Raw genomic sequence first — 105,981 nt, 5'->3', positions numbered from 1 at the left:
GCGCAGGCGCTCATCTCCATCTTCGCTCCGCTCCTCGCTCGTTCCTCGCTTCGATGCTCACTCATTGCTGATGGCTCTTCGCGCAGGCGCTCATCTCCATCTTCGCTCCGCTCCTCGCTCGTTCCTCGCTTCGATGCTCACTCATTGCTGATGGCTCTTCGCGCAGGCGCTCATCGCTTTTCGCTCCGCGCCTCGCTCGTTCCTCGCTTCGATGCTCACTCATGCCGCGACGCCGATCAAGGTCAGCGCCTGCTCGACAGATGCTCCGTCATGCAGCACGGCCATCAGGGCATTGGTGATGCCGGCCGGGTCGCTGTGCTGGATGATGTTGCGGCCGTAGACGATTCCGCTCGCTCCCTGGGCCAGTACGTCGGTGGTGCGCTGGAGCAGGACGTCATCGGCCACCCGGCCGCCGCCGCGGACCAGCACCGGGATGCCGGAGGCCACCTCCACCACCCGGTGGTACTCGCCGATCTCGTCGCTCGGGTCGGCCTTGATCAGGTCGGCGCCCAGTTCCACCGCCTGGCGGACGAGTGAGGTGATCCGCTCGATGTCGCCGTCGACCAGGTAGGCGCCGCCGGAGTTGTTGGCGCGCATGACGAGTGGTTCCACCATCAGGGGGATGGCCAGCTTCGTGCACTCGGACCGGAGCTTGAGCACGTTGCGGATGCACTGCTCCTTGAGCTCCGGCTGTCCCGGGATGTCGAAGATGTTGACCACCAGGCAGGTCGCGTCCAACTGGGCGGCGGTCTCGGCCGCGTTCTCGATCGGGATGCTGAACACGCGCTCGGGCAGCTCCGCGCCATAGACGTTGGCGACGTCGGAACGCAGCACCAGGCTGGGCTTGAACCGACCCGGGCGGCTCTGCAGCAGCCGGGCCTGTCCGATGGTGAGCTGGATGGCGTCCGGTGCGGCGTCCACCAGGGTGTCGATGGCCGCCGTCATGTCGGCGATACCGTCCAGGAACGAGGGCTCCCCGAAGAATCCGTGGTCGACCGCGACATCGAGCAGGCGGCCCGATCTCGGGTTGAACAGCCGGTTGATCTTGTACTGGATCACTGTTGCTCTCTTCTGTTTCGGTGAGTGTCAGTCGTTGTACCGGTGGAGCACACGTCAGGCGGAGCGGTGGTTCTCCGACCGCTCCGACCCGCGCCGGATCGTGATGGCCGGCAGGATGATCTGCTGGGGTGCGCTCTGCAGACCACCGACCCTGGCCAGCAGCAGTTCAGCGGCGAGCCGACCCATGTCGGCCACGCTGTGCGTGACGACCGTGACGGCCGGCTCCACCAGGGTCGCAGCCTCGAAATCATCGAAACCCACGATGGCCAAACGAATTCCGAGCTCTCGGAAGGCGCGTAGGGCCCCCATGCTGGCCCGGTTGTTGGCTGCGAAGACGGCGTCGACCTCGATGCCACTCTGCAGCAGAGCCACCATCGCGGCAGATGCCTCGTCGGTGGTCCGGACGCCATCGATGGTCAGCGCCGGGTCGGGCCGGAGCCCGGCCGCGGTCAGTGCGGACAGATACCCGCGATGACGGCTGGCGATGGTGGGCAGCACCAACGCCTCTCCGACGAACGCGATGTTCCGCGAGCCGCCCTCGAGCAGTAGTGCCGTCGCGTCCCGGCCGCCCTGTTCGTCGTCGGCGACGATCGAATCGGCGATGATCTGCGGGTCATACCGGTCGAGCACCACCAACGCCGGGATTTCCCGCGCCAGGCCGGGCCAGCGTGCACCCGGATCGCTGGGTGGCACGACGATGAGCCCGTCGACCCTGCGCTCGATCAGCTGTTCCACCAGGCGGCAGAACTGATCGGGATCCTCCTCCGAACTGGCCGCGAGCAGCAGCATCCCGGCGGCGCGGAGGCCGAGTTCCACACTGCGGGTGAGTGCGGCGTAGAACGGGTTGGCGACGTCCTCGATGATCAGGCCGACGAGCTGGGAATGCTGTCCCGGACGAATGCTGGCGGCCGCCAGATTGCGCCGGAAGTTCAGTGCGGTAATGGCTTCGGCGATGCGAGTGGCAATGCCCTGATCGATGTTGGTCTCGCCGTTGACGAATCGACTGACCGTCTTGAGGCTGACCCCGGCTGCTCTGGCGACGTCCGTCATGGTGGCCCGCCGGCCATTGGCTGCGATCCGCACGGCCACCTCGTCTCCTGAAAACAACGTTGTCTCAGTCAGTTTGCTGCTCCGGCTGCGCGCTGTCAACCGCAACTTCCACCACCGCGCCTTCGCGGTCGTCGGCAACTTCCGGCCGACGACGATGGAGAGCCTGCACGGGGGTAGAGCCCACCAGTCGTACAGGAGGTGTCGAACCACCGGCACCGACAGGATCAATCACGCACGCAGGGCAGAATCGAGCAGGTGCACCCCCAGGAGCAACACGAACGATCGGTTCTCGTCGTAGCCGGGCCGGCGGGCAGTGGCAAGAGCACCCTCGGCCGATCCCTGGCCGCGGCTACCGGGGGACTGCTGCTGGACCAGGACATCGCCACCAACCCGTTGATGGCGCAGTTGGCGCGGTTGGTCGGTGCCGGCGACGACCTCGATCATCCCCGGCTCCGGGGTCCGGTCCGGCAGGCCCGGTACCAGTGCCTCATCGACATCGCCGTCGACAACGGCAGACTCGGCCGCACCGTGGTGATGGTGGCGCCCTTCACCGCCGAGAGCGCCGACCCGCGGCAGTGGGCCGAGCTGGTCCGGCAGCTCTCCCCGGCGCCGGTGCATCTGGTCTGGGTCACAGTGCCGCCCGAGGTAGCGGTGGCCCGTCGGCGCCGGCGCAATCTGGCGCGGGACCGCGCGGCCGCCCTCGACGCGGTTCCGGTAGCGACACCCGACCCGGTCGTTCCCCACGTCGCGGCGTCCGGATCGGCTGACCCCGAGTTCGAGGGCTTCAGGGTGCTGGAGTTGCTGCGTTCCCAGCCGCCGGCCGCCCCGGAGCCCTCGCCGGCACGGGATTGATCTCCTCCGCGTCCGGCGCGCAGGGCGGGTGCGCGACCCGGGCTAGGGTGTCGTTCGTGACGCAGCGATGGGCCTACCTGGGGCCCGAGGGCACCTTCACGGAGCAGGCCGTCCAGTCGATCCTGGCCCGCAATCCCGACGTCCCGGTCGATCTGGCGCCCTCGGCGGGGGTATCAGCGGCGCTCGATCAGCTCCGCTCGGGTGAGGTCGACGCGGCGTGCGTCCCCCTGGAGAATTCGGTCGAGGGCGCCGTCCCGCTCACCCAGGACGAGTTGACCCACGGCGAGCCGCTCGTCATCACCGCCGAGGCCTTCGTGCCGGTGACCTTCGACCTGCTGGTCCGTCCGGGTACGGACGCCGGTGCAGTCCGGACCGTCGGCTCGCATCCGCACGGTCACGCGCAGGTGCGGGACTGGCTGGCCGAGCATCTTCCGTCCGCCGAGATCGTGATGACCCCGTCGACGGCGGCCGCTGCAGCCGCGGTCGCTGCCGGCGAGATCGACGCCGCCGTCGCGGCCCCCGTCGCGGGCTCCCGTCACGGACTGACCGTGTTCGCCCACGACATCGGGATCGTCCGCGATGCCACCACCCGCTTCGTCCTGCTGCGCCGCCCCGGCCCGCCGCCGGCGCCGACGGGCAACGACCGGACCTCGTTGATCGTCTCGGTCGACAACCAACCCGGGGCGCTGCTGAGCGTGCTGTCGGAGATCGCCAACCGGGGCATCAACATGACCCGCCTCGAGTCGAGGCCCACCAGGAGCAAGCTCGGCGAGTACGTGTTCCTCATCGACACCGACGGGCACATCGCCGAGCCCGCCATGGCCGACCTGGTGGCCGCGTTGATCCGGCGCTCGGTGATGATGCGCTGGCTCGGTTCCTACCCGCGGATGGTCGGGACCAACGTGCCGGCACCGGATTTCGCTACCGACGATGCCTACGATGCTGCGGCCCTTGCGGTGTCGGATCTCCGCACCGGACTCTTGCGGGACGGCGGCTGATGCGGCTCTTCCTGATTCGGCACGGCCAGACGCCGTCGAACGTCCTCGGGTTGCTGGACACCGCACCGCCCGGTCCCGGCCTGACGGAGCTCGGTGTCGGCCAGGCCGCGGCCGTTCCCGAGGTGCTGGCGGGAGAACCGATCGAGACGGTTTTCGCCTCGACGGCTCGTCGGGCCCAGCTCACCGCAGCTCCGCTGGCGGCCGCTCTCGGACTCGAGATCGTGGTGCGGCCCGGACTGCGAGAGGTAGCAGCCGGCGGCTGGGAGATGCTGGAGGACGACACCTCCGTGCACGCGTACCTGCGGGTGATCGGCGGCTGGATGGCCGGCGAACTGGACGAGCGCACACCTGGCCCGACCGGTGAGAGCGGGCGAGAGGTGTTGCAGCGCTTCGACGACGTCGTCGACGAGATCGTGGCGTCCGGCGTCTCGGGCGCCGCGGTGGTGGCCCACGGCGCCGTGAACCGGCTGTGGGCCTCCCTCCGCGCAGACAACCTCGACGACGAGTTCGGCGCCGTGCACTCTCTGCGGAACACCGGGATCGTGGTGCTCGAAGGCGATCCCGGGCGCGGATGGATCGCCGAATCCTGGACCGGCGCGGAGATCGGTGAGCCCACCACGACGGCGGCGTCCGACCCGGAAGGCGGAGCGTCGACCGAGGACCCCTTCGACGATCCGATCCCGGTCCCCGAACACCCCTGACCTGGATCGGCCGCGGCCGACCCGTCCGGCACGTCCACCACGTCCGATCCGGACGGCTATCCTCGACCGATGAGTGGGCCGGGCATCCAACCCAGGGACCTGCGGGTCTCCGACGACGAGCGATCGCACGTCCTGACGCTGCTCGAGAAGGCCACCGGGCGTGGGCTCATCAATCTTGCCGAGTACGGCCGACGGTCGGAGTTGGTGGTGGCTGCACGAACCAGAGCCGATCTCAACGCCGTGCTGATCGACCTGCCCGGCCTGCAGGTGGCCGGTCGCAGCGTGGACGCCGCAGCCGAGGCCACCGCTCGCAGGGGTCCGAATCCTGGCTACTCCGGAGCACCGGCCGCTGCCGCCGGCGACGGCGTGATGGAGCTGACCGGGTGGGGATCCCGCTCGTTCAAGGGACACTGGCTCGCTCCCGCGCACATCGTCATCGGCGGTTTCGGTGCCGGCACCACCCTGGACTTCAGCCGGGCGACCCTGACCAGTACCCAGGTCACCGTCGAGTTCCGGTCGAACTTCGGCGGTTCGACCCAATTGATCCTGCCGCGCGGCGGGTCGGTCCGCTTCGACGGACTGTCCATGCGAGGAGGGAGCGTGAACAACAAGATCCCGCCGGGTGGGGCAGGCGTGCTCGATCTGCTGCTGACCGGCACGAAGAAGGGTGGAGCGGTCACCATCCGTCAGGCCAGGCAGGGAATGTTCGGACGGTAGCGACGTGCTCGGTGGGGCGCGCCCGAGAAGGCTGGGGTCACGCGTGGGACGCCGCCGGTCTAGGTTGGTGGTCCGGCCGCTGCCCCATCCCTACGGCCCGAAGGGGCGATCTCGTTGCACAGCAAGACCTCGATGATCCAGGACCGGCTTCGCCGGGTGCTGAAAGAACGGGTCGGGCCGGCGGTGCACTCCGCCGTCGCCGAACTCCAGGTCGAGGCCTGGCACGTCGGCGGGGGACAGGGTGAGCCGGTAGCGCCGGCGCAGGCGCTGTCGGAGAGGGCGGTGGCCCGTGACTACGGGCCGTTCCGGGTCGGCGATCCGTGGGGACCGGCCTGGGGAACCACCTGGTTCCACCTGACGGGCACTGTGCCGCCGTCAGCCGCCGGCGAGAAGGTCGAGCTGCTCGTCGATCTCGGGTGGGCTGATCACTCGCCGGGCTTCCAGGCCGAGGGCCTGGTCTACCGGCCGGACGGCAGCGTCGTGAAGGGGCTCAATCCGCGTAACGGGTGGATCCCGGTCACCGACAGCGCAGCCGGTGGTGAACCGATCGACCTGTACGTCGAGGCCGCGGCCAACCCGATGATCCAGAGTCCGGCCGGTTACGTACCGACTCCGCTCGGCACCATCGAGACTGCCGGCACTGCCCCCCTCTACCGGTTGGTGCGCGCTGAGATCACCGTCCTGCAGGTGGAGGTGTACGAGCTGGTCGCCGATCTCGATGTACTCGACCAACTGATGCGGTCGCTTCCGGAGTCCGATGCCCGGCGGTTCGAGATCCTCTACGCCCTCGAGCGCGGCATGGATCGGATCCGCCTTGACGACATCGCCGGATCGGCGGCTGCGGCCCGCGCCGAGCTGGTTGGCGTGCTGTCCTCACCGGCCGTGCCTGCTGCGCACCGGATCAGTGCGATCGGGCACGCCCACATCGATTCGGCCTGGCTCTGGCCGGTCCGGGAGACCGTCCGCAAGGTGGCCAGAACCGCATCCAACGTGGTGCAGCTGCTGGACACCCATCCCGAGCTCGTCTACGCGATGTCCTCGGCGCAGCAGTACAAGTGGATCGAGGAGCAGCGGCCCGAGGTGTTCGCCCGGGTGGCCGAGCACGTCCGGGCGGGCCGGTTCGTCCCGGTCGGCGGCATGTGGGTCGAGTCGGACACGAACATGGTGGGCGGCGAGGCCATGGCACGGCAGTTCCTGCACGGTCAGCGCTATTTCCTCGACCGGTTCGGGATGACCTGTCGTGAGGTCTGGCTGCCCGACTCCTTCGGCTACACCGCTTCGCTGCCGCAGATCGCCTCGCTGGCCGGGTGCGAATGGCTGCTCACCCAGAAGATCTCGTGGAACAAGGTGAATGTCTTTCCGCACCATACGTTCTGGTGGGAGGGTATCGACGGCACCCGGATGTTCACCCACTTCCCGCCGGTCGACACCTACAACGCGGAGCTGTCCGGCGCGGAGCTGGCGCACGCGGCGGAGAACTTCCGCGAGAAGGGCGCGGCCGGGCGCTCTCTGGCGCCGTTCGGGTGGGGTGACGGGGGTGGTGGACCGACCAGGGAGATGTTGGCGCGCGCCGTCCGCACGGCCGACCTCGAGGGCTCGCCGCAGGTCGAGATCGAGTCTCCCGCAGTGTTCTTCACCGCGGCGCAGGCGGAGTACCCGGATGCCCCGGTGTGGGCGGGCGAGTTGTACCTGGAGATCCATCGCGGCACCTACACGTCGCAGGCGAAGACCAAGCAGGGCAACCGGCGCAGCGAACATCTGCTGCGGGAGGCGGAGCTGTGGTCGGCAACAGCCGCGGCCAGGGGTTTGCTCGACTACCCCTACGAAGCGCTCGACCGGCTGTGGGAACTGGTGCTGCTGCAGCAGTTCCACGACATCCTGCCGGGTAGCTCGATTGCCTGGGTGCACCGTGAGGCGGTGGCCAATTACGCCGCGATCGCCGGCGAACTCGAAGAGTTGATCACCGATGCGATCGACGCCCTCGCCGACGACCCCGACCAAACCGACGACTCCGACCAAGCCGACGCCGGGCCGGTCGAGTTCAACGCCACTCCCTTCGTGATCAACGGCTTCCCGTCGCTGGGCGCTGGGCCAACGGCGCCGGTGACGGCGCCGGTGAACGTCGAGCAACTCGACGACACCGTGATCCTCGACAACGGTGTGCTGCGTGTCGTCGTCGACGAGTCCGGCGTGCTGACGTCGATCCGGGACCTGCGGGTCGGCCGCGAGATCGTCCCGTCCGGCGCGGTCGCCAACCTCCTGCAATTGCACCCGGACTTCCCGAACGAGTGGGATGCCTGGGACATCGACGAGCACTATCGCAACACGGTCACCGATCTCGTCGACGTGCAGGACTCGGCGGTGATCACCGAGAGCACGGGCGCGGTGTCCGTCCGTATTGCCCGGAGCTTCGGGAAATCGACGATCGTCCAGGAGATCCGGCTGGCGCCAGGTTCCGCACAGGTCGATTTCGGGGTGGACGTCGAGTGGCACGAGCGGGAGACCTTGCTGAAGGTCGCCTTCCCCGTCGACGTGCACACCGACCATGCCGCTTTCGAGATCGGGTTCGGCCACCTCAGCCGGCCGACTCACCAGAACACCAGTTGGGACGCGGCGAGATTCGAGGTGTGCGCCCACCGGTGGGTGCACGTCGCCGAGCCCGGCTACGGCGTGGCGATCGTCAACAACTCTACGTACGGGCACGACGTCACCCGACATTCCTCGGTCGGCGGTGGCACCTTCTCGACGGTGCGGCTGTCCCTGCTGCGGGCTCCGCGGTTCCCCGATCCCGAGACCGACCAGGGCCACCACGCCCTGCGGTACTCGTTGGTCGCGGGCGCCGATGTGCAGGATGCGGTGCGGGCCGGTTACGCGATCAACCTGCCGCCGCGACGGGTGCACGGTGGTGGCGCCGTTGAGCCGCTCGTCGACCTGACGGGCCCCGGCGTTGCCGTGGTGGAAGCGGTGAAACTGGCCGACGACCGCTCCGGTGACGTGATCGTGAGGCTCTACGAACCATTGGGTGCGCGGTGCTCGGTGGGCCTTGCGGCGTCGTTCCCGATCGCCGGGGTCGTGCTCACCGATTTGTTGGAGCGCCCGGTCGACGGGGCCGGGACGCTGGTCGCAGCGTCCGGTCCGGACGGGAAGGGCACGACGACGATCAGCCTGCGTCCGTTCCAGATCGTCACGGTGAGGTTGGTCGTGGGACAAGGATGATCGGCTGATGCTCCTCGGCGCGCCCGTCGACCGACTAGATTCTTTGGTAGTCGAAGGTGGGGCGCGGTAGCAGTGCAGCCGGGCCGCAGCCCCGGCTGCGTCCGTCCGTCGGCCTGCTCAGATCGGGAGCCTCATTGTCCACGCCAGCCATCCTGGCCAAGGGCCAGAACGCGCCCCTTTCCGCCCGCTCGATCCTGGTCACGGTGGATCTCGGCGCGCCGGTCGATCTGTCCGCCCTGCTGGTGACCGCCTCGGGCAAGGTTCGCACCGATGCGGACTTCATCTTCTTCAACCAGCCCGACGGTCCGGGGGTGCGCTGCCGCCGGCCAGAGCCGGGCCGGCCCTGGCGGATCGAGATGGATCTGCCGCAGGTGCCGGCGCAGATCGATCAGGTGCGGGTGGTGGTCGCCCTGGAGAACACCAGCGGCCGCTTCGGTTCGTTCGCCGCGCCGGTCGCGAAGGTTTTCGACGGCGCGGGCGCACTGCTGGTCCAGTACGAGGCGACGGGGTTGTCAAGCGAGAGCATCGTCATCGCCCTCGAGGTCTACCGCCGCGGAGCCGACTGGAAGGTTCGCGCCGTCGGGCAGGGCTACGCCGGCGGGCTGGCCGAACTCATCACCGACCACGGGGTCTCCGTGGACGATGCGGGACAGTCGGCGCCCCCGGTGCAGGCTCCGCCGCACCCCGCCCAGCAGTACCAGCCGCCTGCGCCGCCGCAGCAGTACGCGCGGCCTGCGCCGCCGCCGCCGCCGCCGCAGTACGCGCCGCCACCGCCGCCGCAGCAGTACGCGCCGCCACCGCCGGCCCAGCAATACCAGCCACCCGCGCCGTCCGGGTATCCCCCTCCGGCGCCCGCCTACCCACCGTTGGCTGGTCCGGCCTACCCACCGTTGGCTGGTCCGGCCTACCCACCGTTGGCTGGTCCGGCCTACCCACCGCCGGCCCAGGCCGCTACGCCACCGCCCTCCGGCGAGGTGTCCCTCGTCAAGGGCCGATCGGTGAGCCTGACCAAGGGCCAGCGGGTTTCGCTGCGCAAGGAGGACGGTGTCGCCCTCACGATGGTCCGGATGGGTCTCGGCTGGGACCCGATCAAGAAGCGAAGTGTCTTCGGCAGCCGGGAGATCGAGATCGATCTGGACGCCTCGGCGTTGATGTTCGCCGACCAGCAACCCGTTGACGTCGTCTTCTTCAACAACCTGCAGTCCAAGGACGGTTCGGTACAACACTTGGGGGACAACAGGACCGGCGCCGGCGACGGGGATGACGAGTCGATCGTCGTCGACCTGACGAGGGTGCCGGCCCACGTCACCGCGATCGTGTTCATCGTGACCTCCTACGAGGGTCAGACCTTCGAGCAGGTGGCCAATGCCTTCTGCCGCTTGGTGGATCACACCAACAACGGAGAGCTGGCTCGCTACACCCTCGGTGGCGGAGGGGCTTTCACCGGAATGGTGATGGCCAAGGTCTTCCGCGAGTCGGGCAACTGGAAGCTGCAGGCGATCGGCGAGGGCATGCAGGCCAGGACGCCGATCGATGCCGTCCCCCAGCTGGGTCGGTTCGTGTAGTGCGTCAGCTGTCCAAGGGCGAGAATTCGTCGCTCCCGACGCGGCGGGTGTCCATCCGCGTCACTGCGGCGGTTCCGGTGGACGTCTGCGCACTGCTATTGGGAGCAGACGGAAAAGTCGCCACCGAAGGCGATTTCGTGTTCTACAACCAGCCGAGCGCCACCGGCGTTGTGCTCGCCGAGCACGGTGTCGATCTCGACGTGGAGGCGTTTCCCGCCTCGGTCGAGCGGGCCATCTGTGCCGTCAGCGTGGACGACGTGGCCCACCCCTTGACGGTCGGCGTGACGCTTACCGCCGCGCTGATCGGACCCGATGGTGTGCCGTTGTTCGAGTTCAGCCCGTCCGGGCTCGCGGGGGAGCGGGCGGTCATCGTCTTCGAGATCTACCGACGCCAGCAGGAGTGGAAGGTCCGCGCGGTCGGGCAGGGTTACGCCGATGGATTGGCCGCTCTCGTTGCGGCGCATGGGGTCGAGGTCGAGCCGGACAGACCTCGAGAACCGGTGATTGCCACGGCGACGATGCCGCCGGCGCAGCCGGTTTCCCGTGGGCCCGGCGCAGCTCCGCCGCCGCCCGGCACCTCGGCTCCAGAACGGCAGATGCGTGTGCTCACAGCGATCTTCGAGGACGCTGCCCGTTCGGCGGCGGCCTACCGCTCCGCAGTCACCTTCGCCGAGCAGCGGCGCGAACGCGAGCTGGACAGCGTGTTCGACGATCCCCGACTCCGCGAGACCGCCAGTCCCGCAAGACAGCTGGCCGACGAGAGATACGCCGAACTCGTCATGCGCGCAACGGCGGACCATCGCCGCGACGTCGATCACCTGGCGAACGAACTCCGCGAGCTGACCGGGTCCTTGCCGGCGGCGCTGGCACCGTGGGACGCCCCGGTATGGAATCGGCGCGAGTTCGGCGCAGCCGCCGGGGTCCGCGCGGGGCAGTTGCACCTGCCCGAGGCGCCCGATCTGAAGATCCCGCTGGTGCTCGGTCTGCCCCTGCGGCGTCCGCTGTGGCTGCACGGCTCGCATGATGACGCGTCCGCCGGAATGCTGTGGGGCCACTCCTCGCCGACCGCCGGAGACGGCTCCGCCGACGGCGGGCCGATCGGGATGGCGAGGGCGCTGATCATGCGACTGTTCGCCGCGGACAGCAGCATTCGCCTGCATCTGTGCGATGTCGACGGCAGTCTGGCCGCTGCTCTCGGGCACCTCGCCGGTCCGGCCGCCGGTCTGCTCGGCGCGCCCGTTGCGCGAACCCGGGAGCAACGTTCGGAGACACTCCGGGTTCTTGCCGAGCGTATTGACCTGCTCGAGATGGCCCGCAGTGCAGGTGCTCTGGACGAGCTCCCGCTCGCCGACACCACGGTGCTGCTGGTGATGACGGACGTCCCGGTCGGCTTCGACGAGGCCGATCATCAACGACTGCGGTACCTGGTCGAGCGTGCCCCAGCCTCCCGGATGCTGGTCCTGCTGCTCGGCGACCCGCACCAGGCGGGGGCGTCCATCGAGGTGGCAAGGGCCTCGCTCCGCCTCGGACCCGAAGTGGGGGAGGACATTTCGGACGGCTGGGTCGGCATGGCGTGGACGTTCACGCCCGACTTCGGACCGACCGACCCGGCCTCGATCGTGTTTCGAACCTGATACGAAGGTGTCTGGCGGGGTGCGGCGAAGCGAAAACTCCTACCTTCAGGCAAGTTCGGCGGCCCAGGGCGGGTTGGCGCCGGCGCGGGAGCAGTTGATGGCCGACACCCGCGAGGCGAAGACCAGAGCCGAGGTCAACCCAGCCAGGTCCAGCTGACCGAGGCGCCCGCCGAGCTGACCGGCCACGGCGAGATGGTGCATCATCCCGCCGTGGAAGGAGTCGCCGGCCCCGACCGTGTCGACCAGCGTGGTCGGTGCGATCGGCACCCGGACGGATTCCCCCCGCAGCGACGCGAAAGCACCGTCGGCACCGAGGCTGACCACCACCAACGGCACTCCGAGCCCGTGCAGGTAGGTAGCGGCGTCCTCCGGGGTGCGGTGCGGCCAGAGCTGCTCCAGGTCGTCCTCGGACAGCCGCACGATGTCGGAGAGTCCGGCCCAGCGGTCGATGACAGCGCGGTAGGTCTCCACCGGGATCAGCAGCGTCCGGAGGTTGGGGTCGATCGAGATGGTGACCCGAGATCTGGCTCTGGCCAGCAGATTCTCGATGACCAACCCAGACGGCTGAAGGGCCAGGGCCAGGGTGCCGGTGTGGATCGCCACCGGGCGCTCGTCATCCGGGAACGGTCCGTCGATCAGCGGTGCCAGGCTTTCGTCGGTCCAGGCCCAGTCGGCCGTCCCGGAGGTGTAGAACTCGTACGACGCCGCACCGGAATCGTCCAGCCGGGCGATCGCCAGGGTGGCCGGCTCGGCCGCTGCCTGCGACGCGCTGAGGTCGACCCCGGAGGCCTCCAACTTGGCGCGGCACAGGGCGCCGAGTGCTCCGGTGGACAGTCGTCCGGCGAAGCGCGCAGTGCTACCCAGGCGGGCGACCGCGACGGCGAAATTCGCCGGTCCGCCACCGGGATGCACGGTGAGATGTGCCGCCCCGTCGGCGATCCCATCGGGGGGCAGGACGGCGTCGGCGACGACCTCTCCGACTACGGCGATGGTGGGCATCAGACTCCTGAACAGGCGGGATCAGCACGGATGTCGGGACGCTGCCGCCCGGCTCGACCAGCGTAGTGGGTGCCATCCGAGTGGACCGGGCAAGGCCGGGACACGACGGAACCGATCCGGGAGTGGCCCCGTCGGACTCCGGTCCGCAGACCACAGCCGCACAGACGCGGCACAGAATTGAAGGAGTTCACCATGAGCCACACCCTCGGGCAGGTCTCGCAGGCGATGCTCGGCCGTCCCTCGACCCACATCAACCACACCACCTACCACTCGACGTACCACTCGACCGGCTCCGTCGCCGGCGGCGGCTCCTACTGGTGGATCATCGTCGTTGCGGTGGCCGTGCTGGTGATCGCCCTGGTGGCCCGAAAGATGATGAGCGTTAGCTGATCGCCGAATTCGCTACCCGTGACGGATCTGGGCGAAGCGAATCTGCTTGACTGGCACAGATGTTGGCAATGCGCCCCCTCCACCTCACGCAGTCGACGGAGCTCGCTGACTCCCTGATCGGCGAGAGTTGGCCGTTCCACGCCGGTCCGTCACTCGGTGCGCCCGACGTGGCCGAACGGGTCGCCGCGAACTTCTACACCGGACCGTACGTCGAGACCTGGTGGATCGACCACAGCGAAAGATCTGTCCGTGAACCAGGTGTGGGGCTCATCCGGTTGTACGACCTGGATGACGACACGGCGATGTTCGATCTCCGCTTCCGGGAGCGTCATCGAGGTCGGGGCTTCGGCGCCGAGGCAGTCCGCTGGCTCGACCGGCACCTCTTCACGACCAGGTCCTGCGCCCGGATCGAGGCCACCACCAGGCAGGACAACGTCGCGATGCGTCGCACGCTCGTTCGCTGCGGGTACGTGAAGGAATCGCACTACCGAGCCGGGTGGCCCGGCCCGGCCGGCGGTCCGTCGCACGATGCGGTGGGCTACGCCCGGCTCCGTTCCGATTGGGAGGGTGGCACCGTCACGCCCGTCGACTGGAACGACGAGCCTGCGACCTGACGTCTCCCGCCCCGGTTCGTGGGAGAGCTACAGATCCCTCACCAGGTAGACCACATCGCCGCTGTCTTCATGGGTCTCGACGTGGTCCTCGCGGAATCCGTTCTTTTCCAGAACCCGCAGTGACCGATGGTTCCAGGCCGCGACCGTCGACCACAACCGCTTTCGCCCGGTCTCGACCGCCGCCTCGATGATCGCTGCGGCCGCCTCGGTCGCGTACCCGTTGCCGTGCACGCGGGAAAAGAGCTCGTAGGCGATTTCCGGTTCCTCGAGGCTCGCACGCCCGACCAGTAGTCCCGCGTAACCGATGAGATCGGACTCGTCCCGGCGGTGGATGGCGAGAAATCCGATCCCGGTCCTGTTGCGCTCCTTCGCAAGTCGCTCGATGTTCTCCCGGGCGCCGTCAACGGTGGTGCCGTAGCCGCGAGCGCCGGGTCCCCGCTCCGCGATCAGGTCCGCGTAAGCCGCAGCGTCCTCCGACTCGAACGGGCGCAACAGGAGTCGCTCGCTCTCGAGCGAGAGAGCCATCGGTTCGTACTGCGCCGGAACGTCATCGGTCATCCCGGCAGCCTAATCAGGTGAACCGCCACGCGGATGTTGGTGCAGCTCAGGGCAGGACCAGGGTTGTCCCCGATGCCTGCGGAGGTCGTCCGGGCAGAGGATCAGTGGATGGATCGCTTGGATCGCTTGGATCGCTTGGATCGCTTGGATCGCGTGGATCGCGTGGATCGCGTGGATCGCGACGCCGCCGGCACCGGCTCGCTGCCCCGCGGTGCGAAGGCGTCGGGCGGGGCACGCCTGCTCCGCGCTCGCCGATGGGCGTTGGCCGCAGCTCTGGTGGGAACCCCGTACCTGGCGATCAGCGTGATCTGGGGTCTGGGCGGAACCTGGCTCCTGGAGACGGTCGGAGGATCCCTGGCCGTCGGGGGCCGTGCGGGTTCCCCGATCGTGGTCGCGGCTGTGTGGGCCGCCGTGTTCCTCAAGGCCATCGCGGTCCTCCTGCCGTTCGCCGCGATCCGGCGAGATCTGTCGGAGGGTCTCCGTCGCTGCATCCGACTTTTGTGCGTCGCGGAGGCCATCATCCTGACCTCGTACGGAACGATCCTGACGATCGTGGGACTGATGGTGCAGTCCGGCCTGATCGAGGCGTCGTCCGACGCCGACCATCGTGCCCTGGCCTGGCATGCGTTCCTCTGGGATCCGTGGTTCGCGGCCTGGGGTGTCCTGGTGGTGATGTTCTTGCGGGCCTCCCGGTCGGGTCTGACGTCGATGGCAGAAGGCGACCGCCCCGGCCGTCTGGTCGGGTAGGCACGACGGCTGACCTTTCACGACGGGAAATCGCTCGCGTAGTGAGCCTGAAGAGCATAGACAGATGTTCGAGCAATTGGTATGATGTGCAGATGTGGGGTACAGGGGTCGTCTTCGGGGAGCGGGTGCTCCTGCTCTCGCGCGTCGAGCCGCTGCCCTCGGTTCCTGCGCGGGCCCTCCTGCCCGGTGCGGGCCGATCACTCCGGGAGCGGGCTCGCGCTGCGGTCTTGAGGCCCGATCCACCGGCTCCGCCCACCCGCGGCCGCAGGCCTCGTCGGTCCTCAGGGCGGACCTTACTGACCGGCTCCGACAACCGGGAGATCGTGCTCCCCGGTCGCCCTGATCGTGCCGCCCGCGTCCGTAGTGAGGCGCTCGGGCTGGACCCCGCGGCGGTGGATCTGCCAGCCGCCAGGCATTTGGATCTGTTCGGCTCCAGTACGACCCAGCATCGGTACGAGGTTCTGGGCGACTGGGGATACTGGCAGGCCCGGGTGGCGCAGTTGGCCGCCGGCTCGCCCGGCTCCGAGCTGGCGGCTCTGCTGGAGGAGCGCCCGTCGCTTGCCGACGAGCCAACGGGACACGGGGTGCCTACCGGGCTCGGCTCCCTCCGCGCCCAACTGCGACTCGATTCCATGGCTGCCCGGCACCGATTGATCAGCAGTCTGCAGGGTGACCAGTACGCGGACGCCGCTGCGCTCGCGGTGGAGTACCCGGCGGCAGACGAGTTCCTGAGCGCGGAGGTCGCGTTGGCGCTCGGGGTACCTGAATCGGTGGCCGGAGGTGTCGTCTCGACGGGATTCACGTTGGCCACCAAGCTCCCGCGGACGCTCGAGGCCCTGCAGGACGGGCAGATCACCGCCGAGGTGGCGCAGGTGATGGTCGGTGCGACCGCGCCGGTCTCCGACCCGCACGTCGCCGCTGCGATCGAGGAGATCGTGCTTCCCAAGGTGGCCGGAAGGTCCCGCGAGTGGGTCCGGCGTGAGGTCGTCCGTCAAGTCATCCGGCTGGATCCAGTGGCAGCCGACGCTCGCCACGAGGCCGCTCGCAAGCAGCGCGCCGTGACGAAATGGGCCGACATCGACGGCATGGGTTGGATGAAAATTCATGCGCCGATCGAGGCCATCGCCGCGGCCTGGGAGGCGTTGACCGGGCTGGCCGACAACGCGAAGACCCCGGGCGACGAACGCAACCTGGATCAACGCCGTGCCGACGTGTTCGCGGACCTGTTCCACTCGGTCCTTGATCGTGGCGGTTGGGACGGCAGCCTCCTGCCGGCACAGCACGGGCGCAAGCCGCACGTGGGAGTGCTCGTTCCGTACGACATGATCCAAGCCGCGATGGGTGGTGGCGCCACCTCCGCCTCCTCAGGTGACACTGACTCAAGTAACACTGACTCAAGTGGCAATGCCTGCAACGGCAATGCCTCCAACGGCAATGCCTGCAACGGCAATGCCTCCATCGGCACTCCCGCTGCCGTTCCCGTCGGCGACCGGCCCGGATCGGCGCCGGGTACCGCGTCACCGGCCTGGGAGGTGTCGCGAGGGGTGTGCGAGCTGGTGGGCTACGGCCCGATCGCTCCCGGACAGGGTTTGCGAATCGCGGCGGAGGGCGACTGGCGCCGGATCGTCTGCGACCCGTTGTCCGGCACCGTCATGGACTACGGGCGTACCAGATACATCCCGCCGGGAAGTCTGCGGCAGTTCATCAACACCCGCGATCAGACCTGTTCATTCTTCGGCTGCTCGCAACCCGCCTGGCGCTCCCAGATCGACCATGCCGTGCCCTACTCCCGGGGCGGACCGACGGCCGAGCCCAACCTGTGTGCACTCTGCCTGCACCACCATCGCGCCAAGGACGGCGGCGGCTTCTCCCTGACCTTGAATGCTGATCGGTCCAAGACCTGGACCACTCCGCTCGGCCGGACGGTGACCACCCCGCCCACCTCGCTGCTCGAACCGACCGGGCCGCCGGGTCCGGACGCGCCGCCGGGTGACGAGCCGGAGGACCGACCGTGCCCACCGCCACCGTTCTGAGCTCGGCAACCTCCTCGCACCCTCCGGGGCCACCGTCCTGAGCTCGGTCCCCGACCGTGCGGCGCAGGTTGACTCGCGCTCAGCCCCAGCCGAGCTCGTCGAGCCGGTCGTCATCGATGCCGAAGTGATGCGCCACCTCGTGGATGACGGTGGTGGCCACCTGTTCCCGGGCCCCCTCGGCATCCTGCGCGTGCGCCAGGATCGGCTCGCGGTAGATGGTGATCGTGTCCGGCAGCGACCAGGAGTAGTTCGAGGTTCGCGAGGTCAGTGCGACGCCGTGGTAGAGCCCGTACAGCGACTGCGTGGGATGCCTGGCCTCGACCAGTACCACCACGTTGTCCATCGCGCGAGCGAACTTGCGGGGGATCAGGTCGAGGGCCTCGGAGACCAGCTCCTCGAACTCGTGATCCGACATCATCACAGCCATCACTCCATGATGCCGGTCGCACATGGGTGTTGCATGGAGATGGGTGTCGCGCGAAGAACCCTCCCCCTTGTTCAACCCGTTCGATTCGGGCAGGTCCCCGGCGTTAGGCTCACGGACGTGATCGACCTGCGCATCCTCCGCGAGAATCCCGACCTGGCCAGAGCCTCCCAGATTGCCCGTGGCGCCGATCCGTCGGTGGTCGATCGGCTCCTGTCGGCGGACGCCGAGCGTCGGTCGGCCGTCGCGGCCGCGGACAGCATGCGGGCCGAGCAGAAGGCGTTCGGGCGGACTGTCGGGCAGGCGTCGAAGGAGGATCGTCCTGCCCTGCTCGAGCGCGGAAAGGAAATGGCCGACCGGGTCAAGGTCGCCGAGGCCACCGCCACCGCCGCGAACGATGTGCTGATCGCAGCGCACAAGGCCATCCCCAACGTCATCCAGGACGGTGCACCGTCCGGCGGTGAGCAGGACTTCGTCGTCCTCGAACACGTCGGCACTCCGCCGACCCTCGATTTCGAGCCGAAAGACCACCTCGAGCTGGGCGAAGCCCTGGGCGCCATCGATATGGGCCGCGGCGCAAAGGTTTCCGGTGCGCGGTTCTACTTCCTGCGCGGCGTCGGCGCCCAGTTGCAGTGGGCCATGCTGAATCTCGCCATGTCCAAGGCGATCGCCAACGGGTTCATCCCGATGATCCCGCCGGTGCTCGTCAAGCCGGAGTCCATGGACGGCACCGGCTTTCTCGGCGAACACAACGACGAGGTGTACCGGCTCGGTGCCGACGACCTCTACCTGGTCGGCACCTCCGAGGTGCCGTTGGCGGCCTACCACGCCGACGAGATCCTGGACCTGGCCAAGGGTCCGGCGCGATACGCGGGCTGGTCCACCTGCTTCCGCCGGGAGGCCGGCTCCTACGGCAAGGACACCCGCGGGATCATTCGCGTCCACCAGTTCGAGAAGATCGAGATGTTCTCCTACTGCAAGCCGGCGGACGCCGCCGCGGAGCACCAGCACCTGCTCGGCTTCGAGCGCGAGATGCTCGACGCCATCGAGGTGCCCTACCGGATCATCGATGTCGCCGCCGGCGACCTCGGAACGTCAGCTGCGCGCAAGTTCGACTGCGAGGCCTGGGTGCCGACCCAGCAGGCCTACCGCGAGCTGACGTCCACCTCGAACTGCACCACGTTCCAGGCGCGCCGGCTCGGTGTGCGCTATCGCGACGAGGACGGCAAGCCGCAGGTCGCCGCGACCCTCAACGGCACGCTCGCCACCACCCGCTGGCTCGTCGCGATCCTCGAGAACCACCAGCAGGCCGATGGTTCGGTCCGCGTTCCGGAAGCCCTGCGCCCCGGCCTCGGCGGTCTGGAAGTGCTCGAACCGACGGCCTGAGCCGGCCGGCGCGCGCTTGGCCGGCTCGTGGAACGGGCGCGTGACCCGCGCCTTCAACGGGCGCGAGAATGCCGGCAGCCGCAGGATGAGCCCATGGACTACGCCGAATCACAGGCCGCCTTCTTCTCGACCCGTTCGTCGGCGGACCCGGCCCCTGGATCGGCCTCGTGGAATACCCCGGCGCGTCACCTTCGCGATGCGATCGAGCGGATCGCGCTGGTCGACCTCTGGTCGAGGCAGGGGGCGGAGGCCAGGGCAGCGATCGGCCTGGACTTTCTCGGCGGGTACGTCTGGGGTCGGGGGTCCGCCCTGGGGTCAGCACCCAATCCGGCCGTCGTAGCCTCGGCTTTCGCCGTATTCGAGCCGGGACTGGTTGGGGCGCTACTGGGCCCGGCAGTCGCCACTGCCACCTGGGATCAGATCCAGCATGCCAAGTTGGCGGGCGCTCTTGGTGCGCTCGGGGCAACCATCGGCGAGCCCGAGGCCGTGCCCGACATCGTGCAGATCATCCGCCGGGGTCTGACGGCCGCCGACCCGACCGGCCGACCGCTCTACGCGGGTCTCTCGTCGTTGCCCTGGCCGGCGCAGCCCCTCGGGCAACTCTGGCACGGCGTCAATCTGCTCCGTGAGTTCCGCGGCGATACCCACGTGGCGGTCTGCGTGGCCGCCGGACTCGACGGCGTCAGGATGAATGTGCTGACCGAGAGATGGATCGGGTGGCCGCCTCGGACATACTCGGCGACCCGCGGGTGGTCGCCGGAAGCGCTGGCCGACGCCTATGGCCGGCTGGCCCGGGACGGCTGGCTCGACGGCGACGACCTCACCGAGTCCGGTCGGGCCCGTCGTGAGGAATTGGAACAGCACACCGACGACGGAATGGGCCCGATCCTCGACGCGATCGGGTCCGATCTCGACACCGTCCTGACGACCTGTCGGGGCTGGAGCCACTCGCTCGTCGCCGCAGGCGTCGTGCCGCCCGACCCGTACAAGGCGGCGGCTGGTTAGAGGCGCGCGGCCGAACTAGACCAGCGCTGTGACGACCGCGCCCTCGACGGGCGGCTGGGCCGACCACGGGAAGGTGATCCACAGCTCGGTCTCCCGCCAGGAGAAGTCGGGAACCAGGATGGTGCGCGGTTTCGTGTACAGCACCGCCGATTTCGCGTCGGCGCCGTGTTGCTTCATCAGGTCCATGACGAGCGCGAGGGTCCTTCCGGAATCGGCCACGTCGTCGACCACGAGCAGGCGCTTGCCGTTGATCGCGGCGGTGTCCAGCATCGGTTCCAGCACGACCGGATCGGGCAGGGTCTCCTCGATGTCGGAGTAGAACTCGACGTTCAACGTGCCCGCCGCCTTGGTGCCCAGCGCGTAGGCCAGCGCGCCGGCCGGCAACAGGCCACCCCGGGCGATGGCGATGACGATTTCGGCGTGGAACCCGCTGTCCGCGACCTGCTGCGCGAGCTGCCGCGAGGCCACCCCGAAGCGCTCCCAGGTCAGCACTTCGCGGGCGGGGGCGGTGATCGGGGAGGCCATGGGCAGAACCTACTATGCCGCGGGAGGTTGGCCGCGGCACGATGAGTCCGGTCGACCGGACTCGACAGCAGTTCGGGGGCGATGAAAACCGGCTGGCCGCACGTCGTCACCAGCACGTCGTAACAAGCACGTCACCCGGCTGACGCGGCCAGACAACGTTTGATTGGGAACGTCCACATCAACGGCCGAGTTCGCACTCTCGAGGCAAGGGGCTCGCACTGACTACAGAGTTGGCAGGTGTCGGACGGGTCACCACCCACCGCGTCCTCGATCTGGCCATCCGGGGCCGGCGGGTGATGATCGAAGGCGTCGAACGCCCCGCCGCTCTCTCCATCCGGCACGGAACGATCGTGGCCATCGACGATTTCGGCGTCGTACCGCTCGCCCCGCGGGTGATCACCGTGCCGGACGACGTGGTGCTGATCCCCGGTCTCGTCGACACCCACGTGCACATCAACGAACCCGGCCGCACCGAGTGGGAGGGCTTCGTCACCGCGACGGCCGCCGCTGCCGCCGCGGGGGTCACCACGATCATCGACATGCCGCTCAATTCGTTGCCCCCGACGCTCACGGCAAAGGCGTTGGCCATCAAGAAGAAGGCCGCCCGCGGGCGCTGCCAGATCGACGTCGGCTTCTGGGGCGGCTCCGTCCCGACCAACCTCGCGGACCTGCCGGAGCTGTTCGCCGCCGGGGTGTTCGGGGTGAAGTGTTTCCTGCAGGACTCCGGCGTTCCCGAGTTCCCGCCGCTGTCCACCCCGGAACTGCGTGCGGCGATGGAGGTCATCGCGGGTCTCGGCGGGTTGATGCTCGTGCACGCCGAGGATCCGACAGTTCTGCACACCTCGCCGACTCCGCAGGGCCCCAGCTACGCAGCTTTCGTCGATTCCCGGCCGGACACCGCTGAGGCTGCTGCCATCACCACGGTGATCGAGGCGTCCGCTGCGACCGGCTGCCGCGCGCACATCGTCCACCTGTCCTCGGCGGCCGGGGCGCAACTCGTCCGCGAGGCCAAGGCCGCGGGTGTGCCGATCACCGCCGAGACCTGCCCGCACTACCTGACTCTCGCCGCCGAGACCATCCCGGACGGGTCGCCCCAGTTCAAGTGCTGCCCGCCGATCCGGGGTAGTCGCGATCAGGACGCACTCTGGGCCGCCCTGGCCGACGGCACCATCGACATCATCGTGACCGACCACTCTCCCTCGACCCCCGAGCTCAAGCTGCTCGAGGTCGGTGACCTCGGGCTGGCCTGGGGCGGCATCGCCTCGTTGCAGTTCGGTTTCGCCGCGGTGCTGACGGAGGCCACGAAGCGTGGCATTCCGCTGGCCGAGGTGCTGCGATGGATGTCCAGTGGACCCGCCGATCTGGCCGGTCTGACGAAGAAGGGCCGGATCGCCGTCGGCGCCGACGCGGACCTGGTGCTGCTGGCCGACGACGAGACGTTCACCGTCACCGTCGACTCGATCAAGCACAAGCACCCGGTCACCCCCTACCTCGGTCACGAGCTGCGCGGCGTGGTGCGGACCCGCTGGCTGCGCGGCACCGAACTCGAGGACGATATGGTCGCCGGGCAGCTGTTGAGCAAGGAACTGGTCTGAGACGGCCGGCCGGCTCCCCCGACGACGTCCGGAGAACTGATCCATGAAGCGCACCGACCTCGATCTGGCCTCGCGTGCCCTCGGCGGATCCGTGCGGTGCGTCAGCGATGAGTTCTTCGCGCCCTGCGAGGCGTTGATCCAGCCCTGGACCCCGCTGCACGACAAGCTGGAATTCGGTCCGCACGGAAAGATCTACGACGGCTGGGAGACTCGCCGGCGTCGCACCCCGGGCTACGACTGGGCGATCGTTGCGCTCGGCGTTCCGGGCGTGCTGCACGAGATCATCGCGGACACCGCCTTCTTCACCGGCAACTACCCACCGGAGGTCTCGGTGGAGGCCACCTGGCTCGACGGCAGTCCGTCCAACGAAGAGCTGATGGCGGCGGACTGGGTCACCGTCGTGCCGCAGTCGGCGGCGCGCGGCAACATGGCGAACACCTACCGGGTGCACAACCACTGGGCCTTCAGCCACGTCCGGCTCAACATCTTCCCGGACGGCGGTGTCGCCCGGCTGCGGGTCCGCGGCACCGCGGTGCCCGACCCGAGGGTATTGGGCAGCCGCATCGACCTGGCCAGTCTGCACAACGGCGGCGAGATCGCCGAGTGCTCCGACATGTTCTATTCCGACGCGCGTCAGGTGCTCTACCCCGGTGTGGCCCGCTCCATGTCCGAGGGGTGGGAGACGGCTCGCCGCCGGACGGCCGGGAACGACTACCTGGTGGTCACTCTCGCCGGCCCGGCTCGGCTGTCCTACGTCGACATCGACTCCGGTTACTTCCTCGGCAACGCCCCCGGCCGCGTCCGGCTCTCCGGCCGCTCCGACGAGGAGGCGCCCTGGCACGAGATCCTCCCCGAGACGAGGATTTCCTCCGACAGCCACAACCGCTTCCGCCTGACGTCGTCGGAGACCGTTTCCGCGGTGCGGGTGGATGTCTTTCCAGACGGCGGCTTCTCGCGCCTGCACCTGATGGGCGAACTGGCCGAGGAAGCCCTGGCCGAGGCGATCGCCCACTGGCTGCGGCTGCTGCCCTCCACCGCCTACGCCAAGGTCCTCGCTGGCGTCGGCATCGCCCAGGCCCCGGTGCGGACGCTGACGACGGAGCAGTTGCTCGGTCTCGCCTGGTAGAGCGGTCGCCTTGGTGCAGGGCCGGCTGTTCACGGGCCGCCCGGCCAGGTCAGCTGCGCCTGTTGGGCACCTTCTTCAGATATATCCATTCCGTCATCGGAGTGCAACACACCGTCGCTACCGTTTCGTCAGTCGGCGATGTCGGGTTCCCGGTGTGCCTCATTTCCTGGGGTCCTCTGCAATCCCGTCGCGCTTTCCGTCGCATCGTCGCGACCCATTCTGCCGTCATGTCAGGCCGGCTTTCGTGCGCACCATTGTCGCGAGGTACGGGCTTTGGCAACCTCCCCCTCGAAAGGAGTTCCGATGACCGAAACATCGACTCGTGCAACAGCATCAGACGACGGCGTAGCCGGAGTCTCGCTGGCGCCGGCGACCATCCCGAGCCAAGGAGGGCCTACCGGTGGTCATGCCGAGTCCAGCGAGCTCGGCGGACTCATCAAGCCGGGTTACGACCTCCGGCTGACCAACGAGGACCTCGCTCCGCTCAAGAAACAGACCTGGGGCTCCTACGCCTTTTTCGCCTTCTGGATGTCCGATGTGCACAGCGTCGGTGGCTATGTGACGGCCGGCAGCCTCTTCGCCCTCGGCCTCGCCGCCTGGCAGGTGCTGATCGCCCTGCTGGTGGGCATCGTCATCGTCTACTTCCTCTGCAACCTGGTGGCCAAGCCCAGCCACGCCACCGGAACGCCGTATCCCGTCGCGTCACGCATCCCGTTCGGGGTGCTCGGTGCGAACGTCCCGGCCATCATCCGGGGCCTCATTGCCGTTGCCTGGTACGGGATCCAGACGTACCTGGCGTCGAATGCCCTGGTGCTCCTCGCCCTCAAGATCTGGCCGGGTCTGGCGCCATGGGCGCTCAGGTCCGAGCACGGGTTCGCCGGGTTGTCGACCCTGGGCTGGGCCGGTTTCATGATCATGTGGGTGGCCCAGGCCGTCGTCTTCTGGCGAGGAATGGAGGCCATCCGCAAGTTCATCGACTTCTGCGGCCCCGCTGTCTACGTGCTGATGTTCGCCCTGGCCGTCTATCTCGTCGCCAAGGCCGGCTGGAGCAACATCGACTTCAACCTGGCCGACGGCGGCCTGACGCTCACCGGCTGGGCTGCCGTCCCGGTGATCCTGTCGTCCATCGCGCTGGTCGTCTCGTACTTCTCCGGTCCGATGCTCAACTACGGTGACTTCGCCCGCTACGGCAAGAGTTTCGGTGCGATCAAGCGCGGCAACCTGCTGGGCCTCCCGCTGAACTTCATCGTGTTCTCGATCCTGGTCGTGGTCACCGCGGCCGCCACCCGCAACGTCTTCGGCGAACTGATCACCGACCCGGTCGAAACCGTCGCCAAGCTGGACTCGGTGACCGCGGTGCTGATCGGCGCCCTCACCTTCATGATCGCCACCGTCGGCATCAACATCGTCGCCAACTTCATCTCCCCGGCCTTCGACTTCTCGAACGTCAACCCGCAGCGGATCTCCTGGCGGATGGGCGGGATGATCGCGGCCGTCGGTTCGGTGCTCATCACCCCGTGGAACCTCTACAACGACCCGACCACCATCCACTACACGCTGGACATCCTGGGCTGCTTCATCGGCCCGCTGTACGGCGTCCTGATCGCCGACTACTACCTGATCAAGAAGCGCAGGGTCGTCATCGACGACCTCTACACGCTGAGCCCGAAGGGTCGATACCACTACTACAAGGGCTACAACCCGGTGGCCATCGTCGCCACGCTGGTCGGTGCCACCGTCGGCGTGATCATCGTCTTCGGCGCCTCGTCCGGCGTCGCCGCCTACACCTGGTTCATCTGTGCAACAATCGGTTTCAGCCTGCACTACGCCGGAACCGCGATCTTCAAGAACAAGGTGTCCGTCGAGGACCTGCCTGCCGCCGTCTGAGGGCAGTCGTCAAGAAGGGCTTCCCGTGCTGATCAAGATCATCAATCCGAACACCACCGCCTCGATGACGGAGCGGATCGGGGAATGTGCGCGGGCGGTGGCCGCCGCCGGCACCCAGATCAGCGCGGTCAGCCCGTCGATGGGGCCCGCCTCCATCGAGAGTCATTATGACGAAGCACTTTCCGTTCCAGGCCTCCTCGAGGAGATCGAGCGAGGGGAACGCGAGGGGGCGGACGGCTACGTCATCGCATGCTTCGGCGACCCGGGTCTGGACGCGGCGCGGGAACTCGCCGGCGGACCGGTCGTCGGAATAGCAGAGGCGGCGATGCATGCGGCCACCTTTCTCGGCCGTGGGTTCAGCGTGATCACCACGCTGGGCCGGACGAGGGGTCGCGCCCGGGATCTGGCCGCGCACTACGGCATGGCGAGGTTCTGCCGGAACGTGCGGGCCTGCGAGGTGCCGGTGCTGGAACTGGACGAGCCGGGATCCGGGGCCAGGGAGCTGATCGTCCAGGAGTGCCGGCTGGCGCTCCTGGAGGACCAGTCGGACGTCATCGTGCTGGGGTGTGCCGGGATGGCCGACCTGGCCGCCGAGATCAGCCGCACCCTCGGGGTGCCGGTCGTCGACGGAGTGGCCGCGGCCACCAAGACCGTCGAGTCGCTGGTGATGATGAAGCTGCGGACCAGCGCCTGGCACGAGTTCGCGCCGCCGCCGGCGAAGGAGTACCTGGGGCTGCTCAGCGAGTTCGCGGTCTCCTGAGTCAGCAGTCTCCCCGAGCCGCAGTTCCGCCCAGCGGACGGCCCTGCCCGGAGTGTCTCTCCGGGGCGAAGCCTGGTCGTCATCACCAGGCAACATACGGTCGATACCGTCCGGCGAGTCGTGAAACAACCCGCCGCACCAGGGGGCGGGGCCCGGGCCCACGGTCGGCGCTCGTTCGTCACGGCACCGGACGGACAGCAGCGGACGGACAGCTGCGGGAGGGAGGGGCGGTGCCGGCAACCAGGCGTCCCTCCGCCCTGATCCGACGGCTCCACTGCGACGAGGGCGTGCACTCCCAGGTCGCCATCCTCGCGGAACTGCGCCGGGTCATCCTCGAGGGCGGTGTCCCTCCCGGTACCCCGATTCCGGTCGACCAGGTCGCCGAAACCTTCGGGGTGAGCCGCATCCCGGTCCGCGAATCCCTCCGCACCCTGATCGGCGAGGGACTCGTCGACCATCGGCCGCACTCGGGCTATCTGGTGGCCCAGCTCACCGTCGAGGAGTTCCAGGGTCTGTACGTCGTCAGGGGTGTGCTGGAGAAGGCCGCCCTCGCGGCCGCGGTCGGGCAGGCTACCGCCACCGACGACGTCGGTGCCACCGCTGCGCTCGAAGCGCTGGACCGTGCGATGCGTGACGACGACCACCACGCCTACCACGTCGAGAGCCGGCGCTTCCATCTCGCGCTGGTGACGCCATCCCGGATGCGACCGCTGCTGTCCATGCTCGAGTCGGCCTGGAACGTCACCGAACCCTTCCAGCCGATGACGCTGATCGAAGCCGAGAACCGCCACAAACTGCACAGCGAGCACCGTGCGATGCTCGACCACTTCCTGGCACGGGATGCCCCGGCACTGCTCGCGGTCGCGGCGCAGCACCTCGACCACCTGGACACCTCGATCGCCACGTTGCCGAACGACACCGGCCTGTTCAGCGAGTCCGCCCCGGATGTCGCGGCGCGCCGTGGCCCAGACGGGGCGGGTACCTGAGGTGGGCGGGCATCATCGGGGGCGACATGCGGTCGTCCCGGCCCTGTCGCCGGTACCGCGACCGAGGGGGCACACAAGTCTGATGATCGACCAGAGCCGGTCTGCCGGCCGGCATCGCGCTGCCCCGTCCTCCACCCACGACGTCCCGTCGACGCTCGACGAGTTCAACCGCGCGGATGACACCGCAGCCTCCGATCTGCTCGGCGCCTGCCTCGACATCCCCGCGTGGGTGGAGCGGGTCTCCTCGGGGCGCCCGTACCCCGACCTGACGTCATTGCACGCTGCCGGAGCGGCGGCGTCCGAGGGCGTCACCTGGGATCAGGTGGTGGGCGCCCTCGACCGTCATCCGCGGATCGGCGAGAAGAAGGCCGCCGTGGCCGGTACCTCGACGGAATCCGCCTGGTCGGCCGACGAACAGGCCGGACTGCAGTCCGCCGGCGCGTCCACTTCCTCGACCGGCCGGACCTCCGCCGATGACCCGGCCGTTGCGATCGCCGAGGGCAATCGGGCCTATGAGGAGCGGTTCGGCTTCCTCTTCCTGATCTGCGCCGCCGGGCTGTCCGCCGAGCAGATCCTGGCCGACCTGAACCGCCGGCTCACCCACGACGCCGAAGCAGAGAAACCGGTCGTCACCGGCGAACTGAAGAAGATCGCCGCCTTGCGCCTGGCCAAGGCAGTGGTCACGTGAAAATCTCCACGCACCTGCTGGACACGAGCCTGGGCAAGCCGGGGCAGGGCATCCCGGTCACGTTGGAGAGCATCGGCACCGACGGCGCCGGAACCGCCTGCGGCGCCGGGGTCACCGACGCGGACGGTCGTGTGGCATCGCTGTCGGAGACCTCGCTGGAGCCCGGTGACTACCGGCTGACCTTCGCGACGGCCGCGTACTTCGAAGCTGCCCATGGCACTGTCTTCTACCCCCGGATCGTCCTGTACATCAGCCTTCCCGCTGCCCGAGACCACTTCCACATCCCGGTGCTCGCCAGTACCTTCTCCTACTCCACCTACCTCGGGAGCTGACCCATGGCAATCGTCCTCGGCGCCAATCAGTACGGGAAGGCCGAAGTCCGGCTGGTGTACGTCGACCGGTCGACCCCGGTGCACGTCATCACCGACATCAACGTGACCAGCCAGCTGATCGGCGACTTCACCGACAACTACCTGACGGGCGCCAACGGCAAGGTCATCGCGACCGACACGCAGAAGAACACGGCATACGCGCTGGCCCGCAAGGGCGGCGTCGGTGCCATCGAGGAGTTCGCCCTGCGGCTCGCCCGCAACTACGTCGGGACCTACGACTACGTCACCGGCGCGCGGATGGAGGTCGAGCAGTACGCCTGGGACCGCATCGCGACGGCGAAAGGACCGCACGACCATTCGTTCGTCAAAGGGAGCTCTGCGGTCCGGAACACGGTGGTGCGCAAGGACGGAGCGGACGAGACCGTCATCTCCGGGGTGACCGGCCTGGTGGTTCTCAAGAGCACCGGCAGCGAGTTCCACGGCTTCCCCGACGTCCCGTACACGTCGCTGGTCGAGACCGACGACCGGGTGATGGCCACGTCGGTCAGCGCCCGTTGGGTCTACGCCAGCCCCGGGAAGAGCGCTCCGGAGCTGGACTGGGACGGCATCTTCACCTCGGTCGAGGCGATCCTGCTCGAGCAGTTCGCCACCGTCCACAGCCTGGCCCTGCAGCAGACGCTCTTCTGCATGGGCCGCAGTGTGCTCGAGGCGCACCCGGAGATCAGCGAGATCCGGTTGTCCATGCCGAACATCCATCATTTCGTGGTGGACCTGAGCAAGTGGGATCTGGACAATCCCAATCAGGTCTTCTACGCCGCGGACCGGCCTTACGGTCTGATCGAGGCGGCCGTGGTCCGCGACGACGCGCCCTCGCCCGCCGGGGTCTGGGACGGTGTCGCCGGATTCGTCTAGCTGTTCCGTTGCACCCGATTGGAGTCAGTCCCACCTGCGACGCGGGTGGCCGTGTCTGCGGAGATACCCGCAGCTGATCTGTGGAGGAGTTCTGTGAGCATCTCGATCGTTGCGGGCGCGCCGGAGGTCCCGGGCATTGCCGGGGTTCTCACCCCGGAAGCTCTCGACTTCCTCGCTGCGCTGCACGAAAAGTTCGCTCCCCGGCGGGCGGAGTTGCTCGAGTTGCGCGCCACGCGCCGCGAGGCGGTCGCCGCCGGCGAGCCGCTGGACTTCCTCCCGGAGACCGCGTCGATCCGCGAGGGCAGCTGGCAGGTGGCCCCGGTCCCGGACTACCTGGCCGACCGCCGGGTGGAGATCACCGGGCCGACCGATCGCAAGATGACGATCAACGCCATGAACTCCGGAGCCAAGGTCTGGCTCGCCGACATGGAGGATGCCAACACCCCGCACTGGGGCAACGTCATCGACGGCCAGATCAACCTGGCCGACGCGATCCGGGGGACCATCACCCTGGAGCAGAACGGGAAGTCGTACGCCCTCGCCGCCGGCGACCGTGCCGTCATCGTGATGCGGCCGCGCGGCTGGCACCTGCCGGAAAAACACCTGACGCTGCACGGGAAACCGCTGTCCGGCTCGCTGGTCGACTTCGGTCTGTACTTCTGGCACAACGCCGCCGAGCTGCTGTCCCGCGGCCAGGGTCCGGCCTTCTACCTGCCCAAGATGGAGTCGCACCTGGAGGCGAGACTGTGGGCGGAGGTGTTCGCCTTCTCCGAGCAGTACGTCGGGGTGCCGTCGGGGGTCACGCGCGCCACCGTCCTGATCGAGACCATCTGGGCCGCCTTCGAGATGGAGGAGATCCTCTACGAACTCCGGGATTTCGCCTCCGGCCTGAACGCCGGACGGTGGGACTACCTGTTCTCGGTGATCAAGACGTTCCGCGACGCCGGGCCTGCCTTCGTGCTGCCGGACCGCAACTCGATCACCATGGCCGCCCCGTTCATGAAGGCCTACTCCGATCTGCTGGTGTCGACCTGCCACAAGCGCGGCGCCTACGCGATCGGCGGGATGGCGGCCTTCATCCCGTCGAAGGACCCGGCGGCCAACGAGGTCGCGTTCGCCAAGGTCCGGGCCGACAAGACCCGCGAGGCGAACGCCGGCTACGAGGGATCCTGGGTCGCCCACCCCGGTCTGGTCGGCGTCTGCACGGACATCTTCGACGCCGCCCTCGGTGACGCAGTGAACCAGTTGGACGTCGGCACCGGGGTCACCGTCACCGCGGGTCAGTTGCTGGACATCAGGTCCCTCCACGTCGACGGCAAGGCGCCGGTAACCGAGGTTGGCCTGGAGAGCAACATCGCGGTGGCGCTGGAGTACGTCGTCACCTGGCTGTCAGGGCGCGGCGCCGTCGCCATCCACAGTCTGATGGAAGATGCGGCCACCGCGGAGATCTCGCGTTCCCAGGTCTGGCAGTGGCGGAAGGCCAGGACGGTGCTCGACACCGGCCGGGTGGTGAGCGTCGCGCTGATCACCGATATTGCCGATCTGGCGACGGAAGCGCTGGCCGATCTGTGGGCCGAGGTCCCGCATGGCCGCAACCTGCTGGCCGACGCCCGCAACCTGCTCGTCGACCTGACCACCCAGAAGACCTACGAGGACTTCCTCACCATTCGGGCCTATGAGCTCATTCCGTAACATGGGGGTCCTCGACTCGGTGTTGTTGCGGGCCTGGGACTACCGGCTGACGCCCGACGACACCGACTACGCTCGCAAGTATCCCGGGCCGCCCGGGCCGGGATGTGTCCACACGGTGTACATCCCGGTGCCCAGGTTCGTCGAGGGTGTGGTGCAGGCCTGGGGTGGTCTGGCTCTCAGAGCGGTCGCTGACTTTCCTGACCAGTGGTTGGCATTGCTGCGTGTACTCGGCGATTCGTCCGGCGAGCTGGGCGTTCTCACGCTCGAGAAGCTGGCCCGGGAACCGATCGAGGACCTGCGGATCGACTTCGAGGACGGGTTCCGCGCCCACCGCGGCACGGTCGCGGATGATCTGGAGGAGGACGCGCACGCGCTGCGAGCGGCTCGTGTCGTGGCGGGCACTGTGTTGGCGGGCACGGTTGCTGCCGGGACGGCTGTTCCCGGTTCCGGAATGCCGCGGTCCTGGGGGGTGCGCATCCGGTCGCTGGCCGGGGCCACCCGCGGGCGCGGGCTCCGCACCCTGGACCTGTTCCTGGGTGAACTGCTGTCGCTCGGACCGTTGCCGACCGGGTTCGTCATCACCCTGCCGAAGGTCACCTCGGTGGCGCAGATCGAGGTCTTCTGCGACGTCCTGTCGGTCCTGGAGACGCAGCACGGGTTGACGACCGGGTCCTTGAAGTTCGAGATCCAGGTGGAGACACCACAAACCGTGCTGGGCGCCGACGGCACCGTCCCGGTGGCCCGGATGATCCACGCCGCCGGCGGTCGCGTGTCCGGGCTGCACTTCGGCACCTACGACTACACCGCGAGCCTGGGCATCCTCGGGGCGCACCAGAACCTCCGTCATCCCGTCGCCGACTTCGCCAAGAGCCTGATGATGCTGGCCGCCGCCGAGACCGGGGTGCGGGTTTCCGACGGGTCGGACAACAAGGTGCCGATCGGCGACGCCGACACGGTCGGGCAGCGTTGGCTGACGCACGCCGACGGCGTCGGAAGAGCGTTGCGGCAGGGCATCTTCCAGGGCTGGGACCTGCATCCGGCCCAGCTGCCCAGTCGGTTCGCGGCCACCTTTGCCTTCTTCCGCGACGGGTGGGCCGAGGCCGCCGTCCGGCTCGGCGACTACCACCGTCAGGTGCCCGGCGCCGGCGGCGTGCTGGACGAACCGGCCACCGCGTTCGCCCTGGCCCGTCATCTGGCCGGAGCATTGGCCTGCGGCGCAGTCGGGACGGCCGAGATCAATGCGGTCGCGGGCATCGGCGATGATCTGGTGCGGCGGTACCTCGTACGGGGCGCGCCGCCAGGAGTGGAGTCATGACCGATCGCCGTTCTGCCGACCTCTTCAGGAGTACGACATGCATCTGACACCGCTATGCATCTGACACCGGGCGACACCGAGAAGCTGCTGCTGTCGGTGGCCGGAATGGTCGCCCGCGACCGGCTCGAGCGCGGCGTCAAGCTCAACTACCCGGAAACCGTTGCGCTGCTGACCACCTGGGTGATCGAGCGGGCGAGGGACGGGCGCACGGTCCAGGACCTGATGTCCGCCGGGCGCGAGGTGCTCACTCGCGAGCAGGTGATGGACGGGGTGGCCGAGATGCTGCCCGACGTCCAGGTCGAGGCGACCTTCCCCGACGGGCGCAAGCTCGTCACCATCCACCAGCCGATCGCGTAGGGACGGGCACACATGGCATCCGGAAGTTCCACCGGCCCAGGGGCCGTCCGCACCGCGGAGGGCACGATCGTGCTCAACGGAGACCGCAGCGAGTCCGAACGGATCTCGTTGCACATCGTCAACACCGGTGACCGGCCGGTGCAGATCGGCTCGCACCTGCACCTTCCGGACGCGAACACCGCGCTGGAGTTCGATCGTGCTGCGGCCCATGGTTTCCGGCTGGACATCCCCTCGGGGACGTCCCGGCGCTTCGAGCCGGGTGCGTCGAGAGATATAGCGGCCGTTGCCTTCCAGGGCGCGCGCAGGATTCCCGGCATCCAGATCAAGAGCAATGGTGGGGTGCTCTAGTCGTGGTGGAGATCTCCAGGGCGGAATACGCGGCGCTGTACGGCCCGACGGTCGGCGACCAGGTGCGACTCGGCGACACCGATCTGTGGATCGAGATCGAGAAGGACTACACCGCAGGCGGTGAGGAAGCCGTCTTCGGCGGCGGCAAGTCGATCCGCGAGTCGATGGCCCAGGGCTCGGTGACCCGCGCGCGGGGTGCACTCGATACCGTCATCACCAATGCGATCGTGCTCGACCACTGGGGAATCGTCCGGGCAGATGTCGGCATCCGGGACGGCCGGATCGTCGCGCTCGGTCGTTCCGGCAACTCCGACGTCGCCGACGGTGTCCACCCCGACCTGCAGATCGGGCCGTCGACGGACGTCATCTCGGGTGAGGGAAAGATCCTCACCGCAGGGGGTTTCGACTCCCACGTGCACCTGCTGTCGCCGTCGCAGATCCACGAAGCGCTGGCCACCGGTCTGACGACTATCGGCGGCGGCGGCACCGGCCCCAGCGAGGGCACCAAGGCCACCACCGTCACGCCCGGCGCCTGGCACCTGGAGAAGATGCACCGGGCGATGGACTCGTTGCCGGTCAACGTGCTGCTGCTCGGCAAGGGCAATACCGTCTCGATGGAGGGGCTGGCCGAGCAGGCGCTGGCCGGTGCGGGCAGCTACAAGGTCCACGAGGACTGGGGTTCCACCCCCGCCGCCATCGATGCCGCGCTGCGCGCCGCGGAGGAGTGGGGCCTGCAGGTCGCCCTGCACTCGGACTCGTTGAACGAATCCGGCTACGTGCAGTCCACCATCGACGCCATTGCTGGTCGGTCCCTGTCGGCGTTCCATGTCGAGGGCGCCGGAGGCGGGCACTCCCCGGACATCCTGAAGCTCGCCGGACTGCCGATGGTCCTGCCGGGGTCGACCAACCCGACGCTCCCGCACACCGTCAACACGGTGGCCGAGCACCTGGACATGCTCATGGTGTGCCACCATCTGAACCCGGCCGTGCCAGAGGATCTCGCGTTCGCCGAGTCCCGGATCCGGGCGACCACCATTGCCGCCGAGGACGTCTTGCACGACATGGGCGCCATCTCGCTGACCTCCTCCGACGCGCAGGCGATGGGCCGGATCGGCGAGGTCGTCACCCGCACCTGGCAGGTCGCCCACGTGATGAAGCTGCGGCGCGGCGACATCGGCGGTTCCCAGCCGGCCGACAACTTCCGGGCCAAGCGCTACATCGCGAAATACACCATCAACCCGGCGATCTCGCACGGTATCGACCACGAGATCGGCACCATCGAGGCCGGCAAGCTCGCCGACCTGGTGCTCTGGGAGCCGAAGTTCTTCGGCGTCCGTCCGGCCATCGTGATCAAGGGCGGCGCCATCGTCTGGGGGGCTCTCGGCGACCCGAACGCCTCGATCCCGACGCCGCAGCCGGTGCTGATGCGCCCGTCGTTCGGCGATGCGATCGGCGCCGAGCTGTCGATGTCGTTCGTCGCGCCGGCGGCGCTGCAGGACGGGTTGGCGGCTCGGCTCGGTCTTCGGCGGCAATTGGTGGCGGTCAAGCCGACCCGCGAGGTGGGCAAGGCGCAGATGATCAACAACGACGTCCTCCCGGTGATCGACATCAACCCCGAGACGTTCGCGATCAAGATCGACGGCGAGCCCATCGAACCCGCCCCCGCCTCCGTCCTCCCCCTCGCCCAGCTCTACTCGATGTTCTGAGTTGGCCCCGATGCCCCCGCCCGCCGCGCTTATCAACTTCGACCGCGCTCATGATCGTGCCGGTTTTGGGACGGATGGGACAGAAATCGACCCGATCATGAGCGCGACGGCCGACCCGGTGACTTCTGGCTCCGCCGAACTCATGCTGATGCTGCTGTCGGACGCACGACTGCCGACCGGCGCACACACCCAGTCGGCCGGGCTCGAGCCGGCGCTCAACGCCGGCATGCTCCCGCATGACGTCCCGCGCTACATCACGGCCCGACTCCGCACGGTGGCAACGGTCGAGGCGGGCGCGGCCGTCGTCGCGCGGTATCTGTCGCTCGGCCCGGATCCGGTGTCCGGCCTGACGATGGTCGATCGGGCGTGGCGGGCCAGGACGATCAGTCCTGCCCTTCGGGAGACGTCGGTGCTGCTCGGTCGGGGGTACCAGCGGCTGGTCTCCCGGCTCTGGCCCGACCATCCGGCCGTCGAGGCCCTGCGCTCCCAGCGTCAACCGTCACGCGCGGTGGTACTCGGTGTCGCGGCCGCCTGCACCGGGCTGGCGCCGGCGCAGCTGGCCAGACTCATCGGCTACGACGAGGCCCAGACGATCGCAGCGGCGGCCCTGAAGGTCGCACCGCTGGACCCGGTGGACGCCACCGCGTGGGTCATCGGTGCGCAGCCCGCGATCAACGAGATGACTGCTTCCGTTGCGGGACTGACGGATCCGGACGAGATCCCCGCGTTCGGTGCACCCTTGATCGAGCAGTGGGCGCAGATCCACTCCATCACCACGCAAAGGTTGTTCCGTGCCTGATTTCGTAGGTGTCCCCAGCACCCGGTCCCTTCGCCTCGGGATCGCCGGCCCGGTCGGCACCGGCAAGTCGTCGCTGATCGCGTTGATCTGTCGCGAGATGGCCGACGAGCTCAGCCTGGGCGTCATCACCAACGACATCTACACCGACGAGGACGCCCGGTTCCTTCGTTCGGCCGGCGTGCTGGATCCCGAACGGATCCGGGCGGTGGAGACCGGCGCCTGCCCGCACACGGCGATCCGCGACGACGTCACGGCAAACCTCATCGCCGTCGAGGATCTCGAGAGCGACTTCGCCCCAATGGATGTCGTGCTCGTCGAGTCCGGCGGCGACAACCTGACGGCGACCTTCTCGCCGGCGCTCGTCGATGCGCAGATCTTCGTGCTGGACGTGGCCGGCGGCGGTGACGTCGCGCGCAAGGGCGGGCCGGGGATCGGCCGCGCCGACCTGTTGGTGGTCAACAAGACCGACCTGGCGCCGTACGTCGGCGTCGACGTCGCGCAGATGGTCGCCGACGGTCGTGCGGCTCGCGACGGCCGGCCCGTGCTGGCGCTCTCGCGCCTGGACCGGGAGTCGATCGACGGGCTGACCGCCTGGGTCCGAAGTGTGTTGGTGTCCTTCCGGTCCGGCGATCATGTGGCCGTCGACCCGGGTCCGATGGCACCGCACTTCCACGCCGGTGAGGACGGGGCTCCGCTACCGCACGTGCACGACGGGTCCCAGCCGCACACCCACGCCCACCCATGACGTCCGTCGGCGTCGAAGTCGGCGAGGGGAGAGCCAGGCTGAGCCTGACCGCCGGGAACCTTGCTCCCCGGCTGATCGGCCAGGACAACACCGGAGCAAAGGTCGCCCTGGTCGCCACCACCGCCCTGCTCCTCGGCGGCGACGTGGTCGATCTGCAGCTTCGAGTCGGGCCCGGTGCCTGGCTCGAGATCGTCGAGACAGCAGGCACTGTCGCCTATGACGCGCAGGGTGTCGCGTCGGTGTGGCACGTGCGTGCCACGGTGGAGGACGGCGGCCTGCTGCTCTGGCACGGTGAGCCGTTCGTCGTGGCGGACGGTGCGAACACCCTGCGGCGCAGCGTCTTCGACCTGGGGGACGGCGCCGTGCTGTGTACCAGGGAGACCGTGGTGCTGGGCCGGACCGGCGAGTCCGGTGGGGCGGTACGGATCCACAACACCGTCAGGCGCGGGCCAGCGGCAGTGCTGGTCGAAGACCTGGACCTGACCGACCCGTCCACCCGCAGCCTTCCCGGAATCATCGGCCCCAGCCGGGTTCTCGATACGTTGACGCTGATCGGCGCTGCAGCGCCGGTCGATCCGCCGGTGGCGGTGGGCAGCCGCTTCGAGCTCCAGGACGGGGTGGGAACGGTCGGCCGCGTACTCAGATCGGATCTGGCCCGCTCGCCCGTCCCGCTCTGGTGGAAGGCCTGGAGCACCGCCGCGCGCACTGCCAACGCGGGCAGCAGCACTGCTACGGCACGCTGAGCGGGCGCAGCACCGATCGGGCGCAGCACTGAACTGGCGCGGGCGCAGGGCTCAGCGATCGGCGGGAAGCGGAGACCGGGTGCGTGGCACGAAGGCGGGCGCCAGGGTGATGAGGACGGCGGTCAGGACGAGCGGCACCACGTATCCCCAGCGCAGTGAACTGCCCGAGCTGACCAGCCCGGTCAGCACCCCGCCGAGGACGAAACCGAGATAGTTGAACTGGTTGAGCCGCGCGATCAGGGCGTCCGCCCGTCGGCGACGCTGTTCCGGTGTGCCGTCGCCGGCGAGCACGCCGGCGGCCGAGAACGTCAGGGGTGCAACTACGGCGAGGCCACCACCGAGTACGGCGAACCCGATGATCGCCAGCGCCGGTCCGTTCGCCAGGACCACCAGCAGCAGTCCGATCGTCCCGATGCCGGCGGCCAGTCGGACGACGTCGACGGCCCCTCGGCGGCGCACCAGGAGATCGCCGGTCAGTCGCGAGAGGAGGCTGGTGGCCTGGTAGGCGCCGTAGGCGAGCGGAGCCAGCCCGGCGCCGGCGGCCAACCCATCGCGGAGGTAGATGGTCGACCAGGAAGACGCCGCCGAGTCGGCCACGTAGAACAACACGAGGGCGACGCCGAGCAGGAGCAATGGCCGCCAGGGGATCGGCGGGTCGGCGTTCCCGCCGATCGGGGCGGCAGCGGTCAGGTCCTCCGCGGCGCTCAGGTAGGGCGCGGCCGCGATGACGGCGATGACCACCGCGATCAACGGTAGGTCGACCGCCAGGGACCAGGAACTGGTCACCGAGGTGTAGAGAGCGCCGACGATGCCGCCGGCCGACCAGGCCGCATGGAATGACGTCAGGATCGACCGGCCGTACTGCGCTTCGAGTGCCACCGCCTGCATATTCTGCGACGCGTCGACGGTCCCCAGACCCAGCCCGTAGAGCGCCACCCCGCCCAGGAACAGGGCCAACGAGCCGGCCAGTCCGGCGAGGATCAGGCCGGCCGCAGCCAGGAGCAGCGCCAACCTGAGGGTGAGAGCGCTACCGCGGTGACCCGATTGGACACCGGCGACCGTCGAGCCGAGGCCGGCGAGCACAGCGACGCCGAACATGACGCCGGTGATGGCCAGATCGGTCAAGCCATATCGATCCTTGAACGCGGGCAGGTGGGTGAGCACCACGGCGAACCCGAGGCCCTGGGCGAAGAACGCCGCGGCGACGCCGGCGCGAGGTGACGTGAGCTGGCCCATGTGGGCTGACTATCCAAGGCCGTGGCGGCACCGTCAAGGGTTCGTGGGCACCCAACTTGGTCAGCCGACCAAAAGTAAGTGCTGATCCGCTTGACGACGGCCGGGCACCGCCGTCACAGTGGTCGACATGCCCAGGCTCACCGTTGCGCAGCGACGGGACCTGCTGCTCCAGGCCGCCTGGCGGATCCTGGTCCGGGATGGTTACGCAGCGGCCACGACCCGCGCCATCTGCGCGGAGGCCGGGATGAAGCAGGGGGTCTTCCACTACTGCTTCACCAACCGTGACGAATTGCTGCTGGAGATTGCGGCCGGCCTGCTGGACGCCGAGATCTCGGCGTCGATCGGCGCGGTGAGCCGGGACGGCAGCATGATCGACGCGGTGAACAACGCGTTCGCCGCCTACTGGGACACGGTGGAGGCTGAGCCCGGGCTGCACCAGGTGCTCTACGAGATCACCACCGCCGTCCTGAGGGATCCGCGCATCGGTGAGATAGCGCGATTCCAGTACGGCCGCTATCTGGAAGGGGTCGCCGGGAGTCTCGATCAGATCGCCGAGATTCGGCAGATCGAGTGGGACGTCCCGCGGGACATCCTCGCTCGACAGGTGGTGACCGTCCTGGATGGCCTGACGCTGCACTATCTGGTCGACCGGGACAGTGCCGCGGCCCGAGCGGCTCTGGCGTCCTTCGCGGTCGACTTCGCCGCGCACGCCCGTGACATACCCGCCCGTGCCATACCCGCCCATGCCATCCCCGCCCATGCCATCCCCGCCCATGCCATCCCCGCCCGTGACATACCCGCCCGTGACATCCAGGCATGTGGCATCCCCGTGCCGGACATCCCCATCCGACAGATCCCGGAGCCGGCATGAATCTCCCACTCCTGCGTAGCGCGACCGCCGCCCTCGACCCGCCGTTCGGTGTGATCGATGCAACGGCGCTCGATGCCAACGTTGCCGACCTGGTGCGCCGAGCCGCGGGAAAGCCGATCCGGTTGGCCAGCAAGTCCGTCCGGGTGCGGCAGGTGCTGGCGGACACGCTCCGGACGAACGGCTACACCGGACTGCTCTGCTACACCCTGGCCGAGGCGCTCTGGTTGCACAGCAAAGGGTTCACGGATCTGGTGCTCGGATATCCGACCGTCGACCGGGTCGGGATCGCAGCGCTGGCCGATGATGTCGCCGCGGCCGCCGAGATCACCCTGATGGTCGACGATCACGCGCAACTCGACCTGATCGACGCCGTGATACCCCCGAGCGGCCGGCCGTCGATCCGCGTCGCCATCGAGCTCGACGCGGGCTACCGTTTCGGTTTGCTGAAGTTCGGCGCGCTCCGGTCACCGATCCGCACCCCCTCCGCTGCAGCGGATCTGGCGAGAATCATCGCCGGCCGAAGGGGGTTCTCCCTGGTCGGCCTGATGGCCTACGAGGGCCAGATCGCCGGGGTCGGCAACACCGGCGGTGGCCCACGAGGCGCGATCGTCCGCCTGATGCAGGCCAGGTCGGCCGCCGAACTGGCGCAGCGACGGTCGGCGGTGGTGGCCGCGGTTCGCGAGACCGCCGATCTCGAATTCGTCAACGGCGGCGGGACGGGCTCGTTGGAAACTACCGCCTCCGAGGGCAGCGTGACCGAAGTGGCAGCCGGCTCAGGGCTTTTCGGTCCGGGGCTCTTCGATCACTACGGTGCCTTCCAGCCCGCGCACGCTGCATACTTCGTCCTGCCGGTGGTCCGGAAGCCGACCCGCTCGGTCGCCACCCTGCTCGGTGGTGGTTGGGTCGCGTCCGGTCCGGTCGGCCCCGATCGGCTCCCGGTGATCGCCGACCCGCCCGGCCTGCGGTACGTGGGCGTCGAGGGTCCCGGCGAGGTCCAGACCCCACTCCTCGGCCGCGCCGCCCGCAGATTGCAGGTGGGCCAGCATGTCTGGCTGCGGCACGCCAAGGCGGGGGAGCCGGCGGAGCACCTCAACGAGTTCCACATCGTCCGTGACGGCGTGATCACCGACGTCGTGCCGACCTACCGCGGTGAAGGCAGGGCCTTCCTGTGAAAATTCGATCGTCATCCGGGCAACACCCCTGGCGGAACTGGGGCCGATCCGTCCTCGCCCATCCGCAGAGTGTCGAGATGCCCGCTGACGAAGGTGAAGTCGCAGAAGTCCTGACGAGAGCGAAGAGGGACGGACTGACCGTCAGACCGGTCGGCGCCGGCCACTCCTTCACGCCGATCGCGGCCACCGACGGTATCAGCCTGCGGCTGGACCGCCTCGCCGGTGTGCGATCGGTGGACGCTGCCGCCGGTCTGGTCCGGCTGGGCGCAGGCACCAGGCTCTACGATCTCCGGGGTCCGCTCGCCGCCCACGGACTGGCCCTGGAGAACATGGGAGACATCGAGACCCAGACCGTAGCCGGTGCGATCTCGACCGGAACCCATGGAACCGGCAATGATTTCACCGGCCTTGCCGCCCAGGTGAAGGCCCTGCGTCTGGTGCTCGCGAACGGCGACATGGTCGACTGCTGCGAGACGGAGCGCCCCGAGTTGTTCCAGGCTGCCCGCCTGGGGCTCGGCGCTCTCGGCGTCCTCACCGAGGTCACGCTCCGCTGCGTTCCGGCGTTCCTGCTGGAGGCCGACGAACGTCCCGAACCACTCGCAGCGGTACTGGAGAACTTCGACCAGATCATGGCCGGCGCCGATCATGTCGAGTTCTACTGGTTCCCCCACACCAGCACGGCGCTGGTCAAGGCCAATCGCCGCCTACCGGCGACCGCGCAGCCGGACCCGCTGCCACGCTGGCGATCCGTCCTCGATGACGAGATCCTCTCCAACGGCGTCTTCGGGCTGACCTGCGGCCTGGGAACCCTGATGCCTCAGGTGATTCCGCCGGTGAATCGGCTGGCGGCCAGGCTGATCGGCAATCGACGTTTCACGGACAGCTCGCAGGAGGTCTTCACCTCGCCGCGCCGCGTGCGGTTCCGGGAGATGGAGTACGCCATCGATCGCGAGGCGTTGCCGCAGGCACTCTCCGAGATCCGCAACCTGATCAAGGCCAGGGGCTGGCGGATCTCGTTCCCGCTGGAGATCAGAGTGGCTGCCGCCGATGAGGTCTGGCTGTCGACGGCCTACCGCCGGGCGTCCGCCTACGTCGCGGTGCATCGCTACCGCCGTGACCCCTTCGCCGGATACTTCCTGGCCGTCCAGGAAATCCTGCTCGCGTACGGCGGTCGGCCGCACTGGGGCAAGCTGCACACCCTGGATGCCGGGCAGTTCCGCGAGCGGTACCCACGTTTCGACGATGTGCTCGCGGTGCGCGACGAGGTGGATCCGGACCGCCTGTTCCGCAACGCCTACCTGGATCGTGTGCTCGGTCGCTGATCTGGCCCACGTCACGGCCCCGGCAAGGTGGGCGTGGTCAGGCTGACTCAGGCACACCCGTCCGAGCCCGCACGTGGGCGCGCTCGCCTTGGCGGCCGAACAGCGAGAGCACCTCCACCGCAACGGTATCGGCACTTCCAAACCAGTGGGGGACCCGGGTGTCGAACTCGGCAGCCTCGCCCGGCGGCAGCACGATGTCCTGATCGCCGAGCTTGAGCAGCAGTCGACCGGAGAGCACGTACAACCACTCGTAGCCCTCGTGGGTCTTCAGATCCGGTGGATATCGGATCCCGGCCGGCGGGATGATCAGCTTGTAGGCCTGCAGACCCCCGGCCCGCCGGGTCAGCGGCACCATCGTCATGCCGTGGCGGATGATCGGTCGCAGGTGCACCCGCGGATCACCGGTCTGCGGGGCGCCGACCAATTCGTCGATCGGCACGCCGTGCGCGCGGGCCAGCGGAAGCATCAGTTCCAGCGTCGGTCGCCGTTGTCCGGACTCCAGCCGGGACAATGTACTGACCGAGATACCCGTGGTGGCAGAGAGTTCCGTCAGGGTGGTGTCCGCCCGTTGCCGCAGTGCACGCAGTCGGGGGCCGACGGCCGCCAGGACAGCATCGAGATCCTCGTTCATCGACCCAATTTGCCACCACAGCAACTGACCTTGTTGACCGGCGCGCCGTCGCCCGCTCGTGAAGTCATGTTCACAGCGGACGCCTCGTCGACTCCGAGGCGAGCCTATGGGGCGCGGTCCGCAACAGCAGCTAGAAACGTGCGGACCTCGGTGGCGTAGGCAACTGGGTTGTCCACGTAGACGGCGTGACCGCCCGACAGGTGCCGCAGGACGGTTCCCGGCCGGCGGGACGCCATCTCGTCGGCCTGCTCGGTGCTGAGCTGCCGGCTCGAGATCCCGTGGATCAGCAGGGTCGGCATGCTCGACCCGAGCCACTCCGACCAGTGGTCACCGTTGAGTTCCCGTTGTGAGGCAATCATGTCGGCGCTGTCCCAGGGCACGCCCCATCCGTCGTCGTGCTCACGCATGACGTAGGCCTGCTTCGAGCCCATGAACGACATGGCTTCCACGAGTTCCTGCTGCGTCGACGTCCGGCGCGGCCAGGTCGAGGTGATCTCCAGGTTGTCGTCGATGACGGCTCCGATGTCCACCACGATCAGCCCGGTCACCCGCTGCGGGGCGCGTGCCGCCAACCGGTAGGCGACCGCACCGCCCAGTGAATGCCCCAGGACAACGGCCTTGTCGATGCCCAGGTGGTCGAGGAGGGCGAGCGCGTCATCGACATAGCCTTCGGTGGCGTAGCTCTCGGCATGATCGGACTCGCCGTGCCCGCGCTGGTCCAAGGCGATCACCCGGAACCCGGCGTCGGTGGGAACGCCGCCCTGGTCGACGAAACGGGCCTCGTTGAGGTGGCCGTGCAGAGCGAGCAGCACGGGGTCATCGCCGCCGTAGTCGAGATAGGAGAGAGTCAGACCCGAGGTCCGGAAGGTGTCACGTCGACCGGGACCGGCCGGCGCCGCGTCGTCGCCTGCTTGATTGCTCCACTGGTTCCGCATCTGCTGCCCCATCCGCTTCGTCCCCGCCTGATCCACCCACCGACCACCAGCCTGGTCTCGACCCCATCAGAAGTCCACCAGATGGTTGTCGGCGAGTCCAGAACTACAGGTCATGGCCCAGGCACCGCGCCACCGAACGTCGGCCCGGAGTTCTCCGGTCCTTCGGCGGGGGTTTGCCGGGGAGTGGCCTGCACCGCGAATGATCGGAGCGATGATCCCCTCGTCTGAGAAGCCAGGGGTGGCCCGGCAGGGTGTTGACGGGCTGGTCGTCGGGCTGGACGTCCTGGCCGCCGGCGAGCGGACGGCCGATCGTCTGCTGGTCCAGGTGATCTCGCTCCTGCAGGAGGCCGGGGCCGAAAGTCTCCTCGCCGCGACCCATCATGTGCAGGTGTTCGGTAGATCCCACGTGGCCATGTCGATCTCGCTCACCGGGCCGGTCGGCCGGACGCGAGCTCTGGAGCTGGTGGCCGATGCCATCGCCGTCGACGACGGTGCGGCCGGGGCACTCTGGACCGGAGAGACGGGCACCGGTCTGCCGTCCCTGCAGCAGTCGGCCCGGGTTGCTGCCACCGAGCACCGAGATCAGCGCAGCGGGCGGGTCGTTCATTTCCCGGGCGTGGAAGGCCTGACCGGTGTCGTCTCCTTGTGCAGCGTGCTCGAGACCGCCATCGATCGGATCGACCCGTTCGATGGTCGACCGTTGCCGAACGCGTTACTGATGACCGGCGACGTGCTGCGGCCACGGTGGCTCGACGGTGAGTTGGTGCTGCACGTCCGACCGGGAACGGGTGGCGTCTGGGTTCCGACTGACGTCACGGACCCAGCAGTCAGCCGGCCGGAATGACGAGAATCCTCGCGTGCGCCAGGTCTGGCCCGTACATCAGGCCGTAGGCGCCCTGTCCCGCTGTGAGTTTCGGATCGAACGCCGCGAGAACGGGCTTCTTGGCGCAGGTATCGCTGACCCTCTCGTCGGTTCCGAGCTGATTGATCCGGACCTGGGTCCCCGGCTCGACGGGATAAACCAGGTTCGAGGTGCCGCCGAACGGCTGGAACACATCCGAGGTCATGTCGTGCAGGTCCCCGCTGTAGCCGAGGCCCGCGCTGTCGAATTCGAAGTAGGGCAGACACTTCCCATCGGTGGTCGAGGGGGTCAGGCCGCCCGAGCCCTGCGTCATCCCCTTCCTGCCCTGGAGGGCCAGCGCGTTCAACAGCAGTACCGCGTGACCGGCCGGCGGCTTCGGGAGCGTTGCCGACTTGAAGGCGTTGTTCGGCCCCGATCCAAGTGCGTCGGCGAACAGCTGGCTGGCCGCGCCCAGCTGGTCGGGGTCGGCATTGGTCGGATCCGTCGGCGCGACGACCAGGGTCAGCTTCAACCCGGTGGAGACAGGCTCGCTCTCGTCCCCGATCGGCCGGGACGCCGCCGTTGCGCCGGCCGCGTAGTAGGTGACGGTGAATCGCTGTTGCCCGTCCCCGATGCCCTGGCCGAAAGGGTCGAGCATCTCCGGGGCGAAGAAATTGCTGACCTGCGCGTAAGGCACGGTCGCGAGCTTCTTGCCGGCGCCGGGCGCACCGACCCACACTTCGACGGCGGTGGGCACCGCCGTCTTCGGCGTGACGTAGGTGTTGGCGACCCGGATGGACATGTCGAAGGCCAGAGTCCGGCTCGCGTCGGTGGCGGACCCCACATCGGTCGTCGTCACCCCGTTGGAAGCACCCGCCCGCGCCCCGTCGACCGTGCCGGCAAAACCGGCCTGACCGCTGCAGGCCGACAGCATCAGGCCGGCCGCCACGACGAGCGTTCCCCATCGAAGCGGTGCCCCTCGTTGCGGTGCCCGTCGAGCAGTGCGGGTCTGGACCATGTGGATCTCCCGGTGGCTCGTCGGACAGGGTTGTCAGGTGGCGCGTGCTCGCCAGGAGTCACGGCGGCCCTGGTAGATACAGCGGCCGAGAAGTTGGGTCGCGATTCACATCCGTCCGTCGACGTTCCCTTCAGTTCTTTGGCAGATGGGATGATCGGGAGGTGCTTGCCCCCTCCCTCATGACCCGAACTCCCCGCATGGTCGTTTCCGACATGGACGGCACCCTGCTCGACCTGGAGGGCCGACGGGTGAGCCCGCGGAACGCCGCCGCCCTGACGCGTGCGGCCGAGGCCGGAGCACGGGTGGTCATCGCGACCGGTCGTCCCGTCGTCTGGCTCGGTCCCGTCATCGATGCGGGCTTTGCCGGAACGGCCGTCTGCATGAACGGCGCCGTCACCTACGACATCGCCGCCGGCGAGATCGTCACCAGTGCGCCGTTGTTGCCCTCGGCCATGCAGGCACTGGTCGAGGCCCTGGCCGAACGGGCCCAGTTCACCCTGGCCGTGGAACGGCTGGGCACCTCGAGCCACGACTTCTGGGCCGAGTCGACCTACAGCCACCCGTGGATCATCGGCGACTACCAGGCTCTGGATCGTGCCGACCTGCTCGCCGAGCCGGCCGGGAAGCTGCTGATCCGGGGGATCACGGACTCCTCCACGCTGGCCGCCGCGGCCCGGGCGGGCGCCGAACTGGCCGGTGTCGCCGATCAGCTCTCGATCACCTACTCCACCGATGACGGACTCATCGAGATTGCTGCAGCGGGGGTCAACAAGGGGTACGCGCTGGCCAATCTGGCAAGCCAGTGGGGCATCGACGCTGCTGACGCCGTCGCCTTCGGCGACATGCCGAACGACCTGGAGATGCTGACCTGGGCCGGGCACGGCGTCGCCATGGCGAATGCCCACCCGGAGGTGACGGCGATCGCGAGCGAGATCGCCCCGCACCACGGAGACGACGGAGTGGCCGCGGTTCTCGAACGCTGGTTCTGAGAGTCACGCAACGCTGTTCGGATGGTCGAACACGGACACCACAGTGGTCCTGGCTCAGCGAAGGCAGTTCGGACAGTGCCCAGGGCTGCCGGGCCAACCCTGACCGATCAGCACCTCGCCCACCTCCAACGCGACCGCACACGACTCCTGGGTCACTTCCGTCCACCCGTATCGCAACGACGGTGAACTCGTTTTGGTGTGCGCGTTGTCCCGCCGCCGGTCGCGCAACCGTCCGACGTGACCTCGATGGCCGTCCAGTTCGACGATCAGGGCGTATTTCTCGTACAGCACGTCGATGAACTCATGACGAGCCTCCCTGGTTCGCTGCCGCTTGCCCTTGGGTAGATCGTGCGCCAGCTCCACGGCGTGCCGATAGTGGTACTCGAGGGTGGAATGCACGCCGTCCGCCGCGTCCGCGACGATGTCGGTGATCAGCCGACGATGGGGCATCCGCTTACGCCTGTGCAAGGCTCGTTGCAGCGCCTCGGGCGAGGTCAGCCTGCGCTGGATCGCTGCCGTGATCCACTCGACGGCGGCGGCCTGTCCCAGTCGGCACAGGTCGAGCACGGTGTCCTCGATCCGGGTGCAGGGCGGTTCCGTGCGTGTCGAGATCGAGCGGACGCCCGGACGCTCCCTCCGGAAGCTCACCCAATCCCTGGTGGACACGGTTGTTCCGGTGGGCGTCAGGATCTCGATGCATGGCGGTTGGTCGTCGGCCAGGCGCAGCAGCTTGGCCGCGGTCAGTCCGGCGGCCCGCGCGTCCGGCCCGCCGAGCAGGATGCCGGCCCAGACCCACCCCTCCCAGGGCAGCGTTCCATGGGGAAAGGCGAAGAGACCGCGTTCGATCCGCCCGAAAAGACCGCTGGACACCACACGCTCGAGAACCTTCTCCGACACCCCGCACCCCCAAGATCTGGCCACGACTGATCACTCCGGACTGCACGCGCGCGAGGCGTTCCAGCTCGGGTGGGAGTGCCTGGCGGCGGTACATGTCCCGAGCGTCCCCGAATCGTCCGGTCAGGCGATGCAGTTGTCCACAATCGTCAAGAGCGTGCGGATGAGCCCCCCATAGTCGGGGGGGAAATCCACACGTACTGGCCAGTAGCGCGGCATGGCCGCGGGGCACCCTCGAGATTGGCGGACCCGATCCCATCGGCAACGCCGGTTCAGGGCCGCTGCGACGATCTGGGCGGCCCAGCGCCCTCAGCCGCCCAGGAACCGGTCGAATGCCTTGGCGATGGTCGAATGCCTTCCGGTGCGGGTCTCGCGCCGGTCGGCCGAGTCCATCACGCGTAGGGCCGTGTTGACGCCGAGGTAGCGCAACGGCTCCGGCTCCCACTTGCGGGAGCGGTGCCCGACCCACGGCAGTCCGACCAGTTCGGTGGCGGCGCCGCTGATCAGGTCGGCGAGGGTCCGACCGGCCAGGTTCGAGGTCGAGACCCCATCGCCGACATAGCCTCCGGCCCAGGCGAACCCGGTCTCGCGATCGAGGCCGACGCCGGCGTGCCAGTCGCGTGGAACTCCGAGCGGCCCACCCCAGGAATGGGTGAACGCCGCGCCGGCCAGGGCCGGGAACATGTCGATCAGGGTGAGGCGGAGCGAGTCGAAGACAGCCGGCTCCCGATCGAACTCGGCCGACGTGCTGGACCCGAAGTGGTACGGGGCGCCGCGCCCGCCGAAGACGATGCGGCCGTCGGCGGTGCGCTGTCCGTAGCAGATGACGTGTCGCTGGTCGGCGAAGGTGGGTCGGTCCGTCAGGCCGACGGCGGCCAGGGTGTCGGCATCCAAAGGTTCGGTTGCGACGATCAGCGAGTAGATCGGAGCGAGGTCGCGTCGGGCGCCCGGGAGTGCGGCGGTGTACCCCTCGGTCGCGCGGACGACCACATCGGCGGTGACGGTGCCGGTGTTGGTGACGACCCGGTGCGGGCGGATCTCCTCGGCAGTGGTGCCCTCGTACAGTGCGACCCCCCGATCGGTGACGATCTTGGCCAGCTCGCGCACCAGTGTGCCCGGGTCGATGCTCGCGCAGTGTGGCGTGAACGTCGCGCCCAGAACGCCTTCGGCCCTTGCGATCTCGAGGGATTCGGCGACCGAGAGCAGCCGCATGTCGGCCTCGGTGTCACCCCACGAGTGGGCGTGCGCGACCTCGGCTTCGGCGCGTTCGAGCTGCACCTTCGACCTGGCGAACCCGATGGTGCCGCCGCGGGAGAATCCGCAGGCAATCTCCTCTGCGCCCACCACCGACTCGACCTCGTCCAGGCTCGCCCGCATGGCGTTCTTCATCGCCAGCGCGGCGTCCCGTCCGTGCCGCCTCGCGATCTTCTCCCAGGAGGCCGGGAAGAGGTCCGAGCACCAGCCGCCGTTGCGTCCGGAGGCCCCGAACCCGGCGATCTCCTTCTCCAGCAACGCGATCCGCAGGGTGGGATCGGCCTTCTGCAGGTAGTACGCGGTCCACAGCCCGGTGAAACCAGCGCCGACGATCGCCACGTCGACGGACAGGTCGCCGTCCAGCGCCGGCCGTCGGGTCAACGGCTCGGGGAGGCGGTCCAGCCACAGACTCAGCCCCCGGTAGCCCGCCGTCTGGGTCTGGTCGGCCTGATGCTGCGTCAAGACGGGTGAACCTCCTCAGGCCGCGCTCATCAACTTTCTCGGCGCTCAAGATCGTGGCGGAAATGGGACTGGTGGGAAAGAAGTCGACGACTTCGTGAGCGCGGTCGAAGTTGATAAGCGCGCCGCGCCTAGCGTCTAGATGCGGTTCCAGGCCTCGGCCAGGACGATGCGGAGCTTCTGCTCGATCTCGTCGAACTCGGCCTGGCCACCGATCAGCGGCGGGGCGACCTGGACGACGGGGTCGCCGCGGTCGTCGGCACGGCAGTACAGGCCGTTCTCGAACAGCGCGCCGGAGACGTAACCGCGCAGCACCCGCTCGCTCTCGGCGGCGTCGAACGTCTCCTTCGTCGCCTTGTCCTTGACCAGTTCGATCCCGTAGAAGTAGCCGTCACCACGGACGTTCCCGACGATCGGCAGGTCGTACAACTTCTCCAGGGTGGACCGGAACGCGTTCTCGTTGCGCAGCACGTGGCCGAGCAGGTCCTCCTTCTCGAAGAGGTCGAGATTCGCGAGCGCCACGGCGCACGACACGGGGTGGCCCCCGAAGGTGTACCCGTGCGCGAACGACACACCCTCCTTGCCGAACGGCTCGTAGATCCGGTCGGAGATGATCGCGCAGCCCAACGGCGAGTACCCGGACGTCAAACCCTTTGCAGTGGTGATGATGTCGGGTTGATAGCCGAACTTCTGGGCGCCGAACATGGTGCCGAGCCGCCCGTAGGCACAGATCACCTCGTCCGAGACCAGCAGGACGTCGTACTCGTCGCAGATCTCGCGCACCCGGTCGAAGTAGCCGGGGGGCGGCGGGAAGCAACCACCCGCGTTCTGCACCGGCTCGACGAAGACTGCTGCGACGGTCTCCGGGCCTTCGGCGAGAATGGCCTCCTCGATCCGATTTGCCGCCCACAGACCGAAGGCCTTCTCGTCCTCCGCAAAATGTTCGGGAGCGCGGTAGAAGTTGGTGTTCGGGACGCGGAAGGTGCCGGGGACCAACGGTTCGAAGGCCTGCTTGAACGGCGGGATCCCGGTGATCGAGAGTGCGCCGGCAGTGGTCCCGTGGTAGGCGATCGACCGCGAGATGACTTTGTGCTTGGCCGGTTTCCCGGTCAGCTTGAAGAACTGCTTGGCCACCTTCCAGGCCGTCTCCACCGACTCGCCGCCGCCGGAGGAGAAGAAGACCTTGTTCAGGTCGCCCGGCGCCGCGGCGGCCAGCCGGTCGGCCAGCTCGATAGCGGCCGGGTGGGCGTAGGACCAGATCGGGAAGAAGGCGAGCTTGTTCGCCTGGTCGTACGCGGCCTTCGCCAGTTCCTCGCGGCCGTGGCCGACCTGGACGGTGAACAGACCGGAGAGCGCGTCGAGGTACTTCTTGCCGTTCGTATCCCAGATGTAGCTTCCCTCGCCACGTTCGATGATCGGAACTGGCGCGTGGTCGTAGGCCGACATGCGGGTGAAATGCATCCACAGATGGTCGGTGGCCTTGCTGGTGACGCTGGTGCTCATCGTGTTCCCCACGGGTAGGTCTGAATGGAAAGTTGGGTAGAGGGGCGCCGCGTCATCGGGTGCCCCACGTGTAGGTCTGTTTTGAGGGTTGCCAGGTGCATGGACGCGACCGTGTCATCTCGTTCCCCAGGTGTAGGTCTGTTTTGACAGCTTCAGATACATGAACGACTCGGTCGACCGGATGCCCTCGATGGTGCGGATGCGCTCGTTGAGCAGGCTCAGGAGGTGTTCGTCGTCCTCGCAGACCACCTCGGCGAGGATGTCGAACGACCCCGCGGTGACCACCACGTAGTCGACCTCGTCCATCGCCGACAGCGCGGCGACGACCGGATCCAGATTGCCCTCGGCCTTGATCCCGATCATCGCCTGACGGGAGAACCCGACCTGCAGCGGATCGGTGACGGCGACGATCTGCACCACGCCGGACCCGATCAACCGCGAGACCCGTTGTCTGACCGCTGCCTCCGAGAGCCCCACAGCGGCAGCGATCGCCGCGTACGGCCGACGACCGTCCTGCTGGAGTTGTTCGATGATCCCCTTGGATACGTCGTCCAGTGCCACGGCCGCGCTTCGGTGACGGAGCGTCCCCGGACCGTCGCTGTCGGCTCCGAGGCCGGCCGAGGATCTGGACATGACGATGATGATGGCCGGATCCGAGGTCGGAAAGCAAGTGATTCCGTCGACGAAACCAAATGGCAACACGGAAACCCTTGCACAGGGCGTTCAGAACTGCGATAACCGTATCGACCATTCGAGCAGCTGGGAGTGCGCATGACGACGACAGCACCGGTCGGACCGCCGGCCGGTTCCGGCACCTCGGATGGAACCGCCGTCGACAAGGGACTCAAGTCGGGTTCGCTCGGCCTGGTCGGCAGCGTCGTCGTCGGGATGGCATCGACGGCCCCGGCCTACTCGCTCGCGGCCAGCCTCGGGCTCATCGTGGCCAGCGGCGGCGCGATCCTGGCCGGCGTCAAGGCGCCCGCGATCATGCTGCTGGCCTTCATCCCGATGTACTTCATCGCCGTCGCGTACAAGGAACTGAACGAGGCCGAGCCCGACTGCGGCACCACGTTCACCTGGGCCACCCGGGCGTTCGGTCCCATCGTCGGTTGGATGGGCGGGTGGGGCATCATCGCGGCGGACGTCATCGTGATGGCCAACCTGGCGCAGATCGCCGGGGCCTACTCGTTCACCCTCGCCGACGACGTCGGGATCCACAACACGTTGGCGAGCAATACGTTCTGGTCGACGGTGGCCGGGATCTTCTGGATCGTCATCATGACGTACATCTGCTACCGCGGCATCGAGGTCTCGGCCCGACTGCAGTACGGATTGCTGACCATCGAGGTGATCACGCCGATCATGGTGGCCGTCGTGGCCCTGATCAAGGTCTACTCGCACACCGCACCCAAGGGGTCGCTCACCCCGCAGCTGTCCTGGCTGTGGCCGGGAGGCCTGTCTTTCGGCGGCGTCATCGCACCCGCGGTGCTCACGGCCGCGTTCATCTACTGGGGCTGGGACACGGCGGTCGCGACCAACGAGGAGGCGGCCGATCCGGGACGGACCCCCGGTCGGGCGGCCGTCATATCGACGGTGCTGCTGCTGATCACCTACGTGCTGGTGACGACGTCGGTGGTGGCCTTCGCCGGGGTCGGGACCGACGGTATCGGGCTCGGCAGTGCGGCCAACGCCGCCGACGTCTTCACCGCCATCGGGCCCGCTCTGTTCGGCGACAGCTTCCTCGGCCACGTCGGACTCGGGCTGCTGACCGTGTCGATCCTGACGTCGGCCTCGGCCTCCACCCAGACGACCATCCTGCCCACCGCGCGGACGGCTCTGTCGATGGCGGTCTACAAGGCCGTGCCCAGGAACTTCGCCCGGATCCATCCGAAGTACCTGACTCCGACCTGGTCCACGATCGGGATGGGTGCGGTGTCCATCGGCTTCTACCTGCTGATCACCATCATCAGCACCAGCCTACTGGCAGCGCTGATCGGATCGATCGGCCTGCAGATCGCCTTCTACTACGGCCTCACCGGCATGGCCTGCGCGTGGTTCTACCGGAAGACGCTGCTGAGCTCGTTCCGCCATCTGCTGATGCGCGGAATCATTCCGCTGGTCGGCGGAATCTTCCTCTTCGCGATGTTCGTCTACGGACTGGTCAGCTACGCGGCCGCGGACTGGTTGACCGACGATGCCGGCAAGAACGTCACCATCTTCGGCATCGGTGCCGTGGCCGTGGTGGGCATGCTGGCGTTGGGGGTTGGGTTCGTGCTCATCGCCCTGCAGTGGTGGCGCTCACCCGACTTCTTCCAAGGGAGAACACTGCCGAGAAGGTCGGCGGACCTGGTGCTGGTCGGCGTGGTCGAGGGAGTGCCCAGCACCCTGCCGGGCTCGGGCGAGCAGGGCACCGTCATCGCGAAGGACCTCTCCAACCTGCCCGTCGGGCAGGTCGCCATCGATCCGGAAACGGGCGAGACCTTTCGGAAGGACGTGACCTGACCCACCCGCCGTGGCCGCTCACCGTGGTCGACATCGCTGTCGGCCCGGTGAGCGGTCTCGTGCGTTCTTCGCCGCTACGTGATGTCATATCGCGCACGGCCCTGCAGCAAGTGCGGACGGCGCACCACCGCCCGCATCAGCACCCAGCAACTGGAGGAAACGCAACTCATGCCCAGCAAAGACGACCGGAACCAGCACCTCCCGACGATGGCCGATCTGGCCAGGGCCGGCCTGACCAGGCGCACCCTGTTCCGCGGCGCCGGTGTGGCCGGAACCGCGGCCCTGCTGGCTGCCTGCGGGGTCAAGGGGACCAATGCCCAGGCCGGCTCGACCTCCTCGGCGTCCTCGTCGAGTTCGTCGGCGGCAGGGTCGTCGGCGGCAGGGTCGTCGTCGGCAGCCGGGTCGTCGTCCGCACCTGGTAGTCCGCAACCCGCAGCCTTGACGCCGACCAGCAGCGCCGGCGTCCCCGACCTGTCCGACACCGACAAGACAGTCAACTGGTCGAACTGGCCGGAGTACATCGACGTCAGCAGCGGCAACGCCAGCAAGCACCCGACGATCGACGCCTTCACCGCCAAGACCGGCATCGCGGTGAAGTACACCGAGGACGTCAACGACAACAACCAGTACTTCGCCAAGGTCCAGCCGCAGTTGGCTGCCGGGCAGGCGATCGCGGCGGACGTCTTCGTGGTGACCGACTGGATGGCCTCCAAGTTCATCCAGCTGGGATACGTCCAGCCGCTGGACCACTCGATGATCCCGAACATCAAGAACCTGCAGCCGGCCCTGATGAACGTGCCATTCGACAAGGGCCGCAAGTACTCCCTGACATGGCAGTCGGGGCTCACCGGCATCGCGCAGAACCCCAGTGCCACCGGCGGCAAGACCATCGACTCGATGGACCGGCTGCTCACCGACTCCTCGCTCCGGGGCAAGGTCACGCTGCTCACCGAGATGCGCGACACCATCGGGCTCACCCTGCTCGATCTTGGTTTCGACTGCAGTGATTTCACCGACGAGCAGTTCAACAAGGCGATCGCCAAGCTGCAGACCGCGGTCGACGCCAAGCAGATCCGGCAGTTCACCGGCAACGACTACGCCCAGGGGCTGGTCTCCGGCGACATCGCCGCCTGCATGGCGTGGACCGGAGACGTTGTGCAGCTCAAGGCGGACAACCCCGATCTGACGTACGTGCTGCCGCCCGCCGGCTACACGCTCTGGAGCGACAACTTCGTCATCCCGGTGCGGACCTCGCACAAGAAGAACGCCGAGATCCTGATGAACTACTACTACGACCCGCAGGTGTCCGCGAAGGTCGCCGACGCGGTCAACTACATCACCCCGGTCGCCGGCACCCAGGCGATCCTGGCCAAGACCGACCCGAAGGTGGCGAAGAACGAGTTGATCTTCCCGACCAGTGCCACCCTGTCGAAGGCGAAGGGTTTCATGGAACTCGATGCAGCTCAGGAGAAGCGTTACAGCGCAGCTTTTGCCAAGTTGTCCGGTGCGTGAGACATTACCACCACGAATGTCTCGAGCGGTAAGATGACCGTCGCCGACACAGCAGGTGCAGCCGAACTGGGCACCGGGCTCGAGATCCGTTCGCTGGTCAAGAACTACGGTGATTTCACGGCAGTCGACTCGATCGACCTGACCGTGCCGGAGGGGTCGTTCTTCGCCTTGCTCGGGCCGTCCGGCTGCGGCAAGACCACCACCCTGAAGATGGTGGCCGGGCTCGAGAATCCGTCATCGGGTGCGATCTACATCGGTGGGAACGACATCTCGGCGCTGCGGCCCTACCAGCGGCCGACCAACACGGTCTTCCAGAACTACGCACTCTTCCCTCACATGACGATCTTCGAGAACGTCGCGTTCGGTCTCCGCCGCCGCAAGGTGGACGACGTGCGGGGCAAGGTGATGGAGATGCTCGAGCTGGTGGAACTGTCCCATCTGGCGCAGCGCAAGCCGACCCAGCTCTCCGGCGGCCAGCAGCAGCGCATTGCGGTGGTGCGGGCGCTGGTGAACCGGCCGAAGGTGCTGCTGCTGGACGAACCATTGGGTGCGTTGGACCTCAAGCTGCGCCGGCAGATGCAGCTGGAGCTCAAACGGATCCAGACCGAGGTCGGGATCACCTTCATCCACGTCACCCACGACCAGGAGGAGGCCATGACCATGGCCGACACCATCGCGGTGATGAACAAGGGTCGAGTCGAGCAGCTCGGTGCTCCGGTCGATCTCTACGAGAACCCGCAGAGTGCCTTCGTGGCCGGCTTTCTCGGCCAGTCCAATCTGATGGCGGTGAAGGTCGTCTCCCGCGACGGCGACGTGCTGGCGCTCGACTTCGAGGGCGTGCGGCTGACCATGCCGGCGGCCAGGGCCCGGTCGGCGGCGGTGGACATCGAGGTCGGCGTGCGCCCGGAGAAGATCCAGATCAGCGAACCGGGTGAACCGCGGCCGGGGCTGAACGCGGTGGACGGGATCATCATCGACACCTCCTTCGTCGGGGTGTCGACGCAATACCTGGTGCGCACCAAGGGTGACGAGGAACTGACCGTGTTCAGCCAGAACACCGCGACGACGCTGCGCCAGGTCGGCGACCGCGTCACGCTCTCCTGGCATCCCGAGCACACCTTCGGTCTGGAGGCCGGCGCCTACGAAGAGGCGACCGCGGCCGAGGTGGCGTCGTGAGTGTGGTTGCGGCGGCGGGAGTCTCCGGAGGGGCCAGGACCCCGGAGCCGCCCCCGGAGAAGTCCGGTCGGAAGCTGACCCCGTACTTCCTGCTGCTGCCCGCCTTTCTCGCGCTGATCGTCTTCTACGTCCTGCCCACCCTGACGCTCGCCTCGACCTCGCTGCAGACCGGCTCCCTCGAGGACGGCTACGCGCTGACCTGGCACTGGGCCACCTACGGCGACGTCATCACGCAGTACTGGCCGCAGTTCGCCCGCTCCTTCGTCTTCGCCGCGGTGGCCACCCTTCTCGCACTGCTCATCGCCTACCCGCTGGCCTACACCATCGCGATCAAGGCCGGCCGCTACCGAAACCTGATGCTGGCCCTGGTGATCGCGCCGTTCTTCACCAGCTTTCTGATCAGAACCCTGGCCTGGCGCCAGATCCTGGCCGACCAGGGCTGGGTGGTCGACATCATGAAGTCCACCGGGCTGATGCATCTGACCGACTGGCTGGGGATCACGGAAGGCCGCCTGCTGGCCACCCCGATCGCCGTCGTCCTCGGTCTGACGTACAACTTCCTGCCGTTCATGACGCTCCCGCTCTACACCTCGCTGGAGAAGATCGATCCGGGACTGCTGCAGGCCTCCGGTGATCTGTACGCCAACTCGTGGAGCAGTTTCTGGAAGATCACCTGGCCGTTGTCGCTGCCGGGGGTGGTGGGCGGCACCCTGCTCACCTTCATCCCGGCGGCCGGTGACTACGTCAACCAGCAGTTCCTCGGCTCGACGTCGGAGACGATGACGGGCAACGTCATCGACTCGTTGGCGTTGCAGCAACGGGACTATCCGTCCGCGGCGGCACTGTCGCTGGTACTGATGCTGGCGATCGTGGTGCTGGTCAGCGTCTACGTGAAACGAGCCGGAACGGACGACCTGCTGTGATGGCCATCCTGGAGAAGACCCGGACCTCTGCCCCTGCGCCGATTTCCCGGCCGACGGGCCGCCGTTTCGGCTGGATCCGCGACCACTTCGTCGCCTTCCTCGGCGTTCTCGGGCTGATCTACCTCTTCGTCCCGATCTTCGTGGTGGTGCTGTTCTCGTTCAACAAGCCCAACGGCCGCTTCAACTACACCTGGGTCAGGTTCTCGTTCGACGCCTGGTCCTCGCCCTGCGACGTCTCCGGGATCTGCGACTCGCTGCTGGTCAGCCTGAAGATCGGGCTGCTGGCCACCCTCGTCGCGACGATCCTGGGCACGACGGCGGCGTTCGGGTTGGCACGGCACCGGTTCCGCGGCCGTGCCGTCGCCAACGTGCTGATCTTCCTGCCGATGGCCACCCCCGAGGTCGTCGCCGGCTCGTCCCTGTTGACGCTGTTCATCAACATCGGAGTGCCGCTCGGTCAGCTGACGATCTTCATCGCCCACGTGATGTTCTGCATCAGCTTCGTCATCGTCACCGTGAAATCCCGCCTGGCCGGGATGGACCCGCGGTTGGAGCAGGCGGCGATGGACCTGTACGCCAACCGGTTCCAGACGTTCTTGCGGGTCACCCTGCCGCTGGTGATGCCCGGCATCGTGTCCGCGGCGCTGCTGAGCTTCTCGCTGTCCTTCGACGATTTCATCATCACCAACTTCAATGCGGGATCGACCGTCACCTTCCCGATGTTCGTCTGGGGTGCCTACCAGCGGGCCCTCCCGGTGCAGGTGAACGTCATCGGAACGGGCATGCTGCTGATATCGCTGGTCCTGGTGGGGATCGGCCGGATCATCAGTACAAGACGGAACAGGTGAGCTATCCGATGAGCGCGTCGTCCAGCACGGCCGCCGCGGTGACCATGAACGTCATCGACGGTCAGTGGCTCCCGGGGTCGGGGGAATCCTTCCCGGTGCTGAACCCGGCGACCGGACGTGAGGTGACCCGCTACGCCCTGGGGACCGCCGCGGACGTCGAGAAAGCCGTGGCCGCCGCCCGTCAGGCGTTCGGCAGCTGGTCGCGCACCACGCCGGCGGAACGATCGTCGTTGCTGGCGAAGCTGGCCGTGGAGCTGGAGCACCGGGCGGAGGAACTGGCCCAGGTCGAGACGTCGCAGACGGGGAAGCCGATCAGGCTGTCCTCGGGCTTCGACGTCCCGGGGACCATCGACAACACCGCCTTCTTCGCCGGCGCCGCCCGGGTGCTCGAGGGCAGCGCGGCGGGGGAGTACTCGCCCGACCACACGTCGATGATCCGGCGCGAGCCGATCGGTGTCATCGGGTCGATCTCACCCTGGAACTACCCGTTGCAGATGGCCGGATGGAAGATCCTGCCGGCCGTCGCGGCGGGGAACACCATCGTGCTGAAACCTTCTGAAATAACCCCGATCACTTCCTTGATGTTCGCCGAGGCGGCCGCCGCCGTCGGCCTCCCGGACGGCGTCATCAACATCGTCAGCGGTACCGGTGCGGACGCGGGATCGGCGCTGGTCTCCCACGCCGACGTCGACATGGTCTCGTTCACCGGCTCGACCGCCGTCGGTCGTCAGGTGATGGCCGCCTGCTCAGGGCGGGCCGCCCGGGTACACCTCGAACTCGGCGGCAAGGCCCCGTTCGTGGTGTTCGACGACGCCGACCTGGAGGCGGCGGTGCACGGCGCGGTGGCCGGCGCACTGATCAACTCCGGGCAGGATTGCACGGCTGCGACCAGGGCCTACGTCCACGTCTCGCTCATCGACGCCTTCGTCTCGGGCATCGCCGATCTGCTTGCCGGCCTGGTGATGGGAGATCCGATGGACCCGGCAACCGACATCGGGCCGCTGTCGAGCAAGCGTCATCGCGACAAGGTCTTCGGCATGGTCAACGCGGCCGCGCAGCGCGGCGCGAAGATCATCTCGCCGGGTGGGCTGCCGGGGAGCGACCACGCCGGCTGGGACCTCGCCCACGGGTTCTGGCAGCTGCCGACCCTGGTGACGAACGTGGCCCAGTCCGACCCGATCGTCCAGGAGGAGATCTTCGGGCCGGTGCTGACGGTGATTCCCTTCACCACCGACGACGAGGCACTGGCGCTGGCCAACGATTCACCCTTCGGGCTGGCCGCCTCGGCCTGGACCTCCAACGTGCATCGGGCACTTCGGGCCTCCGCGGAGCTTCGAGCGGGTACCGTGTGGATCAACGATCACATCCCGATCTTCTCCGAGATGCCGCACGGCGGCTACGGAGCATCCGGTTTCGGTAAGGACATGAGCACCTACGCCCTGCATGAGTACATGCAGATCAAGCACGTCGCGATGGATCGCACCGGCATCGGCCGCAAATCCTGGCACCGCACCGTTTTCGGCCTGCCCCCGGCCTGACGCGCGCGTCCTCCCCTCACCGGGGGACGGCCTGCCGGGAGTCCTGTCCTTCGGGCCCGCTTCTTCCTGCTGCTCCCGATCCGCTTCACCGAACCATTTTCGTCGAAGAATCACATCCGAGGAGAACCGAACCGTCATGATCCACACCTCCATTCGCGTGCTCGACCCCGTTCCCGACCCACGGGGTCCGTCGCTCTCGTCCGACATCTGGGACGGCAAGACCGGGACCGTCATCGAGACCTCCCGCAAGTTGCCGCACGCTGCGCAGCAGGGGTGATCTGCGATGTCTCCTCTGCTTCCCGCCGGCCGCGCCAGATCCAAGGCCGTCCGCGACTCCCTGTCCGACTCCGAGCCCATCTGCTGGTGGCTCGATGACGTCGATGCCCCGGAGCCGCGCGAGCGGTTGACCGGATCGTCCCGTACCGCCCTCGCCGTCATCGGGGGTGGATACTCCGGACTCTGGACGGCACTACTGGCCAAGCAGGAGGACCCCTCGCGCGAGGTGGTGGTGCTGGAGGGAAAGACCCTGGGGTGGGCGGCTTCCGGTCGGAACGGCGGTTTCTGCTCCGCTTCCCTGACGCACGGCCAGGCCAACGGGATGGACTGGTACCCGGAGGACATGCCGCGGCTGGAACGCCGCGGCCGCGACAATCTCGCCGGGATCGTGAAGACCATCGAGGACTTCGGGATCGATTGCAAACTCGAGAAGACCGGTGAGCTCAAGGTTGCCACCGAGAGCTACCAGATCGGTGACCTGGCCGCGGATTACGAGCGGATGCTCGACTTCGGTGACGAGGCAGAGCTTCTCGACCAGGCCGGGACCAGGGCGCTGGTGAACTCGCCGACCTACCTCGGTTCGGTGAACGGCCGCGACAAGACGGTGCTGGTCGATCCGGCCCGTCTGGTCTGGGGTCTCGCCGATGCGTGCGAGTTGCTCGGGGTGAAGATCCACGAGAACACCCACGTGCAGGGGATGGCCCGCGACGGCCGCGAGATGGTGCTGACCACCCCGCACGGTACCCTGCGTGCGGACCGCGTTGCGTTGGGCACCAACGCTTTTCCGTCGCTGCTCAAGCGGGTCCGGCCGTACGTGGTTCCGGTCTACGACTACGCGATGGCCACCGAACCGCTCACCGACGCGCAGATGGACACCATCGGCTGGAAGGGCCGGCAGGGTGTCAGCGACGCCGGCAACCAGTTCCACTACTACCGGCTGACGGACGACAACTGCATCCTGTGGGGCGGTTACGACGTGATCTACCACTACGGCAACCGGATCGATGCGTCGCTCGACCAGCGGCCGGAGACGTTCAAGCTGTTGTCGGAGCACTTCTTCGCGACGTTCCCGCAGCTGGAGGGCCTCCGCTTCACCCACACCTGGGGCGGGGTGATCGACACCTGCTCCCGCTTCTTCCCGTTCTTCGGCACCGGCTACGGCGGAAAGGTCGCCTACGCAACGGGTTACACCGGTCTCGGGGTCGGGGCCACCCGCTTCGGGGCCCAGGTGATGCTGGACCTTCTGTCGGGCGAGAAGACCGAGTTGACGTCGCTGAACACCGTCCGGGCCAAGCCGGTGCCGTTCCCGCCCGAGCCGCTGCGGTCGGGTGTCATCAACCTGACGCGGTGGTCAGCGGCGCGGGCCGATGCGCGGGCCGGGCACCGCAACCTCTGGCTCCGCTCCCTCGACCGGTTCGGGCTCGGCTTCGACTCGTGACAGGACCTTCGCCGGCTCGTGCTGCAGCACGGCGGTTTGCTCGGTGCGTTGCGGGCGGGGGAACGATTGAACCGTCCGGACGACGGATTGCGGTCATCCGTTGTGCGAGCGATCACGCAGCTTGCCGATCGTTGTGCGCGCAGCGAAGCTGACAGACGAAAGCGAACATCTCAGGTCCGGCACCCCGCCGGATGGCACCACCACTAGCAGGAGAGTTGATCCCCATGGCGCGCTACGGCGCAATGTACGGCCCCGATGTCACCTTCACCGGGGTTCCGCGCTGCGACCTGTCCGATCCGTCGACCTATGCCTCGGCGTCGGCGGTGATCGTCGGCGCCCCGTACGACTCGGGCACCTCCTACCGCTCCGGCGCGCGGATGGGCCCGATGGCGCTGCGGACCGTCGACTACTCGGAGCACACCGGTTCCCGACCGCACCTGTCGTTGCGGGTCGACCCGCTGCTGGACCTGGGCGTGGTCGATGCCGGCGACGTCGAGATGGCGCCGACGGAGACGATCCGCTCGCTGAGGGCGCTGCAGGACGTCATCACCCAGCTCGCGAAGGCCGACAAGATCCCGATCGTCCTCGGTGGTGACCACACCGTCGCGATGGCCGACATCACCGGCCTTGCCGAGCATTTCGGCTACGGCCGGATCGCCGTCATCCACTTCGACGCGCATGCCGACACCGGAGACATCCAGTTCGGCTCGCTGTACGGGCACGGTCTGCCGATGCGCCGGGTCATCGAATCGGGAGCCGTCAAGGGCAGCAAGTTCTTCCAGATCGGTCTCCGCGGGTACTGGCCCGAGCCACCGGAACTGGCCTGGATGGCCGATCAGGGCATGCGCGGTTTCGAGATGGCCGAGATCCAGCGGCGTGGCCTCACCGAGGTGCTGACGGAGGCCATCGCCCTGGCCTCGCAGGACACCGACGGCGTCTTCCTGTCCGTCGACATCGACGTGGTCGACCCAGGAATGGCCCCGGGCACCGGCACTCCGGAGCCCGGCGGACTGACCGCCCGCGAGCTCCTGGACGCCGTCCGCCGGATCGGCCGCGAGACCAAGCTGGTCGGGCTGGAGATCGTCGAGGTGGCGCCGCCGTACGACCATGCCGATGTGACCGCGATGCTGGGCAACCGTGTTGTCCTGGAGACACTCTCGGGCATCGCCCGGCGACGTGCGGACGAGGCGGAGGGCACCACCTGGGACGAGTCGGTGCCGGTGCTGTCCGGTCGTAGCCTGGCGCCCGTGCGGTCGGCCAGCGGGAAACTGCGGGTGCTGCTCGTCGGCGCCGGCGGCGTCGGGTCCGCGGTGGTCGCCACGGCGGCCAAGCGCGAATACATCGAGGCCATGGTGGTGGCCGACTACGACCTGTCCAAGGCCCAGCAGACCTGCGAGATCGTCGGCGACGGGCGGTTCATCCCGGCCCAGGTGGACGCCACCAAGCTCGACGACGTGGTCGGCCTGCTGACCCGCTACCGGTGCGACCTGCTGCTCAACGCCACCGATCCGCGGTTCGTCATGCCGCTGTTCAACGCGGCGCTGCAGGGCAGGGCGCACTACATCGACATGGCGATGTCGCTGTCGCACCCGCACCCGACCGACCCGTTCAACACCCCGGGCATCATGCTCGGCGACGAGCAGTTCGCGATGGCCTCGGAGTGGGAGGCCGCCGACCGGATCGCCCTGGTGGGCATGGGTGTCGAGCCGGGACTGTCCGATGTCTTCGCCAAGTACGCCTCGGACCACCTGTTCTCCTCGATCGAGGAGATCGGCGTCCGCGACGGAGGCAACCTGCAGGTCGAGGGATACGATTTCGCTCCGACGTTCTCGATCTGGACCACCATCGAGGAGTGCCTGAACCCGCCGATCGTCTACGAGAAGGATCGAGGGTGGTTCACCACCGCCCCGTTCTCCGAGCCGGAGGTCTTCGACTTCCCGGAGGGCATCGGGCCCGTCGAGTGCGTGAACGTGGAGCACGAGGAGGTGCTGCTGATCCCGCGCTGGCTGGACGCCGGCCGGGTGACGTTCAAGTACGGGCTCGGCCAGGAGTTCATCGAGATGCTCAAACTGCAACGCAAGCTGGGGATCGACTCCGCGGAGCGGCTGCAGGTCGGCTCGGTGATGGTGTCGCCCCGTGACGTCATCGCCGCGCTGCTGCCCGACCCGGCCACCCTCGGCGACAAGATGCACGGGAAGACCTGTGCCGGAACGTGGATCAAGGGTCTGGACAAGCAGGGCAACCCTCGCGAGGTGTACCTCTACCACGTGGTCGACAACGAGTGGTCGATGAGGGAGTACCACTCGCAGGCCGTGGTCTGGCAGACCGCGGTGTGCCCGGTGGTTGCGATGGAGCTGATCGCACGCGGGGCCTGGTCGGGTGCGGGTGTACTCGGCCCGGAAGCCTTCGACGCGGTGCCGTTCCTGACGCTCCTCACCGAGTACGGCTCGCCGTGGGGCATGCGGGAGCAGGGTCCGGCGGCGCTGGATGCGGGCGGGGCCCGTGACACCGGCCCCGCGCCGACCAAGCCCGGCGACCCGCACCCGCAGCCGGTCCGCCCGAAGACCGGCACCGCCCCCGACGCCCCCCACAGCCGCGCCCTGTAGCCCCCCTTTCGGCGCATACAGGAATGCCCGGCGCATACGGAACTGTCCGTTTTCCGCCTCCGAGGTCGCGAAACGGTACGTTCCATATGCGCGGGCGCGCGGGCCTCGCGGGCATTCGGCCTCAGGCGCTGAAGAGCTCCGCGCAGAGCTCGGCGAACATGGCGGTATGGGCGTCGACGTCGGCCTCGGTGGTGGCCGGGCACATCAGCGCCATGTTGTGGAACGGCGTCAGCAGAATGCCGCGGTTCAGGGCGTAGAGGTGCAGCAACTGCTGGAGTTCGAAGTCGTCGGCCGCGGCCGCCTCCGAGCCGTTCACCGGTAGCTCTGTCGAGAAGCCATACTCCGCCCGGCATCCGAGCCGGGTGACGTGCCAGGGTGCATGCGCCGCATCGATTCCTGCCTGCACACCGTCGGCCCATCGGTCGGCGAGCGGGATCATCCGGGCGAACGCGTCGTCGGTCAGGACGTTGCGCAGGGTTGCTGCCATGGCGGCCATCGACAGTCCGTTGCCGGCCAGCGTCCCGCCGATCCCGCCGACGTCGATGTCCTCCAAGGGCACCAGTTCCTCGATGCGGGCGGCCAGCTCCGCCGTCATACCGAAGGTGCCGCAGGCGATTCCGCCGCCGATCGACTTCCCGATCACCAACAGGTCGGGGTCGAGGCCCGCGAGCCCGGTGTAGCCGCCCGGGCCGGCGCAGATGGTGTGGGTCTCGTCGTTGATCAGCAGGACGCCGTCCTTCCGGGTCAGCTCCCGGACGGCCTCCAGGTAGCCGGGATCCGGCAGCACGATGCCGATATTCGTCAGCGCCGGTTCCAGCAGGACAGCGGCGACCTCGCCGGTGGCCAGGGCCATCGCCATGGCCTCGATGTCGTTGAACTCGACGACGATGGTCGTCTCCGACGTCGGTACCGGTGGCCCGATGTTGGACCGGCGATCAACGGTGCGCCCGTCCGCATCCAGCGTGGCGAACGCCTCGTCGACGGACCCGTGGTAGCAGAAATTGTGGACCACGATCTTCCGGCGGCCGGTCACCACGCGGGCGTACCGGATGGCATGACGGTTCGCGTCGGTCGCCGTCAGGGTGAACTGCCAGAGCGGAAGGCCGAAGCGGCGGGCCAACTCTGCCGACACGGTGATCGCATCAGCGGTCGGCAGCATGGTGGTGATCCCTCGGTCGAGTTGTGCATGCACCGCCGCGACCGTTGCCGCCGGCGAATGCCCGGCCATGGCGCCGGTGTCGCCGAGACAGAAGTCGATGTACTCGAGTCCGTCCACGTCGACGAAATGCGCGCCCGCAGCCGATTCGACGAAGACCGGGAAGTCGCCGGGCCACTTCACCATCCAGCTCATCGGCACGCCGCCCTGCATGTGAGCGCCGGCCCGGCGTGCAAGATCTGCCGATCGCGGATGGTCGCGGTCGAAACGTTGCCGTTCCCGCGCATGCAGTTCACCCAGTCGCGTCCGGTTCACCGTGGCCATGGGCTGCATCCTGCCCGATGCCCGCCGGGAACAACACAACGTCCTGCAAAGTGCTCGCTATAGCGAGCACTTTGCAGGACGCACGGGGTGTGCAGCGGGGCCGGAGCTACAGGTACTGGCCGGTGCCGTGGGGTCCGACACTCGGCTCCTCGCCGGACGTCCCGGGCGGGAGAGCGCCGCGCCGCATCTGTTCCAGCTGGGACCGGGCGGCCAGCTGCTGGGCGACCAGGGCCGCCTGCAGTCCGTGGAACACCCCCTCGAGCCACCCGACCAGCTGCGCCTGTGCGATCCGCAACTCGGCGTCCGTCGGCACCGAATCCTCGGTGAACGGCAGGGTGAGCCGCTCCAGTTCGTCACGCAGGTCAGGCGTCAGTCCGGACTCCAGCTCCTTGATCGATGCGGCGTGGATGTCCTTGAGCCGCACCCGGCTGGCCTCGTCCAACGGCGCGGCCCTGACCTCCTCCAGCAGCTGCTTGATCATGGTGCCGATCCGCATCACCTTGGCGGGTTCACCGATCGCGTCCCCCGGGTCGACGCCCGCCAGCTGCGTGCCCACCGGCGGCTCGGACTCGCTCTCCTGTTGTCCGTCGGGCCCGACCACCACAAAACGGTGGGATTGCTGCTCGGTCATCACATGCTCTCTCTCGTCGTCCGATTCGTCTGAAGCTAGTCGATCGGTTCCCGGTGGGGGTGCGCTTCAACATCACCCGAAGATCCCGGCTCAGGTCGCCAGCAGGATCTTCCCGAAGTGCCCACCGTCGGCCATCCGCTGATGAGCCTGCCCGGCCTGGGAGAGCGGCAGCACCACATCGATCACTGGCCGGACGGCGCCGGTCGCCACCAGCGGCCAGAGATGGTCACGGACGGCGTCGACGATCTCGCCCTTCGACCCGGGACCACTCACCGCGCGGCTGCGAAGGGCGGTCGAGATGACGGCCCCACGTCGGGCCATCAGCGCACCCAGATCGAGCTCCGCCTTGGCCCCGCCCTGCATCCCGATGATCACCAGCGATCCGTCCAAAGCGAGCGTGGAAATGTTGCGCTGCAGGTACTTCGCTCCGACCACGTCGAGAATGACGTCGGCTCCCCGACCGTCGGTCGCGTCCTTCAGCGCCTCGACGAAGTCCTGCGTCGAGTAGTTGATCCCGACGTCCGCGCCGAGTTCGCGGCAGCGTTCGAGCGAGGAATCGCGGGAGGCGGTGACGACGACCGTGGCGCCGATCGCCTTGCCCACCTGGATGGCCATGGTGCCGATGCCCGACGCCCCACCGTGCACCAGCAGGGTCTGACCCGCGCCCAGGCCGGCCCGCATGATCAGGTTCGACCACACCGTGCAGGCGACTTCCGGTAGTCCGGCGGCGTCGGCCAGATCGACGCCGTCCGGCAGCGGGAGTACCTGCGGTGCCGGAACGGCGACCTGCTCCGCATATCCGCCGCCCGCAAGCAGGGCGCACACCCGGTCGCCGATCTGCCACCCGGTGATGCCACTGCCGACCGCTGAAATGGTCCCGGAACACTCCATGCCGAGGATTGGCGAGGCCCCCGGCGGGGGTGGGTAGTGGCCCTCGCGCTGCAGCAGATCCGCCCGGTTCACCGCACTCGCCGTGACGGCGATGAGCACTTCGCCTTCGCCGGCCACCGGATCTTCGACCTCCGTGAGGTGCAACAGCTCGGGACCGCCGAATTCGTCCTGGGTGATGGCCAACATGGTCCCGAGGGTAATGCGACTGCACGGCGGGCGATGGGGATGGCAGGCTTCGCATCATGACCACGACGTCGAGGGACGCCCTGACCAGGCTCTGGCCCCTGTTCGGGCTGCGCCTGGCCACCCCGCGGCTGATCATGCGGCCGGTCTGCGACGACGATCTGGCCGAGTTGGTCGACCTGGCCGCCACAGGCATCCACGACCCGGCCGCCATGCCCTTCCTGATGCCATGGACCGACGAGCCGCGGGAGAAACTGATCGAGAACACGCTGCGCCACTTCTGGCGGTCGCGGGCCGCGAGTGTGCCGGAGGACTGGTCGGTGCACTTCGCCGTGCGCTCGAAGGGGGCGTTGATGGGCACCCAGGAGATCAGCGGTCGGGACTTCGCCGTGACTCGGACCGTCGACACGGGATCCTGGTTGGGCCTGGCGCATCAGGGGCAGGGGTTCGGTACGGAGATGCGTTGCGCTGTCGTCAATTTCGCCTTCGACCATCTGAAAGCGACAAGAGCCGAAAGTGCTGCATTCTCCGACAACCCGAAGTCCCAGGCGGTGTCCAGGAAGGTCGGATACGTCCCCAACGGCGACCGGGTGGTGCAGCGGCGCCCGGGAGAGGCCGCGGTCGACGAGCGACTGCTGTTGACGCCCGAGACGTTCCGCAAGCCGACGTGGTCGGTGCAGGTGGCCGGCCTTGACGCTTGCCGAGGATCATTCGGGTTGTGATTCGACCACGTTCGCCCGCCTCGGCCCGGTCGAAGGAAGTCGGCACGCTCCGGGCCACTGTGGTGGTCGGCGGTGGCCACGCACTCGCGGCGACTGCCGCGACCGCGGGTTGCTACTGGCTGCTCGCGAACGTGCGGCGGTTCGGGCAGGGCAACGTCAGCACCCTGTTGTTGCAGGCCAGCGGCATCGTCGCGTTGCTATGGGCCTACGCCGGCCTCGTCCTTGGTCTCGTCATCAGCATTCGCCAACCGAACAGGCGCGGTGGTAGACCGCGTCGCATGGGGTGGCGACCGGCAGTGGTCACCTGGCACCGGCAGCTCAACGTGGCGGTCATCGGCCTCACCCTGCTGCACGCCCTGACGTACGGGATCGGCGTGCCGGGCGGTTCGCTGCTGGTGGCGCTCGTCCCGTGGACCGCGCACGTGGACGGGCTCGGCTACACGCTCGGGGTGCTGTCGCTCTACCTCGCGGTCCTGCTCGGCCCGAGTTACTACCTACGCCGCTACGTCGGACGACGGGTCTGGCTGGTCGCGCACCAGATCGCCGCCGTCAGCTACGCCGTCGGGCTGTGGCACGCCTTGTTCCTCGGCTCCGACCTCCGGCTGGAAGGCCTCGGCCGGACCCTGGTCTGGATCACCCAGATCCCGCTGCTTGCGCTGATCGTCCTCCGGCTGCGCAGGCCGCTCCGCTTGTCCGACCAGCTCAGCATGCGTCGGCGGGCCGGCCGCTTCGAGGAGCCGCGGCACGTCGCGCTGCGGATCGCGGTGGCCGTCGGCCTCTCCGTCACCGGCCTGATCGTGCTGGTGATGGCGCTCGTCGCGCTCGCAAAAGGACAGCACGGGACGCTGTAGTCGGCGTTGGCTCAGCCCATGGTGCTGATCTTGTGCGGCTCGATCGTCATCAGCAGGCGCACCTGGTCGCGGCCGCCGTACCAGGGGTAGGGCGTGCCGAGGTAGCGCTGGGCCAGCATCTCGATGTGGTCGACCGCCCCGTCGGTCGTCACGCCGAGCACCGTCCCCCTGATCTGGAAGTAGCGGAACGGGTTCGCAAGGTCCGCCACGCTCAACGCGACCCGCGGGTCCCGTTCGATGTTCCGCATCTTCTGGAATCCCTTGACGCTGTTGATCAGGATGTTCGTGCCGTCGGTATCCACCCAGGTCTGGGTGATCTGCGGCGAGCCGTCTGGCATCGTCGTCGCGAGGTAGCAGGGGCTGCCGCCCGTCAACAGGGCGAGCAGGTCGGCTGACAGTTCCGCTGGATTGGTCACTGGTCTCTTTCCACTTCGAATTGCCGGGTAGGTCGACCCCTTCATCGTGCCCGGTTCATGCCGCCCTCAACCGGTTCTCGCCTCGGTCGGCGCGCGGCGAACGTATGGTGATCGACGTGACGACCGTGACCCGCTCGACAGCGGTGTCCGACCGCATCCCGCCACCGCTCATGTTCATGGCCTCCGGGCTGACGCAATACTCCGGTGCCGCGCTCGCGGTCGGTCTCTTCGCCGTCATCCCGGCGCAGTCGGTGGCGTGGTGGCGGATCGCCTTCTCGGCGATCGTCCTGCTGCTCTGGCGACGACCGTGGCGACAGACGTGGACCAGGCAGGGACTTCTCGCCGCCGCGCTGTTCGGCGTTGTCCTGACGACGATGAACATCGCCTTCTACATCGCCATCGACCACCTCCCGCTGGGCACGTCGGTGGCGATCGAGTTCATCGGGCCGGTCGCCGTCGCCGCGATCAGTGGCCGGGGCTGGCGCGAGCGGGTGAGCATCGTGCTGGCCGCGGCCGGTGTGGTGGCGCTGGCCGGCGTCAGCCTGCAGGGTGGCTGGACCGCGAACGCCGTGATCGGGTTGGTCGCGATCCTCGCCACCGCTGCGGCCTGGGCCGGCTACATCCTGCTCGGCCGGCGGGTCGCCCGGGGTGGCGATGGCATCTCCTCGCTCGCCGTCGGCATGACGGTCGGCGCCGTCCTCTACTGCCCGTTGGCGATCGGCGCGACCAGGGTGATCGTGCATTCGCCCCGGCACCTCCTCGCCCTGGTCGGGATCGCGGTGTTCAGCTCGGTGATCCCCTACGCCATCGAGCAGGTCATCATGCGCCGGGTCAGCGCGGCCCGGTTCGCGATCCTGCTGGCGCTGCTGCCGGTCGCCGCCACCGTGGTCGGCGCGGTGATCCTGGCGCAGATCCCGGGGCCGCTCGACCTTGCCGGCATTGGCGCGATCTGCGGGGCCGTCGTGCTGTCGGCGCAGCGCCCTGGACGTCCGGAGCCGGGACGACCGAAGGCGGGGACGCAGGACGAGCCGGCGCCGTTGCCCTGACGACAGTCCCGCCCGACGCGATAGCGAATGCGATACGTACCTGAGTACAGGTACGTATCGCATTCGTTGATGGTCCTTCGTCGCCCCGACCGACCGTCACCCCAGACTGTTGGTGTCGAAGGTGTTGCAGGCGGTCGGCTTTCCGGTCTGGTAGCCGGTGGTGAACCACTTGCGACGCTGGGCGGACGAGCCGTGGGTGAACGTCGACGCGTCCACCGTGCCACTGCCCAGCGTCGTCTGGATGTAGTCGTCGCCGATCTTGCCGGCGGTGTCCAGCGCATTGGCGACGTCCTGCGAGGTGATGTCGCTGATCAGGACCTTGCCGTCGGAGCCGGCCACCGTCGATGCGTGATTGGCCCAGACGCCGGCGTAGCAGTCGGCCTGGAGTTCCAGCCGCACGGAGCCCGAGGTGGCGCCCGCCGCGGTCGAGATGCGGGCGCTGGTGCCGAGCAGGTCCTGGACGTGGTGCCCGTACTCGTGCGCCAGGACGTAGGCCTGGGTGAAGAGGGCGTCGTTGGCGTTGAAGGTGGTCTTGAGCTCCGACCAGAAGCTGAGATCGATGTACACCTGCTTGTCCGCGGGGCAGTAGAACGGCCCCATCCCGGTCTCGCCGGTGCCGCAGCCGGTGGAGGTCGAGCCGCTGAAGAAGACCGTGTCGGACTCGGTGTACGTGGTGCCGGAGGTCGCCAGCTGCTGGCTCCAGAACGACTGGACCGAGTTGACGATGGCGAGCACCTCGCAGTCGTCGCTGCTGGTGGCGCCGCCCGTGCAGACAAGGTTCTTGCTGTCGGCCTGCGCGTTCGGAGTACTCCCACCGGCCAGTTGGGACAGCAGTCCGCCGACCCCGGGTGACCCCGTCGACGATCCGCCGCTGCCGGAGAAGACCTGGAACAGCACGAACACGATGATGGCCACCACGCCGACCCCGCCGCCGGCCAGACCGCCCTTGCCGAGCGAGAACCCGCCGCCACCACCGGAACCGGAGCTGCCCCGGCGGTCCTGCACCTGCGAGGTGTCCAGCTGCGCATCGTCGTTGAATTTCATCTCGGCCCCTAAGTCTCTCTCCTGGAAGCCCGGCCTGGGCGTCCTCGCGGCATGAATTGTCACCCGCGCCGGGCGCCCATCGCTACGCGCCGACTGTGCAGCCCGCCCGCTGAGCAGAGCGGGGCGAATTGCACAATGGGCATGTTTGCGCATTGGGAAACTTCAATCTATGGTCGTACACATGCCCACCGTGTCCACCGTGCCCGGCCTGCGCGAGCAGAAGAAGCTCAGCACCCGCGCCGCACTCACCGAGCAGGCCCTCCGGCTCGCCGACGAGCGTGGATACGACGGGTTCACCATCGCCGATCTGGTCGATTCTGTCGGGGTCTCGCGTCGGACGTTCTCCAACTACTTCGCCGGCAAGGCCGAGTGCCTGGCCGCGATCAGCGATTCCTGGATGGACGGTGCGCTCGGTCTGATCGAGAGCGCACCGGCCGACAGATCACTGACCGCCTTGCTGCGCGAGGTGCTCGAGAACCTGTCCGAGCAGATCGTCAACAGCCGGACCGGAATCCTGGCCATGGCCGATTCGGAACCCGAGCTGGCCGCTGCACTGGGTGCGTGCGAGCTGGTCCATGGCGAGCGGGTTGCTGCCGTGATCTCGGCCCGGACATCCCTGGCGGCCGACGACATCCGCATTTCCCTCCTCGCCGAGTTCGCACTCTCCGCCGGCCGCGCGTGCATCCAGCGCTGGGTGATGCGTGACCGTGCCGGTGGAAGAGAGGGCCTGGCCAGAGATCTGGATCTGGCCTTCTCGCTGATCGACTTCGACCGCCTCACCTGACCTGACGTTTCCTGCCCTCCTCTCACCGCAAGACCCCGAACCCAGGAGAACCAAGATGGCCACATTGCTGTACCGCCTCGGAGCCTTTGCCGTCCGGCGTCGATGGGTGGTGTTGCTGATCTGGGTGATCCTGCTCGGCGGGGTCGGCGGTGGCGCGCTCGCCTTCAAGGGCGTGATGACCAATTCTTTCGCCATTCCCGGGACGCAGGCGCAGAAGGCGCTCGACCAGCTCAACAAGGAGATTCCGGCCGCCGGAGGTGCCGCCGGTCGCATCGTGTTCGCCGCACCAGCCGGACGCAAGCTCAGCGAACCCAAGTACCAGCAGGCGATCTCCGACGTCCTGAGCGGTACCGAAGGCCTGGCGAAGGTCGGCGTCATCATCCCGCCGACGGTCGGCCGTAGCATTTCCCCGGCCGGTGATGTCGGGTATGCACAGGTCCAGTTCGCCGGGCAGATCACCGAGATCCCGGAGGCGACACAGGACACCATCGCGTCCCTGGCCACCCAGCACTCGGTGGACGGACTTCGGATAGAGCTCGGCGGCGGAGCGGTGAAGCAGGCCCCCTCCATCGGTTCGACCGAGGGCATCGGCGTGATCGTGGCGCTGGTCGTCCTGCTGATCACCTTCGGCTCGGTGGTGGCCGCCGGCATGACGATGCTGACCGCGCTCATCGGCGTGGCAGTCGGCCTGTCCGGGATTCTCTGGGCCTCCGGCTCCATTCAGATGTCCACCACCGCGCCCATCCTCGCTCTCATGCTCGGCCTGGCGGTCGGCATCGACTATGCGCTGTTCATCGTCTCCAGACACCGGGCCCAGGCGAAAGGCGGTATGGCGCTGGAGGAATCCATCGCCCGGGCCACCGGGACCGCCGGCTCTGCCGTGGTGTTCGCCGGGCTCACCGTGCTGATCGCCCTCGCCGGGCTCAGTGTCGTGGGAATTCCGTTCCTGACGGTGATGGGGCTTGCGGCCGCCGGTACCGTGGCGATCGCCGTGCTGATCGCGATCACCCTGGTGCCCGCGCTGCTGGGCTTCGCCGGTGAAAAAGTCCTGAAACGGTCGGACCGTGCCGGCGCCCGGACCGCTCGGGATTCCGACACGGACCAGCACGCCGTCGTCGATCACGCCCACAACCCCAACCGCTGGATCCGGATGGTCACCCGTCGCCCGGCGATGGTGTTGGCCGCCACCGTGATCGGCATGGGCATCATCGCCCTGCCGACCGTGAAACTGCACCTGGCCCTTCCCGACGACGGATCCGGCAAGATCGGATCGACCAAGCGCGAGGCCTACGACCTGCTCGCCGCGTCGTTCGGGCCGGGCTTCAATGGCCCGCTCGTGGTGACCGTGTCGGCCCCGCCGGCCGGTCTGCAGTCGGCCGTGGCCACCGTCGCCGCCGACATCAACGCGTTGCCGCAGAAGCCGGTCGCCGTGCCTGCTGCAGTCTCGAAGGACGGCACACTCGGTGTGGTGCAGGTGATTCCGGCTACCGGCCCGTCGAATGAGCTGACCCAGAACCTGGTGAACGACCTCCGCGCCAAGTTCGCGGGCTGGGGTGCGGCCACCGGGTCCGTCATCGCCGTGACCGGGCAGACCGCCGTCCAGATCGACGTCTCGGAGAAACTCGGGAGCGCTCTGCCGGAGTACCTGCTGATCGTCGTCGGACTCGCTCTGATCCTGCTGTTGCTGATCTTCCGCTCGATCGTCGTGCCAGTGAAGGCGGCACTGGGATTCCTTCTGTCCGTAGGTGTCTCGTTTGGCGCGGTCGTCGCGGTCTACCAGTGGGGCTGGCTCGGTGGGATCTTCGGGGTGGACACCCCGTCCCCGATCATCAGCTTCCTACCGATCCTGCTGATCGGCGTGCTCTTCGGGCTCGCGATGGACTACCAGGTCTTCATGGTGTCCGGGATGCGGGAGGCCTACGTGCACGGCGCCGACGCGAAACGTGCTGTGGTGGGCGGCTTCACGGCCGGATCCCGGGTGGTGACGGCGGCGGCGATCATCATGACGTCGGTGTTCTCCGGGTTCATCCTCGCGCCGGACACGATCATCGCCTCGATCGGTTTCGCGCTCGGGATCGGTGTGCTGGCCGACGCTTTCCTCGTCCGGATGATGATCGTCCCGGCCGTGATGACCCTGCTGGGCCGCCGCGCCTGGTACATCCCGCGCTGGTTGGACAAGGCGCTCCCGAGCGTCGACATCGAGGGCGAGAAGCTGCTCGCCAAGCTCCGCGCCGACGCCGACGCCGCCGTGTCGGGTGGGTCTGACGCGGGCGACGACCCTCGCCGCCCCGAACTCGCGTCCCGCTGACCCTGCCCCCGCGCTTATCAACTTCGTCGGCGCTCATGATCGGGTTGACTCGCTTCCCAGCAGCCCCAAAACCGCCACGATGATAAGCGCGGGACTGGGTCAGGGACGGCTCTCAGCGGTAGAAGCCCCTCAACGGAACCTGGGCTTCTTCGAGGAGCGCTGGGCCGTCCTGGGGCACCGCCGCGTACCCGGAGCCGGGCTCGAGTTCCGCGGATTGTTCCTTCGACAGGGCGAACACCACCCGACCGAGACCGGATCGGTCGATGGCGCCGGTGCACATGGGGCACGGCTGGCAGCTGGTGTACATCGTGGTGCCGGCGCCCTGCTCCGGGGTCAGGTTCACCGATGCCCACCTGGCCAGCTTGAACTCCGGGTGGGCACTGATATCAGCGTCGGCGAGCACGGTGTTGTAGTCCTCCACCAGCACAGATCCATCCGCAGCGACCAGCAGGGATCCGTAGGGTGCCTGCCCGGCAGATCGGGCAGCCGTGGCCAGAGCGATCGCCCGTCGCAGGTGGGTCTCGTCGGTCTCGTTCATGGCGTCTCCCTCGTGAGGTGCTGGGGCCACAAACTACCGCTTCCCACGTCCACGGCGCGGATCAACCGGTTCCGCGCGGATGAACTCGTCGACTTGCGTCACCCGAGTCCCAAAAGGGCAGAGTTGATCCGCGCCGTGGGTGCCGGGCTTGGGTCAGCGGGCGGTTTCGTTGCCGGTCGAGTCGGCCGGGCGGGGCTGGACCGGGATGCCGCGGAGCCACAGCCGGATGCCCTGCCAGCGGATCAGCGCCGACGTCCGGAGCGTGACCAACGGCCAGCGGATCAGCGCGGCGACGATGTTGCGCTTGGTCGCAGGCACACCGCGACCGGTGAGAGTGGCGACGAACGGGGTCTTCTCGCCGATCTGCAGGGCGATCGACACGTTCAGCTTCTCACCCGGAGGCGGCGTCCGCATCAGGTACCGTCCTCCCATCGGCAGGAAAGGCGAGACGTAGAAGCACTTGTCGACCTGGTCGCGACCGGCCGAATCGGGTCGCAGCAGGTAGACGTGCCGCCCGCCGTAGGTGTTGTGCACCTCGGCAACCGCGGCGATCTGCTCGCCGCGGAGGCTGCAGTAGTACACCGACAGCGGGTTGAACACGTACCCGATGGTACGAGGGCTGGTCAGCAGCTGGATCCGGTCCACTAAGATGTTGTTGTCCGCCAGCAGTTTCCGCACGTTGCCGGCAAGAGTGCCGGTCGGATCGCCGAGATGGTCGGCGGCGTCGAAGCGGGCGAACGGACGTAGCACCGCTGGCAGCACCGGAGGGGAGTCGACGTCGATCAGCCAGTAGTAGCTCGAGTACTGGAAGCTCCGGGTCGCCGTCGTCTTCCGATGGTGCTTGACCAGGCTGCGATAGATGGTCGCCGTCCCTGCGCCCGCCGTCCCGGCGCCCGAAGTCCTTGCAGATGCAACGACCGGGACCGACGCGGGATCTCGCTCGAGCATCACCATGTGACGCCAAAGGATTCCGCCGCCCGGACGCCCGAGGCGCACCCGTCCTCGTGGAATCCCCAGCCCTGGTAGGCGCCGGCGAACGCCGTCCGCCCGGCATTGATCGAGCCTAGCTCCTGTTGTGCCGCAACAGAGGTCACCGTGTAGGTCGGGTGCGCGTAGTTCATCTCTTCGATCACGGTGGCCAGATCGACCTGGCCGTCGCTGTTGAGCGTCACCAGGTGGTCGGTCGAATCGTCGATGCGCTGCAGGCGGTTCAGGTCGTAGGTGACGTTGACCTGGGTCTCGGAGGACTCGCAGCTGTCCATCTGATAGTTCCAGGAAGCCCTGGCGCCCTTGGCCTTCGGCATCACCGACGAGTCGGTGTGCAGCAGCGTGCGGGAGCGGGTGTACTCGAACGCACCGAGCAGTCGCGTTTCGTCGGGGCTGGGGTCGGTCAGCATCGACAGGGCCTGGTCGGGGTGGGTCGCGACCACGACGCGGTCGAAGTGGTGGACCTCGTCGCTGTCGTCGACCACCGTGACACCGTCGGCCTGACGGGTGATCGACTTGACAGCGGTTGCGGTCTGGACGGCGGACAGTTCCTTGACAGCCTTCTCGACGTAGCTGCGGGACCCGCCGACGACGGTCCGCCACTGCGGCGATCCGGTGACGGCGAGCATGCCGTGGTGCTCCAGGAAGGCGAAGAGGTAGCGGGCCGGGTAGTTGCGGGCGCCGTCGAAACCGCACGACCAGACGCACGCGACGACCGGCAGGAGGAAGTGGTTCGAGAAGTATTTGCTGTAGCCGCCCTCGTCGATGAACGTGCCGAGCGTGCGGAGGTCATCCGGATCGTCGAGCACGCGGTGCGCCTCGGCATGGAACTTCTTCACCTGGAACAGCATGGAGAGGTACTTTGGGCGCAGGACCGCAGAGGGCTGGGCGAACAGTCCACGAAGACCGCGAGCGCCGGCGTACTCCAGGCCGCAGCCGTCGCACCGCACGCTCATCGACATCTCCGACTCCTGGGTCGCGACCTCGAGTTCGGCGAAGAGGCGGAGCAGGTTCGGGTAGGTCTTGTGGTTGTGGACCAGGAATCCGGTATCGAGCCCGGCCACTCGACCGGAACTCAGTGGCACGTCGTGGGTGTGGGCATGACCGCCGAGGCGGCTGTCGGCTTCGAAGAGCGTGACGTCGAACTGCCGTTGCAGCAGGTACGCCGCCGTCAGGCCGGAAACGCCACTGCCGACAACGGCAACCTTCTCGCGTGGCCCAGCCGAGGTCGAACTACTCATCTGCGAACTCCCTGACGATGCTGACCCCGATCGGCTCATGGCCGGACCAACGTCATCTTCATGTCTCTACCGGGCCGAGTGGTGCCGGCCGGTCTGTCGATGGTAGTTCGATCCGGGCCCGTCGGGAGATGGGTGAACCCGCGCACCCCCGCTATCAAGATCGATCGCGCTCGTCAACGTCGCGCCGTTGGGGGCGGCAGTGACGAAAATCGAACACTTCCTGAGGCCATCGATGTTGATGAGCGCGAGTGAGGCAGAGAGCGCGGGTCAGGGTTGGATGTGCACGAACCCCAGGTCGAGGAGCTCCGCGATGGCGCTGACCTCCTTGGCGCGATGCCCGACCCCCAGGGCCCAGTGGTGAGAAATGCCGGTGTCGCTCCAGCGATCGACCCAGTCGCCGGGGTGGCAGCCGAAGTCGACGCGGGAGGTGGTGTTGCCGATCTGCAGCAGTGGGCCGGGGACCACCTGACCCTCGGATGCGACCAGGGTGAACGAACCGTCGCGCTGCTGGGCGATGCCGAAGGTCGTGACCGGGCCGTGCCTGACGTCGAATTCCACGGACACGCCGTATCCGCGCTTGCCGTGATACACCCCGAGCCCGCGGAGCAGCGGCCGGGAGGCGCTGATCGCCAGATGCGCCGGGCCGTCGTGCCCCATCTCCACCACGTCGTCGAAGAAGTTCAGGGCCTGCAGTTCGGTGAAGGAACCACCACCGCCGAGCCGGTCCATGATCAGCATGGCGATGGAGGTCCGCAGTTCGTATTCACCCACGGTCGGTACACCGCGGGCGGTCAGCAGCGACGCGCCGAGGATCATCCCGGCCCCCAGCCTCTCGTGCTGCTCGCCCTCCAGCCCCCGGTGGTAGTAGGCCAGCGAGTCCAGCTCGAAGTCGGCGACCAGCCGGTCGAGTCCGACCGAAACCTTGGCGCCCCATTCGAGGTCGGGAAGCGCAACGGTCTCGTCCAGATCGAAGTTCTCCCTGGCCAGGGCCACCCGGTCGGCAACCTGCGCGCCGGTGACGGCGGCCACCCTGACGCGGAGATCGTCGAATTCCACCACCTCCATGTGACCGCCGAACTGCGACGTGATCAGGGTGAGATCGGTGGATACATCGAGCATCCCTGGGTAGAGATGGCCCATCAGGCCATGGCGGGACCCCCTGAGTCCGGCCCTGACGCCGGCGGCCGTCACCCAGTGCCCGACCTTGGCCCAGGACCTTTCCTCCTCGAGATAGCCGGACACCGAACGGAAGTCGATCCCACAGCGCAGGAACGCGTTGGATATCTCGGGCACCGAACAGGCTCCGCAGTAGGCCAACCACTTGCCGGTGTCGAAGTTGCGGTGGTCCATCGCCTCGGTCGGTTGCAGGTTCAGCACCAGCACCGGTGCCCCGGTGCGCTGGGCGATCGGCAGCATCATCGAGGACGTCAGGTAGGTGGGGATGTACATCACGATGAGGTCGAGATCGGCCACCCTCAGCTGCTCCGCGGCGAGCTTGCCCTCGTGGGCGTCGGAGATGAACCCGGCGTCCACCACCTCGCAGTCCAACGCCGTCAGCCGCTCGACCACCCGGCGCGCACAGTGTTGCAGTTGCGGCAGCAATTCCGGGAACTGCGGCCAGTACGCACCGAGGCCACCTGCGACCACGCCGACCCGGGTGCGATGCCCGGCGACATGTTCCAGTGCGGTGGATGAAGGGGAGGCAGTCGTCATCGGCTCAGGCGCCCCAACCTGCCTGCTGGCCGCCGACACGCTCCGCGGCGATCTTCTGGGCATACCCCGACCGCGCGTAGGCGGCCATCGGGTCACGTTCCAGACCTTGCTCCTCGCGCAGGTCGCCGAGCAGTTCGCGCACGTCCGTGTTGTAGGCGTCCATCAGTACGGCGTTGGCGCCCAACACATCTCCGCCCGACTGGGCCGCACCCAGAGCGTCGGTGTCGACCAACAGTGCCTTGGCCGTCGCCTCCTGGACGTTCATCACCGATCGGATCTGGCCGGGGATCTTCGGCTCGATGTTGTGGCACTGGTCCAGCATGAAGGCGATCTCGGAATCGGCGTCGAGACCGCCACCGCTGACCACCTCGAACAGGATCCTGAAGAGCTGGAACGGATCGGCGGCACCGACGATCAGGTCGTCATCCGCGTAGAACCGCGAATTGAAGTCGAAGGCTCCGAGCTTTCCGGCGCGCATCAGGAAGGCGACGATGAACTCGATGTTGGTGCCGGGGGCGTGATGTCCCGTGTCGACGCAGACCTTGGCACGCGGACCCAGTTCCAGGCAGTGGGCGTAGGAGGTGCCCCAGTCCGGTACGTCCATCGTGTAGAAGGCCGGCTCGAACAGCTTGTACTCCAGGACAATTCGCTGATCACCCGTCAACCGCTCGTACACCTTGCTCAACGCCTCGGCCAGACGGTCCTGGCGGGCCCGGATGTTGTCCTGCCCCGGGTAGTTGGTGCCGTCGGAGAACCAGAGCTTGAGATCGCGGGAACCGGTCTGGTCCATCACATCCACGCACTCGAGCAGGTGGTCGATGGCCTTGGCGCGGATCCGCGGATCGGGATTGGTGACGCTACCCAACATGTAGTCGTCGTCCTGGAACACGTTGGCATTGACGGTACCCAGCTCGATACCGGCGTCCGCTGCGGCCTTGCCCAACTTGGCGAAGTCGTCCACGTTGTCCCACGGGATGTGCAACGCGACGCTGGGAGCGGCACCGGTGTGCTTGTGCACCCGAGACGCGTCGGCGATCTTCTCGAACGGATCACGCGGCACGCCCTGCTGGGCGAAGACCTTGAAACGGGTCCCCGAGTTACCAAAAGCCCAGGAGGGCAACTCGATTCGTTGCGTACCGAGGATCTTCTTGACTGACTCGCGCTCGATCATGAAAATGCACCTTCTTTTCGAATGGCTTTGAGGGCAGGAGATGTCAGGTTTCCGTGACGAGGGCGCAGTGCTGGCACGGAAGGGGAGCGGGCTGATCTACGTCACCGGGGGTGCCCGGCCCACTGGAGAAGCAGGCCGGGCACCGACGGAAACGGATCAGAAGTTGAACTGATCGATGTTCGAGGAGTCGAACACGGTCGGCGGCCCGAGCACGACCGACGGGCCGGTCGTACCGGACGGTGCGAGCACCGTGTAGTCCTTGAGCTTTCCGGCGCTGAACTTGGCTCCGGTGGCGGTGGTGGTGATGCCGGAGGCCAAGGACGCCGCCGCGTAGCCGGCGAGGTAGCCGAGGTCACTGGGGTTCCAGAGCTCGAAAGCCTTGACCGTGCCGTCCTTGATGTACGGCTTCATCTGAGACGGGAGTCCGAGGCCGGTGAGGGTGATCTTGACGTTCTTGTGGGTCGAAAGGTACTGGGCCGCAGTGGAGATGCCGACCGTGGTGGGCGAGATGATGCCCTTGAGGTTCGGGTACGCGGAAATCAGGCCCTGCAGCACGGTGAGCGAAGTGGCGGGATCGTCGTTGCCGTACACGGTGGAGACCAGGTGCATGTTCGGGTACTTGGCGGCCAGCTGCTGCTTCATGTAGCCGATCCAGGCGTTCTGGTTGGTCGCGGTGGCGGCGGCGGAAAGAATGGCGATGTCGCCGGTGCTACCGATCTGCTTGGCCAGCAGGTCGACCTCGGAGGTACCGATCTGCTGGGTGTCCGCCTGGTTGATGAAGAGGTGATCGGGGCAGGTGACGTCCGAGTCGAACGACACCACCTTGATGCCGGCGGCAACGGCCTGGGCCAGAGAAGGGCACAGGGCGGTCGGGTCGTTGCCGGCGATGACGATGGCATCGGCGTGCGCCTGGATGGCTGCCTGGATCGAGGGGATCTCAGCGGCCGCAGTCGCCGTCGACCCGCTGGAGACGACGACGGTGCCGCCGAGTTCCTTGAGCGCCGCCGTCCCGCCGGCGTCGGCCAGAACCTCGTAGGGGTTCTGCGTGTCGCGAGGGATGAAGTAGACCTTCAGACCCGACTTGATCTTGCCGCCCGCCGGGGCCGAAGGCGATCCGGATGCGGATGAAGACGCCGGAGCGCTGGCTGCGGACGAACCGGAGACCGCCGGGCTCGAGGCCGGGGCCGGAGCCGGGGCCGGCGCAGAAGACGAACCGCCGGCGACCGCCGGGGCCGAGCTGGTGGGGCTGGCAGTCGTGCTGCTGGAGCTGCACGCCGCCATCGTGGTGGCCAGAGCCACCGCGGTCGCGGCACCGAGCAGGCGCCGCATCCTGGTGTTGGACGTCATTGCTGAGATTCCTTTCGCTTTCGTGGAACTGCCTATGTTTTGTCGACGAATGCGGTTAGACGCTTCGTCGGGTCCGAGCTCGAATACGCCGTAAGGCCTCCCCGCCGTTGGGAATGATGACACTGATGAGGAGCAGAACACCGATGATGATGTTCTGGATCTGGGGGTCGATGTTGATGATCGTCATGGCGGATTGCAGGGTTCCGAAGATCAGAACGGAGAGCACCACACCGAACACCGTGCCGCGACCGCCGAAGATCGACACACCGCCGAACAGCACGACGGCAACCACATTCAGCTCGAGGCCGGTGCCCTGGTCGTACCGTGCGGAGGCGTTCTTCAGGGAGAAGAGAATACCCGCGAAAGCGCACAGCACACCGGAGAGGACGTAGAGCCAGAACTTGATCCGGTCGACCCGGATGCCGGAGAACCGTGCTGCCTCGGATTGCAGGCCGATCGCGAACAACGACCGGCCGAATGGCGTGGCGTGCAGGACGACACCGAAGATGATGGCGAGAACGACGAAGACGACGGTCGAGAAACTGAAGTGGGTGCCGAAGACGCCGGCCGCGCCGATCTTCGTCAGCGAAGCAGGGAAGTTGCTCACCGAGTTGGCCCCCAGGAGGGGTTCGGCGAGCCCGCGGAACAGGCCCAGCGTACCGATGGTGACGGCGATGGACGGCAGACCGAGTTTGGCGATCAGCACCCCGTTCAGGGCCCCGCCCAGCGCTCCGACGACCAGGGCGGCCAGCATGGCGAGGTAGATGTTCCAGCCGTCCTGGAACAGCAGGCCCATCAGGGTGCCCGACAGACCCAGCATCGACGCGACCGAAAGGTCGATCTCGCCGATCATGACGATGAGCATCAGCGGCAACGCCATGATGGCGATCTCGCCCATGTTGTAGCCCATGAAGAACACCGTCGTGCCGCTGGCGAAGTTCGGCTGTGCGAACCCGAACCAGAGCGCCGCGATGAGTACGACGATCAGGCCGCTCTCCCATCGCACTGCGGAGCGGAGGGACAGACGCTCGGACGGTGGAACGGCCCCGTTCGGGGACTTCTTCAGCACGGGTGTGGCAACGATGTCAGACATCCCGGTGTGCCCCCTGTTCGGATTTGAGGCTGCGGGCGACCCGCAGACTGAGCCATCGGTCGAATGCGATCGCCACCAGCAGCAGAGCACCGGCCACGGCCTGGTTCCAGAAGGGGGAGACCTTGAGGGAGCCCAGCGACTGGTTGATGGTGTTGAGCAGAAGAGCGCCGAGCGCGGCGCCCAGGATGGTGCCGCTGCCGCCGAAGATGGCCACACCGCCGACGACGACCGCAGCGACGACCAGGAACTCGTAGCCCGTGCCGCCGGTGGAATCCACCGTGGCGTACTCGGCCAGGAACAGGGCACCGCCGAGCCCGGCGAGGCTGCCGCTGACCAGGAAGGCCGTGAAAACCCGTCGGCCGGTGGGGATACCGGCCAGCCCGGCCGCATCGGGGTTCGAGCCGATCGCGTACAGCTCGCGGCTGGACCGGAAGGAGCGCATGGCGTAGCCGGCGATGGCCACCACCACCGCGACGATGATGAAGAGCAGCGGAACACCGAAGACGTTGTAGTAGCCGATGGTCTGGAAGCCGGAGGGCACACTGCCGGGGTCGATCCGCTTGCCGTTGACGATCAGCGCGTCGATACCGCGCACGATGTACAGCGCCGCCAGCGTCACCACCAGGCTGGGCACCTTGGTGACCGTGGTGATCAGACCGTTGACGGCGCCGACCACTGCGCCGACCAGGATGCCGATGACGAAGCCGAAGATGATCGGCATCTGCGGGTGGTTGACGAAGGTGTTGCCGACGACGTAGGCGGAGAGTCCGACGACCGAACCAACGGACAGATCCACGTTGCGGGTGATGATCACCAGGGTCTCGCCGACACCCAGCAGGGCGAAGATCGATGCACCCGTGAGCAATTGCTGCACACTGCTGGCGGACAGGAAGCTGTGGTTGAACAGCGTGGTCAGCGCGATGACCAGGACCAGCGCGATACCGATACCCATCTCCCGGGCCCGGAGTAGGGCTCCGCCCCTGGCCATGGCGGCACCGGCCGGCTTCTTCGAGATGACGGCGGTCATACGATCGACTCCGTACTCTGCAGGGTGGCGGCACGCATGACCGAGTCCTCGTCGGCCTCGGCCCGTGACATGTTCGCGCTCAGGCGCCCCTCACGGATGACCAGCACACGGTCGGCCATCCCCAGCACCTCCGGCAGTTCGGACGAAATCATCAAGATGGCCATTCCTTCTGCGACAAGACCGTCGAGGATGCGATGCACCTCGGCCTTGGTGCCGACGTCGATACCGCGGGTCGGCTCGTCGATGATCAAGAGAGATGGGTTGCGGGCCAGCCACTTTCCCAGTACCACCTTCTGCTGGTTGCCACCGGAGAGGGTCGCGACCGGGTTGCGCATCTTCCCGTATCTCAGCTGGAGTCGCTGGGCCCAGTCCAAGGCAAGGTTGCGTTCGCTGGAGCGGGAGATGAGCCCGCCCTTGCTCAGCCGGGACAGGGAGGCCAGGGCGACGTTCTGGTCGATGCTCAGATCCATCACGAGACCCTGCTGGCGCCGGTCCTCCGGGACCAGGGCGATTCCTGCGGCCATTGACTCGCGGGGTGCGTTGCGGTGCAGAACTTTTCCGTTGATCGTGACGACACCCGAGTCGTAGGGGTCGATTCCGAAGATCGCCCGGGCCACCTCGCTGCGTCCGGCGCCGACCAACCCCGCCAACGCCACGATCTCGCCCCGCCGTACCTGGAAGGAGATGTCGGTGAAGACGCCTGCACTCGTGAGGTGCTCGACCTCCAGCACCACCTTGCCCGGTTCGGTGATCGTCTTGGGGAACAGGGACTCCAGGTTGCGGCCGACCATCGAGCGGATGATGTCGTCGATGGTCAGATCCTCGATGGGAGCGGTGGACACGAAGTTGCCGTCACGCATGATCGTCACCCGCTGACAGGACGCGAAGACCTCTTCCAGACGATGCGAGATGAACATGACCGCTGCGCCCTGCGAGCGCAGCGTCTTCATCACGTCGAAAAGGCGTTGGACCTCGACCTGGGTCAGCGCGGCGGTCGGCTCGTCCATGACCAGCACCTTGGCGTCCAGCGAGAGTGCTTTGGCGATCTCGACGATCTGCTGGTCTGCCACCGATAGTCCCTTGGCCAGCCGCTCCGGGTCGAGGTCGACACCCAGACGCGAGAAGACAGCGGTGGCAGCCTTGTTCATGGCGCCGCGATCGATCCGCCGCCCGCCGCGCAGTGGCTGCCGGCCCATGAAGATGTTCTCGGCGACGGTCAGGTCGGGGAACAGTGTCGGCTCTTGGTAGATGATCGAGACGCCGGCGGCCTTGCTCGCGGCCGGTCCGCTGAAGTTGACGAGTTCCCCGGCGATGGTCAGATCACCGCTGTCCTGTCGGTGCACACCGGCCAGAATCTTTACCAGGGTGGATTTTCCTGCCCCGTTCTCACCGAGGAGGGCATGTGCCTCGCCGGGGTAGAGGGTTACGGAACCGTTCTCCAGCGCGCGGACCGGACCGAAACTCTTGGTCGCGTGGTCCAGCACGAGCAGCGGCTCCATTGGCGCCTGCTCAGTCAACGTCGACTCCTCCTAAGATCGGGGGCATATTGTGAAACCTTTCAGTACCTGGGCGGGAACGTTAAACCTGCGTGTCGGGCGCGTCAAGTGGCCAACTCCAATTCGTTACCGAAGAGGACATCCTCTAGTGATCCGCCGATCAGTTCGGAGCTCGTCGGAAGCGGTATCACCGCAGATCGGAGAACTGCCGAAAGTGTGCCGGTTTCGAAGAGGGCGTCTCGGATCGAACTGTGGCCGTTGCCCCGAACACCGTGGAGTACTTTGATTCGATTCAACGAGGCTGGCCGCGTCGGCCCAGGGAGGCGGTGACATGTCGGGGGAGGTCAGCGTTATCGACGTGGCCAAGAAGGCCGGCGTCTCCCTGGGCACCGTCTCCAACGTGCTCAACCGCCCGGAGCGCGTCGCTCCGGCGACCAGGGCAAGGGTGCTGGCCGCAATCGAGGAACTGGGTTTCATCCGCAATGAGGCGGCCAGGCAGTTGCGAGCGGGCCGGAGCCGCTCGATCGGTCTGGTAGTGCTGGACATCCGCAACCCGTTCTTCACCGATCTGGCCGCCGGCGTCGAATCCAGCGTCGCGGACGCCGGGTTGTCGCTGGTCCTCTGCAACAGCGGTGACGACCCCACCAGGGAGGATCACTACCTGAGCCTGCTGCAGGAGCAGAGGGCAACCGGGATCCTGATCACCCCGGCGGCGCGGGCCACCAGCCCCATCGAGGGGATCCGCCGGCGGGGCATGCCCCTGGTGCTCGTCGATCGGAGTTCCCATCGCCGTCAATGCTCCGTCTCGGTAGACGATCTGGTGGGCGGCGAGCTCGCCATCGACCATCTGATATCCCTCGGGCACAAGCGGATCACTTTCGTCGGCGGGCCGCTGTCGACGAAGCAGGTCGCCGATCGACTCCGGGGAGCCAGGGCCGCGGCCGAGCGGGCCGGACTCCGGGTGACGGTGATGGAGACGGACGGCCAGGTCTTCGGTGCCGGTCGGACGATGGGCGAACGGATCGCTGCAATGCCGGCCAGGCGCCGTCCAACGGCCGTGTTCTGCGGCAACGACCTGATCGCGCTCGGCGTCCTGCAGGAGATGACCCGTCATCACATCGTCGTACCCGACGATCTGGCCATCGTCGGGTACGACGACATCGACTTCGCCGGTGCGGCCGCTGTCCCTCTCACCTCGGTACGTCAACCGAGGGAAGACCTCGGGCGTACCGCTGCGGAACTACTGATCGAGGAGGTCGTTTCCGCAGACTCCCACCGCCACCGCCAGGTGGTCTTCGAGCCGGATCTGATCGTCCGGGCCTCGACCGCCCAGTCCTGAACTCCGCGAAGGGCTGACCGCAAGCTCAGGAGGCACATAACGCAAGCAGAACGCTTTCGTTTGTACGGATGCCATTGACCTCTGGCGGCGCCGGGATTACGTTTCCTTTCGATCGGTCGCCGTCGTCGAAGCCATCGAACCGGCTGCCCGGACCGGCGCCCGATCGGCCGGCCGCCCCGCGGTCGGACGCCGAGCCGTCGTCGACACCGTGAACGGGAGGCCCGACGCTCGTGACGTCACTCGATGAATTCGCTCGCGAACAGGCAATCCTGAACACGCTCGACGCCCAGGGCCGCGTGGTGGTGAACGATCTGGCCACCGAATTCGGTGTCTCGGCCGTGACCGTGCGCAAGGACCTCGAGGGCCTCGAACGTCGCTCCATGCTGCGCCGGATCCGCGGTGGGGCAGTCACTGTCGGCACCCCCGACGAGGGTGCCTTCGAGATGCGACTCCGCCATTCCCGGGACGTGAAGCAGCGCATCGCGAGGTCCGTCGCACCGCTGGTGCGGCACGGCGACGTGATCGCGCTTGACTCATCGACCACCTGCTACTACCTGGCCAAGGAGATCCTCGACCGCCGCGATCTCGTGGTGGTCACCAATGCGCTCCGGCTGGCCATGCTGCTGATGGAGCAGTCGTCGGCCATGGTGCTGATGCCCGGTGGTGTGCTCCGCCGGTCGGCAGGATCCATGGTCGGTCCGATCGGTGACGTGCTCACCGGGCGGGGCCGGATCAACAAGGGATTCTTCGGAGTGATCGCAATCTCGACAGTGCATGGCCTGATGGATCTCTCGGCCGAGGAGGCGCAGACCAAGCAGTTCATGGCCAAGGCCTGCGACCAGGTCTACGGCGTCTTCGACTCCTCCAAGGTCGACGGTTTCGGGTTGCATTCCTTCGCCGCCGTCGACGACATCGATGCGATGTACACCGACGACGGGATGGAGCTCGGTGCGATCGCGCACTGGGCCAGACTGGGTGTTCCGGTCCATGTCGTCGGAGGGCCCGGCGACCGAGGTGCCGGCCGTTCTGCGGTCAGGTCGCGATGACCGGACGCGCGGTGAAGACAGTGGCGGCCGTCGATCTCGGCGCCGAGAGCGGTCGTGTCATAGCTGCTTCCTTCGACGGCAACCGTTTGACGATGGAGATCGCGAACCGATTCGCCAACACACCGCGCGTCCAGGGCGGCGCGCTGCGCTGGAACATCGAGGACCTGTGGGCCCGGATCGGCGAAGGACTGGCCGGGCTGGCCGGTGGGAGCCGCCCGGTCTCCAGCGTCGGTGTCGACACCTGGGGCGTCGACTACGGTCTGCTGGATTCCGGCGGTATGTTGCTGGACGCGCCGATCAGCTACCGCGACGACCGCAACGCTGCATCCTTCGCACTGGCTCTGCAGACGGTCGGGGCGAAGCGGTTGTATGCCGCCACCGGTGTGCAGGTGCTCGCCATCAATACCGTGTTCGGGTTGATGGCCGATGTGCGGGACGATCCGACCAGACTGGCCAGGGCCAGGACGCTGCTGATGATGCCGGATGTCTTCCACCACCGGCTGTCCGGCGCCCGGACGGCCGAGTACACCGGCGTCTCCACGACCGGTGCGTTCGACATGGCCGGGAACCGCTGGGCCACCGAGCTTCTCGACGAGCTGGGTGTGCCGACGCACATGCTGCCCGAGATTGTCCCGCCCGGCACCGATATCGGTGCACTGGTGCCCGACCTTGCGGTCGGCAGTCTGCGGGACGCACGGGTCATCGTGCCGCCCGGCCACGACACCGCGAGTGCCGTGGTGGGGGTGCCGCTGACTGATCCCGGCGGCCTCTACATCTCCTCCGGGACCTGGTCGCTGGTAGGGCTGGAGACGTCGAGTCCGGTCGTGACGGCGCAGTCGCAGCGCTCCAACCTGACGAACGAAGGTGGTTACGCCAACACGATCCGTCTGCTGCGTAACGTGATGGGGCTGTGGATCCTGCAGGAGTGCCGTCGACAGTGGCAGCGAGAGGGCACCGACATCAGCTACCCGGACCTGGCAGAGATGGCGTCGAAGGTGCAAGGGCTGGTCAGCATCGTCAACCCGGACGATCCGGCCTTCCTGGCCCCGGGCGACATGCCGGCACGGGTGCGGCAGTACTGCGTCGACCACGGACTTCCGGTGCCGCAGACGATCCCGGAGGTCGTCCGCTGCGTGGTGGACTCACTGGCCCTGAGCTACCGGGCCGTCGTCGACTACCTGGTGGACGCGACCGGTGAGAGGCCACCGTCGGTCAACATCGTGGGCGGGGGCGCCGACAACGTCCTGCTGTCGCAGCTGACCGCCGATGCCACCGGACTTCCGGTTTCGTGCGGTCCGACCGAGGGGACGGCTCTCGGCAACGGTGCGGTCCAATTGGCCACCCTGGGCGAATTCGACGGGTTGGCCGACATCCGTCAGGCGGTGGCGGCCAGCACCATGATGCGGCGTTACGAACCCCGGACCGGTGGCGGGTGGGATGAGGCGCAGGCCGTCTTCCGCCGCCTGGTCGCCGCGGACCAACGCACGGATCCAACACCGCCCGACAACCCGAGGGACAGGACATGAGCGCGATACATGCACCGGAGCTGGTCACCCAGGAGCTCTTGGAGTTGACCCGGTCTCTCGGCCGGCCCGAGCGTGATCTGGTGATCCTGGCCGAGGGCAACACTTCTCAACTGCTCGACGACGGCCGGGTGGTCGTCAAGGCCTCTGGGTCGAACATGGCGTCCGCCACCAGTGACGACTTCGTCACGGTCGAAGTCGGGCCGTTCGTGGACCTGCTCCAGCGTGAGAACTGTACCCAGGACGAGGTGACCGCGGCGTTGGACGCCGGGGTGGTCGGGGGCCAGCGCCGGCGAGGCTCCATCGAGGCCCTGGTGCACGTTGCGGTGCAGGCTGTCTCGCCGGCCGGATTCGTCGGGCACACCCACCCGACGGCCATTCTCGGCCTGATGGCATCCGTGCGGGCGCAGGAGGCCTACGGCTACTGGGTCTACTCTGACGAAGCCGTGGTGATCGGCCGGCCGCTGTACGTGCCCTACGCCTCGCCCGGGATCGAGCTCGGGCAGGTGTTCTACCACGCGCTGCGCGGATACGCCGACCAGTACGGACAGCTGCCGCAGCTGGTGCTGCTCGGCAACCACGGCATCGTCGCCATCGCGCCGACAGCAGCTGGGGTCGATGGCATCTCGGCCATGGCCGTCAAGGGTGCCCAGGTTCGTGCAGCCGCCTACGCCGTCGGCGGGGTGTCGCCCGTTCCCGCCGAGTCGGTCGCCAAGTTCTTGGCCCGCGCCGACATCTCCGAACGCCGGGGCAACCTGGCCAAGGGGCAGTTTTAGCCACCATTTCCAGCCCCCGCTCGTCCGCCGCATCGTGCCGTCGACCACCATCCGAACACCCACCGCAACGCCTATGTCACAGGAGCAGATATGACCGAGCAAATTCCGGCCGGCGTCGCCGAGCTGCTGGGACGGTCCAACCGTCTTGGTTCGGACCCAAAGGTCACCAACTACGGTGGCGGCAACACCTCGGTCAAGGTCCGGGAGATCAGCCCGGCCACCGGCGTCGAGGTGGAACTGTTGTACGTCAAGGGTTCCGGTGGGGATCTCGGTACCTTGAAGGCCGGCGGACTCGCCGTGCTGGAGCTCGACCGGGTGCGCGCCCTCGACGGCGTCTACCGCGGAGTCGACTTCGAGGACGAGATGGTCGGGTTCTTCCCGTTCTGTGCCTTCGGCACCGGCGGCGCGACGCCGTCGATCGACACCCCGATGCACGGGCTGGTCCACTACGACCACGTCGACCACCTGCACCCTGATGCCGTGATCGCGATCGCGTGTGCGGCCGACGGCGAGGCTCTGGTCGAGAAGATCTGGGGCGGAACGGTTGCCTGGGTTCCGTGGAAGCGGCCCGGCTGGGAGCTCGGGCGTGCGATGGCCGCGCTGGCCAAGGATCCCAAGGTGATCGGTGCGGTCCTGGGTGGCCACGGGCTCACTGCCTGGGGTAGCTCGAGCGACGAGGTGGAGGAGCGCAACCTCCGGATCATCTCCGGGGCCCAGCAGTACCTCGATACCAACTCGGTGGCCGAGCCGTTCGGTGCGGTGGTGGACGGGCGGGAGCCGCTGGATCCAGCCGCCCGGCAGGCACGTGCCGCCGAGCTGTTCCCGCACCTGCGGGCCGTTGCGTCCGCGGATCGGCGACAGGTCGGGCACTACAACGACTCCGAGGTGGTCCTGGACTTCCTCACCCGCGAGAAGCTCGCGCACCTCGTCTCTCTCGGTACGTCATGCCCGGATCATTTCCTGCGCACCAAGGTCCGGCCGCTGTTGCTGGACACCGCCCCGGACGCACCGGTCGAGGACGTCGTCGCGCGGCTCGAGGAGCTGCATGCGGAGTACCGGGTGCAGTACCAGGCGTACTACGACCGGCATGCCACCCCGGCCTCCCCTGCCATCCGCGGCGCCGACCCGGCCGTGGTGCTGGTGCCCGGTGTCGGGATGTTCTCGTTCGGCGCCGACAAGCAGACCGCCAGAGTGGCCGGCGAGTTCTACGTCAACGCGATCAACGTGATGCGCGGCGCCGAGGGTGTGTCGGTGTACCAGCCGGTCGCCGAGGCGGAGAAGTTCAACGTCGAGTACTGGCAGCTCGAGGAGGACAAGCTCAAGCGGCGTCCCGCCTCGAAGGCGTTGGCCGGACGGATCGCTCTGGTCACCGGTGGTGCGTCCGGAATCGGGCTCGCCACGGTGAAGCTGCTGGCCGAACACGGTGCAAATGTGATCATCGGCGACATCAACCAGGCGGGTTGCGAATCGGTCGCAGCCGATCTGGGCGGCCCGGACAAGGCCGTCGGAGTGGCCATGGACGTCACCGACTTCGACGCGGTGAAGGCCGGGATCGCCGCCGGCATCGTGGCTTTCGGCGGCATCGACCTGATCGTCAACAATGCCGGCATCACCCGGGCCGGCTCCCTGGCCGACACCTCCCTGGTGGACTGGGATCTGCAGTACCAGATCATGCCGCGCGGATCGTTCCTCGTGGCGAAGGCGGCCGAAGGTGCATTGCGGGCGCAGCGTCTGGGCGGCGACATCATCAACATCTGCAGCAAGAACTCGGTCTTCGCCGGGCCGAACAACATCGCCTACTCGTCGGCGAAAGCTGCTCAGGCGCACATGGTTCGGCTGCTTGCAGCGGAACTCGGTGACATCGGCGTGCGCGTCAACGGGATCAACCCCGACGGCGTGGTGCGTGGTTCCGGGATCTTCGCCGGCGGGTGGGGCGCTTCCCGGGCGGCCACCTACGGCGTGTCCGAGGAGGACCTGGGCAAGTACTACGCCCAACGCACCGTGCTGAAGGAGGAGGTGCTCCCCGAGCACATCGCGATGGCGGTGCTGGCCCTGACCAACGGCACCCTCCCCATCACCACCGGCCTCCTCATCCCCGTCGACTCCGGCGTCGCCGCTGCTTTCATGCGCTGAAGCCGCACCCCAGGTGCCCCGTGTCGGCGCATACAGGAATGCCCGGCGCATACCGAAGTCCCCACGTTTCGCGTTTTCCGGCCGAATTCGGTCACTTCGGTATGCGCGGCAGGGCCCAGCCGTCAGGAGCGGGGCGGGTCGGCGGTGTCGTAGTCGTCGCGGGCGGCGATGACCTGGTCCATGTGCTCCTCGGCCCAGTCCTTCACCGCCGCGAGGATCGGCAGTAGGGAGACTCCGAGCGGGGTGAGCGAGTAGTCGACGCGCACCGGGACGGAGAGCGTCATGACCCGGGAGATCAGGCCGTCGCGCTCCAACGTGCGTAGCGTCTGGGTGAGCATCTTCTGGCTCACCCCGGCAAGCTGGCGGGCCAGTTCGGAATACCGCCGGTCGGACTCGCCCAGCGCGACGAGCACCAGTGACACCCACTTGTCGCTGATGCGGTCCAACAGGTTTCGGCTCGGGCACGACGAGAGGTACGCGTCGTAGGACTGTTTGGCCGCGGCGCGGCTCTGGGCAGCTGTCTGGGTGGTCATCTGTCTTCTTCCGGCTAGCGAACAGACGCGACTCGTCAGCACCCGCGACACTGAAAGCGCACACGACGTAGAGCTACGCACTCACAGGTGCCTACTTCCCAAAGGAGAGTGCCATAGGGAGGCTGGTGTTCGCAAGGCCCCACCACGGGACCACAAGGGTCCCCCAGGGCCCGGAAGCGACAGCAGAGAGGATCGCCGCCATGCGCGCCATCGTCACCACAGGTCAGAACGACCTGCACATCATCGAAATACCGCTCCCAGCAATCGGTCCCGGCCAGGTACTGGTCAGGATCGAGGCTGCGGCGGTGAACCCCGTCGACATCGGCACCCGCCTCGGCGTGTTCCACCAAGCCGGGATGATCGCCGCGGGTGCCACCACCGGCCTCGGCTGGGACCTGGCCGGAACGGTCGACAGCATCGGTCCCGACGTCCAGGACATCAGGGTGGGCGATCGGGTCGCCGCCGTGTTGTCCGGTTTTGACATCCCACCGAGGGCCTACGCCGACTACGCGCTCGTCCCGGCGGCAGCCGTCGCCCGGATTCCGGACGGGCTCATCGCGATCGACGCCGCCACCATCCCGCTGAACGCCCTGACCGCGGCGCAGGCGCTGGACCTGATCACGCCGGAGTCTGCGAACAACCTGCTCATCACGGGTGCGGCCGGTGCCGTCGGTGGGTTCGCCGTCACGTTGGCAAGGAAAAACGGTTGGCGGACGACGGCGCACGCGCGTCAGGCAGACACCGAGTTCCTGCGGCAGGCCGGTGCCGACGAGATCATCACCGATCTCCCCGACGCACCACGGTTCGATACGGTCCTGGACGCCGCGGGCCTCGGGAACCCGGCGCTCGACACGGTTCGCGACGGCGGCTCCTATGTCGGAGTCACCCCAGGCGCCACGCCACCGGAACAGCGCGGGATCACCGTCACGGCTGTCTCCAGCCACCACGACGGCGCGCGGCTGGCCGAGCTGCTGAAGATGGCAGCCACCGGTGATCTCGCGGTGCGCGTGGCAGGCACCCTCCCGCTGGCCGACGCCGCCCAGGCGCAGGCCAACGTCCAGAAGGGCGGACAGCGCGGCCGGTGGGTCCTGCTGCCGTGAGCTGATGTCGCCCGCACGATCGGGTTGGGTAATCCGGCCCGCCCGATCGGCCGGTCGCCTAGTAGTGCTTTGTGAGGTTCGCAGGCCCGACTGGCATGTAGGGCAGACGCCGATCCAGTCGATCGGGCGGACACCCTCGGCGACACCACCACCGAGGCCAGGAAGAAGCTCGAGAAACTGTTGGCGGCGCATCCTTTGGAGGCCGTCGTGGCCTCGGCGGTCGCAGTGCCCGATGACGGCCGCGCCATCGTTCATGCCCGCTATCAGGACGCGGCGTCGGCGACTGCCGACCTGGCGGCCCGCCGGGCAGGGCTGGCCGGCAACTCGGTATTGCTGAAAAGGCCCTACGCAAAGGATTTCGCGGTCACCCTGGCGGCCCGGGGATCTGATCTGGTCTACGACCTGATCCTGCACGGCGGGGCGGGGCAGCTGCGATCGCTGGTCGAACAGCACGACGCGCCCTGGGTGTTCTGCTGAATCTGGGCGCGATGCCCGGCTCAACCTGACAGCGCGGCATCCACCAGCACCGGCGCGCCCTTGGCGAATTCACGCACCCGTCTGTCCTCCCAGAGCTGGGCGGGCACGGCACCGGACAGCAGTTCCCGCGCCAGGGCGGCACTTTCAATCGAAGCATCCGATCCGATGACGATCACGTTGCCCCGACGGCGGCCCTTCAGCATCGGCGGGTCCGCAACGATGCCGACGTGCTCGAAGACGCTCCCGACGGTGGCCGCCTCCGACCGGCTGAGCTGCAGATCGGGTCGGTCGCCGCAGTTGAGCAGGTACAGGCCGCCCGGTCGCAGCACCCGCCGCACCTGGGCCGTGAACTCTGCGGTGGTCAGCGGCAACGGGGTGACGGCGTCGGCGAAGACGTCCCGCACCACGACGGAGTAACTGTCGTCGGCGAGGGATTCGGTCACCTCCCGGGCATCGCCGACCCGGATGCGCAGGGCCGGCGCGCGGGGCAGGTCGAACCAGACACGCACCAGCCGGGACAACTCCGCGTCCGTGTCCACGGCAAGATGCTGCGAGCCCGGGTGGCCGTCGATCAGATGGCGGGCGAGGGAACAGGCGGCCGCGCCGAGATGCAGCACCCTCAGCGGATCGGGTAGTGCACTACCGATGACGGCAGCGATCCACCGCATGTACTCGAAGTCGAGCCAGGTCGGATCACCCAGATCGATGTGCGAGCTCTGCACACCGTTGATCAGCAGCAGGTAGCCGAGGGGATTGTCGCGGTCCTGGACGAGTTCGGCCGTGCCGGAGTCGATGGGGTAGACCCCGGGCTTCGGGACCGAAGGCTTCGCCGTCCGCCCGCCCCGCTCCCGCGATCTGCCCACCCGCCCATCATCCCCGCCTCGACGCGGTGCACCTCGCCGTCAGAGGCCACACCGCGCAGAACAGAGGGTGGGCTCGCCCACTGAATCGATGCGTCGTCGGGCAGGTTCTCCTGCGCTGCCCCACACTGCCAGGAACGCTGCGCCGCTACACCGGCGAAGTGAACGGCATCCGCCGCGCGGACGAAGGAGACCCCCATGACGCGCTACGTCTTTGATTTCACCGAGGGCGACAAGGATCAGAAGGATCTGCTCGGCGGCAAGGGCGCCAACCTTGCCGAGATGACCAAGTTGGGCCTGCCCGTCCCGCCGGGTTTCACCATCACCACGGACGCCTGCCGCGAATACCTGTCGCTCGGCAGCGAGCCCGGCGAATTACGGGTGCAGGTGACGATGGCCCTGCGTCACCTGGAGGATGACGCCGGTCGTCAACTCGGCGATCGCCACGATCCGCTGCTGGTCAGCGTCCGATCGGGGGCGAAGTTCTCGATGCCCGGAATGATGGAGACCGTCCTCAACATCGGGCTGAACGACGCCAGCGTCAAGGGTCTCACCGAGGTCAGTGGTGACGAGCGATTCGCCTGGGATTCCTACCGCCGGCTGTTGCAGATGTTCGGCAAGACCGTGTTGGACATGCCGGGCGAGGTCTTCGCCGACGGACTCGACGCGGCCAAGACGGCCAAGGGCGTGCACAGCGATCTGGACCTCGATGTCGACGACCTGAAAGACCTCGTCGTCGTGTTCAAGGACGCCATCAAGGACCATTCCGGAAACGAATTCCCGCAGCATCCGCGGGAGCAATTGGATATGGCCATCCGTGCCGTCTTCAACTCCTGGAACACCGACCGGGCCCGGCTCTACCGGCGACGGGAGCGGATTCCCCAGAACCTCGGCACCGCGGTCAACGTCTGCACCATGGTCTTCGGCAATCTCGGCGAGACCAGCGGCACCGGCGTCGCTTTCACCCGTGACCCCGCGTCGGGCAAGACCGGTGCCTACGGCGACTACCTGGCCAACGCACAGGGCGAGGACGTCGTCGCCGGCATCCGCAACACGCTGAGCCTGGACGACCTCGCGGCGATGGACCCGGAATCCAATTCCCAGCTCCGAAAGGTGATGCGCCGCCTGGAGACCCATTACCGCGACCTGTGCGACATCGAATTCACCATCGAACGAGGCAAGCTGTGGATGCTGCAGACCCGGGTCGGCAAACGCACTGCCGCCGCAGCGTTCCGGATCGCCGCCCAACTGGTCGACGAGCAACTGATCACCCTCGACGAGGCGTTGTCGCGGGTCTCCGGAGCCCAACTGGCACAGCTGATGTTCCCGCAGTTCGACTCCTCGGCGGAACGCAAGCTGCTGACCACCGCCATGGCTGCCTCGCCCGGAGCTGCCGTGGGCCGGATCGTCTTCGATTCGCCGACGGCCAAGGCCTGGGCGGCCCGCGGCGAGCAGGTCGTGTTGGTGCGCAAGGAGACCAACCCGGACGATCTCGAGGGCATGATCGCGGCCAATGGCATTCTCACCGCGCGGGGCGGCAAGACCAGCCACGCCGCGGTGGTGGCCAGAGGCATGGGCAAGACCTGCGTCTGTGGCGCGGAGGCCCTGCTGGTCGACGCCGTGGCCAAGACTGCGACGGTGGGCGAGATCGTGCTGCACGAAGGTGATCTGCTCTCCATCGACGGGTCGACCGGCGAGGTCTTCCTCGGTCAGGTCCCGATGGTGCCCTCGCCCGTCGAGACCTACCTGGAACACGGCCTCGAGCAGGCGGTCCAGGGCGTCGACGACCAGACGGCAGACCTCGTGACGGCGGTGGACCGCCTGCTGCGGCACGCCGACTCCCGACGACGGCTGGACGTCCGGGCCAACGCGGACACCGCCGAGGATGCCCTGCGGGCAAGGAATCTGGGAGCTCAGGGGATCGGTCTGTGCCGCACCGAGCACATGTTCCTCGGCGATCGGCGGGCGTTGATCGAGCGGGTGATCCTGGCCGACGGCGCCGTCGCGCGCGAGGCGGCCCTCGAGGCACTCCTACCCCTGCAACGCAAGGACTTCACCGAGCTGCTCGAGGCGATGGATCCGCTGCCGGTGACCATCAGGCTGCTGGATCCGCCACTGCACGAGTTCCTGCCCGACCGGACCGAGCTGTCGGTCAAGGTGGCCCTGGCAGCCGCCGCCGGCACCCCCGATCCGGCGGACGTGAGGCTGCTGGCCGCGGTCGAGAGGTTGCATGAGTCGAACCCGATGCTGGGGCTCCGCGGGGTCCGGCTAGGGCTCCTGACGCCTGGGCTGTTCGCCCTGCAGGTCCGGGCCATCGCCGAGGCCGCCTGCGCGTTGTCGAAGGCGGGAAAGAACCCGCACGTCGAGATCATGGTCCCGCTGGTCGGGTCGGTGATGGAGTTGTACCTGGTCCGGGACGAGACCGACGGCATCCTCACCGAGGTGACCGCCGCGGCCGGGGTGGACCTGAAGGTACCGATCGGCACCATGATCGAGTTGCCAAGAGCCGCACTGACTTCGCACCGCATCGCCGAGGCGGCCGAGTTCTTCTCCTTCGGCACCAACGATCTCACGCAGACCACCTGGGGCTTCTCGCGGGACGACGTGGAGGCGGCCGTCTTCGCCGCCTATCTGGACAAGGGCGTGTTCACCGTCTCGCCGTTCGAGTCGATCGACCTCGACGGCGTCGGGCGTCTGGTGGAGATCTCCGCGACCGAGGGCCGCCGGACCCGGCCGAACCTCAAGCTCGGCGTCTGCGGCGAACACGGCGGCGATCCCGAGTCCATCCACTTCTTCCACCGGGTCGGTCTCGACTACGTCTCCTGCTCCCCGTTCCGAGTGCCGGTGGCGCGGTTGGAGGCCGGACGGGCGGCCGTCGGCTGAGGCCGGCGGTGATCGTCGGGACTGGCCCGAGCGGCTGCACGCCTGCCCGGAGATGACGCGGCCTATCCTTGACCCATGCCAGTTGACGGAGAATACGCACCCAGCCCGGCCAAGTGGGTCCGGGACCAGGTCGAGGCCTACGAAGGCTCGAACGGCAAGGCCGCAGCCGATCTGCGGGGGATGCCGGTGATCATCCTGACCACCATCGGCGTGAAGACCGGACTCGTCCGCAAGGTCCCGCTGATGCGGGTCGAACACGACGGGAAGTACGCAGCCGTCGCCTCTCTCGGCGGCGCCCCGAAAAATCCCGTCTGGTACAACAACCTCAAGGCGCACCCGGATCTCGATCTGCGTGACGGCGAGCAGACGTTTGCGATGACGGCCCGGGAGGTCACCGGGGCCGAGTACGACGAGTGGTGGGAGCGGGCCGTCGCCGCATACCCGGACTACGCCGACTACAAGAAGAAGACGGATCGGGTCATTCCGCTGTTCGTCCTCGAGCCCCAGTCGTGACGACCCGCTCCTAGAGGCCCGACCCTGATGGCCGCTGACACGCCGACGATCGTCGCCACCTCGATCGGTCTCGATTCCCGGGGCCGCGATCGCGACGACTGCGATGCCGGCCCGGTGTTCGACCTGGCTGCCGACCTGTCCGGCGCGACCGGAACTCCGAAGGTCTGCTTCATCGGAACCGCCGGTGGAGACTCGGCCGCCCAGATCAGCAGCGTCTACTCGGCGTTGTCGGAGCGGTTCCGGCCATCGCATCTCGAGCTCTTCACCATGCCCAACATCGACGACGTCCTGGGTCACCTGTTGTCCCAGGACGTCATCTGGGTCGGCGGCGGTTCCGTGGCCAATCTGCTCGCCCTTTGGCGGCTGCACGGATGGGACAACCACCTCCGGCAGGCGTGGCAGGCCGGCGTGGTGCTCGGCGGAGTGTCGGCCGGCTCGCTCTGCTGGCATCTCGGCGGAACCACCGACTCCTTCGGGCCCCAGCTCCGCCCGGTGACGAACGGCCTCGGATTCCTGCCCTTCTCCAACGGAGTGCACTACAACTCCGAGCCGGAACGGCGACCGCTCTACCACCGGCTCATCGCTGACGGCACGCTGCCGGGCGGCTATGCCACCGATGACGGAGTGGGCCTCGTCTACTCCGGCACGGATCTGGTGGAGGCCGTCGCAGACCGACCCGACTGCCTCGCCTACGAGGTACAACGAGGCGCCGACGGCAACGCAGTCGAGACCATCATCGAGCCGCGCCGTCTCCGCTGATCCGTGGGGACCGGAGCGTTTGGCCGGTGATCAGGATCGCCCTAAACTCGACGACGGAGGCGTGTCCGAGTGGCCTAAGGAAACCGCCTTGAAAGCGGTCGGGTGTAAAAGCCTCGCAGGTTCGAATCCTGTCGCCTCCGCGCAGTCGGGCGGGTACCGGTCCCCACCGGTGCCCGCCCGTTCGTGTACTCGCGGTGCATGAGCTCACTCAGGGGCGTCAGCGACTGGCGCGGACGGCGGCCTGCTCGACTCGTGCGCGATGCTCGCGCCAGTTGCCGTCGTTTGCGGAGGCGGTTCCGGCCGCGTCGATCAGTTGCTCGCGCAGGATGTCGGCGTGGCCGGCGTGCCGGTTGGTCTCGGTGAGGACGTGGATCATCACGTTGAACAGCGTGACGTCCGGCTGCGGCCACCAGGGAACACGCGCCCCGGCGTCGATCGGCAGCGCCTGGATGGTCGCGTCCGAGTGCAGCCAGACACGTTGGTAGGCGCCGATGATCTCAGCGCGTGTCTCGTGCTCCCTGGCCCACATCCAGTCGCGGTTGCGGAAGCCGGGCTCGTCGAACCGAGGATGCGGCTCGGGGAACGGCCGGCCGAAGACGTCGCCGAGGTAGACGGACTCGGACAATGTCAGGTGCTTGACCAGGCCGAGCAGATTCGTTCCCGTTCCGGTCAGCGTGCGTCGCACGTCGTACTCGGACAGCCCATCGAGCGTGCTGATCAAAGATTGACGGACCCACTGCAGGTCGTCCTTGAGGTAGGCCTTGGCGAAGTTGTCGTCCACGAGCCCGATGTTTCCACGTGCGGGTCTTGACCCTATGTAGTATGCGCGCATACTGAAACCAAGACAATCAGCATTGCTCGCGCCATCGCGACGTCCACCGCGCCCGCCTCGAAGTTCTTCGCCCTCTGGGGCGACATGGCCACCTGGCCGGAGTGGGACAGCGATACCGACTGGGTCCACCTCGACGGTCCGTTCGTCCAGGGCGCCACCGGGCACCTCAAGCCGAAGGGCGGGCCGAAGGTGAAGTTCTGCGTCACCAGGCTCACCGACACCGAATTCGTCGACGTCTCGACGCTGGGGCGCGAAGCTCAGCTTCGCCCACCACGTAGTCGAGAATGGCACTGGCACCAGGGTTTCCGTCGTGATCAGCATGTCGGGTCCGCTCGCCCGGATCTGGACGGCGATGATGGGCAAGGGCCTCCGCGCGTCCGTTCAGGCCGATCTTGCCGGGCTGGTCGCCGCGGCCGAGGCCAAGGTCGCGGCGGGGCAGTGACCCGCCTCGCCACCTCGCACGGATCGGCGCAGGAGAGCCCGGGGCTGCTCCTCTGGCAGGTCACCAACCGGTGGCAGGCCGCAGTCAGGGCCTCGCTCAAGCCGTTCGAGCTGACGCACGTCCAGTTCGTCCTGCTGGCGTCGCTCACCTACCTGGCGGGCGAAGGCGTCGTGAGCCAGAAGCAGCTGGCCGATCACGCTGCCACCGACCCGATGATGACCTCCCAGGTACTACGCACCCTAGAATCCAAGGGTTGGGTGGCCCGTGATGCGGATCCCCACGACGGCAGGGCCAAGGCGGTCCGGGTGACCGCGGAGGGCTCCTCTCTGGCCAATCGCGCCGTGGTCGCGGTCGAACAGTGCGACCGCGACTTCTTCGTCCGGCTCGACGGTGATCTGCCTGCCCTGACGGCCTCCCTCCGGATGCTGGCGGATTCCTACCGGTGACCCGACCTCCACGATGCCAAGGCATTGTGGACAACTCGGTGTCACGCGGACCCGCCCTGGGTATGGTCGCGCCATGCAGCCCAACCAGCCTCAGCGATTCGGAGTGGTTCCGTCTCCAACGCCTTTCGAGATGCGGCCCGATGCCGCCACCTTCTGGGGCGGTGTCGGCGCGCGGGCGCTGATCCTGCTGCCGCTGGCCGCTCTCGGCATCTTCAATGCGGTGCAGCGGGACGGCGTCGGTTGGGCGGTCGTGCTCTACGTCGGCCTCGCCGCGGTACTCCTGGTGGGGGTGCTGATCATGCTGCAGACCAGCAGCATCCTGCTCACCGATCAGGCGATCGAGATGCGTCGACTCCTGCTGCCGCCCAGGGTGATCGCCCGATCCCGCATCGCCCACGGTGTGCTCGTGCCGCAGTACTCCGGCAGTTTCGACCGCACCGCGCCTCTGTTGATCCTGGTCAACGCGAAAGGCAGGGCCCTGCTCCGGGTGACGGGCCAGATCTTCGATGCCGGAGCCGTTTTCACCCTGGCCGAGCGGATCGGCCTGCAGCACTTCGACGTCATCAGCGGGGTGGTCGGGCCCAAAGCGATCGCTGCCCGGCACCCGAAGGCAATTCCGCTCTTCGAACGACGGCCGGCTTTGGTTGTCATTCTCGGGACGGTCGTCCTGCTGGTCCTGATCGTCATCGGGGTCAGCATCTTCGATACCGTCCCGGACTGAGTTCTGTCCCGAGTCCTGCACCGCCGCAGGACGTCTGCGGCGAATCCGCTACAGCGCGAAAGAGGTGGCGGCCGCCAGGAACGCGTCGTTCTCGGTGGGGGATCCGATGGTGATCCGGACCCCGCCGGTGTCGTCGTTGAAGGCACGCACGATCACCTTGTTGGCCTCGCTGTGCGCGGCGAACTCGGCGGACCGTTTGCGCAAGGGTAGCCACACGAAGTTCGCCTGCGAGGTCGGCACTTCGTATCCGAAGTCGCGGAGCGCGGCGGTGACCCGCGTGCGCTCCGAGACCACCTGCTGCCAGCGGGGTTTCAGCTCGTCACGGGAGGCCAACGCAGCCAGCGCGGCGGCCTGGGCGACGGTGTTCACCGCGAACGGCACGGCAACCTTTGCTAGCGCGGTGATGACGGTCGGGTCTCCCACGGCGTAGCCCACCCGGAGGCCGGCCAATTGGTAGGCCTTCGACAACGTCCGCAGGGCAAGCACATTCGGCCGCGCGGACGACTCGGCGACACCGTCCGGCGTCTCCGGATCGGTGTCGAACTCGCCGTAGGCCTCGTCGATGACGACCAGGACGTTCTCCGGCACGGCGTCCAGGAACTCCGTCAGCTCCTGACGGTGCACCACGGTGCCGGTGGGATTGTTCGGGGTGCAGATGTAGATCAGCCGGGTGGCCGGCGTGACGGCGGCGGCCATCGCGGGCAGGTCAAGCGTGTTGGCTGTGGTGACCGGGACGCGCACCGGCACGGCGCCGGCGATCCGGGTGACGATCGGGTAGGCCTCGAACGACCGCCAGCCGAACAGCACCTCGTCGCCCTGGTCGCAGGTGATCTGCACGAGCTGCTGGCAGAGGGCGACCGAGCCGCAACCCGTGACGATCCGGCTCCGGTCGACGCCGACGTGCTCGGCCAGCGCGGTCACCAGGGCCTGGGCGCCGTTGTCCGGATACCGGTTGATGCCCATTGCGTCGGTGCCGATGGCGCCGATGATCGCCTCGGTCACCGCCGGGAGGGTGGGGAACGACAGTTCGTTCGAGGCGAGCTTGATCGAGCCCGGGACGGTGCGGCCGGGGGCGTAGGCCGGGAGTGTGTCCAGCGCGGGCCGGATCTGGACCGTCATGGTCACCTCGTTGGTCTTCTGGTCGTTGGTCTTCTGGTCGCGCCGGGCGGGCGTCGCGAGAACTCGAGAACTGCGGAACACTGCGGAACTCTTTCCAAGGCGACTGTAGTGGCTGCCGTTCTCCCACCCGGCCGTCGTGGCTGGGCCGTTCGCGATGGGTCGGCGGTCGTGGCTGGTAGGCCGTTCGGGCCTCGCCCACCCCGGTCGGCTTACCGGGTTCCGACGGGTTGCTCGTGTAGGAAAGTTCCATGAGGATTTCCCTGGCCGGTGCCCGTCCGCACGCGAGAGCGGTGCGCCGAGTGCTGACGGGGGCGGTGCTGGCCGGCGCAGTCGCCGCTGCTCTCGCCGGGTGCACGATCGCGACGCCGGCCTCGAGTGGGTCGTCGACCTCGTCCTCGGCGGCCGTCTCGTCGGCGGCGCCGCTCCCGGCCGCTCCGGCCGGGGCCAGCCTGGTCGTCACCGTTCCTGGCCTCGCCGCCCCGGCAGCGTCGGCCGCTTCTCCGGGGTCCTCGGCTGGTCCGAGCAGCTCGGCGCCGGCTCCTTCGGTTGATACGGCCCCGGTCAGCGGCAAAGCGCCCACCTCGTCGGCACCCGCGGTCGTGACGCCGTCGACCTCGAGCGTCGCGCCGACCACTGCGCCCGCTGCCCCCACCACGTCGACTCCGGCGGCGCTTGCCACCACTAGCGCGGCCACGACGACCGCGGCCACGACAGCCGCCCCCACGCCGGCCGCCCCGACGACCAGCGCGCCGGCCACCCTCGCCGTGACGTTGGCGAACTGCCCCGGCTGCACGGTGCTGGCCACCCACGCCGGAGTCACCTCCACGCTGGGTGCGGCGTTGGTCGCGACCGGTCAGGGCCGCGCAGCCCTGCTGTCGCTGCGGGGGGACGGGAGCGTGGCCGGCGCCGCCAACGTGCTCTATGGCTCGTCGTTCCCCACGCCGTCCGGCGGGCAACTGGCGTGCGATGCGGGTGGCCGGTGCATTGTGATTGCCCAGCAGGCCGACGGCACCGCGATCGCCTCGGCCTACCAGGTGAACGCGGCCGGAGTCTGGGCCGAGGTGAGTGGTCAGGGCGGGATCGCTTCGGTCACCGCGAAGGCGCAGACGCTGACCGTCGGCGGCGGGGTAGGGGTCGCGGTGCAGGACCAGGCGGACGGGACGACCGTGTGGATCGTCTACGAGTGGGCCGGCGACGGGTACTCGGTGGCCGGCTGCACCGCCGCCGCAGTGCCCGACCCGAACGCCTTGTCCATGACGTCCTGCCTGTCCTGACGATCGCGTCTGCGCTGGTCAGAGTGAGGCCTGGCAACTGTTTTGCGATGCGGTCCGCCCGCCGGGTAGGGTACTGATCCGGCGGCCCCCCCGGTGGTGGCCCTGGGAAGCGTGCCAGAGCGGCCGAATGGGACACACTGCTAATGTGTTGTGCGGGCAACTGCACCGAGGGTTCAAATCCCTCCGCTTCCGCGCTGGCTGTCCTCCCGGGGATCAGCTGGTTGGGTAGTACGCAGTACCGCAGTGACAAGTAGTGCAGTGACAAGTAGTGCAGTGACAACTGAACATGCGCCTGTAGCTCAACGGATAGAGCATCTGACTACGGATCAGAAGGTTGGGGGTTCGAATCCCTCCAGGCGCACTCCAGATCCACCGTTCGATCGGGGATCCGAAACCGCGGTTTCTTCGCCGTCTCGTGCGCAGCGGCCATCAACTCGCTCGGACTGATCCCCATCACCTGAGTGATGGCATCCAGGTCATCCAAATCGAACGCCACCTGCCCGGTCAGCCGCCGGCTGATCCACGGCTGGTCCTTGCCGATGGCGAATGCAACCCGCGAGGCACTGATCCGGTTACGCGCGAGTTCCGACCGCAGCTCCATCGCCACTGCTTCGCGCAGCGTGACCCTGTCTGTGAGTGGCACCGTCATACTCGTGACTCTACGGCCGCTTGGCCAGTCTGTCACTACCGTATCTAGCAGCAGAAGGTGGACAGTTCGAGTCACGTATGCGCTGAGCGATTGAAAATGCTTGACTGCGGTTCAGCGTGGCGGTAGACAGACGCCATGACGACTTCAGAACTTGATCGTCGGGTAGGCAGCCGTGTCCGTCAGGCTCTTGCCGCCCGTGCGATCAGCCAGGCAGTACTCGGTGCATCACTGCACCGATCCCAGGGCTGGATCAGCCGACGACTTCGCGGAGACCCGGGGTTCACCCTGGCCGAACTCTCCTCCATCGCAATGGTTCTCGATGTGGAGCTCGACTTTTTCACCGGTCGACTGGCCGATGTCAGCGTACGAGCGGGGGAGGAGGCGTCGTGACGACCGCGGTGGTTGCGGGTCCAGCACCGGCCGGGGTCGATCTGGTCGGTCTCCTGCACCAAGTTGCCGACGCGGGTTGGGACAGCGATGCGGGCCGGCTTGCCGTGGCGCACCTGCGTCGCGTCTGCCGCGGCGAGGCCTCGAGGTGGACCTACTCGGCCGGCTGGTTCTCCGACGAGGGCCTGGCCGATGTCTGGGAAGCGGTCAACCGGCTCCTCGTCAAGGGGCAGATCGAGGTTGCGCCGTCTGTGATTCGTCGAGTGGCTCAGCGTTCCTACGCTGGCGAGGCGGCCGCAGCGCAGACCGGGGTCGGTACACCGAAGACCCGCGGTCTGGTGCGGATCGCAAAAACGCTCCGCACCACCAGCCTCGTTACGACCGAGGCGCTCGAGTCGCTGCCCGCCCCTGACTCGAGTCTCGAGGCTCCGCCGCCGGTCTGGATGCGAGTGCTAGCTGTGATGCTGGTGCGGGCTGGTTGGTCGTACCCGGTTGCCGCTCTTGACGCTGTCGTCGCCTCTGCCGCCGTCGTGGCATTGAACGGACGCCGTCGGCAGTCGCCGCTCGCCGGCCATGACACCGGGGTGCCTCCCGCAGCGTGGTCGGGCTTGGCCCTCCTGGTCGCCGGTAGCGGACCGGGCTGCTCCGCCGGCAATCGTCAGGTTGGAGCGGCCGACCTCTTCGCCCGCGTTGGTGCAGATGGCCTTCGGTGGCACGCGGAGACGCTGCGTCTCGTGCAGGGAATCGTCGACGGCAGGAGCCTCCGAACTGGTCGGGTCAACCGGATCGCGGCATGAGACCGACGGCGCCCGATCGGTCTCATGGTGCGACTGTTCGTCGCCGAAATGTGGACGATGGCTTCATCGACTGTCAGGTGTGCGGCGAAGCGCATCCCGGGGCGAGTGACTGTCCCTGGGAATTGTTCGCGGCTGGCCTGGGGTCGGACCCGCGCACGGGTGGCGCGACCGACGATCTCACGCCGGACGACGTCGAGTACCGACGGTCGGCGCAACCCGGCCACAACGGCGGACTGCCGCGACCGCGGGCTGAGCCCGACCGTGACGCTGAGCCGGTGCGCGAGGACGTCACTCGACTTGTCGAGCGGCTGGACACGATCATCCGCTACGGAATCCCCGCCATCCCTGAAATCGTTTCCTCTGCCGAGGATCTCGTCGATGGGGCGTCGGCCACCGCCGACAACGAGTCAGCTGCCGAGGAGCTTCGGTGCATCGCCGAGGACCTGCTCGGACTGGCCTCGACCCTCCCGGACGTGGCCGGGCGACTCTGCCGTCTTGCCGATGCGATGGAGAAGACGTAATGCTCCGCCGACCGCCCCACGGAACTCCGCGGTCGCCTGAGCGGGCGCTCCCGTCATGAGCCTCCCCGCCATCTTGTGGGCAATGTACGAAGCGCCGGCGCCGACGAATCCCACCGAGAAGTGCGTCCTCATGGTCCTTGCCGAGCATGCCGACACTTCCGGCGCAAACGCGTTCCCGTCTTGGGAGCGGATCGCGAAGATCGTCGGCGTCTCGACTCGGACCATCGGCTCCACTCTGTCCTCTCTTCACACGAAGGGCCTCATTCGCCGCGGCGATCAGCGCGTCGCTGAGGCAGCGGTGCGTGGTCGCGGGAAGAGCCGTGCGTACGCGCCGACGGTCTGGGACCTGGTCATGGACGGGAGTCATGCCGCCGCCACTCAGGCTCACCTTCCTCCTGCCGTCGATGAGGACCGAGACGCCACAGCTGCTCGTCGAGGGCAACGAGTAAACCTCCAGGTCGGCAGGCCTGCAGGATCTGCAGGCCTAGCGTCCCGCGGTGCGGCTTCAGTTGACGTCACTACGATCAACGCAGGTCAGGAGCCATGCAGATCTTGCAGGTCTCACGGCGGGTGTAGCCAGGCCTGCAGCGTGGGGTCACCCAGGCATGAAGTTTCACGTCGTCCAGGGGTGAAGCCAGCTTCAGACGAACCAAGTACTTCAACCAAGAACTGGAACCCACCACCTCACCCGGCACCATGTGCAGAGGATTCGTCGATCAGCTTCGGGCCCGTGATCTCAGTGGAATCCAGAGACTCCAAGAATGGAGCGGGTGGGAAGGTCGAGTCGGCCGTCCCTGCGCTTGTTGAGGCGGTCCGCGGTGTCTTACCGCCGGCGCTCGCTCGACAGTTGATCGGACGGGCACTGGAGCGCCGATGCGCAGCCCTTGCAGTGGTTGGCTGGACTGCAGACCAGGCCAGTGCCGCCGTCCGTAGCCGTTCCTGGGACGGTGCCGGTGCCGGCGCGGTGATCGCCTGGCTTGCTGATTTGTGTCAGGAACGTCCGGTGTCCCAGGTGATCGCGCGGCGACGTGTGTCGGATAGAGCAAGTGGCGTAGCCGATCTCGCCGAGGAGTATCGGCAAGCTCTCAAATCGGCGGCTGCGTCCGATTCACCAGCTCGAGCGGCTGCACGGAGGGTCGTTGATGAAGCCGCCGCAAGGGCCCGCGAACGTCGTGCTTCATCAGTTTGGTGATGAAGCTTGCGTGTGCGCTCACTTCGTGTATCGAATATTGCAGGCGGATAATCAAAAATTATCTGCCAAGCAAGGGTTGGGCCTTCGACGGGCGATCCGGGGCCATCCCGGGGTATCACCAGCACCAACGTCACGTGACGAAGGACTTTACGGTCTACCCGGTGCGGACCGGCGTGGCCCTGACAGTCTGAGCTGCCCGGTAAATTCCGGACACTGAATTTGTGGTCATCTATGCTGCCGACTGCTGGTCGAACCAATTCTTCTCGGCTTCGTTCGGCGTGA

General features: G+C 67.7%; 97 protein-coding genes, 3 tRNA genes and 2 pseudogenes. 70 read left to right on the top strand and 32 right to left on the bottom strand.

Going from position 1 to position 105,981, the window contains the following annotated elements; translation table 11 throughout:
• Positions 1-219: 219 nt before the first annotated feature.
• The gene (locus tag ABIB25_RS22020; RefSeq protein ID WP_354530665.1) at positions 220-1,059 is read right to left on the bottom strand and encodes a class I fructose-bisphosphate aldolase; all 840 of its coding nucleotides are present in this window, start codon (positions 1,057-1,059) and stop codon (positions 220-222) included.
• A gap of 54 nt (positions 1,060-1,113) precedes the next feature.
• Positions 1,114-2,148: a LacI family DNA-binding transcriptional regulator gene (locus ABIB25_RS22015; RefSeq protein WP_354530664.1), complete on the bottom strand. Its 1,035-nt coding sequence runs from the start codon at positions 2,146-2,148 to the stop codon at positions 1,114-1,116.
• A 216-nt stretch (positions 2,149-2,364) separates the two neighbouring features.
• Here ABIB25_RS22015 and ABIB25_RS22010 point away from each other — a divergent pair, with 216 nt between their 5' ends.
• The 7 genes from ABIB25_RS22010 (at position 2,365) to ABIB25_RS21980 (ending at position 11,792) form a co-directional block, all read left to right on the top strand.
• The gene (locus ABIB25_RS22010; protein WP_354530663.1) at positions 2,365-2,961 is read left to right on the top strand and encodes a P-loop nucleotide/nucleoside kinase family protein; all 597 of its coding nucleotides are present in this window, start codon (positions 2,365-2,367) and stop codon (positions 2,959-2,961) included.
• Positions 2,962-3,017: 56 nt separating this feature from the next.
• Complete coding sequence (gene pheA, locus ABIB25_RS22005) at positions 3,018-3,959, top strand: prephenate dehydratase (protein WP_354530662.1); 942 nt, start codon at positions 3,018-3,020, stop codon at positions 3,957-3,959.
• Entirely contained in the window at positions 3,959-4,660 is a 702-nt protein-coding gene (locus ABIB25_RS22000; protein ID WP_354530661.1) for a histidine phosphatase family protein, read from the top strand. Before pheA ends, ABIB25_RS22000 begins: the two co-directional genes overlap by 1 nt.
• A 69-nt stretch (positions 4,661-4,729) precedes the next feature.
• Complete coding sequence (locus ABIB25_RS21995) at positions 4,730-5,377, top strand: DUF1707 SHOCT-like domain-containing protein (protein ID WP_354530660.1); 648 nt, start codon at positions 4,730-4,732, stop codon at positions 5,375-5,377.
• Positions 5,378-5,491: 114 nt separating this feature from the next.
• Positions 5,492-8,593 (top strand): alpha-mannosidase, encoded by a 3,102-nt coding sequence (locus tag ABIB25_RS21990; protein ID WP_502919877.1) that lies wholly within the window; start codon positions 5,492-5,494, stop codon positions 8,591-8,593.
• Positions 8,594-8,727: 134 nt separating this feature from the next.
• Positions 8,728-10,158: a TerD family protein gene (locus ABIB25_RS21985; RefSeq protein ID WP_354530659.1), complete on the top strand. Its 1,431-nt coding sequence runs from the start codon at positions 8,728-8,730 to the stop codon at positions 10,156-10,158.
• Positions 10,158-11,792: a TerD family protein gene (locus tag ABIB25_RS21980; protein WP_354530658.1), complete on the top strand. Its 1,635-nt coding sequence runs from the start codon at positions 10,158-10,160 to the stop codon at positions 11,790-11,792. Before ABIB25_RS21985 ends, ABIB25_RS21980 begins: the two co-directional genes overlap by 1 nt.
• A gap of 45 nt (positions 11,793-11,837) precedes the next feature.
• Here ABIB25_RS21980 and ABIB25_RS21975 read toward each other — a convergent pair whose 3' ends face one another.
• Positions 11,838-12,791: a carbohydrate kinase family protein gene (locus ABIB25_RS21975; protein WP_354530657.1), complete on the bottom strand. Its 954-nt coding sequence runs from the start codon at positions 12,789-12,791 to the stop codon at positions 11,838-11,840.
• Between the two features lie 192 nt (positions 12,792-12,983).
• On the opposite strand from ABIB25_RS21975, the gene ABIB25_RS21970 reads away from it, so the two are divergent.
• A complete protein-coding gene (locus ABIB25_RS21970; protein ID WP_354530656.1) occupies positions 12,984-13,181 on the top strand; it encodes a hypothetical protein in 198 nt (65 codons plus the stop codon).
• 59 nt (positions 13,182-13,240) lie between these two features.
• Positions 13,241-13,795 carry a GNAT family N-acetyltransferase gene (locus tag ABIB25_RS21965; protein WP_354530655.1) on the top strand — a complete coding sequence of 185 codons (555 nt, stop codon included), beginning with the start codon at positions 13,241-13,243 and terminating at the stop codon, positions 13,793-13,795.
• Between the two features lie 27 nt (positions 13,796-13,822).
• Here the strand turns inward: ABIB25_RS21965 and ABIB25_RS21960 are convergent, their stop codons facing one another.
• Complete coding sequence (locus ABIB25_RS21960; protein ID WP_354530654.1) at positions 13,823-14,353, bottom strand: GNAT family N-acetyltransferase; 531 nt, start codon at positions 14,351-14,353, stop codon at positions 13,823-13,825.
• 162 nt (positions 14,354-14,515) lie between these two features.
• Here ABIB25_RS21960 and ABIB25_RS21955 point away from each other — a divergent pair, with 162 nt between their 5' ends.
• Together ABIB25_RS21955 and ABIB25_RS21950 are read left to right on the top strand one after the other, a co-directional pair.
• Positions 14,516-15,100 carry a DUF3995 domain-containing protein gene (locus ABIB25_RS21955; protein WP_354530653.1) on the top strand — a complete coding sequence of 195 codons (585 nt, stop codon included), beginning with the start codon at positions 14,516-14,518 and terminating at the stop codon, positions 15,098-15,100.
• Positions 15,101-15,492: 392 nt separating this feature from the next.
• On the top strand, positions 15,493-17,133 hold the full coding sequence (locus ABIB25_RS21950; protein WP_354530652.1) for an HNH endonuclease: 1,641 nt from the start codon (positions 15,493-15,495) through the stop codon (positions 17,131-17,133).
• A 79-nt stretch (positions 17,134-17,212) separates the two neighbouring features.
• Here ABIB25_RS21950 and ABIB25_RS21945 read toward each other — a convergent pair whose 3' ends face one another.
• On the bottom strand, positions 17,213-17,560 hold the full coding sequence (locus tag ABIB25_RS21945; protein ID WP_354530651.1) for a metallopeptidase family protein: 348 nt from the start codon (positions 17,558-17,560) through the stop codon (positions 17,213-17,215).
• Positions 17,561-17,677: 117 nt separating this feature from the next.
• Here ABIB25_RS21945 and serS point away from each other — a divergent pair, with 117 nt between their 5' ends.
• Both serS and ABIB25_RS21935 read left to right on the top strand, forming a co-directional pair.
• Positions 17,678-18,943, top strand: a complete 1,266-nt coding sequence (gene serS, locus ABIB25_RS21940) for a serine--tRNA ligase (protein ID WP_354530650.1) — start codon at positions 17,678-17,680, stop codon at positions 18,941-18,943.
• Positions 18,944-19,036: 93 nt separating this feature from the next.
• The gene (locus tag ABIB25_RS21935) at positions 19,037-19,948 is read left to right on the top strand and encodes an SCO6745 family protein (RefSeq protein ID WP_354530649.1); all 912 of its coding nucleotides are present in this window, start codon (positions 19,037-19,039) and stop codon (positions 19,946-19,948) included.
• Positions 19,949-19,963: 15 nt separating this feature from the next.
• On the opposite strand, the gene ABIB25_RS21930 is transcribed toward ABIB25_RS21935, so the two are convergent.
• Positions 19,964-20,473 (bottom strand): phosphoribosyltransferase, encoded by a 510-nt coding sequence (locus tag ABIB25_RS21930; RefSeq protein WP_354530648.1) that lies wholly within the window; start codon positions 20,471-20,473, stop codon positions 19,964-19,966.
• Positions 20,474-20,703: 230 nt separating this feature from the next.
• On the opposite strand from ABIB25_RS21930, the gene allB reads away from it, so the two are divergent.
• From allB to ABIB25_RS21850, 16 genes are all read left to right on the top strand, one after another.
• Entirely contained in the window at positions 20,704-22,068 is a 1,365-nt protein-coding gene (gene allB, locus ABIB25_RS21925; RefSeq protein ID WP_354530647.1) for an allantoinase AllB, read from the top strand.
• A 43-nt stretch (positions 22,069-22,111) separates the two neighbouring features.
• A complete protein-coding gene (alc, locus tag ABIB25_RS21920; RefSeq protein ID WP_354530646.1) occupies positions 22,112-23,194 on the top strand; it encodes an allantoicase in 1,083 nt (360 codons plus the stop codon).
• A gap of 303 nt (positions 23,195-23,497) precedes the next feature.
• Positions 23,498-25,081, top strand: coding sequence for an NCS1 family nucleobase:cation symporter-1 (locus ABIB25_RS21915; RefSeq protein ID WP_354530645.1), 1,584 nt, complete (start codon positions 23,498-23,500; stop codon positions 25,079-25,081).
• A 25-nt stretch (positions 25,082-25,106) separates the two neighbouring features.
• On the top strand, positions 25,107-25,841 hold the full coding sequence (locus ABIB25_RS21910; protein ID WP_354530644.1) for an aspartate/glutamate racemase family protein: 735 nt from the start codon (positions 25,107-25,109) through the stop codon (positions 25,839-25,841).
• Between the two features lie 230 nt (positions 25,842-26,071).
• Positions 26,072-26,827: a GntR family transcriptional regulator gene (locus ABIB25_RS21905; RefSeq protein ID WP_354530643.1), complete on the top strand. Its 756-nt coding sequence runs from the start codon at positions 26,072-26,074 to the stop codon at positions 26,825-26,827.
• 82 nt (positions 26,828-26,909) lie between these two features.
• Positions 26,910-27,515 carry a 2-oxo-4-hydroxy-4-carboxy-5-ureidoimidazoline decarboxylase gene (gene uraD / locus ABIB25_RS21900; RefSeq protein ID WP_354530642.1) on the top strand — a complete coding sequence of 202 codons (606 nt, stop codon included), beginning with the start codon at positions 26,910-26,912 and terminating at the stop codon, positions 27,513-27,515.
• Complete coding sequence (gene uraH, locus ABIB25_RS21895) at positions 27,512-27,847, top strand: hydroxyisourate hydrolase (RefSeq protein ID WP_354530641.1); 336 nt, start codon at positions 27,512-27,514, stop codon at positions 27,845-27,847. The genes uraD and uraH overlap by 4 nt, the downstream gene beginning before the upstream one ends.
• 3 nt (positions 27,848-27,850) lie before the next feature.
• Entirely contained in the window at positions 27,851-28,759 is a 909-nt protein-coding gene (gene pucL, locus ABIB25_RS21890; RefSeq protein WP_354530640.1) for a factor-independent urate hydroxylase, read from the top strand.
• 93 nt (positions 28,760-28,852) lie between these two features.
• Positions 28,853-30,451: a malate synthase A gene (aceB, locus tag ABIB25_RS21885; protein ID WP_354530639.1), complete on the top strand. Its 1,599-nt coding sequence runs from the start codon at positions 28,853-28,855 to the stop codon at positions 30,449-30,451.
• Complete coding sequence (locus tag ABIB25_RS21880; RefSeq protein WP_354530638.1) at positions 30,435-31,766, top strand: DUF6986 family protein; 1,332 nt, start codon at positions 30,435-30,437, stop codon at positions 31,764-31,766. Before aceB ends, ABIB25_RS21880 begins: the two co-directional genes overlap by 17 nt.
• 54 nt (positions 31,767-31,820) lie before the next feature.
• Positions 31,821-32,123: an urease subunit gamma gene (locus ABIB25_RS21875; protein WP_354530637.1), complete on the top strand. Its 303-nt coding sequence runs from the start codon at positions 31,821-31,823 to the stop codon at positions 32,121-32,123.
• Positions 32,124-32,135: 12 nt separating this feature from the next.
• On the top strand, positions 32,136-32,471 hold the full coding sequence (gene ureB / locus ABIB25_RS21870) for an urease subunit beta (protein ID WP_354530636.1): 336 nt from the start codon (positions 32,136-32,138) through the stop codon (positions 32,469-32,471).
• Positions 32,472-32,473: 2 nt separating this feature from the next.
• Positions 32,474-34,177, top strand: a complete 1,704-nt coding sequence (locus tag ABIB25_RS21865; RefSeq protein WP_354530635.1) for an urease subunit alpha — start codon at positions 32,474-32,476, stop codon at positions 34,175-34,177.
• 97 nt (positions 34,178-34,274) lie between these two features.
• Entirely contained in the window at positions 34,275-34,976 is a 702-nt protein-coding gene (locus ABIB25_RS21860; protein WP_354530634.1) for an urease accessory protein UreF, read from the top strand.
• Positions 34,969-35,721, top strand: a complete 753-nt coding sequence (ureG, locus tag ABIB25_RS21855; protein ID WP_354530633.1) for an urease accessory protein UreG — start codon at positions 34,969-34,971, stop codon at positions 35,719-35,721. The genes ABIB25_RS21860 and ureG overlap by 8 nt, the downstream gene beginning before the upstream one ends.
• Complete coding sequence (locus tag ABIB25_RS21850; RefSeq protein ID WP_354530632.1) at positions 35,718-36,464, top strand: urease accessory protein UreD; 747 nt, start codon at positions 35,718-35,720, stop codon at positions 36,462-36,464. The genes ureG and ABIB25_RS21850 overlap by 4 nt, the downstream gene beginning before the upstream one ends.
• Positions 36,465-36,515: 51 nt before the next feature.
• Here ABIB25_RS21850 and ABIB25_RS21845 read toward each other — a convergent pair whose 3' ends face one another.
• Entirely contained in the window at positions 36,516-37,700 is a 1,185-nt protein-coding gene (locus tag ABIB25_RS21845) for an MFS transporter (RefSeq protein WP_354530631.1), read from the bottom strand.
• A gap of 127 nt (positions 37,701-37,827) precedes the next feature.
• Between ABIB25_RS21845 and ABIB25_RS21840 the strand changes: the two genes are divergently transcribed.
• The 3 genes from ABIB25_RS21840 to ABIB25_RS21830 are packed head-to-tail and all read left to right on the top strand — an operon-like array spanning position 37,828 to position 41,065.
• Positions 37,828-38,571: a TetR/AcrR family transcriptional regulator gene (locus ABIB25_RS21840; protein ID WP_354530630.1), complete on the top strand. Its 744-nt coding sequence runs from the start codon at positions 37,828-37,830 to the stop codon at positions 38,569-38,571.
• On the top strand, positions 38,568-39,743 hold the full coding sequence (locus ABIB25_RS21835; RefSeq protein ID WP_354530629.1) for an amino acid deaminase/aldolase: 1,176 nt from the start codon (positions 38,568-38,570) through the stop codon (positions 39,741-39,743). Before ABIB25_RS21840 ends, ABIB25_RS21835 begins: the two co-directional genes overlap by 4 nt.
• A 2-nt stretch (positions 39,744-39,745) precedes the next feature.
• Entirely contained in the window at positions 39,746-41,065 is a 1,320-nt protein-coding gene (locus ABIB25_RS21830; protein WP_502919878.1) for a D-arabinono-1,4-lactone oxidase, read from the top strand.
• Positions 41,066-41,102: 37 nt separating this feature from the next.
• On the opposite strand, the gene ABIB25_RS21825 is transcribed toward ABIB25_RS21830, so the two are convergent.
• Together ABIB25_RS21825 and ABIB25_RS21820 are read right to left on the bottom strand one after the other, a co-directional pair.
• Positions 41,103-41,696, bottom strand: a complete 594-nt coding sequence (locus ABIB25_RS21825; RefSeq protein ID WP_354530627.1) for a helix-turn-helix domain-containing protein — start codon at positions 41,694-41,696, stop codon at positions 41,103-41,105.
• Between the two features lie 104 nt (positions 41,697-41,800).
• On the bottom strand, positions 41,801-42,667 hold the full coding sequence (locus ABIB25_RS21820; RefSeq protein ID WP_354530626.1) for an alpha/beta fold hydrolase: 867 nt from the start codon (positions 42,665-42,667) through the stop codon (positions 41,801-41,803).
• Between the two features lie 175 nt (positions 42,668-42,842).
• On the opposite strand from ABIB25_RS21820, the gene ABIB25_RS21815 reads away from it, so the two are divergent.
• A complete protein-coding gene (locus ABIB25_RS21815; RefSeq protein ID WP_354530625.1) occupies positions 42,843-43,475 on the top strand; it encodes a hypothetical protein in 633 nt (210 codons plus the stop codon).
• Here the strand turns inward: ABIB25_RS21815 and ABIB25_RS21810 are convergent.
• Positions 43,459-44,490: a hypothetical protein gene (locus tag ABIB25_RS21810; RefSeq protein ID WP_354530624.1), complete on the bottom strand. Its 1,032-nt coding sequence runs from the start codon at positions 44,488-44,490 to the stop codon at positions 43,459-43,461. The two genes, ABIB25_RS21815 and ABIB25_RS21810, sit on opposite strands and share 17 nt — an antisense overlap.
• Positions 44,491-44,687: 197 nt before the next feature.
• On the opposite strand from ABIB25_RS21810, the gene ABIB25_RS21805 reads away from it, so the two are divergent.
• The gene (locus ABIB25_RS21805; RefSeq protein ID WP_354530623.1) at positions 44,688-45,479 is read left to right on the top strand and encodes an HAD family hydrolase; all 792 of its coding nucleotides are present in this window, start codon (positions 44,688-44,690) and stop codon (positions 45,477-45,479) included.
• Positions 45,480-45,533: 54 nt separating this feature from the next.
• On the opposite strand, the gene ABIB25_RS21800 is transcribed toward ABIB25_RS21805, so the two are convergent.
• The 4 genes from ABIB25_RS21800 to ABIB25_RS21785 all read right to left on the bottom strand — a co-directional run bounded on the left by ABIB25_RS21800 (position 45,534) and on the right by ABIB25_RS21785 (position 50,222).
• Positions 45,534-46,400: a hypothetical protein gene (locus tag ABIB25_RS21800; protein ID WP_354530622.1), complete on the bottom strand. Its 867-nt coding sequence runs from the start codon at positions 46,398-46,400 to the stop codon at positions 45,534-45,536.
• Positions 46,401-46,682: 282 nt separating this feature from the next.
• The gene (locus tag ABIB25_RS21795) at positions 46,683-48,089 is read right to left on the bottom strand and encodes an NAD(P)/FAD-dependent oxidoreductase (protein WP_354530621.1); all 1,407 of its coding nucleotides are present in this window, start codon (positions 48,087-48,089) and stop codon (positions 46,683-46,685) included.
• Between the two features lie 135 nt (positions 48,090-48,224).
• Complete coding sequence (locus ABIB25_RS21790; protein ID WP_354530620.1) at positions 48,225-49,589, bottom strand: aspartate aminotransferase family protein; 1,365 nt, start codon at positions 49,587-49,589, stop codon at positions 48,225-48,227.
• Positions 49,590-49,703: 114 nt separating this feature from the next.
• Complete coding sequence (locus tag ABIB25_RS21785; RefSeq protein WP_354530619.1) at positions 49,704-50,222, bottom strand: Lrp/AsnC family transcriptional regulator; 519 nt, start codon at positions 50,220-50,222, stop codon at positions 49,704-49,706.
• A 138-nt stretch (positions 50,223-50,360) separates the two neighbouring features.
• Between ABIB25_RS21785 and ABIB25_RS21780 the strand changes: the two genes are divergently transcribed.
• The 10 genes and pseudogenes from ABIB25_RS21780 to ABIB25_RS21735 form a co-directional block, all read left to right on the top strand.
• Positions 50,361-52,091 carry an APC family permease gene (locus ABIB25_RS21780; RefSeq protein ID WP_354530618.1) on the top strand — a complete coding sequence of 577 codons (1,731 nt, stop codon included), beginning with the start codon at positions 50,361-50,363 and terminating at the stop codon, positions 52,089-52,091.
• Positions 52,092-52,259: 168 nt separating this feature from the next.
• Positions 52,260-53,603 carry a polyamine ABC transporter substrate-binding protein gene (locus tag ABIB25_RS21775; protein WP_354530617.1) on the top strand — a complete coding sequence of 448 codons (1,344 nt, stop codon included), beginning with the start codon at positions 52,260-52,262 and terminating at the stop codon, positions 53,601-53,603.
• Between the two features lie 33 nt (positions 53,604-53,636).
• Positions 53,637-54,779: an ABC transporter ATP-binding protein gene (locus ABIB25_RS21770; protein WP_354530616.1), complete on the top strand. Its 1,143-nt coding sequence runs from the start codon at positions 53,637-53,639 to the stop codon at positions 54,777-54,779.
• Positions 54,776-55,702: an ABC transporter permease gene (locus ABIB25_RS21765; protein WP_354530615.1), complete on the top strand. Its 927-nt coding sequence runs from the start codon at positions 54,776-54,778 to the stop codon at positions 55,700-55,702. The genes ABIB25_RS21770 and ABIB25_RS21765 overlap by 4 nt, the downstream gene beginning before the upstream one ends.
• Entirely contained in the window at positions 55,702-56,550 is an 849-nt protein-coding gene (locus ABIB25_RS21760; RefSeq protein WP_354530614.1) for an ABC transporter permease, read from the top strand. Before ABIB25_RS21765 ends, ABIB25_RS21760 begins: the two co-directional genes overlap by 1 nt.
• A 44-nt stretch (positions 56,551-56,594) precedes the next feature.
• Positions 56,595-58,088, top strand: a complete 1,494-nt coding sequence (locus tag ABIB25_RS21755) for a gamma-aminobutyraldehyde dehydrogenase (protein ID WP_354530669.1) — start codon at positions 56,595-56,597, stop codon at positions 58,086-58,088.
• A gap of 136 nt (positions 58,089-58,224) precedes the next feature.
• On the top strand, positions 58,225-58,365 hold the full coding sequence (locus ABIB25_RS21750) for a hypothetical protein (RefSeq protein ID WP_354530613.1): 141 nt from the start codon (positions 58,225-58,227) through the stop codon (positions 58,363-58,365).
• A 6-nt stretch (positions 58,366-58,371) separates the two neighbouring features.
• Positions 58,372-59,802 carry an NAD(P)/FAD-dependent oxidoreductase gene (locus ABIB25_RS21745; protein WP_354530612.1) on the top strand — a complete coding sequence of 477 codons (1,431 nt, stop codon included), beginning with the start codon at positions 58,372-58,374 and terminating at the stop codon, positions 59,800-59,802.
• A 191-nt stretch (positions 59,803-59,993) separates the two neighbouring features.
• Positions 59,994-60,947, top strand: a pseudogene (gene speB, locus ABIB25_RS21740) (agmatinase); the annotation flags it as partial.
• Between the two features lie 123 nt (positions 60,948-61,070).
• Positions 61,071-62,273 (top strand): annotated as a pseudogene (locus ABIB25_RS21735) (saccharopine dehydrogenase family protein); the annotation flags it as partial.
• A gap of 256 nt (positions 62,274-62,529) precedes the next feature.
• Here ABIB25_RS21735 and ABIB25_RS21730 read toward each other — a convergent pair.
• The 3 genes from ABIB25_RS21730 to ABIB25_RS21720 form a co-directional block, all read right to left on the bottom strand.
• Positions 62,530-63,888 carry a transaminase gene (locus ABIB25_RS21730; RefSeq protein WP_354530611.1) on the bottom strand — a complete coding sequence of 453 codons (1,359 nt, stop codon included), beginning with the start codon at positions 63,886-63,888 and terminating at the stop codon, positions 62,530-62,532.
• Between the two features lie 106 nt (positions 63,889-63,994).
• Positions 63,995-64,519, bottom strand: coding sequence for a bacterial proteasome activator family protein (locus ABIB25_RS21725; RefSeq protein ID WP_354530610.1), 525 nt, complete (start codon positions 64,517-64,519; stop codon positions 63,995-63,997).
• Positions 64,520-64,609: 90 nt separating this feature from the next.
• The gene (locus tag ABIB25_RS21720) at positions 64,610-65,596 is read right to left on the bottom strand and encodes an NAD(P)H-quinone oxidoreductase (protein WP_354530609.1); all 987 of its coding nucleotides are present in this window, start codon (positions 65,594-65,596) and stop codon (positions 64,610-64,612) included.
• 56 nt (positions 65,597-65,652) lie between these two features.
• Between ABIB25_RS21720 and ABIB25_RS21715 the strand changes: the two genes are divergently transcribed.
• Positions 65,653-66,315 (top strand): GNAT family N-acetyltransferase, encoded by a 663-nt coding sequence (locus tag ABIB25_RS21715; protein ID WP_354530608.1) that lies wholly within the window; start codon positions 65,653-65,655, stop codon positions 66,313-66,315.
• Positions 66,312-67,166, top strand: coding sequence for a ferric reductase-like transmembrane domain-containing protein (locus ABIB25_RS21710; RefSeq protein ID WP_354530607.1), 855 nt, complete (start codon positions 66,312-66,314; stop codon positions 67,164-67,166). Before ABIB25_RS21715 ends, ABIB25_RS21710 begins: the two co-directional genes overlap by 4 nt.
• An 11-nt stretch (positions 67,167-67,177) precedes the next feature.
• On the opposite strand, the gene ABIB25_RS21705 is transcribed toward ABIB25_RS21710, so the two are convergent.
• Entirely contained in the window at positions 67,178-67,627 is a 450-nt protein-coding gene (locus ABIB25_RS21705; protein ID WP_502919876.1) for a PPOX class F420-dependent oxidoreductase, read from the bottom strand.
• Between the two features lie 71 nt (positions 67,628-67,698).
• Between ABIB25_RS21705 and ABIB25_RS21700 the strand changes: the two genes are divergently transcribed.
• Positions 67,699-68,628, top strand: a complete 930-nt coding sequence (locus ABIB25_RS21700; protein ID WP_354530605.1) for an EamA family transporter — start codon at positions 67,699-67,701, stop codon at positions 68,626-68,628.
• A gap of 96 nt (positions 68,629-68,724) precedes the next feature.
• Here the strand turns inward: ABIB25_RS21700 and ypfJ are convergent, their stop codons facing one another.
• On the bottom strand, positions 68,725-69,672 hold the full coding sequence (ypfJ, locus tag ABIB25_RS21695; RefSeq protein ID WP_354530604.1) for a KPN_02809 family neutral zinc metallopeptidase: 948 nt from the start codon (positions 69,670-69,672) through the stop codon (positions 68,725-68,727).
• A 181-nt stretch (positions 69,673-69,853) separates the two neighbouring features.
• Between ypfJ and ABIB25_RS21690 the strand changes: the two genes are divergently transcribed.
• Complete coding sequence (locus ABIB25_RS21690) at positions 69,854-70,456, top strand: TetR/AcrR family transcriptional regulator (protein ID WP_354530603.1); 603 nt, start codon at positions 69,854-69,856, stop codon at positions 70,454-70,456.
• Between the two features lie 55 nt (positions 70,457-70,511).
• Positions 70,512-72,764 carry an MMPL family transporter gene (locus tag ABIB25_RS21685; RefSeq protein ID WP_354530602.1) on the top strand — a complete coding sequence of 751 codons (2,253 nt, stop codon included), beginning with the start codon at positions 70,512-70,514 and terminating at the stop codon, positions 72,762-72,764.
• Positions 72,765-72,876: 112 nt separating this feature from the next.
• Here the strand turns inward: ABIB25_RS21685 and ABIB25_RS21680 are convergent, their stop codons facing one another.
• The 9 genes from ABIB25_RS21680 to ABIB25_RS21640 form a co-directional block, all read right to left on the bottom strand.
• The gene (locus ABIB25_RS21680) at positions 72,877-73,302 is read right to left on the bottom strand and encodes a nucleoside deaminase (RefSeq protein ID WP_354530601.1); all 426 of its coding nucleotides are present in this window, start codon (positions 73,300-73,302) and stop codon (positions 72,877-72,879) included.
• Between the two features lie 153 nt (positions 73,303-73,455).
• Positions 73,456-74,250, bottom strand: coding sequence for a DUF1365 domain-containing protein (locus tag ABIB25_RS21675; RefSeq protein ID WP_354530600.1), 795 nt, complete (start codon positions 74,248-74,250; stop codon positions 73,456-73,458).
• A complete protein-coding gene (locus tag ABIB25_RS21670) occupies positions 74,250-75,530 on the bottom strand; it encodes an NAD(P)/FAD-dependent oxidoreductase (RefSeq protein WP_354530599.1) in 1,281 nt (426 codons plus the stop codon). The genes ABIB25_RS21675 and ABIB25_RS21670 overlap by 1 nt, the downstream gene beginning before the upstream one ends.
• 267 nt (positions 75,531-75,797) lie before the next feature.
• Positions 75,798-77,243, bottom strand: a complete 1,446-nt coding sequence (locus tag ABIB25_RS21665; protein ID WP_354530598.1) for an L-fucose/L-arabinose isomerase family protein — start codon at positions 77,241-77,243, stop codon at positions 75,798-75,800.
• A 4-nt stretch (positions 77,244-77,247) separates the two neighbouring features.
• Positions 77,248-78,414: an L-rhamnose isomerase gene (gene rhaI, locus ABIB25_RS21660; protein WP_354530597.1), complete on the bottom strand. Its 1,167-nt coding sequence runs from the start codon at positions 78,412-78,414 to the stop codon at positions 77,248-77,250.
• Between the two features lie 156 nt (positions 78,415-78,570).
• Positions 78,571-79,761, bottom strand: coding sequence for a substrate-binding domain-containing protein (locus ABIB25_RS21655; protein ID WP_354530596.1), 1,191 nt, complete (start codon positions 79,759-79,761; stop codon positions 78,571-78,573).
• Between the two features lie 55 nt (positions 79,762-79,816).
• Entirely contained in the window at positions 79,817-80,854 is a 1,038-nt protein-coding gene (locus ABIB25_RS21650) for an ABC transporter permease (RefSeq protein ID WP_354530595.1), read from the bottom strand.
• Positions 80,847-81,881, bottom strand: coding sequence for an ABC transporter permease (locus tag ABIB25_RS21645; RefSeq protein ID WP_354530594.1), 1,035 nt, complete (start codon positions 81,879-81,881; stop codon positions 80,847-80,849). Before ABIB25_RS21645 ends, ABIB25_RS21650 begins: the two co-directional genes overlap by 8 nt.
• Positions 81,878-83,380, bottom strand: coding sequence for a sugar ABC transporter ATP-binding protein (locus ABIB25_RS21640; protein WP_354530668.1), 1,503 nt, complete (start codon positions 83,378-83,380; stop codon positions 81,878-81,880). The genes ABIB25_RS21645 and ABIB25_RS21640 overlap by 4 nt, the downstream gene beginning before the upstream one ends.
• Positions 83,381-83,708: 328 nt before the next feature.
• Between ABIB25_RS21640 and ABIB25_RS21635 the strand changes: the two genes are divergently transcribed.
• The 5 genes from ABIB25_RS21635 (at position 83,709) to rhaD (ending at position 90,194) form a co-directional block, all read left to right on the top strand.
• Positions 83,709-84,716 (top strand): LacI family DNA-binding transcriptional regulator, encoded by a 1,008-nt coding sequence (locus ABIB25_RS21635; protein WP_354530593.1) that lies wholly within the window; start codon positions 83,709-83,711, stop codon positions 84,714-84,716.
• 230 nt (positions 84,717-84,946) lie between these two features.
• Positions 84,947-85,762 (top strand): DeoR/GlpR family DNA-binding transcription regulator, encoded by an 816-nt coding sequence (locus tag ABIB25_RS21630; protein ID WP_354530592.1) that lies wholly within the window; start codon positions 84,947-84,949, stop codon positions 85,760-85,762.
• Positions 85,759-87,288, top strand: a complete 1,530-nt coding sequence (locus ABIB25_RS21625; protein ID WP_354530591.1) for a rhamnulokinase — start codon at positions 85,759-85,761, stop codon at positions 87,286-87,288. The genes ABIB25_RS21630 and ABIB25_RS21625 overlap by 4 nt, the downstream gene beginning before the upstream one ends.
• Entirely contained in the window at positions 87,285-88,061 is a 777-nt protein-coding gene (locus ABIB25_RS21620; protein WP_354530590.1) for a class II aldolase/adducin family protein, read from the top strand. Before ABIB25_RS21625 ends, ABIB25_RS21620 begins: the two co-directional genes overlap by 4 nt.
• Positions 88,062-88,151: 90 nt before the next feature.
• Positions 88,152-90,194, top strand: a complete 2,043-nt coding sequence (rhaD, locus tag ABIB25_RS21615; protein ID WP_354530589.1) for a bifunctional rhamnulose-1-phosphate aldolase/short-chain dehydrogenase — start codon at positions 88,152-88,154, stop codon at positions 90,192-90,194.
• Positions 90,195-90,316: 122 nt separating this feature from the next.
• Here the strand turns inward: rhaD and ABIB25_RS21610 are convergent, their stop codons facing one another.
• The gene (locus tag ABIB25_RS21610; RefSeq protein WP_354530588.1) at positions 90,317-90,727 is read right to left on the bottom strand and encodes a winged helix-turn-helix transcriptional regulator; all 411 of its coding nucleotides are present in this window, start codon (positions 90,725-90,727) and stop codon (positions 90,317-90,319) included.
• Positions 90,728-90,927: 200 nt separating this feature from the next.
• On the opposite strand from ABIB25_RS21610, the gene ABIB25_RS21605 reads away from it, so the two are divergent.
• Both ABIB25_RS21605 and ABIB25_RS21600 read left to right on the top strand, forming a co-directional pair.
• The gene (locus tag ABIB25_RS21605; protein ID WP_354530587.1) at positions 90,928-91,827 is read left to right on the top strand and encodes an NADP-dependent oxidoreductase; all 900 of its coding nucleotides are present in this window, start codon (positions 90,928-90,930) and stop codon (positions 91,825-91,827) included.
• Between the two features lie 180 nt (positions 91,828-92,007).
• Entirely contained in the window at positions 92,008-92,304 is a 297-nt protein-coding gene (locus ABIB25_RS21600) for a hypothetical protein (protein WP_354530586.1), read from the top strand.
• Between the two features lie 20 nt (positions 92,305-92,324).
• Here ABIB25_RS21600 and ABIB25_RS21595 read toward each other — a convergent pair whose 3' ends face one another.
• The gene (locus ABIB25_RS21595; RefSeq protein WP_354530585.1) at positions 92,325-93,167 is read right to left on the bottom strand and encodes a spermidine synthase; all 843 of its coding nucleotides are present in this window, start codon (positions 93,165-93,167) and stop codon (positions 92,325-92,327) included.
• Between the two features lie 195 nt (positions 93,168-93,362).
• Here ABIB25_RS21595 and ppdK point away from each other — a divergent pair, with 195 nt between their 5' ends.
• From ppdK to ABIB25_RS21575, 4 genes are all read left to right on the top strand, one after another.
• Entirely contained in the window at positions 93,363-96,047 is a 2,685-nt protein-coding gene (ppdK, locus tag ABIB25_RS21590; protein WP_354530584.1) for a pyruvate, phosphate dikinase, read from the top strand.
• Between the two features lie 75 nt (positions 96,048-96,122).
• Positions 96,123-96,560 carry a nitroreductase family deazaflavin-dependent oxidoreductase gene (locus ABIB25_RS21585; RefSeq protein ID WP_354530583.1) on the top strand — a complete coding sequence of 146 codons (438 nt, stop codon included), beginning with the start codon at positions 96,123-96,125 and terminating at the stop codon, positions 96,558-96,560.
• Positions 96,561-96,587: 27 nt separating this feature from the next.
• Positions 96,588-97,319 (top strand): Type 1 glutamine amidotransferase-like domain-containing protein, encoded by a 732-nt coding sequence (locus ABIB25_RS21580; RefSeq protein WP_354530582.1) that lies wholly within the window; start codon positions 96,588-96,590, stop codon positions 97,317-97,319.
• A 55-nt stretch (positions 97,320-97,374) separates the two neighbouring features.
• Positions 97,375-97,459 (top strand) — tRNA-Ser (locus ABIB25_RS21575).
• A gap of 77 nt (positions 97,460-97,536) precedes the next feature.
• Here the strand turns inward: ABIB25_RS21575 and ABIB25_RS21570 are convergent.
• The gene (locus ABIB25_RS21570) at positions 97,537-98,100 is read right to left on the bottom strand and encodes a DinB family protein (protein WP_354530581.1); all 564 of its coding nucleotides are present in this window, start codon (positions 98,098-98,100) and stop codon (positions 97,537-97,539) included.
• Positions 98,101-98,461: 361 nt separating this feature from the next.
• Between ABIB25_RS21570 and ABIB25_RS21565 the strand changes: the two genes are divergently transcribed.
• The 3 genes from ABIB25_RS21565 to ABIB25_RS21555 all read left to right on the top strand — a co-directional run bounded on the left by ABIB25_RS21565 (position 98,462) and on the right by ABIB25_RS21555 (position 99,760).
• Positions 98,462-98,593, top strand: coding sequence for a hypothetical protein (locus tag ABIB25_RS21565; protein WP_354530580.1), 132 nt, complete (start codon positions 98,462-98,464; stop codon positions 98,591-98,593).
• Positions 98,590-99,039: a MarR family winged helix-turn-helix transcriptional regulator gene (locus ABIB25_RS21560; RefSeq protein WP_354530579.1), complete on the top strand. Its 450-nt coding sequence runs from the start codon at positions 98,590-98,592 to the stop codon at positions 99,037-99,039. The genes ABIB25_RS21565 and ABIB25_RS21560 overlap by 4 nt, the downstream gene beginning before the upstream one ends.
• 73 nt (positions 99,040-99,112) lie before the next feature.
• On the top strand, positions 99,113-99,760 hold the full coding sequence (locus ABIB25_RS21555; RefSeq protein ID WP_354530578.1) for a hypothetical protein: 648 nt from the start codon (positions 99,113-99,115) through the stop codon (positions 99,758-99,760).
• A gap of 48 nt (positions 99,761-99,808) precedes the next feature.
• On the opposite strand, the gene hisC is transcribed toward ABIB25_RS21555, so the two are convergent.
• Positions 99,809-100,879 (bottom strand): histidinol-phosphate transaminase, encoded by a 1,071-nt coding sequence (gene hisC / locus ABIB25_RS21550; RefSeq protein WP_354530667.1) that lies wholly within the window; start codon positions 100,877-100,879, stop codon positions 99,809-99,811.
• Positions 100,880-101,127: 248 nt separating this feature from the next.
• Between hisC and ABIB25_RS21545 the strand changes: the two genes are divergently transcribed.
• The 7 genes from ABIB25_RS21545 to ABIB25_RS21510 all read left to right on the top strand — a co-directional run bounded on the left by ABIB25_RS21545 (position 101,128) and on the right by ABIB25_RS21510 (position 105,699).
• Complete coding sequence (locus ABIB25_RS21545; protein ID WP_354530577.1) at positions 101,128-102,153, top strand: hypothetical protein; 1,026 nt, start codon at positions 101,128-101,130, stop codon at positions 102,151-102,153.
• Positions 102,154-102,258: 105 nt separating this feature from the next.
• Positions 102,259-102,345, top strand: a tRNA-Ser gene (locus ABIB25_RS21540).
• Between the two features lie 96 nt (positions 102,346-102,441).
• A tRNA-Arg gene (locus ABIB25_RS21535) sits at positions 102,442-102,514 on the top strand.
• Between the two features lie 423 nt (positions 102,515-102,937).
• Positions 102,938-103,192: a helix-turn-helix domain-containing protein gene (locus ABIB25_RS21525; RefSeq protein WP_354530576.1), complete on the top strand. Its 255-nt coding sequence runs from the start codon at positions 102,938-102,940 to the stop codon at positions 103,190-103,192.
• Positions 103,189-103,986: a hypothetical protein gene (locus ABIB25_RS21520; RefSeq protein ID WP_354530575.1), complete on the top strand. Its 798-nt coding sequence runs from the start codon at positions 103,189-103,191 to the stop codon at positions 103,984-103,986. The genes ABIB25_RS21525 and ABIB25_RS21520 overlap by 4 nt, the downstream gene beginning before the upstream one ends.
• A gap of 275 nt (positions 103,987-104,261) precedes the next feature.
• Positions 104,262-104,507 (top strand): hypothetical protein, encoded by a 246-nt coding sequence (locus ABIB25_RS21515; RefSeq protein ID WP_354530574.1) that lies wholly within the window; start codon positions 104,262-104,264, stop codon positions 104,505-104,507.
• 55 nt (positions 104,508-104,562) lie between these two features.
• Positions 104,563-105,699, top strand: a complete 1,137-nt coding sequence (locus tag ABIB25_RS21510; RefSeq protein WP_354530573.1) for a helix-turn-helix domain-containing protein — start codon at positions 104,563-104,565, stop codon at positions 105,697-105,699.
• Positions 105,700-105,981: the final 282 nt, after the last annotated feature.

Origin of the sequence: Nakamurella sp. UYEF19 (assembly GCF_040546275.1) — a bacterium.
In the GTDB taxonomy this organism is placed as follows: domain Bacteria; phylum Actinomycetota; class Actinomycetes; order Mycobacteriales; family Nakamurellaceae; genus Nakamurella.
This window is presented reverse-complemented; position numbering and strand designations above follow the sequence as displayed.

What these genes read in the sequence shown, in the direction of transcription:
- ABIB25_RS22000 (WP_354530661.1), top strand. Translation starts at nt 3,959, where the DNA reads ATGCGGCTCTTCCTGATTCGGCACGGCCAGACGCCGTCGAACGTCCTC.
- ABIB25_RS21995 (WP_354530660.1), top strand. Translation starts at nt 4,730, where the DNA reads ATGAGTGGGCCGGGCATCCAACCCAGGGACCTGCGGGTCTCCGACGAC.
- ABIB25_RS21975 (WP_354530657.1), bottom strand. Translation starts at nt 12,791, where the DNA reads ATGCCCACCATCGCCGTAGTCGGAGAGGTCGTCGCCGACGCCGTCCTG.
- ABIB25_RS21970 (WP_354530656.1), top strand. Translation starts at nt 12,984, where the DNA reads ATGAGCCACACCCTCGGGCAGGTCTCGCAGGCGATGCTCGGCCGTCCC.
- ABIB25_RS21965 (WP_354530655.1), top strand. Translation starts at nt 13,241, where the DNA reads ATGTTGGCAATGCGCCCCCTCCACCTCACGCAGTCGACGGAGCTCGCT.
- ABIB25_RS21960 (WP_354530654.1), bottom strand. Translation starts at nt 14,353, where the DNA reads ATGACCGATGACGTTCCGGCGCAGTACGAACCGATGGCTCTCTCGCTC.
- ABIB25_RS21945 (WP_354530651.1), bottom strand. Translation starts at nt 17,560, where the DNA reads ATGGCTGTGATGATGTCGGATCACGAGTTCGAGGAGCTGGTCTCCGAG.
- ABIB25_RS21935 (WP_354530649.1), top strand. Translation starts at nt 19,037, where the DNA reads ATGGACTACGCCGAATCACAGGCCGCCTTCTTCTCGACCCGTTCGTCG.
- ABIB25_RS21930 (WP_354530648.1), bottom strand. Translation starts at nt 20,473, where the DNA reads ATGGCCTCCCCGATCACCGCCCCCGCCCGCGAAGTGCTGACCTGGGAG.
- alc (WP_354530646.1), top strand. Translation starts at nt 22,112, where the DNA reads ATGAAGCGCACCGACCTCGATCTGGCCTCGCGTGCCCTCGGCGGATCC.
- ABIB25_RS21915 (WP_354530645.1), top strand. Translation starts at nt 23,498, where the DNA reads ATGACCGAAACATCGACTCGTGCAACAGCATCAGACGACGGCGTAGCC.
- uraD (WP_354530642.1), top strand. Translation starts at nt 26,910, where the DNA reads ATGATCGACCAGAGCCGGTCTGCCGGCCGGCATCGCGCTGCCCCGTCC.
- pucL (WP_354530640.1), top strand. Translation starts at nt 27,851, where the DNA reads ATGGCAATCGTCCTCGGCGCCAATCAGTACGGGAAGGCCGAAGTCCGG.
- ABIB25_RS21880 (WP_354530638.1), top strand. Translation starts at nt 30,435, where the DNA reads ATGAGCTCATTCCGTAACATGGGGGTCCTCGACTCGGTGTTGTTGCGG.
- ABIB25_RS21875 (WP_354530637.1), top strand. Translation starts at nt 31,821, where the DNA reads ATGCATCTGACACCGGGCGACACCGAGAAGCTGCTGCTGTCGGTGGCC.
- ureB (WP_354530636.1), top strand. Translation starts at nt 32,136, where the DNA reads ATGGCATCCGGAAGTTCCACCGGCCCAGGGGCCGTCCGCACCGCGGAG.
- ABIB25_RS21860 (WP_354530634.1), top strand. Translation starts at nt 34,275, where the DNA reads ATGAGCGCGACGGCCGACCCGGTGACTTCTGGCTCCGCCGAACTCATG.
- ABIB25_RS21850 (WP_354530632.1), top strand. Translation starts at nt 35,718, where the DNA reads ATGACGTCCGTCGGCGTCGAAGTCGGCGAGGGGAGAGCCAGGCTGAGC.
- ABIB25_RS21845 (WP_354530631.1), bottom strand. Translation starts at nt 37,700, where the DNA reads ATGGGCCAGCTCACGTCACCTCGCGCCGGCGTCGCCGCGGCGTTCTTC.
- ABIB25_RS21840 (WP_354530630.1), top strand. Translation starts at nt 37,828, where the DNA reads ATGCCCAGGCTCACCGTTGCGCAGCGACGGGACCTGCTGCTCCAGGCC.
- ABIB25_RS21835 (WP_354530629.1), top strand. Translation starts at nt 38,568, where the DNA reads ATGAATCTCCCACTCCTGCGTAGCGCGACCGCCGCCCTCGACCCGCCG.
- ABIB25_RS21825 (WP_354530627.1), bottom strand. Translation starts at nt 41,696, where the DNA reads ATGAACGAGGATCTCGATGCTGTCCTGGCGGCCGTCGGCCCCCGACTG.
- ABIB25_RS21815 (WP_354530625.1), top strand. Translation starts at nt 42,843, where the DNA reads ATGATCCCCTCGTCTGAGAAGCCAGGGGTGGCCCGGCAGGGTGTTGAC.
- ABIB25_RS21810 (WP_354530624.1), bottom strand. Translation starts at nt 44,490, where the DNA reads ATGGTCCAGACCCGCACTGCTCGACGGGCACCGCAACGAGGGGCACCG.
- ABIB25_RS21805 (WP_354530623.1), top strand. Translation starts at nt 44,688, where the DNA reads ATGGTCGTTTCCGACATGGACGGCACCCTGCTCGACCTGGAGGGCCGA.
- ABIB25_RS21790 (WP_354530620.1), bottom strand. Translation starts at nt 49,589, where the DNA reads ATGAGCACCAGCGTCACCAGCAAGGCCACCGACCATCTGTGGATGCAT.
- ABIB25_RS21785 (WP_354530619.1), bottom strand. Translation starts at nt 50,222, where the DNA reads ATGTCCAGATCCTCGGCCGGCCTCGGAGCCGACAGCGACGGTCCGGGG.
- ABIB25_RS21780 (WP_354530618.1), top strand. Translation starts at nt 50,361, where the DNA reads ATGACGACGACAGCACCGGTCGGACCGCCGGCCGGTTCCGGCACCTCG.
- ABIB25_RS21775 (WP_354530617.1), top strand. Translation starts at nt 52,260, where the DNA reads ATGCCCAGCAAAGACGACCGGAACCAGCACCTCCCGACGATGGCCGAT.
- ABIB25_RS21770 (WP_354530616.1), top strand. Translation starts at nt 53,637, where the DNA reads ATGACCGTCGCCGACACAGCAGGTGCAGCCGAACTGGGCACCGGGCTC.
- ABIB25_RS21760 (WP_354530614.1), top strand. Translation starts at nt 55,702, where the DNA reads ATGGCCATCCTGGAGAAGACCCGGACCTCTGCCCCTGCGCCGATTTCC.
- ABIB25_RS21755 (WP_354530669.1), top strand. Translation starts at nt 56,595, where the DNA reads ATGAACGTCATCGACGGTCAGTGGCTCCCGGGGTCGGGGGAATCCTTC.
- ABIB25_RS21750 (WP_354530613.1), top strand. Translation starts at nt 58,225, where the DNA reads ATGATCCACACCTCCATTCGCGTGCTCGACCCCGTTCCCGACCCACGG.
- ABIB25_RS21745 (WP_354530612.1), top strand. Translation starts at nt 58,372, where the DNA reads ATGTCTCCTCTGCTTCCCGCCGGCCGCGCCAGATCCAAGGCCGTCCGC.
- ABIB25_RS21730 (WP_354530611.1), bottom strand. Translation starts at nt 63,888, where the DNA reads ATGGCCACGGTGAACCGGACGCGACTGGGTGAACTGCATGCGCGGGAA.
- ABIB25_RS21725 (WP_354530610.1), bottom strand. Translation starts at nt 64,519, where the DNA reads ATGACCGAGCAGCAATCCCACCGTTTTGTGGTGGTCGGGCCCGACGGA.
- ABIB25_RS21720 (WP_354530609.1), bottom strand. Translation starts at nt 65,596, where the DNA reads ATGTTGGCCATCACCCAGGACGAATTCGGCGGTCCCGAGCTGTTGCAC.
- ABIB25_RS21715 (WP_354530608.1), top strand. Translation starts at nt 65,653, where the DNA reads ATGACCACGACGTCGAGGGACGCCCTGACCAGGCTCTGGCCCCTGTTC.
- ABIB25_RS21705 (WP_502919876.1), bottom strand. Translation starts at nt 67,627, where the DNA reads ATGAAGGGGTCGACCTACCCGGCAATTCGAAGTGGAAAGAGACCAGTG.
- ypfJ (WP_354530604.1), bottom strand. Translation starts at nt 69,672, where the DNA reads ATGAAATTCAACGACGATGCGCAGCTGGACACCTCGCAGGTGCAGGAC.
- ABIB25_RS21690 (WP_354530603.1), top strand. Translation starts at nt 69,854, where the DNA reads ATGCCCACCGTGTCCACCGTGCCCGGCCTGCGCGAGCAGAAGAAGCTC.
- ABIB25_RS21685 (WP_354530602.1), top strand. Translation starts at nt 70,512, where the DNA reads ATGGCCACATTGCTGTACCGCCTCGGAGCCTTTGCCGTCCGGCGTCGA.
- ABIB25_RS21680 (WP_354530601.1), bottom strand. Translation starts at nt 73,302, where the DNA reads ATGAACGAGACCGACGAGACCCACCTGCGACGGGCGATCGCTCTGGCC.
- ABIB25_RS21675 (WP_354530600.1), bottom strand. Translation starts at nt 74,250, where the DNA reads ATGCTCGAGCGAGATCCCGCGTCGGTCCCGGTCGTTGCATCTGCAAGG.
- ABIB25_RS21670 (WP_354530599.1), bottom strand. Translation starts at nt 75,530, where the DNA reads ATGAGTAGTTCGACCTCGGCTGGGCCACGCGAGAAGGTTGCCGTTGTC.
- ABIB25_RS21665 (WP_354530598.1), bottom strand. Translation starts at nt 77,243, where the DNA reads ATGACGACTGCCTCCCCTTCATCCACCGCACTGGAACATGTCGCCGGG.
- rhaI (WP_354530597.1), bottom strand. Translation starts at nt 78,414, where the DNA reads ATGATCGAGCGCGAGTCAGTCAAGAAGATCCTCGGTACGCAACGAATC.
- ABIB25_RS21655 (WP_354530596.1), bottom strand. Translation starts at nt 79,761, where the DNA reads ATGACGTCCAACACCAGGATGCGGCGCCTGCTCGGTGCCGCGACCGCG.
- ABIB25_RS21650 (WP_354530595.1), bottom strand. Translation starts at nt 80,854, where the DNA reads ATGTCTGACATCGTTGCCACACCCGTGCTGAAGAAGTCCCCGAACGGG.
- ABIB25_RS21645 (WP_354530594.1), bottom strand. Translation starts at nt 81,881, where the DNA reads ATGACCGCCGTCATCTCGAAGAAGCCGGCCGGTGCCGCCATGGCCAGG.
- ABIB25_RS21640 (WP_354530668.1), bottom strand. Translation starts at nt 83,380, where the DNA reads ATGGAGCCGCTGCTCGTGCTGGACCACGCGACCAAGAGTTTCGGTCCG.
- ABIB25_RS21635 (WP_354530593.1), top strand. Translation starts at nt 83,709, where the DNA reads ATGTCGGGGGAGGTCAGCGTTATCGACGTGGCCAAGAAGGCCGGCGTC.
- ABIB25_RS21625 (WP_354530591.1), top strand. Translation starts at nt 85,759, where the DNA reads ATGACCGGACGCGCGGTGAAGACAGTGGCGGCCGTCGATCTCGGCGCC.
- ABIB25_RS21620 (WP_354530590.1), top strand. Translation starts at nt 87,285, where the DNA reads ATGAGCGCGATACATGCACCGGAGCTGGTCACCCAGGAGCTCTTGGAG.
- rhaD (WP_354530589.1), top strand. Translation starts at nt 88,152, where the DNA reads ATGACCGAGCAAATTCCGGCCGGCGTCGCCGAGCTGCTGGGACGGTCC.
- ABIB25_RS21610 (WP_354530588.1), bottom strand. Translation starts at nt 90,727, where the DNA reads ATGACCACCCAGACAGCTGCCCAGAGCCGCGCCGCGGCCAAACAGTCC.
- ABIB25_RS21605 (WP_354530587.1), top strand. Translation starts at nt 90,928, where the DNA reads ATGCGCGCCATCGTCACCACAGGTCAGAACGACCTGCACATCATCGAA.
- ppdK (WP_354530584.1), top strand. Translation starts at nt 93,363, where the DNA reads ATGACGCGCTACGTCTTTGATTTCACCGAGGGCGACAAGGATCAGAAG.
- ABIB25_RS21585 (WP_354530583.1), top strand. Translation starts at nt 96,123, where the DNA reads ATGCCAGTTGACGGAGAATACGCACCCAGCCCGGCCAAGTGGGTCCGG.
- ABIB25_RS21580 (WP_354530582.1), top strand. Translation starts at nt 96,588, where the DNA reads ATGGCCGCTGACACGCCGACGATCGTCGCCACCTCGATCGGTCTCGAT.
- ABIB25_RS21555 (WP_354530578.1), top strand. Translation starts at nt 99,113, where the DNA reads ATGCAGCCCAACCAGCCTCAGCGATTCGGAGTGGTTCCGTCTCCAACG.
- hisC (WP_354530667.1), bottom strand. Translation starts at nt 100,879, where the DNA reads ATGACGGTCCAGATCCGGCCCGCGCTGGACACACTCCCGGCCTACGCC.
- ABIB25_RS21545 (WP_354530577.1), top strand. Translation starts at nt 101,128, where the DNA reads ATGAGGATTTCCCTGGCCGGTGCCCGTCCGCACGCGAGAGCGGTGCGC.
- ABIB25_RS21525 (WP_354530576.1), top strand. Translation starts at nt 102,938, where the DNA reads ATGACGACTTCAGAACTTGATCGTCGGGTAGGCAGCCGTGTCCGTCAG.
- ABIB25_RS21510 (WP_354530573.1), top strand. Translation starts at nt 104,563, where the DNA reads ATGAGCCTCCCCGCCATCTTGTGGGCAATGTACGAAGCGCCGGCGCCG.